Raw genomic sequence first — 112,725 nt, forward strand, 5'->3', positions numbered from 1 at the left:
GGAGACCGTGGTGTCGGAGTCCCACTTGACCGAGATGCGACCGGTCGAGCCGCTCGGCGACCAGTAGGTGCCCATGTCACCGTCGACGGCGTTGCCGTAGCTGGTGCCACTGGCCTTGCTGGAGCCGTCGGCACCCGCACCGATGCTGAGGTTCGTGCCGTCGTTCTGCGTGGCGAAGCCCGTGGCGCCGTCGGCCTGCGCCGACACCGCGGTCATCGGCACGACGAGCGCCGCCGCCAGAGTCGCCGTGGCCAGCGTCGGCACGAGCCGACGCGAGATCGATCGTCTCACCGCTTACCTTCCCTCGATGATGAGCTGTGACGTGCTGCACAACCGAGCGTCAGAGAAAGCGCTTTCCTTGTCAAGGGGGGTTAATGCAACCGTTTGTAAGGCGTTCCAGCGTCACGAAGGCTTGTCAGGCTGTTGACCTGCGGGTAAACGGAGTCCGGCGGCGGATTCGACATTGAACTGCTCGACTGCTGCAACCGCTTGGAGCGCCCCGCCCACCCCGACGATCGCCGCGAACCGGCCGCAGGGGGGTGCCTCGGGGGGTTCGGGGGGTCTCCCCCCGGGAAACACGAAGGACGACCCGGTGAGGCGGCCGAAGGCCCCCGAGCAGGGTCGTCTCAGAGTCGAGTGGACCCTGGGCAAACTAACTACAACCCTGTCCAGCTCGCCGCCAAGCTCGAAGCCCTCCTCCGCGAGCTGCCCGCACCGACAGCGTCCCTCCCCCAGCGCAAGAAGCCCACGAAGAAGCCGGGCACCGCGAAGCGCCTCAAGCCGCACGAGGTAGACGAGCTGATCGCCACCTACCAGGCAGGCACGAACGTCTACAAGCTAGGAGAACGCTTCGGCATCAACCGGCAGACGGTAAGCACCATCCTCAAGCGCCACGGCGTCCAGATCCGCAAGCGTAGCTTGACCGAGGAGGAGATCGACGAAGCCGTGCAATTCTACGGTCAGGGCTGGTCCCTGACGCGGATCGGGCAGCACTTCGGGGTAGACAGCCGGACGGTGAGGAGTCGGTTGCTGGAGCGCGGGGTGCGCATCAGCAAGCGCTAAATGAGTCTCCGGAGAGTCAGGCAAGCGGCCACCAGTAAGTAGAACCGTAGACCTGATAACCAAGACTAGTCGAATGATTCCTCCACATGCCTTCTCCGTTTTTACTCAACTTCGTTGAATCAGACAGGTTCTCATATACATTCTTGGTGATATAAGTCGGGAAATTTGAATCGAGAGCGGCCATCTTCGCTGCATTATTGGCGGCGTTCCCAACCCAAACCAAGTCGTTACTACCCCGGATTCCCGTTCGCGCCACAAAAAGAGAAGAGGAATCAACTCCAACCTTCTGCTTGAGCACATAATTGTCCTTGGGGTACCGTGATTCAATGGCTGGCTGTAGTATATATTTCACAGACCAATTAATTTTCAAAGCGGTCTTCACGGCATCATCACGCCTTGTGTCGCCAACATAGACCGCCATGACCCTGTCTCCGTCATACGCCGTAATCACTCCCCCATGGGCCCGAATTATTCGTGCAGCACAGTACAGATAGTTCTTGTAAACCTCAGCTGCAAACCAATCTTTGTACCCCTTGACCAAACCAGTGGATTCCGCAAGGTCAGCATACAAGACAGCTCCGTCAATCACGACAGCCTGATTGGCCAAGGCGATATCTGGCGTCTCGGGAACCTTCCTCCCCTCACGCCTGTCCCAGGCGCCCCGATGGGTTTTCTTCACATACTCTTCCAACTCATCCTTGAGACTCATACTTCACCTTCCCAGAAAACTTGAAATCAACAAGAGGAGTATCGCCAAACCCGACAACACCAAAGCAGAACGAACGAACCGGTACTTGCGAATGACTACGTGTGACATCCTCCAAAGTTGATGCTGGTTCCTGGAGGAAGAGGCTCCACGCTGATCACTGAAAGCTTCCTGAAAAGTGTCAAGCTCCTTGAACGTAGCCACATGACCCCAATAGTAGATGCCATTCACAGCATCCACATTGGTATATCTAGGCCAGATTGCAGCTGCGGCACATACAACTGAAACTCCTGCCATTACTGCACCAATCCACCACGCAACTTCCCATACACCGTTAAGCTTCTCTGGCCCCCAATTACTTGCGAAGATACCCCCCAACAAAGCACCGAATCCAACTCCTAGAGCAGCCAGAATCATAGATGCCTTGTGATCAGCCAAGGCAACTTCTGCTCTAGCTTCTGCAAGCATCACTGAGGCTAAAGTATCGTTTTCTTCGCCATCCAAATTTTGACCGCCTTCACTAGGGACACCCAAAAGTTCGTTTCCCTCTTTTTTAGCATTTCCCGCAAGTGGTTCGGATTTAGCCGCTAGAGTAACATGAACTGCAACCAACTGCCGAGCACTTAGAATGACTTTCCCTCTGCCAGGAATATCTTTGAGTTCTTTCCCGCCCGGGGGCCTGTATTTAAGTGGAGCTTGGAGAACAAGATCTCGGTCAGCAGACTCTTCGACCTCGGGACTCGATGAATACAACACGCCACGAAAAAGACTTCCATCTTCAAGCCAGCAATCGAGGTGATACTCGGCTCGATCCTTATCTTCAGACTTCAAGTAATTATGCTGATGAAACACACGACGCCAAGATGACCAATTAGGGTCGAAGCTATTCACCCTAGGCAAGAAGCGGCGAACATACACAGGAATAGCGGTAGTGCTATGCAGTTTTTCAATTACTCGTCTCCGAGTCCATCCACCGAAGGTGACCAAATCATGGAGAACAAAGCCCAACAGGCATGCGACAGCCACAGTCCCAATAAACCACCACCACAGGTCCATATAGTTTTCAGCAACATGAGAGCTAAAATTCTCAATCAAAGCAGAAAAATCAGGGATCCACTTTGGCCAGATCAAGCCAATCAAGAGAAGCAGGGACACCACCACGGCGTCACACAAGACGCTGACCGCCGCAATCAAAACCGTGTCACGAAAGGCAGATACTTGCCGCGTCGGCCTAAGAGACTCTCGCCTCAGAACAAAGCAAATACCCGGGCCAATAAGGATCACGAAGAGCAGCAGCGCGATCGGTGTAGTTGGCATCAGCCCTCAGAACTCCATACCAGATATTCAGGTATTTAACTGTCATCGCCAGAGTCGGAGGACTCAGCAGGTGGAGGAGGAGGCGGCGGGCCGTCTTCTAGCTGGGATTGAGTAGCGCCAGGTGCAAGCTCAGATCCTCTCTTCTCGCCTTGAGAACTCACCTCAACGTAGCGCACAGCATCATTAGAATCCTTCCCCTTATTAGCCATAACAATCTTCCTCTCCAGAAAACAAGAATTAGAATATGAAGAGCGATGTAGTCCCCACCCTTCCCTATCCATGATACCCCCGGAACCGTGTTTCACTCCAGACCGAAAGAGTTCCCATCTGGCCAGTTGAGGGCACTTAACCCACCAAAAGCCAACGACGCCCTCAGCACCGTGAGGACGCCGTTGGTCACCCTGCGTCAGATCACCCCCGCCGTTCCTTCGCCAACTCCTCCAGGCCGTAGCGCTCGACGTGGTCAGGGTTGTTCAGGTCGATGGTGCGCAGACCCTCGCCCTGGAGCCGCTCGTTGATCTGGTCGAAGTTCTCCCGCACGATGCGCTTCTCAGCTTCCGAGGTCTTGCCCTTCTTGGGCTTACCGGCGTGCTCGAGCGTGGCGTAGTCGATCTTCTTAGCAGTGGCGGCCGGCCGCGCAGAACGAGCAGTGACCGTCTTGGCTGTGGTGAGAAGCTTGTCCATCGGCTCATCCTGAGCCAAGGCCTCGAACTCTGACAGCTCCATCACTACCGATCGGGTGTCCTCGCCCTCCTGCTGGATCTCCAGGTGGACGAACTGCTTTTCGTTGTCGAGGTTTTCCACCTCTTCAGCCAGTGCCTCGATTTCCACCGCATCTTCACCCAAGATGGGGTGTCCGCGGACGATAACCTTTACAAGGTCTTCGTCGTTCTCGATGAACTTACCGGTCAGGTCAGAGACACGGATGACACGTTGCGCCATGGGGGTTCCTTCCCAAGGGGTTTTGGTTATTGGCTACTATACCATTAAAGGCGGCCTATTGACACTAGTCACACTAAGGCAAGGCACAAGCACACCCTTCATGGCATGACCATCTCCGCTATACGCTTCGGGAACTGGAGGATTTACCCTTAGCTTCAGGCGAGGGCTTAGTGTCTATCTCGCCTTCGAGCACCCACACAAACACCACACCCGAGCGCGGGAAGATCCAGCCATCGAAGCCAACTTCCACAGTTGAGGTGGGAACGGAATCGGGACGCTGAGTGATGTGTGACTTCTGAGCACTGGCGATAGGATCAAGCACGGTCATATGTCGGATGCCACTGTTGCCGTACCAGAGTTCCACCTTGACACCCTTGGCAGGTCGAGGAAAGTCGATAGCCAGGAGATGGCTGTTCTTCTGCACGAGCGCTCGGTAGGTGTAGGAGATCTTGGCTTCTTCAGAGCTCCCAGCCGCCACGCCGGTATCCACCGTGTAGGTCTGTTCATCTTTTCGTGAGGAGCGACGGATCCGTCGCTCCTCACCGTTGACGGTGAACTGCACCAACTCGAAGGATTCCGGAGAAGCACCGTTAAGGTTGGCGATCGGCTCGAAGTACCATGCCCCGGTTGTTGTTGGATCATCGAGGAGCGTTCGGTAGTCGTCCAGATCAGAGACGGCAGAGAAGCGCATGACCGAACTGCTTGGCACGACACGGTACTCCCACCGCACAGTGGCAACGAACATCGATCCGACGCCAGCAGCAGGGCCATCTTTCCATGGGTCGAGAGCAACGGAGACGTGGACATCGTGCCAGCGTTCCGGTGCGCGGATGACTTGTTGCCGCAAGTCTGTGTAGACGTCCTCGGCGAGCTGGCGGTCTTTGAGCTGGATGGCGAGGGAGTTCCGCACTATCTGATCGAGGACCTCGGGTGAAGAGACGCGGGCGAGGTCGTCGGCGTTGAAGGCGAAGCCTTGGATCACAGCATCGCGGATAGCCGGCGCCTGTTCAGCTACAACCTGGCGGAGACGATGCATCGCCTGGGCTTCACCGTGTTCCCGGTTGATGTACTCGAAGGCGATCACGACGAGCCCGGTCGTGAGCAGCGCCACGCCGACGTCGTTGACGACGGCCGCGGAGAGTAGCTCCCACCCAGGTTGTTGCTCGGCCCAAGCAGAGAGAAGTAAAAGGGCGGTTCCAACCACGATGGCTATCACTGCAAGCAGTGTCAGCTTGGTTTTGTAGAGGGATTGGTAGAGGTTAGAGCGCCCGCTTTTCATATACGTGTATTAGTATAACATTAATTGCATATATGGCCTAGATTCTTCATTTGCTGACGCTGTGCCTCGGCCGAACACCTCCTCCAGGAGGATGCTCGCACCTTCATTACACGAGGGGTGACACGACCGCGGTCGGTGTTCTTCTGGGTCACACCGGGTCACAGCGGTTCCCCTTCCTCCCTGAGCGGTTGGTGGGCCGGCGACAGCGCCGAGCGGGCGATCTGGTCGCCCAGGTCCAGGAGTGCGGACAGGGGCTATCGCGCGCTGGCACGGAACGCCTGATGCGCTCCAGCCCGCTCCGGGCACACCGAAGGCCTCGGACCAACACGAGTCCGAGGCCCTGGAGGACGGGTCTAGGGAGTTGCCGTCCTTGCGCCTACTCAATAGCGGATCAGCTACTTGCCACCGCCGGTACCGCCGCCGTTGCCACCACCAAGGTTGGGGGTCATGGTTGTCTCACCTCCTCGAAGCACAGACAGGGCACGGCTCATGTGCCCTGCTGAGGACATGTGCCGAGGTCTGTCGGCAGAGCTAGAATAGGACACATAGTCTCTAGACGTATAGTCATTAGACGCATGGTCTCTGGATCTTTCGTCTTGGGACGTATGTGGTTGGGCCATCATGCCTGCTCAACCCATCTCAGAAGCCGCCCAGACGTTCGGGGCGCGTGTCCGCGCCCGCCGCCAAGAACTCGGCAAGAGCCAAGAACAGCTCGCCGACGCCTCTGGGCTGCACTGGACCTTCGTCGGCCAGGTGGAGCGGGGACGCCGCAACCTGAGCCTGCACAACCTGCTGAAGCTCGCAGAGGGGTTGCAGGTAGATCCTGGGGAACTGGTGCAAGGACTGCGAGCCGAGGAGTGACGGTAACGCGAGTATGAGGACCTGGCTGAAATCTGACGCTTGGCAAGCACTAGCAACTGAGCTTCGCAGCTACCGACAGCTCGGTCTTGGCCCTCTCCTCACCGAGGACGCTGTCCGCTTCGCCACAGCCCGGATGCTGGTCGAACACGGCAGTGACCCACAAGACCTACGAGTCGAGCTGCCACACCCTGAACTCAAGGGTTCTCGCATCGACCTTGTGGTCGGTCAACCGCCCAGCGCCTTCATCGAGTTCAAGTACCCGCGGGAACCCAATGAGAAGAACGCGGCATGGACGATGACCTTAGGAGAGGTTCTCAAGGACTTCTACCGCTTGGCGGCTTGCCCTGGAGCAGCGGAACGGCTGTTCGTCTATGTGGAGACACCTCGCCTGCGGCGCTACATGGCAGGGATCGCGCAGCGTCACGGTATCGCCCTCGATGTTGACGAAGTCGTACTCCCGCCCGATGCCATGGCACAGCTACCGATGACAGCCAGACGCAGCATCGGGGTGGAGCTCCCTACGTCGTACGTCAGGGCGCGGCGGAGCGTAGCTGTGGATGTAGATGACGGCCTTCGACTCAACGTCTACCAGGTTGACCCACATCTCTAGAACAACATGCCGTATTTACGACCCGATGCCATGAAACAATTAACCGCATGCACCGAGGAATCCTGACGAGCACGGAGACCGTCTTCGTCAGTTACAGTCAACCTGAATAGCGCTTTGTTATCGATATTATGGCCGGTGCGGTCGAATATCAAATAGGCATGGTCATAGCTCTCAGGCCCACCCTTCCCAGGGACCGGCAAGTTCACCTTATCCATCTCATTGTTGGCAAATCGAACCGACCTAACAACGGAATCATATCCTGGAACTTGCAGACAAACATAGCCAATAATCTTATTCTTAGGAACCCTGTCGGGAGAGAAACCGAAGAAGACGCGAGTACCCCTCGGTGTGTCGAGTTGGTTGCCAGGTTCTCCCCTTCCCCGGTTGCTGTAGAGCTTTTCCGTACTAACCCAAAGCGATTTCGCTTCAGCCAGTTGCAAGCTCAAAGCACCGCCAACCTCGCGATCATCCGAAGGTTCTTGATAGCTCTGGGCGGCCGCGGAGTCTTCCTCGGGGGGCGTCGCCTTTCTCTGTGGGTGAGCACGGTACGAGCTCAAAATACTCGCAAGAGGATCAGCAGCCGACCAGGCATGGTCGAAACAAGAACCGAACGATTGACTGTTTTGAGGTACAACCTAGCGTTGGCTCAGAGTGGAGAATGTTCGTAGCAGAGCTGACGTCATCGTCAAGCGCCTGCCCTCAGCAAGGACAGGCGCTTGACGATTTATCTGGTCAGCAGTGAGACAAGGTCGACCATCAATGCTCACACTTGACGTCTTGGACGAACGCTCCCCACTCCGCAAGCGAGAACGCCAAGTGACCTTGTTCGCGGTTCTTAGTGTCCCGCACCATCGCCGTTCGGGGAGTCTCCGCCACCTCCACGCAGTGGCCACCCTGCGCGTTGCTGTAGCTCGAGGTGCGCCACTGAATGTTGTCCATCGATCTCGCCTCGCACATTCTTCAAGTACTCCGTTGTCTGCCCCGGGGAGAGGGCAACGCCCTGCAAGCTGCCGAACTTGAGGGCCAAGCGCTCGACCTCCGCCGACTCAGTGATGAGGTTGCCGGAGGCAGCGCCTTCAATGTAGGCCACCTCCTGACGGTCGGGGAGCGACAGGATGGTGAAGGGCCCATCCATGCCGGGGTGCTCGTCGAAGCGGACACCAGCAAGGATGACCTGGAGCTGGACACGTCCAGATCCGACCAGCTCCAGGAGGCGGCTGGTCTGCTCGAGCAGGATGCCAGGGGTATGAGCTAGGCAGCTCAGCACCGACTCGGTGATGATCGCCCAGATCACCGGCCGCTCCGACTCGATGAGTAGCTCCTGCCGGCGCGTGCGCTGCTCGACTACACGCTCGATGTAGTCGTCGGTCTCCATCGGGTTGTTGGCCCGACAGAAGGCACGGATGTACGACTCCGACTGGAGGAGGCCGGGGACGATCATGGGGTGGTAGTCGCGCATCATGAGGGCGTGCGGCAACGCCTGCATGAAGCTTCCGGCGTACTCGGGGTAGGCCGCCTGCTGTACGTCCTTCCACAGTCCGACCAGGTGGTCACCAGCCTCCAGAGCCTCATCAGCCTTCTTGGCGAAGCGCTGTGTCGGCGTGCGTTCAGCCCGCTCGATGTGCCCCACCAACGCACCAGACACATTGATCGCTCTGGCAAGCTGGCTTTGCGACATATCGGCCAAATTTCGCAAACGGGCCAATTCTCGCCCGAAGCGCCGTACAGCCGGGTTTTCCCCGGGGGGTATACGTGCCATGACCGGTAGTTAACTACACGGCCACAACCTATGACAACCCCCTTTTACGGCTAGTGGCCAAACGGCCTGTACGTATAGCCGCCTTACCTGGGGCAATGGAATGGTCGGGGCGTGGCTAAGCCACTACCAAGCCCCTACTTTTCCAAGGTGGCGATCAATGAATACGCTAACGGCGCCTACCGCGCTCGAGCGCCTGGACACGCTCCTCCATCAGGACGGCATCCGCCCGGTGCCCGACCACGATGGCGATGCCCTGGTGTTCTTGCACGTCGGCTGCGTCAGTCTCTCGGCCACAGGCGAGTACTTCACGCTCGAGCACCTCGACCAGGACGGCAACCGCCTGCGCACTATCCGATGCACCCACGAACAGATTTTCGAGGTTGCCGATCTGGTGCGTGCCTACCGAGATAGCCAGCACGCCCACAGCCGCGCGAACGCTCGCCCCAGCCTGCGGCTGGTGAAGGGGTGGCACCGATGACCCCTCTGGCTTCCCGCCCATTGGCTTACGGCTACATGCGGATTATCGGGGTGGGCGACCGCTTCAGGATGACACTTCTCCACCGGCAGATGAGCGCCTTCGCCCGCGGCCAGGAGTTCACGCTCGGGCAAGTGTTCGTGGAGGTCCCTACCTGCCGTGAGTCCAGCTTCGAGCGTTTGGTCTCGCGCCTCAAGCAGGGTGACGCCACCGAGCTCATCGTGCCCACGCTGGATCACTTCACCCGCTTCCCCAGCTTGCAGGAGGGTGTGGTGGCCCAGATCGAAGCCCTGGGAGTGACCGTCTGGGTGGTGGGTGACTGATGCACGCCAGACTGACCCTCGTGGCGTTGCCGAACGTGGTCGCCATCGCCCGTGCTTTCACGACGGCGACGCTACGAGGGCTCCCCTACGAGGCCATCGACAACGCCGAATTGCTGGTGTCGGAACTCGGTACCAACGTGGTCCAGGCCGCGGGGCTGGCGATGACGACACCGATCTCCGCGATCTCTCACCGGCACGTGTTTGCCCTGTCGCTGAACATCACGGGCAACCGGCTCGTCATCGAGGTGCATGACCTCCACGAGGGGCACCCCACACCGCAACCACAGAACGAAGATGCCGAATCCGGCCGAGGACTGTTCCTCGTCGAGGCGCTCAGCCAGCGGTGGGGCGTTAGCTCACATCCGCAGGGCGGCAAGGTCGTGTGGTGTGTGATCGCCCTCGAGTGGCCGGTGCCGGCGGAGCGCCTGGCCGCCGAAGCTCCTGCAACTTCCGCCCCTGCCTACGTTCACAGACAGCCGCTACCACGTCGCTCTGCACCGCATGACGTTCCACCGGTTCCCCCAAGCACGCCGCCACTGGCGCCAGAAGATATGGAACGGGTGGTCGAGGGGCTCGCCCGGCTCTGAGAGTGGGTCACAGCCGCGGTGCGCCTGCTGCGTATTCCACAACAGGAAAAACCAGGGCATCGGGCTCGTGGTCATGAGCTGACGTACCACCGGTGCAGGGGCGTGTGTTCGCGTGTCGGGTTCGGTCGATCGTTCGGGCGAACACACGATTGCCTGACCTGCACCGATGCGCCATAACAGGAGGTGCCGAGGGCGAGCAGAGGCCATAGATGAGCAGAAGTAGTGCTGGCCGCCGCACCTCGGTACCTCATCGGTTTACTGCGGCTTCAAGAGATGAACCTGTCCGGGTTCGTCGGCCGCATTTTACTGAGGAGGTTTGCTCGATGAGCGAACAGCCCACTGGATCGGGCGAGGAGAAGAAGGCCACGGTCGCGATCCGTGTCTCGCCCTCGTTCAAGCAGCAGCTTGACTCTGTGGTCTCCCTGACGGACAAGACGCTGAACAACGCGGGCGTCGAGGCCTTGGAGGACTGGGTAGCGAAAATCCTGTCCGACGCCTCCGTCCGCGACAAGGCGATGGCCAACCTGGAGGCTGAGGAGCGGGCGCTGCGGGAGCGGAAGCAGGCACTGTCCGCGATGCTCGGTGGTGACGATACCAGCAGCACGCCGGAGGGCACTTCGACCCGATCGACGCGCAACAAGAAGTAACTTGCGCGTGTGAACACTGGCCAAGGAGCGATGTGCTTCGAGGTTGCGTGAGGCGGGAGCTCGTCTAGGTGCGACTCGACAGGGTTGTCCTGGGCGGCTCTCGCCTAGCTAACTATGCCGTTATATTGCTTATTATCTGCACGACTGACTCGATTACAGGCGACGATGTTGCAGATGTAGCCAGCCTGCGCCCCATGTCTCGAAGAAGAGATTTCTTCTCTTCAGTTAGAGTAGATTCATCAATTCTTGACTCAATCAACGCTGGAGAAACATCCCCCAAGGAGATCCTATCAGCGTTTTCCTGCAGCCATACTATGAAATTTTGCGCAGCCTCCGGAGAGCCCACAGCCTCGATTATTCGACTGCTCATGGATTCAGGGGTAACCCTGAACGTATTTATTGTAGATGAATCCTGGGAAAGATTTACATCTCCAGAAACATTCGATATGTTGAATGACCTACCCTCGCCATCCATTACATTTCCCCAATTCTCAGAAGCCGCATTAACTGCCACTGCGTAACAATCTAGCGATTGCGCGAGCGTGCGAGCCATTCTCCCAACCTCGCCACTCAGATGCCCGACACCCGATCGCGAAGGAATAAATCCCGCCCAAAAAGAGCGTCTTCGCTTCAATTTTCTATAATGAGTTATTACAGAAGCCCATCGAGCAAACGAGGAATCTCTTGAACCTAAAAGAGCAAGGGTCAACTCATTTGATAAATAGCTTCTTTCAACCCGATGCGCATCCATAATTTCTGCAAAAATATTCATCGGGAGAGACTTTATTGCCTGGAAAATTCCCAATTCGAGAAGTAGTACTTGAGCCTGCCTTGCACTGATAGAAGGAAATTCTATAGGTGCAAAGTGAGGTATTTCCGGAACCCCATTGCCCAAGTCTCGAAAAACTGTTGCCGACAAGCTATTACTATAAGCCTTAGCCCATTCTCGAGTCAAGAGAATCCCCAAATTAGCACGAGCCTCAAATTCATATGAGTCAGTCCAAACACCTTTCTTCATTGGCTTTACAGCTTCAAGAACCACATCTGCAAGCAGCGGCCTGCCATCAAGTAAATAAGGAACTTCGATTAAGGCATCTATAGCCTTATCTCTTGGAAACTGACCTCCATGGAGAATAGAGGCGACATCACTTTCAAAATTCGGAACATTCTTTACCCACCATTTTGTAATCTCTTGAGTAGTACTACCTTGCTTCTCTACCCACGAAGATCCGAATTCTTCGACTAAATTATCTTGCCTGGTGGAAAAAAGTGGATCAAATATCGACTTATCTCTACTGAACTGCGTCCGTCTAATTTCCAAGTTAGCACGAGGATTCATTCCATATCCGACGACTCGGATAAAATCAGCTTGAATAAGCGGCATCAGGCGTCGCAGCAAGTCATACATTAAAATTTCTTCATGCTGAACCGAGATCGGAAAGAGAACTGGTTCGACAGAAACCAGCGAAGCCAAGCGAATCACTCGCTCGCACATCGCAATTTTTTCTTCACGTCTTGGTGATGATATTCGCCTCATTACTTCGTGGTCCAAGAAGTGTAGAAAAATTCTGTGTCGCACCAGCACCTCGCTTTAGATTTTATTTTCCATAAATTTTCAGTTCAATGTATCTGCGACAGGTGGGGATCTTAGACTCCATATAGTCAAATACTGCATTCTCACTGGGAACCGAGAAGCTATCTGCAAAAAGAGAGACTGACTCCAGAGATTTTGTGGTCACTCCGAAATCCAGCAACTGAAACTTTACGTCATCGAGAGATGAATAAGACCGCACTGGTGCTTCAAACGTTATCCCATACGAAGCGAACAGATCTTCAGAAACTTTAATGGCAATCGGCATTTGTTCCATAAACTCGTCAGCTTGATACGAGGAGAATCCTGTCACAGTCCTCGACACCCCGTTGACACGAGCAGCTATTATTGCTTCGCACTGGATGGCCATTTGGTGACCAAGCAGAATAAGGTTTGTCCCATACTTTCTGAAATCCTCCTCTATGTCCGCAATTGCAATTCTTCTAAATATTCCCGCAGAATGCGGTCGCAAATGTCCGACTACTTTTCTTGGAAAGGCCTTCATTATCTCATCTACACGAACATCTATGATGTCTGTCTCGATAGTTGCTCCCGTCTTTGCCGTCATTAGCAGAATCTCACTTCCAGAGTTAGCCTCCAGACATGCAGCAAGTGATGAATCTCGCCCTCCAGAAAACATTACGATTGATTTTTGCGGGGCCTCACTGGATTTCATACCAAGACGCTCTCAATCTAGAGGATATCCAAAGAACGGTGTATTTCAATAAACTTACTCGCCGCAGACCGTGGAGGCAACGGCTCGGGGCATGGGGGCAAACCTCCTAGAATCTCGCGTGAATCATCGCGTATTGCCGCCCTCCCTTCGTTAGGCAAGAGAAGTTTAGCTTCCATTTGAAAGGCTGTGCGATCTGCGAGCTTAACCACATCTTCATCACTTTTATTCATTGGAAGCTGGATTTCAAACGCTTCACCGATGGCCCGGTCTACCGAGAAAACGAGCTCTGTGTAACCGTCAAACTGCCCCATATCCCGGAGCCGCCTTTTAAGAGGAGAGGGAATATCACCGAGGTAAGCCTCATGCGAATCATGATGAAGTGCCACCAGACACAGGTCCGGCCTCCCCAAATCAGCTACAATTTCACTCACGAGGACGCTATGCTGCGCAACCGAATAAAACTGGGTGGTGTGTCCGCCAAACCTGCAAATTCGAGACAGCGCACCCGCTATATCCCCTAGGCGTATTGCATCAGGAGTCGGATTTGACAAATCAATCCGCCCCCCAGAGGAAGTATCAAGCCACCTGCTTTGCTGGACATATGTCGATGAGTTTTGCATAATATAGAGTTTCTATTTATATTCTACATTCCAAGCTTGATAAACTCAAGCCATTAAATCTATTTTCAGCAATCGATCTTGGCGGCAATTTTTTTGAACACATCACCAGGATCACTCGATCCATCTACCCTCCACAATACTCCAGCTTTCTCATAATGATTGATCACAGGAATGGTTTTGTCTTTGAAAACATCCATCCTGCTTGAGAAGGTAGCTGCAGAATCGTCTGCTCTTTTTTTCAAAACATTGCCGCAACCCACACAGGAAGCATCGGAAGGGTAACTTGAGAACTGTGAAACTTTATAATTGATTCCACACTTTGAACAGACAAGTCGTCCCAATGACCTAGAAAGCGCTTCCTCGTCTGAAACATCGATATAAACAGCCAAAGAAATCAGATTGCCTCCGAAAATTTCCTCCAGAAAATTCACTTGGCCAATACTTCGAGGAAATCCATCAAGAACAAAACCTCTGCCCTGCTTCCCAGCAACAAGAAGAGCCTCTTTTGCTAGGCCCCGAATAACACCCTCGGGAGCAAGGCCTCCCTTTCGAATATTATCTGCATCCGACTGAGAAAGTGAGCCAAGAAGACTCCGGATCATCTGACCAGTGGAGATATTAACCAAGCTATATTTTTTAGCCAAAAGAAGACTTTGAGTCCCTTTCCCTGAGGCACTCTTCCCCAGTATCGATATGCGAGGACTACCAAAAGAGAGAGTCACCTCATTATTGTTGCTAAATTTTAGATTGATGATCCACCACCTAAAGACCGAGACACCTCTTGGCATCCTACATCTTCGCCAAGTCATGCGGAAGCCTTCTGTCATCCTTATCAGTCACTCACCAACATCAGCAAGTAGTCTTGCCAGGTCATCGCCGCCCCGCAGAGAGGAAAGTACAGATGATAAAGAAGCTGCCTCATATTCATCCTATGAGCCCATCAGATCATGGTCCACAAAAGCACCAAAAGTGTCTTTATGTCCATAAGACTAACAATCTAGACAGTACCTATCAGGAGCCTCAACCTCATCTTGTTACCGCATCCCTCACTCACCGTTTTGACACCCTGCACGTCCATGCACCACTGCACGGCAAACTTCGGCCATAGCTCTCCTCGCCACACCCACACGAGCGACGTCTCCTCGTCCGTGACCTGTAGCCGGATGGGATCCATGTCGACGTGGTTCCAGATGCCCTCCTGGCGCTCGACCGCCTGTAGATCCAGCTCCTTGGGACCGTTCTTCCCCTGGTAGAGCACCACTCGGATTGGCCGCATCTCTACGAAGTACTGGCTACGGGCCTGCGTCACGAAGAGGAACCGCTCAGGGGCCACCTGGAAGCAGGCAACGTCAAGACACGGCACTGCTTCCGTGATCCAGTTCGTCGTGATGAGCTTCGCCAGCTGCCGGACTCCCTTGTCGCTGTATCGGCGCACCTGCCGCTGCTCGTAGCTGTGCTCCGCACCGAACTCGTCCAGGCGCCCGAGGTGTGTTTGTTGGTCGCTGGTGAAGCCCAGCGAGGCCAACGCCGCCTTCATGCTCATGTCGGCATCTGTGCTCAGCACCTTGTGCTTGAGCGTGTTGTAGGCACTCAGAGGATCGCCGTCACCGAGCAACCCGCAGATGACAGGGCTCTGGGCCATGGTGTCAACGGTAAGCCCTGCTGCCGTCTTGCGTACGGCAAGCAGCTCGGCGCGGGCCTGTTCCTCGAGGCTCATGTGGCTCCTGGGGATGTCACTTTCATGTCATGACCGCTGGGGGTCATCTCCCGTGGACTTGAAGTGTCAGAACCCCAACACAGGGAGCACTTCATGTCGTACCCCTCAGCGAGCACCTTCGACTACCCGGCCGCTGTGAGTCCCGTGCTCAAGCTGCGTAGCAACCTCGCTACCTCCTACCTCGCGGCCGTCGATGTCCTTCGTGACCTCGAAGCCCAGCAGAACGCCATCACGGCCGCTCGTCGTGAGCGCCTGCGGGCCGAGCTGGACGCCGTCGACGTCGTGCCGCTCACCAACCCCGCTGACCAGCGTTGGTGACGGCTTCCCTGGACCGGATGCCTTCCCGCATCCGGTCCGCCTCCCTCTCCCTGTCTCTTCTTCCTTCGCTCAAGGAGTCAGTAAGCATGCAATCCAAGCTCAACCCGGTGCCGCGGCGCCGGCCTTCTCTCCGCTCGCGGATGGCGGCACCCGTCGTCGCGGGGGCAGCTGCCCTGGTGTCGTCCGCCTGCGGCCTTCTCGACGACGCCCCCGACCCCACCGTCATGGAGGAGCACCAGCAGATGCTCACCACCTGTGGTGACGCGCCGCCCGCCTCCCTGGTGCTGGTGGACGGCACCGGTTCCAGCAACAGCGAAGCCATCACCGCCGAGCGCCTGGACGCCATCGGGCACGTTGCCCGTCAGACTGCGGTGTGCTCGGGCTACCTGCGCGTCGCCGTGTTCTCCTTTTCCAGCGCGGCGACGACCGTGCTCTACGACGGGTCACTCCAGCCGCACGGTGCGACGGGCAACGCCCGGATCCGCCGCGTGCCCGCTTTGGTGGACGAGGCCATGACCGAGATCCGCGACGGCTACGCGCCCGCCCTGGCCGAACTGCCCGGCGGGGGTAGCGACATCACGGCGCAGCTACGACTCGGTGTGGAGTGGATCGATCAGCTGGGCGACGGCTACCGTCTCAACCTGGTGGTGCTCACCGACGGCTTCCATAACGTCGGCCACAAGCCCGGCGACGAGGTGCTCACCCCGGCCGAGGCCGAGGCTCTAGTCAATGAGACCAGCGTGCCCGACCTGGCCGGCGCTTCAGTGACGGTGGCGGGTATCGGGCGGGTGGCGGAGGAGCCGCCCAGCTCGGCCGTGGTCGAAGGGCTCGTCTTCTACTACGAGGCGCTGTGCATGCAGACGGGCGCCGAGGAGTGCATCGCTGTCACCGACTACGCCCTGGGCGGTGAATCTGCATGAGGAAGCTTTTCATGGGAGCTGGTTCGCCGTTCTCTTCCGCTTCCTCGTCGGATGCGTGGACGGCTGAGGCCGATGCCGTGTCCATTCCGCGGCTGGACGAGATCGGGACGCTCACGCGGCCGACCAATATCGGGAGGACGTACGCCGAGGAGGAATACCGGGCGCTCGGTGAGGAGCAGCTGTCCTCCTGGGCGGCCGAGGGCGAGCAGGCGGCACGACCGCACGTGATGCGGGCGCGTGGCTTGGAGCGGTCGGCCACGACGACGGAGGCATTGCTCGTCCACCAGGAGGAGGCCGCTCGCCAGGCGCGTGAGGATTACCAGCAGGCGGCTCGGGTGCTCGCGCCGCATGTGCGGCGTGAGGTGGGGGCGAAGGTGCGCTACTGGGTGTGCTGGCCGCTGCTCGTGCTGGGCGACTCGGCGGGGATTCTCATGTCGGCCGTGGCCTTCGGTGATGCGCCATCGGTTGCCCTGGGTGTGGCAGTGGCGGCCGGTGTCGCCGCTGGGTGCTCGGGGCTTATCGGTTCGGAGGTCAAGCACCTCCGGAACGCCCGTGCTCGCCAGCGTGACCCCGAAACCTTGAGCGGGGAGGAATATCGCTTCCGGCGGTTGTTCTCCGGCTCGCCGGACAAGGGCTTGGGCCTGGTGGGGCTCGTCGGCGTGGTGTCGCTGCTCGTGGTGGCGCTCTTGGCCTTCGGGGTGTTCCTCCTCAGAGGGTCGCTGGAGGGTGCAGCCTCGGGCTTGACGTTCGGCTGTCTGGCGGCGGCGACGGCGCTGGCTTCCTTCGCGCTCAGTTATCACGCGGCCGATGAGGTGGCCGATGTGCTCTCCGGCTACAAGAAGCGGGCTTCGCAGGCTGAGACGCGCCTGCGGAAGCTTGCCGGTGGCAAGGCGATCCGCCAGCGGGCCGAGGCCGATGCGGCGGCGCGGTCGGTGTACGCCGAGCACGCCGCACGTGGACAGGCGGCAGCCAAGCGGGTGGAGTCGCTGAACTGGCGCATCCAGCGGAACAACAGCCAGGTCGTCGGGCACGGGTTTCCCGCGCACGAAGCCAGGCCGATGGTCGGGCGTCGGGTGCGCGCTGGTGCCAATGGCTATGCCGGTGAGGCGATGCGCTGATGTTGCTCCCCAGTGCTTTGAGGCCGGATCAGTTGCTCGGGCCGGCACCCGCGGGCGAAGGCGATCGTTCCCCCGCCCCCAAGTTCCGGATCGGGTCGCCGGGCGCCCCGTCGCTGGTGCCAACGCTGACTATCGCTGTCTTCGACAACAGCGGCAGTGTCGTCTCACCGACTGGCACAGACCCCTTGAGTAACCGCTTTGCCGAGGTAGAGCACGCCTTCCGTGCGGTGGCGCGTCGAGCGGCACAGCACGAACTCGGGGCGGTGCTGCACTTCGACTCACCGTGTGGTGGCGATGTCCAGCCGACGCCGATCAGTCGGCGGGGGATGGCGTCGCTGCGCTCGGGGCTGGCGGTGCCCTCGGATGGGGCGGGCAGTAGCTGTCTGCTGCCGAGCCTCCGTCAGACCGTGCGCTTGGCCGAAGGGCGCCCCGAGCACGCAACCACGCTGGTGGTGCTCTCTGACTTCCTGCTCATGGACAGCGATCCGGCCGCGGCGTTGACTGAGCTGGCCGAGTTTCCGGGCGATGTACATGCCGTAGTGCTCGGCTCCTGGGTGGACACGGACGCCTTCGATTCGCGCATCACGGTGACACCCATTGAGCGCGACGATCCGCCTGGTGCGGTAGCGCGGGCGTTGTTCCGCAGCCTGGTCGCCCGGCGGCCGGGGAGCTCGGTCGCTGACCCCAGATAGCTCTTACTCAGTGCCCGATGCTGCGTATTCCACAACAGGTTTCTTTACAGCAGCGGACCTTGAGGAGCAATCCCTCTAACAGAGAGGTGTGGGGCTGTGTTCGCTCGGACTATCGGGCGAATGTTCGCCCGAACAGACGGTTTCCACACCTCTCCCCATCCGTCATAACTACGCCTGTACCCGGCAAGCCAAAAAACGATGTTGGGACAGAAAGGAGGAATCTTTGATGACCATAAACCATCCCCAACCAGCCCGGCCTCCCAACACGGTGCCCGAGCGGTTTCGCACCATCCTGGCCGACCCCCCGTGGAATATCCAGCAGCAAGGTGCTAAGGGGGCTGGACAGCACTACCAACTCATGAGTCTGGAGCGCATCAAGGCAATGCCCGTGGCCGACCTGGCCGAGGAAGACGCGCACCTCTACTTGTGGACGACTAACGCCACTATCCGCGAGGGCTACGAGGTGGCTAAAGCCTGGGGCTTCACCGTTCGCAGCCCACTCACGTGGGTGAAGTTCCGGCTCGGGCTGGGGCATTGGCTGCGTAACAGCACCGAACACCTGCTGTTCGCCACGCGCGGCACGGCACCGGTGCAGTTCCGGTCGCAACCGACCTGGATAGTGGCACCGGCGCAGGAGCACAGCCACAAGCCCGAAGAGCAGTTCCCCATGATCGAACGGCTCTCCCCTGGGCCGTATCTGGAGCTGTTCGCCCGTAGGCGCCCGCCGAGCAACGCGCCGTGGTTCGTCTGGGGCAACGAGGTCGACAGCGACCTCACCATTCCCGGCTACCCGGTTCCGAGTGACCACCGCCGTGGCCACGGCGGTGAGCCGCGGTGAGCGACGACGGGCCGAGCCCTTTCAAGAATCCCGTCCAGTGGTTCTTCCGCTCCAGCCTGCTCGTCCTGGTGGCCATGCTGGCGCTGACCTACGCGGTGGATCTGCTGCGCGACCTGCTGCCGTGGCTGGTCGGTATCGCGCTCGTCGTTGGTGCGGGCTGGGCGGTCATCGCCATCATCCGGTGGCGGCGCTCCCGGTGGTAAGCACGAGCGAAATCAGCAAATAACAGAGGTAGCGCGTTGTGGAATGAACATTTTACCTTGACGCGCAAACAGAAATGTTTAATAACTAGAGCCGAACGTTGGTGTTTAATTTTTTAAACACTGGCACTCGTAGAGGAAGGAGTGACCCTATGCCGAAACGAAAGAAAAACACGAATCAGCGGCGCCAAAAGCATGAGCAGCGATTCGTCGTACGTGGTGAGCGCCGCGATCCGCCAGACATGCGCAAGCTGGGCCGAGCCCTGCTCAGTCTCGCCCAGGCGGAGGCCGAACGGCAGGCGCAAGCAGAACACGCTGCCAAGCAAGCGACAACGGATGAGGAGAAGAACGCCTCGTCTTCAGACGGAGGTGATCAGGATGCTCAGCGCGGCAGCTAAGCGACCCTCTCTCACCTTCAAGGCGCTACACCTGCCCCGTCCGCTCGACGTGGCGACCGTCGGCACGCTCCTGGAACGGGTAGCGGCCGAACCCGGTCTGTCCCCCGTCGTCCTGGAGGCACGCGCCGACGCCGCTGGGGTGCGGCACGTTATCGGGGGGCGTGCATCGGACCTGCCGCGGCTGCGCCAGCTGTTCGAGGATCTACTGCCCGGCGCAGCGCTGGTAGCGCCGAAGGCCGGTGGCTCTCCTCTCCGGCCAGAGATGGTGGCAGCAGCCCGGCTGAGACTGCGGCCCTCGGGGATACCGCTGAGGTCGGATGCGGCCGAGGCAACCACGCGAGCGCTGTTGTCTGCTCTCGCCGTGCGGCTGGGCAGCGATGAAGCCATCGCTGTACAAGTGGTAATCGGCCCCCGCCGATCGCCGCGCCTGGTGCCGAGCGACATGCCGGATCCGCAGACGTCGGTGTGGCAGTTGCTTACCAAGGGCACCCGTCCGGCTGACACTGAACTGCGTTCCCGTCTCAAGGAGCGGCTTGGGCAAGTCGGCTTGTCGGCCACGATCCGGTTCGGTGCGACCAGTTCCTCCCCCGAACGGCGGCGATTCTTCATCCTGAGTGTGCTCGGGGCGCTCACCACAGCCCAGGGGCCAGGCGTGCGCCTGGAGCTGGTGCGCGAACCGGCTTCCCGCCTCAACCAGGCGCGGACCCCGCGCTTGTGGCCGCTGTCGCTCGGGGTGTCCGAGCTGGTGGGCTTGCTGGCCTGGCCGCTTGGTGAGGGCGAGCTGCCCGGTCTGCCGCCACTGCATCCGAAACCGCTGCGCGCAGCGGCGCACGTACACAGCGGCTCGCGCGTTTTCGCGCGCAGTGCGGCACCTGGTGATGAGCGGGTAGTCGGTGTCTCCGCCCAGGACCAGACATTTCACACCATCGCCTACGGGCCGAGTGGATCGGGGAAGTCGAATGCGCTGCTGCATCTGGCGCTGGCCGATGCCGAGGCCGGACGGCCGGTGGTGTTGCTGGATCCCAAACGGCAGTTGATCGATGACTTCCTGGCGCGACTGCCGGAACACCGTGTGGGCGATGTGGTGGAGCTGAACGCCGCCGACGCCTCGCCGGTCGGTTTCAACCCGCTGGATGTCTCTGGGCGCGATCCGGACGTCGTCGTTGACGGCATCCTCGCTGTCTTTCAGGCTGTTTTCGCTGACGGCTGGGGGCCACGGACGGCGGACATCTTCTCGGCGGGATTGCGCACGTTGGCGCGGGCCAGTCGCCCGGAGGCACCGGCCACGTTGGTCGATCTGCTGCGCCTGTTCACCGATGCCGCCTTCCGTCGTTCGTACGTGGGACGGCTCCAAGGTGATGTCGCCCTGGCGGGTTTTTGGGCTTGGTATGAGGATCAGTCTCCAGCGTCGCAGGCGGCGGCCATCGCCCCGCCGCTGAACAAGCTGCGCCAGTTCCTTCTCCGGCCCGCCCTGATCCAGATGCTCGACCAGCGAGCCGATGCCTTCCGCCTGCGTGACGTCTTCAAGGGCAACAAGGTCGTGTTGGTACCCCTCAATGAGGCGCTTATCGGGCCGGGAACGGCTTCACTGCTGGGCAGCCTGATCATCGCCGAGGTGTGGCAGGCGACCCAGGAGCGAGCTGGTGAAGCCGACGCCAACACGCGACCGGGTGTGGTGTACATCGACGAGGCCCCCAGATTCCTCAACCTCCCCGTATCCCTGGCCGACGCCTTGGCGGTATCGCGCTCGCTCGGGGTGGGCTGGTTCCTGGCCTCGCAGTTCCGCGAACAGTTCCCACCCACTCTCAAGAGCGCGGTGGACATCAACGCGCGGAGCAAGATCCAGTTCGCCACCGAGTATGACGATGCCCAGGCGGCGGCCAAGCTGGCACCTGCCTTGAGCGTCGAGGACTTCATCGCCCTGCCACGCTTTACCGCCTACGCCAACCTCGTCGCTGACGGTGCGCCCTCGGGCTGGGCGCTGGTGAAGACCTTGCCGCCCACTCCAACCGTGCACAATCCGGAAGCGATGCGGGCGCGGGTGCGAGCCAACTATGCCGTGCCGACTGAACCACCTTCAGCCGAAACCCCCTCCCCGGAAGAGTCGCAGGAAGCCGATGGCGGGGCGCCGCCGCGCGCTGCGCACGAGGAGCCACAGGGCGAGCAGATCGGGCGCAAGCGACGCCGGAGGGGCAAGCGATGAGCTGTTCACATCTCCCCCACAACAGAGAGGCCGCCCGTTGCTTCGCCCCTCTATCCGCCCGTGTCTTCACGTCGAGCACAGATTTTCGTTTGCCGTGGTCACTGCCGCTGTCGTGGCCCTTCCGGGATGGGACTGACCGGCATTCTGCCGGTCACCGTGGCCGACTGCTCGGCTCCCGCCTCGCGTACAGACCTGAATGCATACGAAGGAGGTTCCTATGACCAGAGACAACGTTGCCGATCTGCTGCTGTCACTGTCCGACCGTGACCGGGCGGTGCTGGAGTCGCTGCGTGAGCTGCGCCTACTGACGACCGCGCTGCTGCGGCGGTTGCACTTCATCCACCACCCCGAGGAGGCTGACGACGACAGCGAGGGCGCAGGCAGGACGCACGCCACCGAAGCGGCGGCGGCCGTGGCGGCAATGCGGGTGCTGGGCCGGTTGGAACGGCACGGCTTGGTCGCCCGGCTGACACGACGCATCGGGGGTGTACGGGCTGGCTCCTCCGGAATCGTGTGGCAGCTCGGGGCTACGGGTGAACGGCTGCTGCGGGTGATCCACGGCGATCCGAAGCGTAAGCGCTACCTGGAGCCTTCTCGCGGCTTCGTTGACCACACGTTGGCAGTGGCCGAGATCGCCGTGCGACTGCGCGAATCGGAGCGTCAGGGTGCGGTGGAACTGCTCGACCTGGAGGCCGAGCCCACTGCCTGGCGCTCCTTCGTGGCACCCCACGGGGCGCGGTCGTGGCTAAAACCCGACCTGTTCGCCATCACGGCCAGCGGTGACTTTGAGGACCACTGGTTTCTCGAGGTGGACCGGGGCACGGAGCATCCGTCGACGGTCATGCGCAAGGCACACGTGTATGAGCGCTACGCCGCCAGCGGCGGCCACCAAGCTGAGCACGGGCTGTTCCCAGCGGTGGTGTGGGTGGTGCCGGATCACAACCGGAAGAAGGCGCTCAAGGCCGCCTTGGCCGCTGAGCGGCGGCTGACGCCCGAGCGGTACCGGGTGGTGACCGAAGCCGAGTTCGACGCCCTGGTGGTTGGCGAGGCAACTGCCCAGACCCAGGAGGCAAAAGTCGAATAGGTTTATCCATCGGCGAATGCCACATTTCAGACATTACTTTCCGTGGCTATTTAGCTACGCTAGGAATTTAGGCAATTCGGAGGTAAAATGGGTCGTACATAACGGAGGTCTAGAGAAACATGACGGAAGAGCAAGCGCGGCAGTTTGGAGAATATATCAAGCGGCTGCGCGAGGCCAAGCAATGGGGCGTGCGCGAGCTGGCGCGAAGCAGCGGGGTGAGCCCGGCGCTGATCAGCTTGCTTGAGAAGGGTTACCAGCGTCCGAAGGTTGACACGCTGAAGGCCCTGGCCGGTGCGCTGGATGTTCCTTTTGCCGAAATGATGCATCACTCTGGCTACGAACGTGAATGCGGGAAGCCGTGCATCGGGGTTCACCTACGCTTGTGCTATAGCCATATACCCGAGGAGACCATCCAGGAGGTCGAGGAGTTTGCCAACCAGGCCATAGCCAATACAAAACACAAACAGGATCGAAAAGTATCTACAGAAGAACAATATTAAGGGTGGAAGGAAGGAGTTTTTTATGAACAAGGAACCATTATCTCAGGAACCACTACTACTCACTATTGAGGACGTGCGCACAGCACTCCAGATAAGCCGGTGGCAGGTGTATCGAATGATTAATCAGAAACAGCTCAAAACCGTGACTATCGGGCGACGACGACTTGTCGCACAAGAGGACTTGAAAGCACTCGTTGAAGAGCTACGCAGACAGGAGGACAGCAATTATGGGCAGACGCGCCAACGGTGAAGGCACCATATACCAGAGGGTAGATGGACGTTACGAAGCTGCCATCATGTTGCCAACCTCTAGCGGCACGCGAAAGCGCTTCCGTGTATACGGAAAGACTCGGCAAGAAGCGCACAAGAAACTGACGAGGATAGTTGAGGAAGTTCGCCGGGGGATCCTTCCGCCCGAGCAGGCTTGGAAGGTCGGCGAGTACCTTGACTTCTGGCTCGAACGAGAAAAACGCCGTCCACTTACCCGAAAGCGACATGAGACGATAGCACGCCTCTACATCAAACCTGGCCTTGGACGCCACCGACTTGACGGCTTGTCAGTGCGGATCGTGCAGAACTTTCTCGATGACCTCCTTGCTGGCGGAAAATCGGTTGCCACAATCCACCAGGTACGCAAGGTGTTGAGCGCCGCTCTGACCTACGCCATGCGCCAGGAGATGATCATGCGGAACGTGGCCCGCTTGGTTGAACTGCCACGGTACAAGCCAAAAGAGGCACAACACTGGACTCCCGATGAAATAGTTCGGTTCCTCAAGGCAGCCGAATCTGATTCGCTCTACCCAGTCTTCACACTACTCACGCTCTACGGACTGCGGCGTGGCGAAGTACTCGGAATCCGATGGCGTGATGTGGATTTCGACCATGGCGTCCTACACATCCGGCAGCAAGTACAACGGATAAACGGCAAGCTTGAGCAAGTTGAACTCAAGACGGATTCGAGCAAACGTGATGAGCCGTTGCTGGAAAAAGCGCGAGACATACTTCTCGATCAGCGCAGGATTCAGGAGGAAGCTAAAGCTGAAGCCGGTAGCGACTGGCAGGGCTCCGGCGGTGATGATGAGTTGGTCTTTACGACCCGCACCGGACGCCCTCTCGAGGCGCGCAATCTCGAGCGCTCGTTTATGCGGATCTGTAAGCAGCACGGCCTGCGGCGCATTACAGTACATGGCTTGCGACACAGCAATGCCACAACCCAGAAAGGTTTGCAAGTCCACTCGCGTGACATCCAGGCAATCCTCGGACACGGCGATGTTCGCACGACAGGCATCTACGAACATGTTGATCTTGCTAGCAAGAGAAATGCCCTACGAAAAGTTGAAGCGCGTTTGTTCGCAGCAGCAGCCAACAGAGGCCGCAGCCGTCAAAATTACCGTCAAACCACATCCGCAAGTGGTTCGAACATTTCAAAATCTCAAGAAAGGAAAGCACCCACCCCTGATGGGTTGGGTGCTTTCCTTGGTAGCAGCGACAGGGATCGAACCTGTGACCTTAGGCTTATGAGCACGATCGAGGCCACCTTGGAAGAGCGCCTGACCTCTGTAAAACAGGCCATGCAACGACGCACACGCATCTGGCTACTCGGCTGCATTACCGTCAGTATTTGCCGTCAGCAGAACCCCCAAACACCAGCACATTGACACGAGGCCTAAACCTTCATCCCACAGCTTGCGTTAAGGAGCGCAGTGACTTCCCTCGATGAAACCCCGGACATCAGCCTGCCACCGTTGCCGCTCTCGGGTGTGGACGAAGCCGTCCTCTACCTCCGGGTGTCGGATAAGAAGCAGATGAATACCGATGCCGACTACGACCCCGAGGGCAACTCGATCCCCACCCAACGCCGCTTCACCAACACCAAGGCGGGCGACCTCGGCGTGCAGGTGATAAGGGAGTACGTCGAGCCGGGGCGTTCGGCCACCAGCACCGCCAAGCGCCCCGAGTTCCAGCGCATGATGCGCGAGGTCAAGAACTTCAAGCGCCAGGGTCGCCCGATCAAGTACGTCATCGTCTACACGATGAGCCGTGTCTTCCGGAACGCCTTGGAGGAGCTGACTACCAAGGCCCAGCTCGCACAGCTCGACATCACCCTCATCTCAGCCAAGGAGAACTTCGGCGAGGGGTACATGGGCGAGGCAATGCAAGCCATCATGGCCGTGTTCAACCAACTCCAGGTGCAGATCAGCGGCGACGACATCAGCACCAAGATGGAGAACAAGGCGCGCAACGGCGGCACCCCCGGCAAGGCACCGCTTGGCTACCTCAACACACGTGCTCTCATCGACGGGCGCGAGGTGCGCGTCGTGCGCCTCGACCCCGAGCGCGCTCCGCTCATCCGCCTGGCCTTCGAGCTGTACGCCACCAACGACTACACGTTGGCCGATCTGCAAGACGAGCTGTACGACCGAGGGTTGCGCACGCGCGCCACGCAGCGGTTCCCCTCACAGGCGGTGTCGATCAGCAAGCTGTCGCGGATACTGCGCGACCGCTACTACATCGGCTACGTCACCTACAAGGGCGAGGAGTACGCCGGGCGGCATGAGCCGCTGGTGGACGTGGAGCTGTTCGATCGGGTGCAGGCCATCGCGGATAGCCGCTCGGCCGCCGAGGAGCGGCGGCGCAAGCACCACCACTACCTCAAGGGCTCGCTCCTGTGCGGTGACTGCCGCCGCACCCGCGGGGTAGACAGCCGCATGATCATCCAGAAGTCCACCAACCGGCACGGCACCGAGTACACCTACTTCTTCTGTATCGCCAACCAGACCAGCCGCTGCCACACGCCGCACGTCAATGTGGCGCGGTTGGAGGAGGCGGTCGAAGCCCACTACGCCACCGTGGGATTCACGCCCGCCTTCATCGAGGAAGTACGCGGCCACCTGGAGCAGTCAATCGCCGAGCAGCAAGAGGCAACGCGCCTGCTGCATGACCAGCTCCGCAAACAGCTCCAAGAGGTGGACGTCGCCGAGGACAACCTGCTCGCCCTGGCCGGCGACGCGGAGATCAACCGCGACAAGGTGCGCGAGCAGTTGCGCAACCTCCAGGCGCGACGTCGCCGCCTGAACTCGCGTCTGGAGCACACCGAGGAAGACCTCTCCGGGGCTGCACGCCTGGTCGAGGTCGCCTTGCGCCTCCTGGAAAACCCCCGAGCGCTCTACCTTCGCTGTGACGAGGAACAGCGACGGATGCTCAACCAGGCGATCTTCCACGCGCTGTACGTCGAGGAGGACAAGGTCACCGGCCAGGACCTCAAGCCGCCCTTCGATGGGCTGCACGCCCTCCAGGATGGCCGCACACGCCTCGTCACCACAGAGGGCACCGACACACCCCCAAGCAGCTCGGAAGCCCCCTCCGATGGCGGAGAGGGCTTCCTAGCGCTGTCCTCGGTGGACGAGCTTCTCGAATCCCTTGCATTGGGTAAGGGTTCTAGTAAGCCGTCCAAGGTGGGCGCGAAGGGACTCGAACCCCTGACCTATTGCTTGTAAGGCAATTGCTCTAACCAGCTGAGCTACGCGCCCCTGTGTCGCGGATGATCATACCGTCTCGTGGCGGTCGGCGCGTCCCCGTTTCCCGCGCCAGGCTCCGGGCCTGGGCGAGGTACTCGCGCACGTCGCGCGGCTCGGCCGGGCCGGTGAGCACGCTCCAGCGCACGGTGCCGGCCGGGTCGACCAGGAAGGTGCCGCGGCGGGCGACGCCGCGGTCGGCGTCGAACACCCCGTAGGCGTCGGCCACACGGCCGTGCGGCCAGAAGTCCGACAGCAGCCGGAACGGGAAGTCCTCGGCGTCGGACCAGGTCCGCAGGGCGAAGACCGAGTCAACCGACACCGCCAGGACAGTGGTGCCCAGGGCGGCGAACTCCGCGTGGTGCGCTCGCAGGTCGGCCAGCTCGCCCGAGCAGACGCCGGAGAAGGCCAGCGGGTAGAACACGAGCAGCACGGGGCCGCCGCGCAGCTCCGAGAGGACGGTGGGGCTTCCGTGTTGGTCGCGCAGGGAGAAGTCGGGCGCGGTCGCGCCCTCGGGGATCGGGTGGGTCATGCTCGGTCCGTGTTCGTCGGGGCACGGCGGCCGCCGGTCTGCGGACGCCCCTCAGCGCCGCGCGTCCCGTGGTCGGACGCGCGGCACCGGATGCCTCACCCTGTGCGGGTGGTGCCCGTCACCGCTTGGGAACGACCAGGCGCGTGCCTGACCACTCCGATCCGATGCTCACAGCGCTGGTCTGCGACAGACCCGACGTGTTGGCCGCCTCGGCGACGTCGCTGGGGGACACGTGCAGCTCACGTCCCGCCTTCGGGGTCAGCACCAGGATGGTGCCCCCGTCGGCGATGAGCGTCACGGTGTCCATCAGCGCGTCGGCCAGGTCCTCCTCCTCGTCCGACCGCCACCACAGCAGTGCCGCGTCGACGTCACCGTCGAAGTCCTCGTCGACCAGCGCCTCGCCCGTGAGTTCGGCGATGGATGCGCGCAGTCCCTCGTCGACGTCGTCGTCGAAGCCGAATTCCTGCACCACCTGACCCGGCTTGAATCCGAGTCGGTCAGCCAAGCCGCGTTCGCTTTGTGCCTGGCCCGCGGTCGCGCTCACGAAAGTTCTCCTCCACAGATGGTTTTTCTCAATCTTGCCTGCACGAAGCAGTTGTCACAACGATGCCGGGCCCTCGCGGTACCCGTCGCACGTGTTCTTCACCATCGCTGATGGCCTAGTTCACACGCTACTGGCATGTTCCGTCAACGCGCTGCCGATGACGACAGGTATGACAGCCGTACCCTGCGCTCGGGGTTGTCCACGTTCAGATCGACCACGGCGATGGACTGCCATGTTCCCAGTTCGAGCTTTCCGTCCAGGACGGGAACGGTGGTCTGCGGGGCGACGAAGGCCGGCATCACGTGCGACCGGCCGTGTCCCCTGGATCCGTGCTGGTGGCGCCAGCGGTCGTCCGCCGGCAGCAGGTCGTCCAGGGAGGCGAGCAGGTCGTCGTCCGACCCCGCCCCGAGTTCGATGATCGCCACGCCCGCGGTCGCGTGCGGGACGAACACGTTGAGGAGTCCGTCTCCTCCGGACTCGGAGACGAAGTCGCCGCACTCACGCGTGATGTCGGTGATGCTCTCCGATCCGCCGGTGTGCAGCTCAAGGATCTGTGTCCGCATAGCGCCACCTTCGCGCAGCCGGGGCGCTCGTGCAACCATGCGGGTCCGCGATCGGATGGCGGAGTGCGCCCACAGGGGCCATACTCGACCCCGACAGCCGTGAACCCGGACGAAAGGAGGGGAAACGGTGACCGTGTCGTTACGTTTGGGCCCCCTGCTCCGGCACGTGGGTGAGACCACCGCGACGGTGTGGGTGGAGACCGATGCTCCGTGCCACGTGCGGATCCGCGTCGACGGGGAGGTCACGGCGACGGCCGCGACCTTCACCGTGCACGGCCACCACTACGCCGTGTGCGAAATCGAGGGCCTGCCGTCCGGATCCGCCCTCCCCTACGAGGTCTACCTGGACGACGACCGGGTCTGGCCGGAGCCGCACAGCGCCTTCCCTCCCAGTGTCGTGCGCACGGTCGATCCCCAGGCGCCCACACACCTGCTGTACGGCTCCTGCCGCACGCCCACCGGCGACGCACCGGAGGGCGTGGTCCGGTACGGCCCCGACATGCTCCGCGCGACCGCGCGGCGCCTGGTCGGCGAGCCGGTCGAGGGCAACCTGCTGCTCCTTCTCATCGGCGACCAGGTCTACGCCGACGAGATCCAGGAACCCATGCGCGCTTTCCTCGCCCGGACGAGGAGCGCGGCCCCCGACGACGGGGCGCCCGCCGACGAGGTCGTCCACTACGACGAGTACGCCGAGCTGTACCGGCAGGCCTGGATCGACCCGCAGGTGCGCTGGCTGCTGTCCACGGTGCCCACGCTGATGGTGTTCGACGACCACGACGTGCGCGACGACTGGAACACCTCGGCCGCCTGGCGCGGCGCCATGGACGAGCGGCCGTGGTGGCGGGCCCGGGTGACCAACGGACTGGGCGCCTACTGGGTGTACCAGCACGTGGGCAATCTCTCTCCCGCACGTCGCGAGAAGGACCCCCTCTGGGCGCGCGTGCGCGAGGCGCGCGGCGACGCCGCGGAGGCGGTCGACGACCTCGCCCGGCGCGCGCACGACGATCCCTCCTCCTACCGCTGGAGCCACCAGCACGACGTGGGGCCGGTACGGATCCTCATGGCCGACACCCGCTGCGCCCGAGCCCTGGACGAGGAGGCGCCCGCAAGCGGCTCACGCTCGATCCTGGGGGCGGAGGGGCACGAGTGGCTCGACGAGCGGCTCACCGGCGGGCCCGACCACGTGGTCGTGGCCTCCACCGTGCCCGTCCTGCTGCCCCCGGCGGTGCAGTACCTGGAGGCCTGGAACGAGGCCGTGTGCGCCGGTGCGTGGGGACAGGCCGCGCGGGGCCCGGCCGAACGGCTGCGCCAGGCGCTCGACCTGGAGCACTGGGGCGCCTTCCAGTACTCGCTGCGCCGCCTGGCCGCGGGCGTCGGGGAACTGGCCCGAGGGGAACGCGGACCGGCCCCCGCCACGGTGTTACTGCTCAGCGGGGACGTGCACTTCTCCTACCTGGCACGGGTCCGGGGCCTGGGCGGGGCGGAGGGCGCGACCCGCGTGACCCAGCTGGTGTCCTCTCCGCTGTGCAACCAGCTGCCGGTCAAGCTGCGCCGGATGGCGCGGCTGTCCATCAGCCGGCCGTTCCACCTGGCGGGCCGGATCCTGAGCGGACTGGCCCGGGTACCCCGGAGCGGCCTGCGCTGGAGCCTGGAGGGGCGGCCCTACTTCGGGAACACGATCGGCGAGGTGTCCTTCGACGGGCGCGCGGCCGAGGCGGTCTGGTACCACCACCCCGACGGCGGCCCGGACGCCCTGCCCAGGGTGCAGACCCGCATCGCGGTCTGAACCGCGGATCCGGCCGACCGGACCGCACGCCCGGGGTGGGGTACGGCCGGATTCTGGCTGGATTCCGGCGCACCACGCGGAACGAGGGACGCGTCCGGATACCGGCCCGTCCGCACCGCACGTGGAACGAGGAGCACCACCGGATCCGGCCGAACCGCACGGCGCCGGACGACCGCGGGCGGGCCCGGCGCCCGCACGCGGTCGCGGCACAGCGGGAGGCGGCGCGAGGGAACGCCCGCGCGGCGACACAGCGGGAGGCGGCGCGAGGGAACGCCCGCGCGGCGGCCCGGCGGCACCGGCCTCGCCGCGACCCCTACGGCTTGTGGGAGCGCGGGCGGCGCGTGGACGGCACCCCGCGGCGCCGACGACGGACGGCCATGCCCAGGTCGCTGCCTCGCTCCAGGAACTGCAGGGCCGCGCGGTGCACGGACGAACGGGCGCCCGGGGGCGCGGGGTCGGGGTTCTCGGTGTCCGCGGGGTCCAGGTGCGGCATGACGTGCGTCGGCTCGGTCTCCTGGGCGCCCAGGTGCGGCAGGAGGTCCGTCTCCTGCTGATCGGATGGCCCGGAGTCCTGCCGGTCCCGGTCGGGCCGGTCGCCCAAGTGCGGGACGACGTCCGTGCGCTCCTGGTCCTCGGACCGGTGTCCGGGCAGCGGGCGGACCGGGCGCGTGCGCTCCAGGGCGGAGGAGGACGCGCCGTCGCCGTCGTGGTCCGTGTCGCGGCTCTCCTCGTCCACGACCCGCTCCCACTCCCGGTCCCGGTCGCGCTGGTGGCGCTCCCCGGCCGCGCGGGTGCGCATGAGGCGCTCGCGGTCGCCGCGCCACTCGCGCCAGAGCCTGGCCAGCGGCGTGGCCACCGGCCAGGTGACCCGGGCCGGGCGCGAGAGCGCGTGCCAGAGGTAGGCGGTGGTCCCCCACGCCTCCATGGCGCGCCGCGCGCGGGTGATGGTGAAGAAGGTGGGCAGGGCCAGGAGTAGCTGCGGCCACGCCAGGGCCAGGCAGGCCAGCAGCGGGTAGAGGCCGCCGCCCGCGATGGAGGCCATCGCGCCGACGACGACGGGCACCAGGGCCAGGACCACCCGCAGGTTGGTGAACTGGCGGAAGCGGTGCAGGGAGCGCCGGGCCGAGACCGGCGGTGTCAGGCCCTCGGGCAGGGGCGTGGGCTGGACCACCGTCGCCAGCAGCAGCGACCCCACCGCCACGCACGCCGCCAGCAGGATCGTCCACCCCGCGGCGGCCAGCGTGCCGCCGACCATCAGGGCGACCACCCCGAGCACCGGAAGCGGCAGGGGCACCCAGAAGAGCACCCGTCTGCGCAGTTCGCCCTCCTGCGTGGGCTGGAGTGCGAACTCGGTCACCGGTGCCAGGATCCGGAACCTCTTCCTCGGTCGCTCGACCACTGCGTGACCCCCAAAGAACGTCGAGACGAAACGGTGCGCCGGCCGCCGGACGAGGACTGGTCCCCGTCGGGGCTCACGGCTGCGAACCGCCCACGTCAAAGCTATCCCTAATCGTCTGGTCCCCGGGCACACACGGGCAGTCACACCCAATTCGTTTCCGACCCGTGCGGACCGGAGCGGGCCGCACTCCCCCCGGAGCCGGTACCAGCATCCCGCACACCCGGGACACTCCGCCGTTCCCTGTCCTACCCGACGGCCGTGAAACCACCGTAAAAACCCGTGCGAACCGACCGGATACAGCCGATGGCCGAAGCCCGGTCCGCGCGGCCCCGCCGCGGCCCTCAGCCCTCGCCGTGCTCCGCGAGCCGGCCCAGGGCGACCGCCACCCGCAGCACGAACGACCCCCGGCCGTCGGAGGGGATGCGCCCGGTGAGCTCGGCGATCCGGCTGAGCCGGTAGCGCACGGTGTTGGGGTGGACGAACAGCATCCGCGCCGTGGCCTCCAGCGAGGAGGCGTGCTCCAGGTAGACCGACAGCGTGTCCAGCAGGGGGGACCCCGCGCCCTGCAACGGGACGTAGACCTCCTCCACCAGCTGGCGCCGCGCGTCGGTGTCGCCGCGCAGGGCCCGCTCGGGCAGCAGGTCGTCGGCCAGGACCGGGCGCGGCGCGTCGGGCCAGGCGACCGCGGCCCGCAGGCCGTTGACCGCCGCCCGCGCCGAGGCGCCGGCCGCGCGCAGGTCGGGCACCGCCGGGCCCACGACCACCGGGCCGGGGCCGAACAGGCCCGTCAGGGGCTCGGCGGCGGCCACGGGCAGGTCGTCGGCCGCGTAGCGGTCCCCCACCCCGACGACCACCACCACCCGCCGCCCCTGCCGTCCCGCGAGCACGTCGTGCCCCAGGCGCCGGGCCGCCGCGCGGATGTCGTCGAGGACCTTGGTGCCCTCCTCGCCCGCGTCGCCCGCCACCGCGATGACGGGGGTGTGCGACCACCCCAGGGCCGAGCCCCAGGTCTGCAGGCCCTCCTCGCGGTCCCCGTGCAGGAGGGCGTCGACGATCAGCGCCTCCAGCCGGGCGTCCCACGCCCCCCGCGCCTCGGCGGCGCGCGCGTAGACCTTCGCGGAGCTGAAGGCCACCTCGCGGGTGTAGCGCAGGACGGCCTCGCGCAGCTGCTGGGCACCGCCCGGAGCGGCCAGTTCCTCCACCTGGACCTCGACCACGTCGATGACCACGCGGATCATGTCCACGGTCTGCTGGAGGGAGACCGAGCGGGTCAGCTCCCGCGGCGCGGTGCCGAACACCTCCACGGTGATCGCCGGGCGCCCGCGCACGGGATTGCGGAACCAGTCGACGAAGGCGGCCACGCCCGACTGCGCGACCAGCCCGATCCAGGACCGGTCCTCGGCCGACATCCGGCGGAACCAGCCCAGCCGCTCCTCCATGCGCGCCACGGCGGCCGTGCCGATGGTGCCCATCGAGCGCTCCAGTCGGCGTACGGTCTCGGCTCGGACGCGGTCCTGCTCCGTGGCGCCCGGCTCCGTGGCATCCTGTTCCGTGGCGCCCTCGTCCGGTGACGGGTGGGATTCGGTGTTCACTCCACTAGGTTCGCATCCCCGCCGGGCCGGCGGTCGGACCACCCTCGCCCGGACGGTCGCGTGCGAGGGGGTGCCGGGCCCGGTTCCACCGGCTTCCGAGCGGTGCGCGTAGCGTCGGAAAGTGACCAGTCCCACCGCTTTTCGGCTGGCCGCAGCGGGATCGGGCTCATTTTGTCGGGAGTCTACAAACGACCTCGACCGAACTTCGTGTCTCTCCCCATCCAACTGGTGAACTCCTACAGGGCAAGGTTGATGTCGTGCTTGTAATCGTTGCTCCCGGCCAAGGTGCCCAGGTTCCCGGATTCCTCACCCCGTGGCTCGAACTGCCCGGCGTCGCCGAACAGTTCGCCGCGTGGTCGGAGGTGACCGGGCTCGACCTCGTGCGCTTCGGCACGACCGCGGACGCGGACGAGATCCGCGACACCGCCGTCGCCCAGCCCCTGCTGGTCAGCGCCGGCCTTGTCGCGGCCACCGCCATGCTCGGGCCCGCCTCCCACCCCGGCCCGTCGCTGCCCGCGGACCCCTCCGCCGTGGACGCCGTGGCGGGCCACAGCGTCGGCGAGTTCACCGCCGCCGCGATCACCGGTGTCCTGTCCCCGCACGACGCGCTGGCCCTGGTCGCCGAGCGCGGACGCGGCATGGCCGACGCCGCCGCCCGCACCGAGACCGGCATGACCGCGGTCCTGGGCGGCGACCGCGATGAGGTCCTGGCCGCGATCGGGGCCGCCGGCCTCACCCCCGCCAACGACAACGGCTCCGGGCAGATCGTGGTGGCCGGTACCACCGAGCAGCTGGCGGCGTTCGCCGGGAACCCGCCCGGGCGGGCCCGGCTGCGCCCGCTGTCGGTCGCCGGCGCCTTCCACACCGAGCACATGGCCCCGGCCGTGGAGCGCGTCCGGTCGAGCGCGGCCCACCTGACCCCCTCCGACCCCACCGTGCGGCTGCTCTCCAACGCCGACGGCGCGGTCGTCTCCAGCGGCACGGACTACCTTGAGCGCCTGGTGACCCAGATCTCCTCCCCCGTGCGGTGGGACGCCTGCACCCGGACGCTCGCCGACCTGGGCGTGACCGCCCTCATCGAACTCACACCGGCCGGCACCCTGACCGGACTGGCCAAGCGCGCGCTGCGCGGTGTCGACCTCCTCGCGGTGAAGACGCCCGACGACCTCGACCGCGCCACCGCCCTCATCAAGGAGCACGCGGGCACCACTCCCCACGCGAGCCCTGCCCAGGAAGGTTGACCATGTTCAGCTCCCCGAGCACCTCCCCGGGCGCGGCGATCGTCGCCTTCGGCGACTACCAGCCCGCCCAGGTCGTCACCAACGCCGACCTCATGGAACGCGTGGACACCACCGACGAGTGGATCCAGAGCCGTGTGGGCATCCGGGAACGCCGCATCGCGGGCCCCGATGACACCGTCGAGAGCATGGCCGTGGTGGCCGGCGGCAAAGCGCTCGCCGCCGGCGGGATGGCCCCCGAGGACATCGACCTGGTGATCGTGGCGACCTGCACCGCGCGGGACCAGATCCCCAACGCGGCCGCCTCGGTCGCCGCCAAGCTGGGCATCGTCGCCCCCGGCGCCTTCGACGTCAACGCCGCCTGCGCGGGCTTCTGCTACGCCCTGGGCATCGCCTCGGACGCGGTCCGCGGCGGCAGCGCGCGCAACGTGCTGGTGATCGGCTCGGAGAAGCTCAGCGACTGGGTGGACTGGGACGACCGCTCCACGTGTGTGATCTTCGCCGACGGCGCCGGCGCCGTGGTGGTCTCGGCCTCCGAGGAGCAGGCCGTGGGCCCCGTGGTGTGGGGATCCTCCGGTGAGCGCGCCGACAAGATCTACCTGCGCGACCACAAGTACCTCTACCAGGAGGGCCAGGCGGTCTTCCGCTGGACCACCACGGAGCTGTACAAGGTCGCGCTGGAGGCCCTCGACAGGGCCGGGGTGGACCCCTCCGAGCTCACCGCGTTCGTCCCCCACCAGGCGAACCTGCGCATCGTGGAGTCCATCGCCCGCAAGCTGGGGGCGCCGCAGGCACTCGTGGCCCGCGATATCGTCACCGCTGGCAACACCTCCTCCGCGTCCGTTCCGCTCGCGCTCTCGCGCATGGTGGAACGCGGGGAGCTGCCGTCGGGGAGCACCGTCCTCACCCTGGGCTTCGGCGCGGGGCTGGTCTATGCCGCACAGGTGATCCGTATCCCCTGACCCGCACCGCACGGACCTGAGGCGTCCGCCGGGCGAACGCGGTCCGACCCGTCGTCGCAGGGCGACCTCGAACCAGACACAGAATCAGCGAACAAGGAGAATCACGACATGGCTCACACCGAGCAGGAGATCCTGAGCGGCCTCGGCGAGATCATCGAGGAGATCGTCGGTACCGACGCCTCCGAGGTCAGCCCGGAGAAAAGCTTCGTCGACGACCTCGACATCGACTCGCTGTCCATGGTGGAGATCGCCATCGCCGCCCAGGACAAGTTCGGCGTGGAGATCCCCGACGACCAGCTCAAGGACCTCAAGACGGTCCAGGACGTCATCACCTTCATCCAGAAGTAGGCGCGTCCGGGCCGCCGGAGCCCCACCGGCACCGGCGGCCCCGCCCGCGCGCGAGACGGCCCGGCGACGGCTCCCGCGGCCCCGCCACGCACCACCACCACCCGCCAACGTCTTCCGGATCAGCAACCGGGAACGATCCACGAGAAGGGCGATCGGATCATGTCCAAGACCGATGTCGTCATCACCGGCCTCGGCGCCACCACCCCCCTCGGGGGTGACGTCGCGACCACATGGTCCGCGCTCCTCGACGGCCGGTCCGGCATCTCCATGCTGGACGAGTCCTGGCACGAGAAGCTTCCTGTGCACTTCGCCGGGCGTATCGCCCAGGAGCCCTCGGAGAAGCTTCCGCGTCCACGGCTGCGCCGACTGGACCGGACCCAGCAGTTCGCGCTGATCGCCGCCCAGGAGGCCTGGGCGGACGCCGGCACACCCGAGGTCGACCCCCTGCGCCTGGGCGTGGTCGTCTCCAGCGGGATCGGTGGCATCCTCACCATCCTCGAGCAGTACGACACCTTCCGTGAGAAGGGCTGGAAGCGGGTCTCCCCGTTCACCGTGCCCATGCTCATGCCCAACAGCCCGGCCGCCGCGGTCAGCCTGGAGTTCACCGCCCGGGCCGGAGCGCACGCCCCGGTCAGCGCCTGCGCCTCCAGCGCGGAGGCGATCGCCAACGGTGTCGACATGATCCGCGCCGGGCGCGCCGACATCGTCATCGCCGGCGGTACCGAGGCGGCCATCCACCCGCTCAACATCGCCTCCTTCGCGTCGATGCGGGCCCTGTCCACGCGCAACGACGACCCGCACACGGCCTCCCGCCCGTGGGACAAGGACCGCGACGGGTTCGTCATGGGCGAGGGCGCCGGCATCGTCGTCCTGGAGTCGGCCGAGCACGCGGCCAGGCGCGGCGCGCGGGTGTACGCCCACGCGGCGGGTGTCGGCTACACCAACGACGCCTACGACATCGTCCAGCCCGACCCGGAGGGCACCGGCCAGGCGCGCGCCATCTCCGAGGCGCTGGCCGACGCCGACCTCAGGACCAGCGACATCGTGCACGTCAACGCGCACGCCACGTCCACCCCGGCCGGCGACGTCGGTGAGACCCGCGCGATCCGCACCGCCCTGGGCGACGCCGACGCCGACCGCGTGGCGGTGACCTCCACCAAGTCGATGACCGGCCACCTGCTGGGCGGCGCGGGCGCGGTGGAGTCGATCGCCACGGTCCTGGCCCTGCACGAGGGCCGGATCCCGCCGACGATCAACATCCAGGAGCTGGACCCCGACGTGGCGGTGGACATCGTCCGAGACAAGCCCCGGGACATGCCCGCCGGCGACGTCGCGGCGATCAACGAGTCCTTCGGCTTCGGCGGTCACAACATCGCCCTGGTGTTCCGACGCGCCTGACCCCGCGTCCGCACCGCACCCCGGCGGGTGCCGCCACCGGCGGCGCCCGCCGGCGGCGTTCGCACCCCCACCAGGGGTGACACCGGGTGACCGACGGGACGGGAAAGACGGCGTGTGACCGCGGGAATCGCCGTGAACAGGCCGAACCGGTATGATCTGCGGGTACCGTGACACCCGTCACCCTGGTGTCCCGCGTGGGCTACGGGCGGCCGATGATCGGTGGAACGAGCCGTGAAGGTGAGCTGAACACCCGGGGACAGGCCTTTCAGGCCGACCCGGTACGGCGACACCATGGATCCGTGTCTCCCCTGAGTTCCCATCGCGCACCCATGGCGACCACGGCCCCCATGCCCGTCCCGACGCACCGGCGTCCGGCCGCGGGTCCCCGTTACCTGCCCATCGTGGACCTGGACTCGGGCTCCGTCGTGGCCATCGAGACCGTCGCCGCTCCGCCGCCCACGGCCCGGGGCGGTTTCGCCGCCGTGACCGAGCAGGAGTGCGAGACGGTGGCCGAATGGCTGCTGACGCTGGTCCGCGACTCGGCCGGGACCGAGAGCCTGCTGCCGCTGGTGCTGCCCCTGCCCGCGCGCACGCTGTCGGGCGGGGACGCGTTCGTCACGGCCGTGGAGTCCCGGATGCGGCGGGCGGGCCGCCGCCCGCGCGACGTCACCTTCATGCTCAGCCCGGACCTGGCCGAGCTCGACCGCCAGACGGTGGTGGCCGGTGTGGCCCGCCTGCGCGCGGCCGGGTTCCGGTGCGGGTTCGGCACGGCGATGGTCCGCCCCGACCTCATGATCGACGCCACGCCCTTCCTCGTGCGCATCGACCCCCAGATCGTGTCGGGCCTGGCCACCGACCAGCGGCACGTGACCGTGGTGGAGGGACTGGCGCGCATCGGCCGGGGCAGCGGCGTTTTCGCCATGGCCTCGGGGGTGTCCTCGGCCGACGAGGTCATCCGCCTGCGGCGCTGCGGCCTGCGGGTGGCCACCGGCCCGTTCTTCGCGGACGAGGCCTGGCGGCCCGGTGAGCGCGTCGCCCCGGTCCCGGAGCCGGTCACGGAGGGCCCGGGGAGCGGGCAGGACTCCGGCCCCCCGGTCACGGAGTACATGGTGCCGCCGGTGGGCCTGGACGCCGACTCCACCGCCGACCAGGTGCTCACCGCCTTCACCGACGACCCGGCGCTCAACAGCGTCATCCTCATCGACCACCGGGACCGCCCCCTGGGCGTGATCGACCGGACGCGGTTCCTGCTCTCGGTGACGGGCCGGTACGGCCACGCCCTGCACGCCAAGCGCCCGGCGCTGCGGATGGCCGAGGCCCCGCGCACGGTTCCGGCGTGGATGTCGGCGATCGCGGCGCTGCGGGTGGCCGGCCAGGACAACGAGCGGGTCTACGACGACCTCATCGTGACCAACAGCTACGCGCAGGTGTTCGGCGTGGTGCACGTGTCCGACCTGGTGCGCTCGCTCTCCCTGAGCTGAGCGGCACCGGCGGCCCCGGCGGGGCGGGCGCCCGGTCGACACCCGGACACGGCAGGCGCTCGGACGAAACTGCTCCCGGACGGGGCGGCACCCTGTGCCCGTCGGGCCGGGTGCGACGCCGGGGCGTTTTCGAGGAATACCCAGCGCGTCGCGCGGGGGCGCCCGGTCAGTGCTGCCCGGGGCCCTTGGTGCCCGAGGGGCTGCTGGTGGCGGCGGAGCCGTCGACCGGGGAGTAGCCGTTGTAGTGCGGTTCGGCCTCGCGCCCCAGTTCCAGGGCGCGGGCGAGTTCGGCGCGGGTGGCCTCGTCGTGGAGGTAGTCGAGTTCGGGGCGCCGGGGCATGCGGCCGTCCCCCGAGGAACGGCCCATGAGGCGGCGGCGCACCCACGGCACCCCGTACTTGCGGGCCCAGCGCCGGTTCTCCCGGCGGCGCAGGATGGCGGGCAGCTGCTGGGGCGGGGTGCTCCAGGGGTCGGTCCAGGACTCCCGCGGCCCCATGGGCACGCCGAGGAGGTCGGCGATCCTGGCGGCGACGATCTGGTGCCCGGCGCCGTTGAGGTGCAGGCGGTCCTCGCTCCAGGCCCGGGGGTCGGTGAGGGCGTTGAGCGCCCACATGTCGACGATCTCGGTGCCGGTGCGCTCGGCGACGGCCCTCATGTGCATGCTGAACACGGCGATGCGGCCGCGGTAGTAGCGCAGCACGGGGATCCAGCCGGTGTCGTGGCCGGAGATGATGACGACCCGGATGCCCGCCTCGCACAGGAGCCGGACGCCCGTCTCGAACTGCTCGGCCAGCCGGTCGAGGTCGTTGCCGGGCCGCAGGACGTCGTTGCCGCCGGCCAGGACGGTGACGAGGTCGGGGCGCCAGGCGAAGGTCTGCTCCAACTGCTCACCGAAGATGTGGCTCATGCGGCGCCCGCGCACCCCGAGGTTGGCGTAGCGGAAGTCGGGGACGGTCGCGCCCAGGTGCTCGGCGAGCCGGTCGGCGAACCCTCGGTACGCGCCCCCGGGGCCGCTGTCGTCTTCCATCCCTTCGGTGATGCTGTCGCCGATCGCGACGAAGGACCGGATGGTGTGCGGTCTGTTCGCGCGCGCGGCCGCTGAGGGATTCGTCTCTAGGTCTGTCACGTCAACCAATCATCCGGCTCGACCGTCCCACGCCGACGCGGCGCCGAGGGTGCGCGGGAACGGAATCCTGGTACGGGCCGCGGTGGGACGCCGACCCGTGTCCGAACACCGTCGACCCCTGGTCGGCCGCAGGACGGCCACCCGGCCGAAGGACGTTCGGGCGAGGACAGTGCCCGCCAAGCATACCCGTGACCGGTGTCGGCGTGCCGGAATCGGGTCCAATCGGACCCCTCGTGGCCGCCTCCGGCCGAGTCGCCGGCACCCCGGCGTGTCGCCGCGCCCCGGCTTTACACGACCGGCCCCGCAGTCAATCACACCGAATTGTCAGCCGATCGGCCGAAGATTAACTATGACGTAGGTCACATATGATTCGGGACCTTGGCGATGAAAGTCCCGTGTCACGGAGATCACTCGGGCAGGTGACGGAGTGGTCGCGGCGGACCTGGTCGTCCTGGGGGTACCCATGTGGCTCCCGGACACGTACGATCACGGACAAGTGCTCACGGCTCCCCTGCTCCTCGGCCCGCCGTGCCAAGGCTCGGCACCCCCTCCGGCGGACCGGCCCCTCCCGGCCCAGGGGCGCGTACTGTGGTGCACCGAACCGAAGGCCCGTGCGGTTCCTCCCGAATTCACGTGCAGCACCAGGAGGTCGAGGTCCCCAGCGGATGAACGCCGTCTCTCCGATCTGCCTCGTCGACCTCGCTCCCGCCCTGCGGTGGTCGAAGTCGCCGGACGTGGCACCCCTGCTCCACCACGACCGGTTGATCGACGGCTGGTGGCACTCGCTGCCCGTCGCCCGCGTACTCGACATCGCCGGCCCGCCGTGGCTGGCCCACGGCATCGCGCGCCTGGCGATGGAACAGTGGTCCCACGTCCCCCTGGCCGAGTTCCTCCCCACCCTGCGCACCCAGCCGGTGGACTGCTCCGACCTCTCCGAACCCGTCCGCGGAGCGGTGACCGCCACCGCCGGGGACTGGGAACACCTCATCTCCGCCTCCCCCCAGGAGATCCTCGAATGGTCGCTCTCGGGCTGCGCGGCCGTCGACGTCGTCAGCACGGTGGCCTGGCGGGCCCTCCAGCCCTGCTGTGAGCTGCCCGCCGGCCCGACCCCCTCCCCCGCCCTGATGCTGGAGGCCGTGCGGACCATCGCCAACTGGCTGCCCGCCTCCGCCCCCGACCACGTGCGCAGCGCGCTGGAGTACCTCGACGTCGCCACCGGCGCCTCCGGACAGGAGACCGGTCCCGGATCCTCCCCCGCCCCGCCCCAGTCGCCCGCCACCCGCGCCATCCGCACGCTGAGGGCCCTGCGCGCCCAGCGCGCGGAGGAGGTGGGCGGCGACCCGGCCGCCGCCTCGGCCACCGAGCCCTCGATCGCCGCCAACGGCATGGTCAGCTCCGCGGCCATGATCCCGGGCTCGGCCCTGGAGGAGGCCGCCGCCGAGGCGCCGCCCGCCGACACCGTCGGCGACCTGCGCTCGCAGTTCCGCAGCTCGCTCCTGGGTCCCGGCCGGACGCTGCGCCGCCCCAGTTTCGGGCCGCCCAAGGCCATGCGCCCCGACCACGTCGAGGAACGGCCCTGCGCGCCCGCGCTGGGCGAGCACCCGCTGGTGGACCTGCTGGAGGAGATGTTCCGGTCCTGGCCGGAACTGGAACGCACGGTCGCCGCCGAACGGCTCTTCGCCACCGACCCGATCAGCATCCGCGTCCTGTCGGAGCAGATAGCGGTCGACGTCACCGAGATCCGGGCGGCCCAGCGCCGGGTGGAGGAGCGCCTGCTGCGCTGGCTCAACTCCCCCGAGGGCGCGACCATCACCAAGCACCTGCGCGACCTCTCCGAACAACTCGGGGCGGCCACGACGATCGACCGGCTCATCAACGCCCACGCCGACCACCCCGTGGACGTGCCCACGCTCAACACCCCGCTGTGGCGCGTGGTCATCACGCTGTTCACCGACCGCCGGATGCACAACGGCTGGCTGATCGCGGACGACCCCGCCACCCTGCGCTGGCAGACCCGCGAGCTGCTGAGCGACTCCCCCAGCCTGACCGACGCCGGGATCCGGCTCGGCCGGATCGGCATCCGCCAGCAGGAACTGCGCGCGTGGCTGCTGAGCACGCCCGGCGTGACCCTGCGGGACGGGCAGGTCCACGTGGACCCGTCCGTGCCCATCGAGGCGCCCGCGGGCGCCCAGGCCGGGCATATGGCGCCCGAGGACGCCGGGACCACCACGGAGAACGGGCTGCCCATCCGGCGCCGTCCCGACCAGCCCTACCCCGCCTCGGCCGAGTCCGCGGCGGACGAGCGGCACGGATACCAGGACAGACCGGAGTACGACCGGGGCTACGCGGCCCACACGCACGCGCCGGACCCGGTGCGCGTACCGGCTCCGCACCAGGCTCCCCCGGCCGCGGCGCCCTACTCCCCCGCCGCCCGGACGCCGTTCCCGGTGCGCAACGCCAGCGACCCGGCGATGGCCACCCGCTGCTTCCGCGCCCCGGACGGGCGCTGGTGGCACCGGATCGACATCACCGCCGACCACCTCAACGGTGCCCCGGTGGCGGTCCCCACCGGCTACGCCACCCACCTGGGGCTGCAGCCCGGGCGGCTGCTGTGCCTGACCGCTCCGGGCGCGGACCTGCTGGTGCTGGTGTGGCGGGACCAACCGGCGTTCGACTCGCTGCGGCCGCTACTGCGCCGCCAGGCGGCCCAGCCGGGCGACCGCATGTTCATCACCGTGGCCGGTGACCGCCTGGACGCCCGCAAGCTCCCGGCCACCGACCTGAGCAACTACGCCCCCGCGGCGCGGGCGCTGCACCTGAGCGGGTACACGGCTCCGGCCTCCACCGAGGACGCCCTGCGGATCCTCTCCCGCCGGATCACCGACAGCGACGACGACTCCATGGCCGACCCGCGCTCGCTGGTGGACCTGCTGGAGGCGCGCGGCGACCACGACATCGCCGGAGAGCTGCGCGCGGGCCTGTTCGCCACCCGCTGACCGGCCGCGCCAGCCGACCTCCGTCTGGCCCGCCGGGGCGGGCGGAGACCGGGGCCCCGACAGGCGGGATGCGCTTCCTCGCGGCGTCCCATCCGAGCCCGGAAGCCGGACCGGGCGTCACCGGTACCGGTAGCGGCCCAGAGCGCGGGCCAGCCGCCGCACACCGTCATAGCCCCCGGGCTGCTCCCGATTTTTCGCCCCGAGGCGTCCCATGCCGAGTCGGAAGCCGGGCAGGCCCTCATTGGTACCGGTCCAGGGCACGAGCCAGCCGCCGCACGCCCTCGGCGACCTCACGGGCACCGGAGGTCCCGGCGAAGGAGAGCCGCACGTACGGCCCCGGGGGCTCGGCCGCGAAGTAGGCGCGCCCCGGCGCCACCGCCACGCCCTCGCGCAGCGCCTCCGCGACGGTCGCGGACTCGTCGGCGCCCTCGGGCAGGCGCAGCCACAGGTGGTAGCCGCCGCGCCGGGACACCGGCTGTTCGAGCCGGGGCAGTTCGCGTACCAGCGCCTGTGTCATGGCGTCGCGCCGCTCGGTGAGACCGGCGGCCATGGCGCGCAGGTGCCGCGGCCAGGACGGGGCGCCGACGAGCTCCAGTGTGGCCTCCTGGAGCGGGCGCGGAACGAAGAAGCTGTCCACCACCTGGAGGGCGCGCAGCCGGCGCAGGACCGGCCCGCGGGCGGTGAGCGCGCCCACCCGCAGGTTCGGCGAGGTCGCCTTGGTCAGTGAGCACACGTGCACGACCGTGCCGTGGTCGTCCTCCGAGGCCAGGGTGGGCGGCAGCGGCGCGGTGTCGGTGTGCGCGAGGCGGCGGGCGAAGTCGTCCTCCACGACGAAGGCTCCCGCCTCCCGGGCGATGCGCAGGACCTCGCGGCGCCGCTCGGGGGCGAGCACGGCGCCGGTCGGGTTGTGGAAGAGCGGCTGGCACACGAGCAGGCGTGCCCCCGTGGCGGCGAAGGCGTCCGCCAGCAGGCCGGTGCGCAGTCCGTCGGCGTCCACCGGCACGGGGACCGGGCGTACCCCGCAGGCGCGGGCCGCGGCCAGCAGGCCCGGGTAGGTGGGCGACTCCACCAGGACCGAGGCGCCCGGGGGCGCGAGGGCGCGCAGCGCGGTGGTCAGGGCGCTCTGCCCGCCGGCGGTGACCAGGACGTCGGCGGCGGTCAGGGGTCCGGAGGGACCGCCGATCTCGCGGGCGAACCAGCCGCGCAGCTCCGCCAGCCCTTCGACCGGTGGCAGGTCCCACGCGCCCGGTCGGCGGGCCGCGCCGACCAGCGCCGCGGTGAGCGCGCGCTCGGGGCTCAGGTCGGCGTGGGGGTAGCCGCCGTGCAGGCCGATCACCCCGGGCAGCGGCGCGGAGACGGTGGCCAGGACACCGGTGTCGTCGACGGTGCGCCGGGGACCGCCCGGGGCGGCCTCGGCGCTCAGGGCGACCTCCTGCCAGGAGGTGTCCTCCAGGCGGCGCGGCCGGCGGCGGGGGGCGCGGAAGGATCCGGCTCCTGGCCTGGTGACGAGGAACCCCTCGGCCGCGAGTCCGGCGATCGCGCGCGAGACCGTCACCGGGCTGACCCCGTACCGGTCCACCAGCTCCCGACTGGAGGGCAGCTTCTCACCTTCCGGGTAGCGATCGAACTCCCGGCGCAGGCGTTCGCGCAGATCGGCCTCACTGCTACTCTTCTTCATGAGACTAGAGAATAGCGCTACTGCTCCCGATCGGATAGCGGTGCGTAGCGGAACCCTGCTGGCGGCCCTGGGCGTCCTGGCCTTCTCGTTCACCTTCCCCGCGACCCTGTGGTCGCTGGAGGGCTTCGGTCCGTGGTCGTCGACGGCCCTGCGCTGCGCGCTGGCGGGCCTGGCGGCCGCCGTCCTGCTGTACGCCGAACGGGGCACGCCCTCGGACCTGCTCCCCCCTCGCCGCCGCCTCCCGGCCCTGGTCGTGGTCACGGCCGGGTGCGTGATCGCGTTCCCCCTGTTCACGGCGCTGGCTCTGCAGACCACCTCCGCCGGGAACGCCGCCGTGGTCATCGGGGCCCTGCCGCTGGCCACGGCCTCCTACGCCTCGGTCCGCACGGGGGCGCGCCACTCGCCCCTGTTCTGGGCGGCGGCGGTCACCGGTGCCCTCGCGGTCGTGGGCTTCACGCTCCTGCGCACCGGCGGGTCGCCCGGCCCGGGCGACCTGTACCTGTTCCTGGCGCTGGCCGGAGCCGCCGCCGGGTACGCCGAGGGCGGGCGGCTCGCGGCGCTCATGCCGGGCCGAAAGGTGATCTCCTGGGCCCTGCTGCTCGCGCTGCCCCTGACGGTGCCCCTGGCGGCCCTCGCGCTCGCCCTGGAACCCGTGAACGTCACCGCCACGGCCGTGGCGGGCCTGGCCTACCTGGCCCTGGTCAGCCAGTTCGGCGGATTCGTGCTCTGGTACGGGGGCATGGGGCTGATCGGTGTGGTGCGCGCCAGCCAGCTCCAGCTGGCCCAGCCCCTGCTGACCCTGGTGTGGGCGGTCCTGCTGCTCGGTGAGCACCTGACCGCCGCCGCGCCGCTGACGGCGGCCGTGGTGCTCACGTGCGTGGTGGTCACCCAGCGGGCCCGCTGACCCCACCCGGCGCGCGGTCGGCCGGGGCGGTGCCCAGCTCGGCGTAGGTGTCCAGGTCGGCGTTGGCGCCGGTCAGCACGGTGGCCACCAGGTCTCCGGGGACGTCGTGCGCGCTGAGCGCTGCCAGACCCGCCACCGCGGCGGGCTCGGGCAGCAGGCCCAGGGTCCGGGCGGCCAGGTGCATGGCCGCCACCAGCTCGCGGTCCTCGACCAGCAGCATGTCGTCCACCAGGGCCCGGATCCGGCGTACCGCCTCGGGCACGGGGGCGCTGATGGCGATTCCGGCGGCGAAGGAGCCGCGCCGCTCCATGGGGACGGCGCGGCCCTCGCGCCAGCTGTGCACCATGGCCGGCGCCGCCGCGGCGCCGACCCCCACGATCCGGACGCCGGGCCGGTGCGCGCGCAGCCACCGCGCCACCCCGGTGATCAGGGCTCCGTCGCCGACCGGCAGCAGGAGGGTGTCGATGTCCTCGTTCCGGGCGAGTTCGACTCCGATGGTGCCCGCGCCCTCGGAGATCGCGGCCTCGCGGCCGTCGACCACGTAGTGGCGGTCCCGCTCCAGGGCGGCGTACTCCTCGGCGGCGGCCTTCGGATCGCCCTCGACCGGGTGCACGTCGGCTCCGAAGGTCCGCATGCGGCGCACCTTCACGGGCGAGGCGTCGGCGGAGACGAAGACGTCGGCGGCCAGCCCGTGCCGACGGGCGGCGTAGGCGATCGCCTGGCCGAAGTTCGCCCCGCCGGACCCGCACACCACGGTCTCGCCCTCGGGCAGGCCGCCGACCAGGAAGTCGGCTCCCCGGCCCTTGAAACTGCGCAGCGGATTGAGCGACTCGACCTTGGTCAGGACGGGCCGCCCGAGCGCCGCGGCGAGCTGCTCGTCCACGTACTGCGGGGTACCGAGGAAGACGGGGTCGACGGTCGCGGCGGCCTCGGCGATCCGGTCCAGGCTCAGGTCCTCGGCGCCGGTGGTGTCCATGGTCATCGGGTGCGCTCCCCTTCGGTGCGGCGGCTGTGGATCCTCACGCTAGGTGCTGGGGCGCGGGCGGCGATTGTGGATTTCTCCACGGGCGCGCACAATCCTTGCGTGCGCACTCCACCGTTCCTCGACGAGATCGACCACCTGCTGCTCGGCCTCGTCCAGACCGACGCGACCCGCCCGCTCCACGACCTGGGGGACCGGGTGGGCCTCTCGCCCAGTGCCGTCCAGCGCCGCCTGACCCGCCTGCGCGCCGCCGGAGTGATCCGGGCACAGGTGGCGGTCGTGGACCCGGTCTCGGTGGGCGCCGGGCTGACCTGTGTCGTGCTGGTCGCGCTGGCCGACGACGACCCCGACCACCACGCCGCCTTCCGGGAGCGCATGCGCGCCGAACCCCGGGTGCAGCAGTGCTTCGGGATCGTCGGCCAGTGGGACTACGTCGTGGTGCTGCTGAGCGCGGACCTCGCCGAGAACCGCGCGCTGTCGCAGCGGTTGTTCGTCCGGCAGGGCCGCGTCGCCCGCTTCGAGACCCTGCCCTCCTCCGGGGCGGTCAAGGCCGGACTGACGGTGCCGCTGCCCGACCGGACCCGAACGGAACCTGGCACGACACCCGAGAAGTGATGTAGGTTAGGCTTACCTAATCATCACGAGGTGGTCCCTTTGCCGTCTTCCGTTCCCCAGCCCTCCCCCGCCGACCGGGCCCGCTCAGCCCTCGTCTCGGGCGGCCCCGCGACCGTGGCCTCCTCCGCCTGGCCCTCGGCGACCGACCCGTTCCAGCTGCCCGACACCGTCTGCCACGTCCATCCCGGCGGCGAGGTGAGCCTGCTGCTGCCCGACGGACACCCCCTCCTGGACGCCGAGCCCGGCGCCGCCTCCGACGGTTCCGTCGTCATGGCCGAGTTCACCGACCTCGCCCCGGTCGAGCTGCGCGATCCGGTCAGGGCCATGCTCTGGCTCAGCGGAGCACTGACCGTCCTGGACTCCCCCACGGCGCGGGAGCGAGCGCTGGACGTGGTCCGGTCCGACCCCGACGACCGGCTCCTGGAGATCGGCCACGGCCGCACGATGGCGCTCCTCCACCCCACACTGCTGGTCTACTCCGACCCCGACGGCGCCCACCTGCTCCACCCCCAGGAGTTCGCCGCCGCGCGTACCGACCCCTTCAGCCGGTGGGAGGCGCCGTGGCTGCGCCACGTGGACTCCGACCACCCCGACCTCCTCGAAGCGCTGACCGAGCGCATCCCGCCGCACCTGCGCACCGGAACGCCGCGCCCCCTGGGCGTGGACCGCTTCGGCCTGCGGCTGCGCGTCGAGGGAGCCGACGGCGACCACGACGTCCGGCTGCCGTTCCGCCGGCCCGCGCGCACCGCCCACGATGTCGCCGCCGAGGTGCACGGACTGGCGGGCCTGTCCCCCTTCGGGTCCGAGCTCCCCTGACCCGGTGCCCGCCCGGCCCTCACCCGATCCAGGCGAGGAGGATCGCGCCCAGGATCCAGGTGGCCGCCAGGATCCACGGGTTCCGCCCGCGGGCGGGCGGCACGGGGGTGGGAGGTTCCATGGCTCCACCCTGGCCCTTCGGCCCGTGGTCCGCATGAGTACGCCCACCCAGCCCCGCGCACACGTGTGGGCCGGGACCCGAAGGTCCCGGCCCACACGAGGGAGGGCACCCATGGCGGGTGTCCCCGACGTCCCTCAGACGTTGAAGCCCAGCATCCGCAGCTGGTCCCGGCCGTCGTCGGTGATCTTGTCCGGACCCCACGGCGGCATCCAGACCCAGTTGATCTTGACCTCGCGCTCGAACTCGTCCAGAGCGCTGACCGCCTGGTCCTCGATCACGTCGGTCAGCGGGCACGCCGCACTGGTCAGCGTCATGTCCAGGGTGATGACGTCCTTGTCGGCGTTCACCCCGTACAGCAGACCCAGGTCGACGACGTTCACGCCCAGCTCGGGGTCGATCACGTCCTTGAGCGCCTCGCCGATCTCCTCGACCAGCTCCTGGGCCTCGGGCGACAGGGGGGCCTGCTCGGGGGCGGCGCTCTCGGCCGCCTCGGTCGTTGTCGTCTCGTTCTCGCTCATCAGGCGCCTTCCTTCTCCAAGGACTGCGACACCGCGTCCTTCCACGCCATCCAACCCAACAGGGCGCACTTGATCCGCGCGGGGTACTTGGACACCCCCACGAAGGCGACCGCGTCCTCCAGCACGTCCTCGTCGGGCTCGCCCTTGCCCCTGGACTGCATCATCTCCGTGAAGGCGTCCAGGGTGGCCATGCCCTCCGCGACCGTCTGGCCGATGAGGAGGTCGGTCAGCACCGAGGTGCTGGCCTGGCTGATCGAGCAGCCCATGCCCTCGTAGGAGACGTCGCTGACGACGGCCTTCTCGTCGAGTGCGGACCCCTCGGCGGGCGTCAGTGCCACCCGGAGCGTCACCTCGTCCCCACACGTGGGGTTGATGTGGTGCGCCTCCGCGTCGTGCGGATCCCGCAGCCCCTTGTGGTGCGGATTCCGGTAGTGGTCCAGGATGATCTCCTGGTACATCGCGTCCAACTGCATTGGTCTGGCCGTTCCTCGTTCTAGGGCCGGGTTCCGAAGAACTTCTGCGCGTCCCGGATCGCCTCCACGAGCGCGTCCACGTCCTCCAGGGTGTTGTAGAGGTAGAAGGACGCCCGCGTGGTCGCGACGATACCCAGCTTCCGGTGCAGCGGCCAGGCGCAGTGGTGGCCCACCCGGACCTCCACGCCCCTGTCGTCCAGCACCTGGCCGACGTCGTGCGGGTGGATGTCGTCCACGACGAACGACACCGCTCCGCCCCGGTCCACGGCCTCGGTCGGGCCGACGATCCGCACACCCTCCAGCTCGCCGACGCGCTTGAGCGCGTACTCCACGAGCTCGTGCTCGTGCGCGGCGACCCGGTCCATCCCCACCTCGGTGAGGTAGTCGCAGGCCGCGGCCAGTCCGACGGCCTGCGGGGCCATCGGCACACCGGCCTCGAAGCGCTGCGGCGGATCGGCCCACGTGGAGTGCTCCATGTGGACCACACCGATCATGGACCCGCCGGAGATGAACGGCGGCATGGCCTCCAGCAGCTCCCGGCGCCCCCAGAGCACCCCGATCCCGTTGGGACCGAGCATCTTGTGCCCGGAGAAGGCCAGGAAGTCCACGTCCAGGTCGGTGACGTCCACCGGCATGTGCGGGACGGACTGGCAGGCGTCCAGGACGACCAGGGCGCCGACCTCGCGGGCCCGGGCCACGATGGGCGCCACCGGGTTGACGGTGCCCAGCACGTTCGACTGGTGGGCGAAGGCCACGACGCGGGTGCGCTCGTTGACCAGCCCGCCGAGGTCGGACAGGTCCAGGCGGCCCTGCTCGGTCACCGGGAACCACCGCAGCGTCGCACCGGTCCGCTGGCACAGCTGCTGCCAGGGCACCAGGTTGGCGTGGTGCTCCATCTCGGTGACGACGATCTCGTCGCCGGGCCCCACCTGGAAGCGGCGCAGCCCCTCCTCGGCGGTGGCCGCGTTGCTCATCGCGTAGGTCACCAGGTTGATCGCCTCGGTGGCGTTCTTGGTGAACACCACCTCGCCGGCGTCGGCACCGATGAACCGGGCGATGGTCTCCCGGGCCGACTCGTAGGCGTCGGTCGCCTCCTCCGCGAGCTGGTGCGCTCCCCGGTGCACCGCCGCGTTGTGGCGCTCGTAGAACTCGCGCTCGGCGTCGAGCACCTGCCGGGGCTTCTGTGAGGTCGCCCCGGAGTCCAGGTACACCATCGGGCGCCCGTCACGGACGGTCCGGGAGAGGATCGTGAAGTCCTCCCGGATCGCCTTCGTGTCGAGCGGGACCGTGCCGGGCCCACCGAACTCGCGGTCAGTCACGTTATGCGCCCGCCTTCACGAAACGCTCGTAGCCCTCGGCCTCCAGGACGTCGGCCAGCTCGGCGCCGCCGGACTCGGCGATGCGGCCCTGGGCGAAGACGTGCACGAAGTCGGGCTTCACGTAGTTGAGGATGCGGGTGTAGTGCGTGATGAGCATGACGCCCATCTCGCCGCCCGCCTTGGCGCGGTTGACGCCCTCGGAGACCACCTTGAGCGCGTCGACGTCCAGGCCGGAGTCGGTCTCGTCCAGGATGGCGACCTTCGGCTTGAGCAGCTCCAGCTGGAGGATCTCGTGGCGCTTCTTCTCACCGCCGGAGAAGCCCTCGTTGACGCCGCGGGCGGCGAAGTCGGAGCTGATGGACAGGTCCTTCATCGCGCCCTGCAGCTCCTTGGAGAACTGGCGGAGCTTGGGGGCCTCGCCGCGGACCGCCGTCACGGAGCTGCGCAGGAAGTTGGACATGGACACGCCCGGAACCTCGACCGGGTACTGCATGGCCAGGAACACGCCGGCGCGGGCGCGCTCGTCGACGCTCATCTCCAGGATGTTCTCGCCGTCGACGAGGACCTCGCCCTCGGTGATCTCGTAGCGGGGGTGGCCCGCGATCGCGTAGGCGAGGGTGGACTTGCCGGAGCCGTTGGGGCCCATGATGGCGTGGGTCTCACCGGAGTTGATGGTGAGGTCGACGCCCTTGAGGATCTCCTGCCGCTCGTCCTCACTGATCAGGACGTCGGCACGCAGACCGCGGATTTCGAACTTCGTCATTTCAGCCTCAGGAATTCTTCTCATCCAACGACACGAGCACGTCGTCGCCGTCGATCTTCACGTCATAGGTGGGGACCGGCTGGGTCGCGGGCGGGTTGATCGCCGCGCCCGAGCGCAGGTCGAAGCAGGAGCCGTGCAGCCAGCACTCGATGGTGCCGTCCTCGACCTCGCCCTCGGACAGGCGGACCTCGGCGTGCGAGCACACGTCCCGCACGGCGAACACCTCGCCCTCGGTGCGGACCAGGGCGATCGGAGTGTCGTCGTCGACCTCCACGGCGAGCACCCCCTCGTCGGGGACCTCGTCGAGGGCCGCGACCTTCACCCAGCGCGCACCCTCACTCATGCGCGGCCAGCTTCTGCTCGACCTTGGCCATGATCTCCTCACGCAGTTCCTCGACCGGGATCCGGTTGATGAGCTCCAGGAAGTAGCCGCGGATGACCAGGCGGCGGGCCTCCTCCTCCGGGATGCCGCGCGAGCGGAGGTAGAACAGGTGGATGTCGTCGAGCCGGCCGCTCGCGGCGGCGTGCCCGGCACCCTCCACCTCGCCGGTGAAGATCTCCAGGTTGGGCACCGAGTCGACACGGGTGTCGTCGGTGAGCTGGAGGTTGCGGTTGTGCTCGTAGGAGTCGGTCCCGGTCGTGCCCTCGCCGATGATCACGTCACCGATCCACACGGCGTGCGCGCCCTTGCCGCTCAGCGCGCCCTTGTACTCCACGCGGGAGCGGGTGTGCGACATGTTGTGGTCGATGAGCGAACGGTGCTCGTGGTGCTGGCCGTCCCCGGTGAAGTACAGGCCGTGGAGCTCGGCGTTGGCGCCGCGCCCCTTGTAGGCCACCTTCGGGGAGAGCCGGACCACGTCGCCGCCGAGCGTGATGACGATCGACTTGTACGTGCCGTCCTTGTCGACCTGCGTGTTGTGCTGGGAGACGTCGACGGCGTCGCGGTCCCAGTCCTGCACGCTGACCAGGGTCAGCCGCGCGCCCTCGCCGACGTGGACGTCCACGCTGCCCGCGCGCACGCCGCCACCGGTCTGGTTGAGGACCACGACGGCCTCGGCCAGCGGCTTGACGTCGATGACGAACTGGTCGAAGCGGGTGCCGCCCTGGGCCTCCCGGTTGATCACGACGGGGCGCTCGGGCGCGGCGCCCTGCGCGACCGTGACGACGGTGGCCTGCTCGAAGGAGGTGTAGGCCTGCGCCGTGACGCGGTCCGCGGGGAAGCCGGCGGTGCCCAGGCGCGCGTCGTCGCGGCCGACCTGCTCGACGGTGACGCCCGCGGGGGCGTCGATGTCGACCTTGTCGGTGCCGTCGGCGACCGCGGAGCCGTCGTGCAGGCCCTTGAGGCGGCGCAGCGGGGTGAACCGCCACACCTCCTCACGGCCGCCCGGGACGGGGAAGTCGTTCACGTCGAAGGACCCGTGGGTCGCCAACTTGGAGAACGGGATGTCCCCGAGGCCGTGGCTGTGGGCCTTGGATTCGGTGTTCGGGCTGGTCAACTTAACCAACCGCTCCTTCCATCTGCAGCTCGATCAGCCGGTTCAGTTCCAGCGCGTACTCCATGGGCAGCTCGCGCGCGATGGGCTCGACGAACCCGCGCACGATCATGGCCATGGCCTCGTCCTCGTCCATGCCCCGGCTCATCAGGTAGAAGAGCTGGTCCTCGCTGACCTTGGAGACGGTCGCCTCGTGGGCGAGCTCGGCGTCGTCCTCGCGCAGGTCGTTGTAGGGGTAGGTGTCCGAGCGGCTGATGGTGTCGATCAGCAGCGCGTCGCACTTGACCGACGACTTGGCGTGGTCGGCCCCTTCCTGGACCTGGACCAGGCCCCGGTAGGAGGCGCGGCCCCCGCCGCGTGCCACCGACTTGGAGACGATGGTGGAGGAGGTGTTGGGCGCGCAGTGCACCATCTTGGAACCGGTGTCCTGGTGCTGGCCCTCGCCCGCGAAGGCGATCGACAGGGTCTCGCCCTTGGCGTGCTCGCCCATCAGGTAGACGGCCGGGTACTTCATGGTGACCTGGGAGCCGATGTTGCCGTCGATCCACTCCATGGTCGCGCCCTCTTCGGCGACGGCGCGCTTGGTGACCAGGTTGAAGACGTTGTTCGACCAGTTCTGGATGGTCGTGTACCGGCAGCGGGCGTTCTTCTTGACGATGATCTCGACGACCGCGGAGTGCAGCGAGTCCGACTTGTAGATCGGCGCGGTGCAGCCCTCGACGTAGTGGACGTAGGCGCCCTCGTCGACGATGATCAGCGTCCGCTCGAACTGGCCCATGTTCTCGGTGTTGATCCGGAAGTAGGCCTGGAGCGGGATCTCCACGTGCACGTTCTTGGGAACGTAGATGAAGGACCCGCCGCTCCACACGGCGGTGTTGAGCGCGGCGAACTTGTTGTCGCCGGGCGGGATCACCGAGCCGAAGTACTCCTCGAAGATCTCCGGGTGCTCCTTGAGGGCGGTGTCGGTGTCCAGGAAGAGGACGCCCTGCTCCTCCAGGTCCTCACGGATCTGGTGGTACACGACCTCGGACTCGTACTGCGCGGCGACACCGGCGACCAGGCGCTGCTTCTCCGCCTCGGGGATGCCGAGCCGGTCGTAGGTGTTCTTGATGTCCTCGGGCAGGTCCTCCCAGGAGGTGGCCTGCTTCTCCGTGGACCGCACGAAGTACTTGATGTTGTCGAAGTCGATCTTGGACAGGTCCGCGCCCCAGTTGGGCATGGGCTTCTTGTCGAAGAGCCTGAGCGACTTGAGGCGGAGCTTGGTCATCCACTCCGGCTCGCTCTTCTTCGACGAGATGTCGAGGACGACGTCCTCGTTCAGTCCCCGGCGGGCGTTCGACCCGGCGGCGTCGGAGTCGGACCAGCCGTACTCATATGTTCCGATCCCCTCGAGTTCGGGGTGCGCGATAGACGTCATGCGCGGACTCCTCCTGGACTCAGACGTCCGTTTGGTGTTGCGATCCTCCACCCGCCGCCTGGCGGATGGCCTTGCTCACGGGGGTGCCGGTCTCCCCGCCCGCCCCGTCTCCCCGGGGGGTGACGTGCGTGGTGCACACACCGTCGCCGTGGGCGATGGTGGCCAATCTGCGCACCGGGGTGCCCAACAGCCGCGCGAAGGCCTCGACCTCGGCCTCACAGAGTTGCGGGAACTCCGCGGCCACGTGCGCGACGGGGCAGTGGTGCTGGCACAGCTGGTCGCCGCCCCCGGGTGCGGGCGCCTGGCCCGCGGTGGCGGCGTAGCCGTCGTTGGAGAGCGCCTCGGCCAGCAGCCGTACCCGCTGTTCCTGGGGGACGGCGTCCAGCTGGGGCTTGTAGCGCCGCTCCAGGTCGGCGACCTGGCTGCGGGCGAACTCGGCGACGGCGTCGGGCCCGACGGTGTCCGCCAGGAAGCGCAGAGCGCTGGAGGCGAGATCGTCGTAGGCGTGGACGAAGTGGTCCCGCCCCGCCTCGGTGATGGCGAAGACACGCGCGGGCCGCCCCCTGCGGCGGCGTCCGCCGTGGGGCCGGGCGTCGCGGGCCTCGACCAGGCCCTCGCTGGTCAGGTTGTCTAGGTGCCGGCGGATGCCCGCCGGGGTGAGGCCGAGCCGTTCTCCGAGGTCGGAGGCGGTGATCGGGCCCTTCTCCAGGATGAGACGGGCGACCCTGGCACGGGTCCCGGTCTCGGCACCGCGTTCGGGGCCGGACAGCGGGCTGGGCGCACTGGTCGCGTGCGGCACAGTGATCCCCTCCCTTCTCCGGACACGGTTCCTGGTTTAGACAACATCAGTGTGGCCTAAATAAGTCCGCGGAGGCAAACCCGTGCCAGTGACCCACTTCATGCCATTCGTCACGAAGGTCAGCCTTGCCTAACTGGGCGTTCACGTCCCCGCAACACGGGTGGTCGAACGGGCCCCGGGGCCGCGCCTATTCCCCGCGTCCGCATGTTGGAACCGGCGTCCCAGTGCTCGGACGGTATCCGGCGGTGGCCGCGCGGCCCGCCCGACCCGTTCGCGCGGGCCGATGAGCCCGACCCCCGGTGCGCACGTACACTCAGGGCCCATGGACACAGCCGCGGTCGAGGTCGTCGACCTGGTCAAGCGCTACGGCGCCACCACCGCCGTGACGGGGCTCAGCTTCACCGCCCGCCGGGGCGCGGTGACGGCGCTGCTCGGTCCCAACGGCGCAGGCAAGACGAGCACCATCGAGGTCTGCGAGGGCTTCCGCGTCCGCGACGGCGGGAAGGTGCGGGTGCTGGGCCTGGACCCCGTCGCCGACGCCACCGCGCTCAAGCCCCGGGTCGGCGTGATGCCCCAGTCCGGCGGGGTGCCCACGGGCGCCCGGGCCGCCGAGTGGCTGCGCCTGCTGGCCTCCTTCCACTCCAGCCCGATCGAGCCCCGGCTCCTGCTGGAGCGGCTCGGCCTGACCTCGGTGTCCACCACGCCCTTCCGGCGCCTGTCCGGCGGCCAGCAGCAGCGCCTGTCGTTGGCCTGCGCCGTCGTGGGACGGCCCGAACTGGTCTTCCTGGACGAGCCCACCGCCGGGCTCGACCCGCAGGCCCGCCGGGCGACCTGGGACCTGGTCACGTCCCTGCGCGCGGCCGGTGTCGCGGTGATCCTGTCCACGCACCACATGGAGGAGGCCGAGCGGCTGGCCGACCACGTGGTGGTCATCGACCGCGGCGCGGTGGTGGCCCAGGGGTCGCCGGCCGCCCTCACCGAGGACCGCCGCGAGGTGTGCTTCCAGGCGGCCGTCCCGGTGGACACCGAGGCGCTGGGCGCCGCGCTGCCGGCGGGCGGCCGGGTGAGCGCCGCCGAGGCGGCCGACGGCCGGCGCGAGTACGTCGTCACCACCGACGACCCCGCCGGCCTGGGCCCGGAGTTCCTGGCCACGGTCACGGCCTGGTGCGCCTCGGCCGGGCTGCTCGCCGAGGACCTGCGCGTTCGGCGGCGTACCCTCGAAGACGTCTTCCTCGAACTCACCGGCCGGGAACTGCGGGACTGATGACCGAGCACACCTCCAGCACCTCCATTCCGACCCCCGCGTCGGACGGCGTCTCCCCGCCGGACGACATCGCGCTGTTCACCCCGGCCCCGGGGGCCGCGCCGCTGTGGCGCATGGTCGCCGCCCAGGCGGGCCTGGAACTGCGGGTGATGCTGCGCCACGGCGAGCAGTTCCTTCTGACCATGGTCATCCCCGTCCTGCTCCTGGTGGGCTTCAGCCTCACCACGGTCCTGGACGTGGGCGAGGGGCCGAGGGTGGACGCCCTCACCCCGGGCGTGCTGGCGCTGGCGATCATGTCGACGTCGTTCACCGGCCTGGCCATCGGCACCGGCTTCGAGCGGCGCTACGGGGTGCTCAAGCGCCTGGGCGCCACCCCGCTGTCCCGGTTCGGACTGCTCGCCGCCAAGACGCTGGCTGTGCTGGCGGTACAGGGCATCCAGATCGCCGTGCTGTGCGCGGTGGCGCTGGCACTGGGCTGGTCCCCCGCCCTCGGCGCGGGCACGGCCGCCGCGTCCCTGCTCCTGGTCCTGCTGGCCACCGCGGCGTTCAGCTCGCTGGCCCTGCTGATGGCGGGCACCCTGCGGGCGGAGGCCACGCTGGCGGGCGCGAACCTGGTGTACGTGCTCATGCTGGGGCTGGGCGGAGTGCTCTTCCCGACCAGCAGCTTCCCCGGGCCGGTGGAGAGCGCGGTGGCCCTGCTGCCGATCACCGCGCTGAGCTCCGGGCTGCGCACGGCCCTGGCCGACGGCTCCCTGCCCGGCCTGGGCGTGTACGCGGTGCTCGCCGTGTGGGTGCTCGTGGCCGGGTTCCTGGCCAGCCGCCTGTTCCGCTGGGACTAGGGCGGGTGCACGCGGATCCCGCCCCGGGGCGGGATCCGCGGAGGCCGCGCCGGGGACCCCGCCGCACCCCGCCCACCGCGGTGGTGCCTAGGCTGGGGCGCATGGCGATCGATATGGACGCGGTGACCAAGGTGCTGCGTGAGGCCGCCGAGACGGCCGTCCTGCCCCGCTTCCGCTCCCTGAGCGACAGCGAGGTGACGGAGAAGTCCCCCGGCGAGATCGTGACGGTGGCCGACCGCGAGGCCGAGGAGCTGATCGCTCCGCGCCTGCGCGCGATCGCCGACGCCCCCGTCGTGGGCGAGGAGGCCGCCTCCGCCGACCCGTCCCTGGTCGAGGCGCTGCGGACCGAGCCCCTGGTCTGGCTCGTCGACCCCCTGGACGGGACCCGCAACTTCGTACGCGGCAGCACGGACTTCGCCGTCATGGCCGCCCTGGTCCGCGAAGGACGCACGGTGGCGTCGTGGATCGTGCGCCCCACCGAGGGCCGCGCCTACGTCGCCGAGCTCGGCTCGGGCGCCTGGTGCGACGGCGTGCGGCTGCGCCGTGCCCCCGCGCCCGCCGAACCCGCCCGGATGCGGGGCGCCGTGCTCAGCCGGTTCCTGGGACCGGCGGCGAGTGCGCGCGTGGCCGCCGCCGAGCCGAGGTTCGCGGAGCTGGGCTCGGGCGCGCACTGCGCGGGGGTGGACTACCCGTGCCTGGTCGAGGGCGGCCTGGACTTCGTGCTGTTCCACCGGACGCTGCCGTGGGACCACGCCCCCGGCACCCTGCTGCTCACCGAGGCGGGCGGGGTGGCCCGGCGCCCGGACGGCACGGACTACCGGCCCGACGACGACCGCGTGGGCCTGCTCGACGCCGCCGATCCCGAAGCCTGGGAGTCCGCCCGGTCCCTGCTCACCTGAGGGGAGCCGACGGGTCGTAGAGACTCAGCCGTAGCCGTCGGCAGGTGAGCACATCCCTCATCCGAAGCACCTGGGGTCAGACCGTGCCCCAGCCGGCCGGCCGGGGGGCCAGACCGCTGATGGAGTGTCCGACCCGCCCGGGGAACGCGCGCCCGCCCCCAGGCGAAGGCGCGTACGTCGGCCTGCGCGGCCCCGGGGGTCGGAGGTGACCGTTCAGCCGAGTGGTGTGCCCGGGGTCAGCCGAGTGGTGTGCCCGGGGTCGGCTCGGGGCGGTCCAGTGTCCTGGCAGGAGGGGGCGGGGCCGCCGGACCGAGCGAAGGCCCCGAAAGACACTGCTCGCCCTCACCCGAGGGGCAGCAGCCGCCACTGCTGGTGGGCGTGGCCGCCGTCGGGCGCCTGGACCACCGCCGTCCCGTTGTCGGGCGCGCCGCCCTGCGCCTCCAGCGCCTGCGAGGTCGCCCGGTTGATGAGCCGGACCACCCCGTCCCCGACCTCGACCGGCGCCCAGTGCTGGTGGGGGTCGCCCGTGCGGGACAGGAGCGTGGCCCCCGGGCCGCCGCCCGCGGCGATCTCCAGGACCTTTCCGCTGCCCACGCCCTCGATCTCGTAGTAGCCGTCGTCCACGGGAACGAACCGCCATTGCTGGTTCTCCTGGTCGTGGCGGTCCCACAGGTGGATGGCGGCACCGTTGGCGGTGGCGGCCTGGACGACGTCCAGGACGCGGTCCCCGTGCACGTTCTGCAGGACGTAGACGAGTTCCGGGTCGATCCCGGCCGGATGGACGGGTTCCTCCTCCTCTTCCTCCTCCTCGGGTTCGGCCTCCTCCTCGGGGGCGCCGGGGGGCTGCACCAGGATGCCGGACTCCACGGCCAGCGCGGACTCCTCCTGTTCGTCCGAATCCGCCACGAACCGGCCCGAGACGTAGCCGGTGATGAGCACGATCAGCAGCAGCGCCGTGGCTCCGGCGACCAGCGGCCACCGGGGCGCGAACGCCTGGTCGTACGTACGGGGGACGCGTGCGCGGCGTCGGGACATGAGGGGAACTCCCAGCGGGGACGGGTCCGGAGCCGCGTCCGCCGCGGCCCTGGACTATTTCACACCACTTGACCGATTCCCGCATGTCGACCGCCGACGGCGGTCGCCGGACCCCGGTCTGTAGGGTCCGGGCCATGGAGTTCATCGGGGTCCCCTGGTTCATCGCGGTCCGCCACCTGGCACCTCCGCTGTTCCTGCTCGTGGTCGGCGGCGCGCTCATGGTGTGGCGCCCGCCGCGGCGGCGGGGCCTGGTGTGGGCGGCGCTGGTGCTCAACCTCGTCGCCGCGGCGCTGCCCTACGGGTGGATCGGGCTGCAGATCCTCACCGACCAGGCCGAACGGACGGTGTTCGGCCTGGTGATGACCCTGCTCCAGCCGGGCGTGGTCGTGGTCGGCTGGCTCCTGCTCCTGGCGGCGGTCCTCGCGCAGCGACCGGAGGGGCGTGCCGGGACGACCGCTCCGGCGCGCGCCGGGACGGACACGAGCGGGGAGCGGAGCGGGAGCGGAGCGGGAGCGGAGCCGGAGCGGAGCCGGAGCGGAGCCGGAGCGGAGCCGGAGCGGAGCCGGAGCGGAGCCGGAGCGGAGCCGGAGCGGAGCCGGAGCCGGAGCGGAGCCGGAGCGGGGGCGGAGCGGGAGCGGGGGCGGGAGCGGGAGCGGCGGAGGTGAGGCGGACCGGGCCGCGGAAAACATAGGATGACCGCGATGAGTCCCCGCACCGCACCCGCGTCCACGCTCTCGCTGCGCTCCGCCGCCGAGGCGATCCCGCCGACCTGGCTGGTCATGGTCGGCATCATCTCGGTGCAGACGGGCGCGGGCGTGGCCAAGAACCTCTTCGAGGTGCTGCCCCCGGCGGCGGTGGTGTGGCTGCGCCTGCTGACGTCGGCGGTGCTGCTGGTGCTCGTCGTACGGCCCGCCCTGCGGGCGCGCACGCGCGGCGACTGGATGGTGGTCGTCGGCTACGGCGTCGCGCTGGCGTCGATGAACCTCTTCATCTACCAGGCCTTCGCCCGCATCCCGCTGGGCATCGCCGTCACCATCGAGTACCTGGGCCCGCTGGCCATCGCGATCCTGGGCTCGCGGCGCCGGATCGACCTGCTGTGGGCGGGGCTGGCCGGGCTGGGCGTGGTGGCACTGGGCCTGGAGTCGGGCGAGATGGACCCGCTGGGCATCCTCTTCGCGGTCCTGGCCGCGGCCGCCTGGGCGGGCTACATCCTGCTCAGCGCCGCCACCGGGAGCAGGTTCAGCGGCGCCTCGGGATTGGCCATCGCCAGCGTCGTGGGGGTCGTCCTCCTGGGGCCACTGGGTGTGGCCGAGGGCGGGGCGGCGCTGCTGGACCCGCGGCTGCTGCTGTTCGGCCTGGCGGTGGGCGTCCTGTCGTCGGTGGTGCCCTACACGCTGGAACTGAGCGCGCTGCGCCGGATGCCGCCGCGCGTGTTCGGCGTCCTCATGAGCCTCCAGCCGGCCGCCGCGGCGCTCGTGGGCCTGGTCCTGCTGGGCGAACTGCTGACGGTGTGGCAGTGGCTCGCGGTCGCGTGCGTCATCGCCGCCAGCGCCGGATCGACACGGACCTCGGCCAAGCGCGAGGAAGAGTCCGGGGGCGAGGGGTCCGGGGGCGCGGAGCCCGGTCGGACCCGCCACGGGGACGACTGAGGCCCGCCGCGCGGGACCCGCCATCGGCCCAGGTCACGACGGTCGGCGGGGGCGCGCGGAAACGGCCGGAGCCGTGTACTACGCTGTGTCGTATGTTTGCTTCCCCGGCCGCAGCGTCGACGGCCACGACCACGGTTCCCCCCTTCGCGGCCGAGGACATCGCCCTCCTCGGTGCGCCCCTGTGGGCCTGGCAGATCGCCCTGGCCGTCCTCGGCGTCCTGGTGCTCGCCGTCCTGGCGCGCACCATCTGGACGCCCACCGTCCGCTCGCTGCGGGCCTGGGCGCTGGGCAACATCGTCGTCAACGCCGGGATCGCCGTCACCGGCGCCACCGTGCGCGTGACCTCCTCCGGGCTGGGCTGCTCCGAGTGGCCCAGGTGCACGCCCGACAGCTTCGTCCCGGTCGACACCGGGCACGCGGCGCTCAACGCGGCGATCGAGTTCGGCAACCGGACGCTGACCTTCCTCGTGCTCGCCGTCGGCGTCATCACCCTGATCGCGGTCCTGCGGATGGCGCCGCGCCGCCGCGACCTGACCCGGCTGGCCGTGATCATCCCCTTCGGCGTCCTGGGCCAGGGCGTGGTCGGCGGCATCACCGTGTGGACCGACCTGCACCCCGCCTCGGTGGCCACGCACTTCCTGCTGTCCATGGTGGTCACGTTCCTCGCCGTGGCGCTGTACGTGCGCTGCCAGGAGCCGGAGGGCACCCCGAGGATCTCCGTCGGCCCGATGCTGCACACGGTCAGCGTCGGCCTGGTCGTGGTGGGCTTCCTTCTGCTGGTCGCGGGCACGGTGGTCACCGGCACCGGGCCGCACGGCGGGGACGCCGAGGCGCCGCGCTGGGGGCTGGACCTGGCCATGGTCACGCGCGTCCACTCGTCCCTGGCCTGGCTGACCCTGCTGGGCGCGCTCGCGGCGACCGTGATCGCCTTCCGCACCGGCACCCGGCGCCCGGTCCGGATGAGCAGCGTGGCCCTGCTCGTCGTGGTCCTGCTCCAGGGCGTGGTGGGCTACGTGCAGTACGCCCTGGCCCTGCCCGAGTCGCTCGTGGTCCTGCACGTGCTCGGCTCGACCGTGACGTGGGTGGCGATCTCGCGCCTGTACTTCGCCACCAGCCGCCTGGTGCCGCCGGGCACGCCGCTCAGCGACGACCCTGCTGTTCCGGCCCCGGCTGACCGTGACGGGGAACGTAGTGCTGCTGGGCCCGCGCCTGGGCTATGACGTGCGCGAAGTCGGCCCGGCGCAGGAACCCCGAGTCGTGGGGGCGCTCGGTCCAGGCCGGGGCCACCGGCTGAGGGGCTCGGCCGAGGAAGGCGTCGCGGGCCACGTGCATCAGCGCGAGGAAGGAGTCGCGCCGCACCTTCCAGTCCTCGCGGGGCACGCCGGTGTCGAGCTTGCGGTGCAGGAGCGCCAGCTCGGTGGCCGCGAGCTGGTACTCCTTCATCGCGGCGCGGCCCCGGCGGCCCGCGTTGCGTCCCGCCCAGTCGCGCGCCCGGCGGCGGCCCGGCATCGAGCTGAGCATGGTGATGTCGGCGGGGGTGACCAGCCCGGTCGAGACGTAGGGCGGCAGGTAGCGGCTGATCGCCCCGATCTGCGAGCGCCGGTCGTTGCGCGCGATCACCAGCAGGCCCACCAGCACGACGAACAGCACCAGATAGGCCACCCCCAGGCCGTACCAGCCGAAGTAGGTGGATCCGTTCCACATGGCGTGCAGGGCGACGGCCGCCACCCATCCCACGAACGGGGCGGCCATGCGCAGTGCCCCGGTGCGCGTCGCGGCGTAGGCCACGCCGATCCCGATCATCGCGGTGTAGAGGGGGTGGCCGAAGGGCGCGACGAGGCCGCGGATCGCGAACGTGGCGACCAGCGTGCCGTCGAAGACCGCGCTGAGGAAGTACAGGATGTTCTCGGTGAAGGCGAAGCCGGTGGCGACCATCCCGGCGTAGATGACACCGTCGGTGAAGCTGTCCATCTCCTGGCGGCGGCGCCACAGCAGGAGCAGCAGGACCACGCCCTTGGCGCTCTCCTCGACCACGGGCGCCACGAGTGAGGTGGTCAGGTAGTCGCCCAGGTCCTGGCCGAAGAGCGGCACGGCGAGGTTGGTCTGCCCCCAGGTGTTGAGCACCAGGGACACCACGACGGCCACGCCCGCGCCCCAGACGAACGCGAAGAACAGGACCTGGCCCGGTTCCGGCTCGATGCGGTCGAGCATGAGGATCAGCGGCACCAGGATGGTGACCGGCACGATCGCGGCCGCGACGGCGACCGCGAATCCGGTCGCGCCGTCGATCCCGGCCGCGGCCCCGCCGGCGAGGGCGAGCAGCCACAGGTAGCCGAGCATCCCGATCAGGCACACGACGCTGACGGTCGTGCCGAGGATGAGGGTCATCGAATAGCGCGAGCGGCGGCCCTGGAGGATGGCCTTGCTGTCGAGTCGGGGCATGGGCACCGATGGTAGCGGTTGGCGGTTCCGGCCTGCGAGTTCCCCCATGGCGGACGTGCGCGCGCTTTACTGGGGTCGTGTGTCCTCGCGGCGGAGGGCAGAATCGGATCCGTTACTTGAGATCTCAACCGACCAGGAGGCCCTCCATGGACCAGAACGTGCCGACCGCCCCCGCAGGCCCCGCCACCGGGGCTCCGCTGACGGCGCTGCGCGTCATCGTGCTCCTGCACCTGGCCGCGATCCTGTGGGAGGGCGTGACCGCCGGACAGCTGGTGACGTTCAACCTGGCCGCCGAGCCGCTGCACTACTTCGGCGCGTTCGGCGTGCACGTGGCGGCCGGGGCGCAGGTGTTGGCGGCCGCGTGGCTGTGGTCGCGCGCACGCCGGACGGCGCTGGGGCTCCTCGTGCTGAGCGCGGTGGCGTTCGGCCTGGGCTTCCTCCAGGCGGCCCTGGGCACCTACGGGCCGCTGCAGGTCCACGTGCCCCTGGCCGTGGCGCTCATGGCCCTGGTGGCCTGGACGGCCGCGATGGCCTGGCTCCGTCCGGCGGCGCGCGCCTGAGGAGGGCGTCGGACGAACGGTCCGGCCGGACCGCCGAAGGAGGGCACGGCCGGGTCGCCGACAGGAGGGCTCGGCCGAGCGGGCGGGAGAAGTCCCGCGGTCGGCGGCGGACCCGGCCGGACCGCCACGAAGGACGGACCGGAGCCCCGTTCGACCCGACCGCCACCGGAGCCCTGTTCGTCCGGACCGCGACGATGACCATCCGGACGGGCCGGGGCCCGTTCGTCCGGACCGTCAGCGGACGGCGTCCGCCCACGCGCGGGACCGCAGGTGCGCGCGTGCGGCGACCACGTACGTGCTCGCCGCCGTCCACGCCAGGGCGAGGCGGTCGGGCGGGGGCACGACCGACTCTCCCGTGCCGCGGGAACGCCGTGTCCGATAACCGCCGGTATCGCGGTCCCGGACCGGCGATGCTGCGGGGATGACGACGAACACGGCCACGGCCACGGCCCACGAGACACACGCCATCGCCCCGCACGTCCTGGAACGGCTGCGCGCGGGCGATGACGCCGGACGCGTCCGGGAGGGCTTCACCGACGACGAGGGCGGCGCTCCGCTGCGCTGCTGCCTGCGCAGGAGCCGGACCGGCGAGCGCATCGTGCTCGTGTCCTACGCACCGCTGCGGGGCTGGGCCCTGGAGCGGGGCGTGGACCCGGGCCCCTACGACGAGGTCGGCCCCGTCTTCGTCCACGCACGACCGTGCGAGGGACCGGAGGGCACCGCGTATCCGCGGAGGCTGCACGGACCGCAGCGGGCGCTGCGCGCCTACGGCGCCCGGGGCGAGATCCTCGGCGGCCGCACGGTGGAACTGCCCGAGGAGCGCGCCGGGGAGGTCGACGGGATCCTGACGGAGATGTTCTCCGATCCCGAGGTGGCCCTGGTCCACGTGCGGACGGTGGTCTTCGGCTGCTTCCTGGCCGAGGTCCGCCCGCGGCGCTGAGTCCCGGGCTCGAACGCGGCGGCGCCCGGGGCGCCGCCGCTCGCGCCGTGCGCTCAGGCCAGCAGGCGGGCGACCAGCGGGTCGATCGTGACCGCGACGAACAGCAGGGCCAGGTAGGCGTTGGACAGGTGGAAGAAGCCCATCGTCTTGAGCCGGGCGCCGCTCACCCCCGCGAGCGAGCGGCTGAGCAGCCGGTGCGCCTGGACGACCAGCAGCGCACCCAGGACCAGCGCGACCACGCCGTAGAAGGCCGTGGTCCCGGCGACCGGCCAGAAGACGAGCGAGACGATCGCGGTGGCCCAGCTGTAGAGCACGCACTCCAGCAGCACGCGGCGGTCGCTGGCGACCACCGGCAGCATCGGCACCTTGGCGGCGGCGTAGTCCTCCCGGTAGCGCATGGCCAGGGTCCAGGTGTGCGGCGGCGTCCAGAAGAACACGACCAGGAAGAGCACGAAGGGCGCCCAGTCCAGGCTGTTGGTGACCGCGGCCCAGCCGATCAGCACCGGCATGCATCCGGCGATGCCGCCCCACACCACGTTCTGCGCCGTGCGCCGCTTGAGGAGCATGGTGTAGACGAAGATGTAGAACAGGATCGCGAAGACCGACAGCACCGCCGAGAGCACGTTGACCAGCAGCAGGAACCCGAGGGTCGACCCGACCGCCAGTGCCAGGCCGTAGGCGAGGGCGCCGCGCGGGGTCACCAGGTCCATCGCGCCGGGACGCTGGCGGGTGCGACGCATCTCACGGTCGATGTCGCGGTCGATGTAGCAGTTCATCGCGTTGGCGCTGGCCGCCGACATGGTGCCGAACACCAGGGTGGCCACCGCGGTCCAGAGCGGGGGCACGCCTCCGGCCGCGACGAACATCACCGGGATCGTGGTGATGAGCAGGAGTTCGATGACGCGGGGCTTGGAGAGGGCGACGTAGGCGCGGACGTACCGGCCGGGCGTGGCCCTGCGGGGGGCCTCGTCCTGGTCGGCGGTGTCCGTGCGCGGGGCCCGGTCTGCGAGGGCCATCAGTACCGCGTCCCCTCGGCCGGACGGTTCGCTCGCGCCCGGGTGGGGCGTACCGGCTCGGAATCTGACACGCGGATACCTCGATGACTCTAGGGAATTTCGACACTCGCCACGCGGGGCCGAGCGGACCGACAGTGCGTCAGGATCAGCGAAAACCCCGTCAACGACACATCGTAGTACTAGCTCGCGCGAACCGGTCCCCAGCCCCCTCGCTGGCGAAGGGACCTGGTCGGCGGCCCCGTGCCGCGGTCGACCGCCGGGCGCAGCAGAAGGTTCGCACACGCCCCGCCGCGCTTCCAGCCTGCCACGCTCCCGCCCCGGGCGGGTACGGCCGCCCGCGCGGGACCCCACCGCGCCGCACCGCCCCGCGCAGGCGCGGTTACCCAGCGGTAATGAGAGGTGTCGGGCAACGACATCACCAGCCCCGGACGATAGGCTCGCGGTTGGCCGTCCCTGTCGGGACTTACCAGACCGCCGCGGCTGTTGTCCGGGATGAGGACGCAGGGACCGCAGGGTCCCGGATCCGGCGTCGGCGGTGTCGTGCCCCGCACACCCCCCGCGGGCCGTACGTCCACCGGGCCCGAGGGCTCCGGCGCCGGTCCCGACGACGAAAGCCCACAACAGCCGCCCCTCGCGCCCAACAGGGCACGACGGGTGCCCGAGAAGGAGAACGCAAGTCCGTGAACGCCCACACCCCGCAGACACTGGAGTGGTCGGATCTCGACCTCCGCGCCGTCAACACCGTTCGGGCCCTGGCGATGGACGCCGTCGAGAAGTCGGGTAACGGACATCCCGGCACCGCGATGAGCCTGGCTCCCGCCGCCTACCTCCTCTTCCAGAAGGTCATGCGGCACGACCCGTCCACCCCCGACTGGGTGGGCCGGGACCGGTTCGTCCTGTCGATCGGCCACTCCAGCCTCACCCTGTACATCCAGCTCTACCTGGCCGGGTACGGCCTGACCCTGGACGACCTCAAGTCCCTGCGCCAGTGGGACAGCCTCACCCCCGGCCACCCCGAGGTCGGCCACACCCCCGGCGTGGAGACCACGACCGGCCCCCTGGGCCAGGGCGTGGGCAACGCCGTCGGCATGGCCATGGCCGCGCGCCGCGAGCGCGGGCTGTTCAACCCCGAGGCAGGCCCCGGCGCGAGCCCCTTCGACCACCACGTCTTCGCCTTCTGCTCCGACGGCGACGTCCAGGAGGGGGTGAGCCACGAGGCCAGCGCCCTGGCCGCCACCCAGAACCTGGGCAACCTCATCATGATCTGGGACGACAACCAGATCTCCATCGAGGACGACACCCGGATCGCGCACTCCGAGAACGTGCTGGAGCGCTACCGCGCCTACGGCTGGCACGTCGAGGAGGTCGACTGGACCGCCACCGGCGAGTACGCCGAGGACATCGACGCCCTCTACCAGGCGATCCTGCGCGGCAAGGCCGAGACCGAGCGCCCCACCTTCATCAAGCTGCGCACGGTGATCGGCTGGCCCGCGCCGAACAAGCAGAACACCGGCGCCATCCACGGCGCGGCCATGGGCGCCGACGAGATCTCCGCCACCAAGGCGATCCTGGGCCTGCCCGACGAGCCGTTCGCCGTCGAGGACCGGGTGCTCGAGCACACCCGCCGCGCCCTGGACCGGGGCCGCGAGGCCCGCAAGCAGTGGGACACGGCGTTCCAGGCCTGGCGCCGCGGCGCGGAGGAGCACGGCGAGCTGTTCGACCGCCTCCAGGCGGGCAAGCTCCCCGCGGGCTGGGAGGAGTCCCTGCCGACCTTCGAGGCCAGCGACAAGGGCATGGCCACCCGCAAGGCCAGCGGCGAGGTGCTGAGCGCCGTCGCCCCGGTGCTGCCGGAGCTGTGGGGCGGTTCGGCCGACCTGGCCGGCTCCAACAACACCACTCCCAAGGGCGAGCCGTCCTTCCTGCCCTTCGACCGCGCCAGCACCATGTTCCCCGGCAACCCGTACGGGCGCGTGCTGCACTTCGGCGTGCGCGAGCACGGCATGGGCTCGATCCTCAACGGCATCGCCCTGCACGGCCCCACCCGGCCCTACGGCGGCACCTTCCTCGTCTTCAGCGACTACATGCGCCCGGCCGTGCGCCTGGCCGCGCTGATGAAGCTGCCGGTCACCTACGTGTGGACGCACGACTCCATCGGCCTGGGCGAGGACGGCCCGACCCACCAGCCGGTCGAGCACCTGTGGTCGCTGCGCGCCATCCCCGGCCTGGACGTGGTCCGGCCGGCCGACGCCAACGAGACCGCCGTGGTCTGGCGCAAGGTCCTGGAGACCGCCGACCGCCCCGCCGCGCTCGCGCTGACCCGCCAGAACCTGCCCGTCCTGGACCGCGGCGAGTACGCCCCGGCCGAGGAGGCGGTCAAGGGCGGCTACGTGCTGGCCGAGGCCGACGGCGGCACCCCGGCGGCGATCATCATCGCCACCGGCAGCGAGGTGCCGATCGCCCTGGAGGCGCGCCGGGCCCTGGAGGCCGACGGCACGCCCACCCGCGTGGTGTCCATGCCCTGCGTGGAGTGGTTCGAGTCCCAGAGCCAGGAGTACCGGGAGCGGGTCCTGCCCTCCTCGGTGCGCACCCGGGTCTCGGTCGAGGCCGGTATCGCCCTGGGGTGGCGCTCCTACGTCGGTGACGCCGGCGCCTCGGTGAGCCTGGAGCACTTCGGCGCCTCCGCCCCCTACCAGACCCTGTACGAGAAGTTCGGCCTCACCGCCGACGCCGTCGTGGCCGCCGTCCACGACAGCGCGGCCCGAGCCGGACGCTGACGTCGCGGGCCCCGCCGGAGCATCCGGCGGGGCCCGCCCCCTGTGTGCGAGAGGGCGGCGACGCCCCATGAGGAAGGCGCGAATCTGATGAACAACGCACTCAAGGCCCTGTCCGAGGCGGGCGTGTCCGTCTGGCTGGACGACATCAGCCGTGAGCGGCTGCGCACGGGCAACCTGGCCGAGCTGATGTCGACCCACCACGTGGTCGGCGTCACCTCCAACCCCACCATCTTCGACAAGGCGCTCGCCGAGGGCGACGCCTACGACCAGCAGGTCCACGAGCTGGGCGTGCGCGGAGTATCGGTGGACGAGGCCGTCCGGCTGCTCACCGCCTACGACATCCGCTGGGCCGCGGACACCCTGCGCCCGGTCTACGACGCCACCGACCGCGTCGACGGCCGCGTGTCCCTGGAGGTCGACCCGCGCCTGGCCCGCGAGACCGAGCGCACCGTCGCCGAGGCCAAGGCCCTGTGGTGGCTGGTCGACCGGCCCAACCTGATGATCAAGATCCCCGCGACCGCCGAGGGCCTGCCCGCGATCACGCGCGTCCTGGGCATGGGCATCAGCGTCAACGTCACGCTGATCTTCTCCCTGGAGCGCTACCGCCAGGTGATGGACGCCTACCTGGAGGGGATGGAGCTGGCCCGCACCAACGGCCACGACCTGTCCCGGATCCAGTCGGTGGCGTCCTTCTTCGTCAGCCGCGTGGACTCCGAGGTGGACAAGCGCCTCAAGGCGATCGGCACCGACGAGGCCCGGGCCCTGGTGGGACGGGCCGCGGTGGCCAACGCCCGGCTGGCCTACCAGGCCTACGAGGAGGTCTTCGCCTCCAAGGAGTGGCAGGCCCTCGCCGCGCAGGGCGCCTCGCCGCAGCGCCCGCTGTGGGCGTCCACCGGTGTGAAGGACCCCGCCTTCGAGGACACCCGCTACGTCACCGAGCTGGTGGCGCGCAACACGGTCAACACGATGCCGCAGGCGACCCTGGACGCCACCGCCGACCACGGCGAGATCACCGGCAACACCGTCCTGGGCACCTACCAGCGGGCGCGCTCCGACTTCGCCGCGCTGGAGAACGCCGGCGTGAACCTCACCGAGGTGTTCGCGCTCCTGGAGGAGGAGGGCGTGACCAAGTTCACCGACTCCTGGGAGAGCCTGCTCAAGGGCCTGTCCGCCAAGCTCGACGCGCTCGCCTGACCCGGGGCGTCCGCGCCACCGGCCCGGGCCCGCTCTCCGGAGCGGGTCCGGGCGGGGCCGTCCGCCCGGGCCCCAGCCACGAACCCGCCGGCCGCTCTCGACGAGGAAGTATCCGCTGTGAAAGAACCGGTGATGCCGGGAGCGGTACCCAACCCGCTCCGCAACGCCCTGGACCGCCGGCTGCCCCGCATCGCCGGCCCCAGTGTCCTGGTGCTGTTCGGCGTGACGGGCGACCTGGCCCGCAAGAAGCTCCTGCCCGCCATCTACGACCTGGCGAACCGCGGCATGCTGCCGCCGGGCTTCGGCCTGGTGGGGTTCGCGCGGCGCGACTGGGAGCACCAGGACTTCGCCGCCCAGGCCTACGAGGCCGTCCGGGAGCACGCTCGCACCCCCTTCCGCGAGGACGTGTGGCGCCAGCTCAGTGAGGGCGTCCGCTTCGTCCAGGGCGACCTGGACGACGACGACGCCTTCGACCGCCTGGCCGAGACCGTGCGCGAGCTCGACGCCGCGCGCGGCACCGGGGGCAACTACGCCTTCTACCTGTCGCTGCCGCCCAAGCTCTTCCCGACCGTGGTCACCCAGCTCAAGCGCAGCGGCCTGGCCGAGTCCCCGGCGGGCACGGAGACCGCGACCACCCCCTGGCGGCGGGTGGTGATCGAGAAGCCGTTCGGGCACGACCTGGAGAGCGCCCAGGAGCTCAACGCGGTGGTGGACGACGTGTTCCCGCCGTCATCGGTGTTCCGCATCGACCACTACCTGGGCAAGGAGACGGTCCAGAACATCCTGGCGCTGCGCTTCGCCAACACGCTGTTCGAGCCGCTGTGGAACCGCAGCTACGTGGACCACGTGCAGATCACCATGGCCGAGGACATCGGCGTGGGCGGGCGCGCGGGCTACTACGACGGCATCGGGGCGGCGCGCGACGTCATCCAGAACCACCTGCTGCAGCTGCTCGCGCTGGTGGCCATGGAGGAGCCGGTCTCCTACAGCGCCGACGCGATCCGCGCCGAGAAGGAGAAGGTGCTCTCCGCGGTGTCGCTGCCCGAGGACCTGGCGACCGGCACCGCGCGCGGCCAGTACGCGGCCGGCTGGCAGGGCGGCGCCTCGGTCCGCGGCTACCTGGAGGAGGACGGCATCCCGTCCGACTCCGTCACCGAGACCTACGCCGCGCTGAAGCTGGCGGTGGGCACCCGGCGCTGGTCGGGCGTGCCCTTCTACCTGCGCACCGGCAAGCGGCTGGGGCGCCGGGTCACCGAGGTGGCACTGGTGTTCCAGGCGGCTCCGCAGCAGATGTTCCCGCGCACCGACGTCAGCGAGCTGGGGCAGAACGCCCTGGTCCTGCGCATCCAGCCCGACGAGGGGGTGACGCTGCGGTTCGGTTCCAAGGTCCCGGGCGCCACCATGGAGGTGCGCGACGTCAGCATGGACTTCACCTACGGGCAGTCCTTCACCGAGGCCAGCCCCGAGGCCTACGAACGGCTCATCCTGGACGTGCTGATCGGCGACCCGCCGCTCTTCCCGCGCCAGGAGGAGGTCGAGCTGTCCTGGCGCATCCTGGACCCGGTCGAGGAGTTCTGGGCCAAGGAGGGGCGGCCCGAGCAGTACGGGTCGGGCACGTGGGGGCCCGAGTCCGCCCACGCGCTGCTCGCCAGGGACGGCCGCCAGTGGCGGCGCCCGTGACCACCATCGCTCTGGGGAGGGCTGGATGACGCTCTATCTGCCGCGTACCACCACGGCGCAGATCACCGAGGCGCTCATGGCCGAGCGGCACAGCGTCGGCGGCGGTGCCATGAACATGGTCCTGACCCTGGTCATCGTCACCGACGAGGCGGACCACTACGACGCCGTGCGCGCCGCGACCGAGGCCGGGCACGAGCACCCCTCGCGCGTGGTCGCGCTGATCCGGCGCGACCCGGGCGCCGAGCCGGCGATCGACGCCGAGATCCGTCGGCCGGGCACGTCCGGTCCGGGCGAGGCCGTGCTGCTGCGCCTGTACGGCCCTCTGGGCCAGCACGCCGACTCCGTGGTCACCCCGCTGCTGGTGCCGGACGCGCCGGTCGTGGCGTGGTGGCCGGGCGTGGGCCCGGTCGACCCGGCCGACGACCCGGTCGGCCGCCTGGCCCAGCGCCGGATCACCGACGCCCTGCGCGCTCCCGACCCACTGCGCGACCTCGCCGACCGCGTGGCCAACTATCGACCGGGCGACACGGACCTGACCTGGACGCGGCTGACCCCGTGGCGCTCGCTGCTGGCCAGTGCCATGGACCAGCCCTGCGGGTGGGTGACGTCGGCCCGTGTGACGGCCGAGGACCACTACCCGAGCGCCGACCTCATGGCGTCGTGGCTGTCGGACCGCCTGGAGGTGTCCGTGGAGCGGGCGTCCTCCCACGGCCCCGGGCTGACCGAGGTCCGGCTGACCACCGAGCACGGGGACATCACGATCTCCCGGGTCGACGGCCGGGTGGCCACCCTGTCGCGTTTCGGGCAGCCGGACCAGACGGTGGCGCTGGCCCGGCGCAGCGCCTCCCAGGCGCTGGCCGAGGAGCTGCGCCGACTGGACGCCGACGAGATCTACGAGAGCGCGGCCCGCCACCTGGGGGCCTCGCTCACCGGAAGCGGAGGATGAGGATGAGTGAACCGGAGATCGTCCGCCGCCCCGACGGCGGGGCGCTGGCCGACGCGGTCGCCGACGCGCTGGTCGAGCGGACCAACGCGGCGCTGGCCGAGCGGGACGTGGCCCACCTGGTGCTGACGGGCGGCGGGATGGGGATCGCGGTGCTGCGGTCGCTGCGCCGGGCCGCCGAGCGCGAGGGTCTGGACTGGTCGCGCGTGCACCTGTGGTGGGGGGACGAGCGCTTCCTGCCCACCAAGGACGCCGAGCGCAACGAGACGCAGGCGTGCGAGGCGCTGATCGACCACATCGACATCCCCGCCGACCACGTGCACCCCATGCCCGCCTCGGACGGGATGGACGGCGACCACGTGGACCACGCGGCCACCCGCTACAAGCGCGAGCTGACGCGGGCCGCCCACGGTGAGGCGTCGGTGCCCGAGTTCGACGTGTGCCTGCTGGGCGTGGGGCCGGACGCGCACGTGGCGTCGCTGTTCCCGGGCCTGCCGGAGGTGCGTGAGGACGAGGCGTCGGTGGCGGCGGTACGGGAGTCGCCCAAGCCGCCGCCGCGCCGGATCACCCTGACGATGCCGGCTCTGCGGTCCGCCCGCGAGGTGTGGCTCCTGGCCTCGGGCGAGGGCAAGGCCGAGCCGGTCCGCCTGGGGCTGGCCGGAGGCAGTACGGACCAGGCCCCGGTGGCGGGGGCGCGGGGCCGGGAGCGCACCGTGTTCTGGGTCGACGAGGCCGCCGCCGCGCGGATCTGACCACGGGCCGCCCCGGGTGCGCCCGGGGCGGTCGGCGTCGCGGGGATCAGGCCGGGGAGAGCCCGCGCACGGTCGACATGTCGTCGAAGGGCAGCAGGGCGTCGCCGACGATCTGGTGCGTCTCGCTGCCCTTGCCCGCGACCAGGACGACGTCCCCCGGACGGGCTTCGGAGAGCGCCAGGGCGATGGCCTCGTGGCGGTCGCCGACCCGCTCGAAGGGGGTGCCGGTCCGCCGCAGCCCCTGGGCGACCTGGTCCATGATCGTCCCGGGGTCCTCGTGGCGCGGGTTGTCCGAGGTGAGGACGCACAGGTCGGAGTGGGTGCCCGCGATCTCACCCATCCAGGCGCGCTTGGTGGTGTCGCGGTCCCCGCCGCAGCCGAAGACGGTGATGACCCGGCCGGGGGCGAAGCCGCGGATCGTGGCGAGGACCTTGTCGAGCGAGTCCGGCGAGTGGGCGTAGTCCACGATCACCGAGACGCCGTCCGGCGTCCCGAAGTGCTCGAACCGCCCCGGGATCTGCGGCATCCGCTCCAGCGCGGCCAGCAGGGCCCCGAGCTCGTGGCCCAGCACGTGGCAGGCGGCGAGGGCGGCCAGGGCGTTGGACACCGAGAAGCGGCCCGGCACGGGCACGGCCGCCGGGTACTTGCGGCCGTCGTGGTGCAGCACGAAGCGCGTTCCCGAGGCGTCGACCACCAGGTCGGTGGCCCGGTAGTCGGCCTGGGCGTCGATGGCGTAGGTGGTCACCGCGCCCGGCATCAGCGCGGGGATCCCGGCACCGACGGGGTCGTCGGCGTTGACCACCGCGCGTCGGCACATGCCGCCGAACAGGAGCAGTTTGGCGTCCCGGTAGCTCTCCATCGTGCCGTGGTCGTCCAGGTGGTCCTGGGACAGGTTGGTGAACACCCCCACGTCCACGAACGACCCGTCCACCCGGTGGTTGAGCAGCCCCATGGAGGTCGCCTCCAGGACGACGCTGTCGCAGCCCCGTGCGCGCATCCGTGCCAGGAGGTACTGCAGGTCCGGCGCCTCGGGCGTGCTCAGCACCGACGGGGGCATGGGGATCCGGTCGTCCCCGGTCCGCGCACCGGAGGTCCCGATGACCCCCACCCGGGCGCGCTCGGCGATCCTCAGCAGCGACTCGTACATGGACGAGACCGACGTCTTGCCGTTGGTGCCGGTGATGGCGACGACGTCCATGCCGCGCCCCGGTTCGCCGTGGAAGCGCACCGACACGAACGCCACGGCGGTGCGGGCGTCGGCCACCCGCACCACACAGACGCCGCTGGTGTCGAGGCCGTCGCCGTCGGGCGCCTCCCCCTCGACCAGGACGGCGACGGCGCCCCGGGCGAGCGCGGTGCCCAGTCCCTCGACGCCGCCGGTCGGGTGCCCGGGCAGGGCGACGTAGAGGGAACCGGCCGTCACCCGGTCGGCGTCCAGGCAGGGCGCCGCGGTGATCAGGACGTCCTGGTCTCCGCGCAGGACCTGGTGGTCGTGGCCGTTCAGCAGCTCGCTCAGTTTCACAGCGGTCCCTTCGGGAGTGGCACGGCCGTCGGAGGGGACCGGTGCCGGTGGGCGCAGCCGACGGGATCGCCGCGGGCTGGCGGGGAGTGGGGCGGAACGCGCGGATCGGGCCGCGGGCGCCGCGGCGGTGGCCGCCGGGGTGGCGGTGGCCGGAGAAGGTGGCGGAGGGCCGGAGAGAGAGGCGGTGAGGTCGCTAACCGTGCCCGTGCAGGGCCCGCAGGCCGGTACGGGGGGCCTCCGGCACGGCGGAGGTGGACCGGCTGACCGTGGCGGCGGCGCCGGCGGGCGCGGGCAGCACGCGGGAGGCCCGGACCGGGCCCTGCCTCACCGCGTGTGCGCCATCCATACCGAGAGTGTACGCGCACGGGCCGCGCACGGCGGCGGGCCGGTCCCCGGAGGTGTCCTGCTGCGGGCGGGGGCCTCCCGCCCGCCTCGATCGCGGCGCGGGTGGGCCACGGGTCGCGGTTCGCCTTCGCCCACGCGTTCGAGCGCGAGTGCGAGTGCGAGTGCGGCGTCGCACCCGGCCGCTACCGTTCGGGCGCGCCGCCGGAGGACAGCGCACGCCACGTGAGCGCCGCGAACAGGGGGACGCACACCAGCGCGTAGGGGGTCGGCCCCAGGAACACCCCGAGCGGGTCGCCCGTGAACAGCGGGGCGATCCCCGCCGGGACCAGCAGTGCCGTGACCACCGTGGCCGCACCCGCCGTCCACACCGCCCAGCGCGGCCGGTCCGGCCGGTCCCCGTGCCGTGCCAGGGCGAGCGCCGCGGCGGCGAAGCCCAGCATCACCAGGAAGGGTACGGCGATCCAGGCCACCAGGCCCGCACCGAACTCCCCCCGGGCCGAGACCGAGACCACCACCGCGTGGGCGATCCCCAGGACGAGGGCCGCCCCCGCCGCCGCGTCACCGAGCCGCGTGTGCGCCATGGCTCCCCTTCCGTCACCCCCAGCCTGGCCGGGGCCGGTGGTGGGCGCCTCCCCCTCGCGGGGGAGACGGCTCACTCCCGGGAGGGAGGGCGGAGGCGGGTCGCGCGGTGCCTAGAGCTCGCCGGGGCAGGACAGGCCCCGCTCGGGCACGGTCAGGTCGATGAGGTAGTCGTCGACCGGGACGTCCACGCACCCGCTGATCCCGTAGCCGTAGATCGTGTGGCCGCCGCCCTCGTAGGTCACCAGGGTCGCCGTCTCCAGCTGCTCCGCCAGCTCCCGCGCCCACACGTAGGGCGTGGCCGGGTCGCCGACCGTGCCGACGACCACGATCGGCGGCGCGTCGGGAGCGGTGAACCCCGTGGGAGCCTCCTCCGTCTCGGTCCAGTAGGCGCACGGCAGGACGTCCCACACGCCGCCGGCGAAGAAGGACGCGTCCGCCGCGTCCCTCTCGGCTGCCTCCCGGTAGGTCTCGACGTCGGTGGGGTCGGCCCGGTCGGCGCAGTTGATCGCGGTCAGGGCCGCGGTGTCGTCCACCGGGTCCGCGTCGTCGGCGGCGCGCGGGCGCGACGAGGCGTCGGAGACCCCGAACGCGTTCTCGTGGAGGTAGGGGAACCACTCGTCGATCCCCTCCTCGTCCTCCTCCAGCACCGCCCGGACCGCCTGGGCGACGTCCTCCCACAGGAACTCGTCGTAGAGGGCGCTCGTGATCATCCACGCGAAGGTCCAGGAGTCGACCGGCTCACCCTCGATCTCGGGCGGGTCGGCGTCCAGGAGCGCGAAGGCCGCGTCCATGTCCGCCTCCGCTCCCCCGACGCTCTCGAAGGGGCAGTCGGCCATGTCGGCGACGCAGTACTCGACGAACATCTCCCAGGACTCCTGGAAGGCGACGTCCTGCTCGTAGGCGGCCTCGGCGTTGCTGTGCTCGGTCTCGACCGCGCCGTCCAGGACCAGGGCCCGCGTGGTGTCCGGGAACATCTCGGCGTGCAGGGCCCCGATGTGGGTGCCGTAGGAGTAGCCGAGGTAGGTGAGGGCGGGGTCGCCGAGGGCGTCCCGCAGGACGTCCAGGTCGCGGACGACGTTGACGGTCCCCATGTTGAAGAGGAAGTCCTCGCCCGCCTCCTGCGCGCAGTCCTCGGCGTACTGGCGCGCCGCCCGCTCCATCGGGGCCAGCTGGTCGGCGGTGAGGTCGGCGGGATCGGTCTCGGCCAGCTCCATCTGGACCCGGTCGATCTCGTGCCAGTTCCCGCACTCCAGCCCCTCGCTCTCCCCCACACCCCGCGGGTCGAAGGAGACCAGGTCGAAGGAGGAGCGGATCCGCGGGCTCATGGTCCGCCAGAAGAGGGTCTCGGAACCCGTGACGCCGGGTCCTCCGCCGTTGATGACGAGGGAGCCCGCGGGCGAGCCGCCACCGGTCGCGGCGGCGCGGGTGACGTGGATGTCGACGGTCCGGCCGCCCGGGTCGGCGTAGTCGAGCGGCACCGCGACGGTCCCGCAGTCCAGGGCCGCCAGCCAGTCGCGCTCCCCGCCCTCGTCGACGGCCGCGTCGAGGTCGTCACCGGTGTAGCAGTCGTCCCACTCGATCTCCTGGCCCGTGAACGCCTCAGGAGTGCCGGGCTCGACGACTCTGCCGTCCGTCTCCGCATCGGCCGCCGGGGCGGGTCCGGGGGTGCCCGTGCACCCGGCGAGGAGGACCGTGGCCATACCTGCCACGAGGGCCCGTGCGCCATAGCGCATGCGGCGGCTCCGTTTCTGCGGGCCCGGCCAGGGGCGGCCGGGCGTGGTGGTGTCGCCGACGTAGACGAGCCCTTGGGGCACCCGGTTGCCATGACGGGTGTCACGACCTCGACACGTTACCGATGGCGGCGCGACCGGTCACGACGCGCAGCCGTGGGGCGGGCGGCCCCCGTTCAGAGCCGGCTGACGTCCGTGGACAGGATCGGGGGCAGGGCGCCCGGGGCGGCGGCCACCAGGAGCGGCCGCAGCGGCTCGCCGAACACCAGGCCCGTCCCGGGCTCCCCCTGGCTCGGATCGGCGTGGGCGATCCACTCCACGAGCTCGCCCGCCCGGCCGACGTCCGCGCCCGGCCGGCTGAGCGCCAGGACCGTGCCCGCCACGTCGCAGCGCACGCCCAGGTGCGTGGTGGCGGCGAAGACGCTCTGCGCCCACGCGCCGCGGGAGACCGCGCGCGGCTCGGCCCCCGGTGAGCGCAGGCGCCGCCAGGCGGGAGCCGCCAGCCCCACCGCCCGGTCGCCGAAGGTCAGCACCAGGCTGGGGCGCTCCTGGGCTGTGACGGAGGCGTCGGGGTCGGGCAGGGAGGCGTCCATCCACACCCCGACCGGGCCGGAGGCGGCGCGGGTGAGCTCGGCCCGGGCCGCCTCCAACAGCGCGGTGTCCACCTGCACGCGCCCTACCGGACCGACCCGGGCGCCCAGCGGGCCCTCCAGCGGCGCGTACCCGGGCAGGACCAGGGGCCAGTCCACGGCGGCCCGGCCCTCCAGGGCCGCCTCTCCGTGGACCATGCACACGATCGAGCGCCGGTGGACCAGCTGGTAGGTCGTGCAGGCACCGACCTCGCGGGCCGCCAGGGCCAGTCCCAGACTCATCGCCTTGGTGCCGGTGGTGATGTCGGCGATCACGGAGGCGCCGTCCCCCGCGGCCCCGCCCTCGGCCGCCAGCCACTCCAGCGCCACGGCGGCGACCTCGTCGGCGTCGGAGCCCTCCACGGGGGCGGCGGTGAAGCGGACCCGGTCGCGGTAGCCGGCCTCCTTCAGGCGGGCCGCGTCCGGCCGGGGGTCGTCGGGGCGCTCGGCGGCGTACAGGGTGCGCGCGGCGGACTCGCGGACGTGGTCGCGCACGCTCTGCCGGGAGGGCAGGACCAGGGCGCGGCCGGGGCGGTGGGCGTGCAGGGCGGTGAGGGTCCCCAGGCGGCTGCCGCCCAGCGAGGTGACCAGGCGGGGGCGTTCTCCGGGGCCGGGATGGCGCTCCGGTGGACGGGGCCGGGAGGTCGGCGGCGACGCGTGCTCGGGCGCGGGGGCGGGCTCGGGGGTGGGCCCGCGGGCGGGCTCGGGCTCGGGCTCCGCGCCCTGCCGCACGGGCGTGCGCAGCGGCGCCGGCGGGGGGAAGAAGGCCGCGCGCAGGTCGTCGAAGGACGTGAGCCGCCCGAGGAAGTCGGCCATGCTCCACACGTGGACCTGGCGGGCGGTCAGCGCGGGGTTGACGGCGGTGATCTGCTCGCGCAGACTCGGCACGGCGGGCCCGCTGTGCACGAAGAGCACCTGGGCGGCGGTGCCGAAGACCCGGCGCGCCTTGGCCACGGTCCACCCCGCCCGGCCCACGACGTCGCCGGGCCGGGTCTTGGCCTCCACGCACAGCACCCGGTGGCCGTGCCGCACCAGGGCGTCGAAGTCGGCGATCGAGCCGTCGGCGTGGAAGGGGTCGGCGACCCGGCGGGGGCCGAGCACCTCGGTGTCGGGGGCGGCGGCCAGGTGGCGGCGCAGGTGGGACAGCACGCGCCCCTCGGCGATCACGCCGCGTCGCACCGCGGGCGACAGGTCCGGGTACCGGGCGTCGAGGGCCTGTCGGCCGCCCTGGGCGACCAGGCGCACGGGTTCGGGGTCGCGGTCCTCGCACCACTCGGCGCCGTGCACGCGCGCCAGGGTCCGCAGGTCCACGCGCCCGGTCGCGATCGGGCGTTCGGGCCAGGCGGGGTCGTGGGTGCGCAGGGCGTCGCGTCCGGCGTCGAGGTAGTGGCGCCACCGGCGGGTCGGCGGGTGGCGGTCCGCGGGCAGGGCGCGGTCGTGGAAGAGCGCCGCCGCCACGCTCATGACCTTCGTCCCGCCGGTGTAGTCCAGGAACCAGGGCCGGGCGCCCAGCGACCGGTGGACGGCGGCCAGCGTGTCCTCGGCCGCCCGGAAGTCGTGAGGGTCCGGGCCCACGCTGAGCACGCGCACCGAGGCGGTGTCGGTCAGCGCCTCCACGGCCGCGGCCACGCGGCGCGCCACCCGCAGGGTGCCGTCGCTGGCGACCAGGACCAACCGCTCGGTCCCCAGGGTGAGCGCGGACAGCAGGGCGGGGGTCGGACTCCGCCCGACGAGCACCACGGCGGCACGGGGGCTGTCCACGGCCTCCCTCTCGGTCCGGGGCGTGTGGGCGGGTCCACGGTACCGGGCCGCGGCGGGCCCCGGCAGGGCGCGCCGACCGGTCACGAGCCCACCATGTCCTTCTCCTTGTCCCCCGCCCGCTCGCCGCCCCTGGCCTTGCCCCGGCCCCCGCTCGTGCCCTGGGCCTGGTCCCGGCCGCCCGTGCGCCCTGGTTCCGGCGCCGTCCTGCCCTGGTCGGGCGCGGCCCGGACGGGGGTTCCGCTGATCATGAACGACCGGCACGCGGTCACCACGCCCTTGCCGTCGCGGACCAGGTCCGAGGGCACGAGCAGGTCGCGGCGCTCGGGGTGGGCCGAGCCGACCACGGAGGAGACGATGAACCACACGCCCTCCTGCGGTTCGGGCAGGTTGGCGCGGGTGCGTCTCTCCGCGACCAGGGGCACGCCCGCGGGGACGCCCGCCGCGCCGCGCACCGGGACACGGACGGCCTCGACCCGCGCCGGTTCGGGGGCGCGCGGCCAGCGCTGGATGACACGCGAGCGGGCGTCGACGACTGTCACCACATGCGGCGTCAGGTTGACCACCGGCATCCGGCGACCTCCGTTCGTCTCGGCGCGTGCCCGCGTTCGGTGTGCCGCGGCCACCTGGATCACCCCCGGCCCGGGGGGTCTCACCGCAGTCTCTCGGACACAGCCGCACGACCTTGTCCGACCCACCGAAGCGAAATCCGTGTGACCATTGTTTCCTATGTCCGATTCAATAGCGTGAGTCGCACTTCTCCCACCCCGAAGGCAATTGACAGTTTCCTCACGGCGGAACTATTTTGGCGGGTGACCTCCCGTGCGAGCGGGGGTGTCAGCTGAGGTCTCACGTCTCTTTCACGCGCTTTCCCGGAGGGCTGGGAAAGCGACCCGGCCCCGGATCACACCGGGGAGAAGAGTTCGTGAGCACGCACCACTGCTCCGCCTGGGAGCTGTTCGGTTCCACCTCGTTCCTGCGCGCCTTCACGCGGGTGATGGGGTGCGGCCCCTGCTCCACGGACGGAACCGCCCAGGGCTGCGCCGGCCATTCCGAGCAGTTCTGCGACTACGTCGACCTGTGCGCCGAGCACTGCCCGTGCCCGGTCCACCAGGGCGACGCCGACAGCGTCCTCGCCGTGCGCATGAGCCGCGCGCGGCCGCGGGACGGCACGGTGGACCGCACCGCGGCCCACCGGCTTCGCGATGCCCTGGACGACGTCCGCCGCGACCGCTCCTACAAGAACCTGCGCCGCGTCTACCCCCAGCACGCCGCCAACGGGACGGTGCGCTGCGCCTTCTCCGAGCGCCCCCGGCGGTGGGCCCAGCGCCGGGACGTGGCGCGCGTGGCCACCGACGTGGTCGAGCAGGAGGCGCTGGCGCTGCTGGTGCTCACCGCGGGCTGGGGCAACCCCGCCGCCGACCTGCCCGAGGAGATCCACCAGGGCGAGAACGCCTCCTTCACCGAGGACGGCAGCGCCGTGCCCGTCGCCGACCTGCACGGGCGCGCCCTCACCGCGGTCAAGGAACCGCCCATGGTCTCCACCGCCACCGGTGACTACCTCCTGCGCAAGCTCGCCGAACTGGCCTCCGGCCGCGACGCCGACCCGGGCCGCACCCCCGACCAGCGCCGCCGCCTGCTCCTGCGCAAGGTGCTGCCGACCATCAGCGGCGAGGACGTCGCCCGCCGGCTCACGGGCGTGCTGGGCCGGATGGCGGTGGACATGCCCGACCACTTCCGGCTGGTGCAGCAGGCGCGCGGCCGTGCCCGCAGCGCACCCTACGCCCCGGTGCCCGAGACCGCGGGAACGCGGCCGGAGGCGCCGACCCGGCGCGAGGTCCTGGACCCGGTGGAACGGGACTGGCTGGTCCGCACCGCCCGCGCCCTCGCCGAGCGGGCCCAGCGGGAGCGCGAGGCCTTCGACGCCGATCCCCAGGGCGCCCTCGACGCGCTGCTGCGCGAACTGCTCGACGAGGGCGGCCACCGCGGCGGGAACGGGCCGGTGGGAGCGGGCCGGGACCGGACAGCGACGGCGGAGGTGAGCCGGAGCACGAAGGCAGGCGTGAGCCGGAGCGTGACGGCGCCCGAGAGCAGGGCCGCGTCGGCGGAGGTGGACCGGACCATGTCAGCGGGCGGGACCGGGGCTTCGGAGGTGCCCGCACGGTGGGTCGGCGCCCAGGACGACGCCGACCTGCGCGCCGACCTGCTGGAGGCGCTGGCCGAGGCCATCGACGGGTGAGCGCGGCACCGCCCGCCGGGCCGTACACGTCGCGCCGGGTCGAGGCCCCCGGCCCGGCACGGTCCCGCGGCACACCGGTGCCGGAGGCCGCGGGCTCACCCCTCTCCCCCGCGCGCCTCCCCGACGCCGAAGCGGGTGGTGAGCGGGGGCAGGACCGGGTACTCCGCGAACTCGCGCAGAGACATCACCCGCGTGCGATCCCAGGGCAGACGGCGCCGCCAGCGTCCGGCCAGGCACACGTCGACGGCCTGGTCGACCTCACGCCACCGCCGGGGGTCGGCCCGTCCGCCCAGGCGGCGGCCCACCAGGGCCAGTCCGAACCCGTCCAGCAGCTCCCGGACCTGTTCGACACCGGCCCGGCTGACCCCGGCGTCGGGCGCGAGGTCCACCGCGCGCGCCCGGCGGTCCACCAGGTAGAGCTCGGGACGCAGGTGCACACTGCCCATGCCCAGCGACTTGCCCATACCGACCTTGTGCGCGTACTCGGGGTCGGCGGGGTCCCCGCCGTCGAGCGGGTTGTCGAGCAGCAGGGCGCGCAGCAGCACGCCGAGTTCGGCGTCGGTGAGGTTGGTGAAGGTGATCCTGGAGTGGAAGGTGAGTCCGTCGCGCAGCGGGATGATGTCGCGCTGGGTGTCCCTGGGCGGCTCGCCCTGGTGTCCCGCGGGCAGGACGGTCAGGCCGAGCTCCTCCTGGGCGCGCGCGTCGTAGCGCACGGGCGGGCCCAGGTCGGCGCGGTGGCGGTGCAGGTAGGCCTTGTAGCCGCCCAGGCGCACGTGTCCCTCGTGCGACCAGGTGACGATGTCGGGCCGGTCCCCCGCCGCCGGGTCCGGGCCCTGGACGAGGTAGTTGGCGAAGCAGCCGCGCTGCGGCGAGAGCAGCTGCACCCGCAGGGCCGCGCCGTCGGGGTAGTCCGGGTCGGGGTCGGTGCTCAGCGCGTTGCCGAAGGAGACGCGCCCCTTGGACGCGCCCGCCTCGCCCGCGAAGGTGTCGGTGTCGCCGAACAGGGCTCGGCACACGTCCACGGGGCGCCCGGCCCGCTCCGCCCGGTCGGGGTCGCCCTGCTGCGGTCCCAGGACCGGTCCGGGCACCGCCCGCCGGATGGGGCTGTCGTCGCTGACCGCGATGCGGTAGCCCCCCGAGCGGCCGAACGACACCACGCGGCCGGCCAGGTCCACGTCGAACCAGACCGGCTCGGGCCCGCGCCGGGGCAGACCGCCGCCGCCCGCACCCGCCACGGGCGGGCGTTCGGGGTCCTCGTGCCCGGCGCCCAGGGTGTCGGGGAAGGCCGCCCGCTGGTAGCCGGTGACCTGTTCGGCGGACTCGAACAGCTCCACCATGGCGTCGGAGACGGGCAGGCGGCCGGTGTCCAGGTCCGCGGGCCGGGGGAAGAGGTAGGCGTTGCGGCGCTCGCCCGCCGCGACCCCGGTCAGTACCACCAGGGCGCAGACGACCCCGCCCTCGCGGGCGCGGCCGGGGTGCGCCCTGGGCGTGTGCGCCCGCAGGTAGGCCCTGGCCTGGTGCTCGGTGGGGGCGACCGCCGCGATCCGTCGCTGGCCGGGCAGGTGGACGGCGTACACCCACCGGTACTGCAGGTGCGCGTGCTGCTCGTGCGTGGTGGGCACGTAGCTGCCGCCCCGCGGCGGGTCGGGGAACTCCTCCACCCCGAAGTCCCACGTGCGCAGGCTCTCGCGCAGCACCCCGAAGGTGACCTTGAGGGCCTGGCCGGACTCACCGGACAGGGAGGTGGCCGGGACCTCGACCACGTACCAGCGGGCGTCGGCCCCGGACTGGAACAGGAAGCCCTGCTTGGTGCGCAGGCCCGCGCGCCGCTTGCGGTAGTGGGCGTGCTGGTGGGCCATGACCTTGCGGGCCCTGGTCGACAGGGCGCTGTCGGTGCTGTGCGGGTCGATGCGCACGGGCGCGCGGAAGAACAGCATCGGGGTGTTGACCGGGCCCGTCTCACCGCTGGTGAGCATGCGCACGGTGTTGCGGACCAGGCCCCGCAGGGTCGATCCCGGGATGGCGGGAAGGGCGCGGTCCCCGTGCGGGAAGCGGATGGAGCGGTTCACGCCCGCGCGGTCCAGGGTCTGCCCGACGAAGGTGGGGGTGAGCGTGGTCGCGGTGAGTTCGATCCACCCGGTACGGGTGCCGTCGACGGTGCGGTCGTGACTGCGCAGCAGGTCGGCGGTGCGGTGTCCGGCGTGCAGGTCGGCGGCGGGCATGGGGGTGTCGGCGAGGCGGACCAGTCCGTAGGGGGCCGTGGCGCGAACGCCGCCGGCTCGCTGGCCGGCGGCGTTCGGGGGTCGGGACGTGTCGCCGAGGCGGGCGGCGATGTCGCGGGGATCGGCCATCAGCGGTCCGCTTCCTGGATCAGGTCTCCGGTACCGGCGTCGAACTCCGGCCCTGTGGGTTTGGTACCCGTGCGCAGGCCCGTCAGGCGGTGGAAGGCCACACCCACCGCGCCGGTCTCGGAATCGGCCGCCCAGTACTCGCGGACGGTCAGCCAGGTGCCGGTGCTCTCCAGGGCGCTGCGGCCGCCGCGCTCCGGGCGGGCCCTGCCGGAGAAGTCGTGCCAGCGCACGGGCAGGACGGCCTGTGCGCCGGAGGGCTCGGCGGTCACCGACACCGGCACCGCGCCGGGCAGGGTGCGGCTGTGGTCGGGGCCGTTCCAGCCCAGCAGGAGGAGGGACCGGTCGCGGGGCCGCAGGGGGTGGTCGGGCGCGTCGGGGGCGTCCGGCGCGTCGGCGCTGATCCAGCCGTTCTCGGCGCCCTCGCCCAGCCGGATCTGGGCGTGGGGGCCGAAGACCAGCACCTCCAGGACCCGCCAGCGGTCGGTGCCGGGATCCAGAGCGGGCGCGGACAGGTCGGCGGTGGGCTCCTCGTCGGAGCGGCGCCAGCGCTCGCGGGGGCAGGCGCCGGTGACGCGGCCGTCGCCGAGTTCGGCGAGCAGCCACTGCGGAGCGGCGGGGTCGCCGGGGAGGCCGTCGGTTCCGGTGTCGAGCAGGCGGCAGCGCGCGCCGCGCACGAAGACGTCGTGCAGGACGTCGTCGATCTGGCGGCCGGTCAGGGCACGGACGGAGAGACCGGCGGGGTGTGGGGGTTCGTGGCTCACCGGTGCGGCTCCTCCTCCGATGCGGTGCTGTGGGTGTGACGAGCGGGTTCCGGGCGGCCCGGACGGTCCGGGCCGAGCCGGGCGCGGAGGGCGGCCAGCCAGCGCCGGGCGGTACGGCCGTCCTCGGTGTCAGGGGCGCGGACGGCCGCCAGGACGTCGACGGTGTGCTCGGGGGCGCCGTCGCCGGGCACGGTGGTCAGGAGCGCGCGGGTGGCGGTGAGGCGGCCGTTGCCGCTGCCGCCTCCCGAGCCGAGGGTGTCGAAGGGGACCGTGGCGAGTTCGCGGACCAGCAGGGCCAGCATCCCGCGGACGGCGTCGTCGGGGTCGCGCACGTCCAGAACGACGTCGGCGGTGCCGCCGCAGTGCAGGTCGTTCGTGTACAGGCGGCCGTCGACGGCGTCCCCGAACAGGGCGTCGACGGTCAGCCGGGTGGTGGTCAGCGGCGCGCCCCCGATGACGGTCGGCACGGCCCGCAGCCGGATCCGGGAGGGCTGGGGCCGCGGGCCTCCGGACGAGGGCGGCGGCTCAGCTCCGCCGGAAGCGCCGTCCTCGGCATCCGAGCCCCACCAGTACGCGTTCCAGGCACGCCACCGGGCCGGGTCGCCTCCCAGGTGCTCGGCGGCGTCCCGGACCAGGCGTCCGCCGATCCGTTTGACCAGGGCGAACAGCGCGGTGTCGCCCAGAACCGGAACGGGGTCGGCCTCGGTTCCATCGCCGGGAGCGCCGGAAGCGCCCGAAGCACGGGAAGCGTGGGGAGCGTGGGGAGCGTGGGGAGCGTGGGAAGCACCAGAAGCGTGGGAAGCACCGGGATCGGCCGGAGCCGGGCGGTGCCGGTGGGCGCGGTCGACCTCGCCCAGCCGTGCGTCGGCGGGCACGTCGCCGATCATCAGCAGTCCGGGTCGCAGCCCGGTCCCGTCGGAGTCCGTGGCCCCGGCGTCCGGCGGTCCCGGTCGCTCGGCCACGGCCAGGCGCAGCCGGAGTTCGGCCCGGTGGCGGCGGTCGGGGTACCCGGCGGCGACGGCCCCCGCGCGGGCCGCCACCGGGGCCAGGCCGACACTGTCGAGGCATCGTGCCAGGACCTCCGCCAGGTCCGCGCCCGCACCCGCGTTCCCAGGGACCCCGGGCGTCTCAGCGTGACGCTCCCCCGGTCCCCAGGCGTCGCGACAGGCCCCGGCGGCCTCCGGAGACCCGGGAGCCGCAGGAGACGCGGAAGACCCGGGAGGCCCGGGAGCCGCAGGAGACGCGGAAGACCCGGGAAACGCGGGAGTCGCGGGAAACACGGGAGCCGCAGGAGACACCAGACTCCCCGCCACGTCGGCCCAGCGTTCCTCCCAGGTGCGCGCGTGGTAGGCGAACCAGCCCCGCTCCCCCGTCAGGTCGTGGCGGCGGGCGCTCCAGCGGGCCGCCCGCGTCCGTCCGTACCCGCGTCCGGTCCGCCCGCCGACGTGGCGTCCGGGTCCGGTGCCGTCGAACCCGGCCGCGGCCAGGAGCAGGAGCCCGAGCAGGTCGGCCTCGGCCTCGGGCCCGGGGACGTGCAGGCGCAGCGGAACGGTGAACACCGTGCCCGCGGGCAGGACCTCCCACTGCCACGTGCGCCCCGGCCGGACCGCGCCGCTCGCCGGGTCGACGCGCGTGCCGGTGCGCACGGTGACTCCGGCGCCGTCGGGGAGTTCGGCGCGGGCGTCGTCGATGTCCAGGGCACTGGCGCCGGGGCCGGGTCCGGAGTCGGCGGTCGGGGCGGCGGCGCCGAGCAGGGCGCGGGCCGGACCCGTACCGCCCGTGCGCTCGGTCAGCTCGTGCCGCAGCAGCCCGGCCAGGGTGGTGGCGCGCAGCCGCGGCACCCCGGTGCGCGGCTCGCGGTCCACGTGCAGGTCGACGTCGCTCTCGGCGGCGTGGCGCGGGAGGGTCTGCGCGGCACCGATGTGGGTGTCGGTGAGCAGGAGCAGGCGCAGGCCGAGCTCCCACACGATCCGCGGCGCCCGGAGGGTGTCCGGCCGCCCCTCGTCGCTGTGCTCGCTCACCGCACCGGTTCCCGCTCGCCGGGTGCGGGCCGCTCGGGGTCCCGGCGCACCACCCGGGCGGCCTCGGCCAGCCAGGAGGACACCAGGAGCACGCACAGCCGGTCGGCGGTACGCCGTTCCCAGTCCAGGACGTGCTCGGTGAGGCCGCTGGGGTGGGCGGTACCGGGGCGACCGTCGGTGCTGGCCAGGTCGACGGCGGACAGCGCCGTGGCGTAGGCGGGGTCGGTACGGGCGTCGGGCCGGTGGGCCCGCCACCAGCCGACGGGATCGGCCAGCCCGGCCAGCCACGCGCGCACGGTGACGCGCTCGCCGTCGGGCGTGACCAGGACCGCGCGGTCCAGTGCCCGCAGGACCTTCTCGTGCAGGGGGCGGCGCGCGGCCGGGGCGCCGCCCGACCGCACCGCCACCGTGGCCACGAGTTCGGCCAGCGCCTGGCCGCTGTCCTGGCCGGGGCGGCCGACCAGGACCTCGCGCAGGCGGCCCAGCAGGCCGGAGGTGAGCGGCGCGAGACCGCTCGCGCGGGAGCGGGCCAGCGACCACGCGTGGGAGCGGACGGGTTGGGCGGCCGCGTTCCACAGCAGGGCGTCGTCGAGGGTCCTCAGCTGCCCGGTCGGCTCCAGGGGCGCCGTGGCCGGGACGGGACGGCCGTCGGGCAGGGCGACGGTTCCCGGTGCGCGCGCGGCGCGGGGCACGGCCACGGGGGCGAGCGGGGCGGGTCCGCCCGGGGGCGGGGCCAGCAGGGTGAACTGCCCGTGTCCGTCCACGGCGCGCTCGCCCAGGGTGTGCGCCTCCAGCTCCCGGACGCGGTCGGTGGTCAGCTCGCGGTCCAGGCACAGGCGCACCACCGAACCGGGGCGGGCCGCCCACCGCTGCGCCATCGGCCCCCGGTAGCCGCGGTGGTAGGCGCCGACCAGGCCCGCCTCGACGTGCTCGGCCAGGACCCGCGCGGTGATCCCCGGCCACAGGCGGTCCAGGAGGTCGAGGACCGCCCGGGTCAGGGCCTGGGGGCGGGCCTGCCCGTCGGCGCCCACGACCAGTGCGGGAGAGAGCAGGAGCAGGTCCACGGGCTCCCCGGCCGCCCAGGATCGCGGACCGCCCAGCGGGTCGGCGCGGTCGGGTGAGAGCGGGTGTGCGGGATCGACGGGTGCCACGCTGACGTCGCCGTGCGTGCGCGTGGCGCCCGAACCGAGGGTGAGGGTGCCCTCCGCGTCCGCGAGCGCGGCGACCAGGCGCTCCGCCAGGTCGGCCAGAGCCGCGTCGTCGGCGGCGCGCAGCTGCCAGCGCGCCTCGAACACCTGGCCCGGGTCGATGCCGGTGGTGAAGTAGGGCAGTCCCTGGCCCGGCTCCCCGGTCCTGGTGCGGCCGAGGTAGCGCTCGGCGGTCGTACGGACCTCGGCGCGCAGCGCGCGGTCGAGGGTGATCAGGTCGCGCACGGCACGGTAGGGGGTGTCGGGATCGGTCTCGCCGAAGACGTCGACCGTGGTCCGGCCCTGCTTGCCGGGTGTGTAGAGGTAGGCCGGGGGCGGGTAGGCCGCCGCCGCGCGCGGGCGCGACCCGTCCGGTGCCGCCTCCCCCTCGGGTTCGAGCCGGGGATGGGCGGGAGCGAAGCGCACCGCCCGTCCCCTGGCCACCCACTCCTGGAGTTCGCGGGTGCGCCCGGCCGCGCCGAGCGCGGCGGCGAGCATGCCGCGCTGCGCGCGCCCGCCGATGACGTGCTCGGAGTCCACCCGCAGCGGATCGAAGGACGTGCGCACGGCGAGGGAGCCGGTGAGCACGAACCGGAGGGGGAGGTAGGCGCCCACGGCGATGTCGGGGGCGTTCACCTCGGCGCCCCCGGAACGGGTGGTGGCGTGCGGGGCCCGCGGGCGCGGCGGTGCGCGGCCGCTCGGGGGCCGGTTCCCCGGCGGTGCGGGCGCCGCGGGCTCGGACTCGTGGTCACGCGCGCGCCTCCTCCCGCTCGTCGGGCGCCACCGGGTCCGGTGGCGCGGCCAGGCGTACGGTCGCGGCGTGCGGGTCGGCGCCGTCCGGCCCGGCCAGCCGTACGTCCACCCTGCCGCGTCCGCGGGTGGCCTTCAACCCGATCTGGGTGGTGGCCAGGCACGCGCGGGCCAGGATCCGCCAATGCTCCGGGCCGGGCGGGGCCGCCCAGGTGAGCGCGGCGGTCAGGGCCGGTCCGGGCAGGAGGACCCGGTGGGTGCGCAGCCCGCCGGGGAGCGGCGCCCCGTCCGGACCGACCGCCGTGCCCGACTCCAGCGCCGTGAACGCGTCGGTGACCGCGCGGCGCAGGGTGGTGCGCTCGGGTTCGTCGCGCCCGGCCAGGGCCCGGGCGACCGCGGCGCGCACGTCGTCGTCGAGTACCGCGTGGCCCAGGCGCAGGATGCGGCCGGTGCCGTGCGAGCGGCTGCGGCCGAAGACCTCGTCGGCCGGCGCCGCCAGGTCCGCGGCGACCGCCAGCGCGCGGCCGGCGCCCTCGGACAGCCGGGCCGCCAGGCGGTGCCGGGGCAGGTAGGGCAGTCCGTGGGCGTCGGTGACCACGTCGGTGTCGGCGCCCGTGCCGTCCGCGCTGGCCCCGGCGAAGAGCGCCGGTGCGGCCAGGCGGACGACGATCCGGTCCGGAGCGCTCATGCGCGTGCGCCCGTCGGTCCGGAGAGAGGGCCACCGACCCCTGTCCGCCCTCGGTCATGGGGCCGGTGGGGTTCGAGGGCCGCCGCCAGGCCCGGGTCCAGGTGCAGGTCCATCACCTCGACGGCGTCGAGCAGCGCGCCGGGGGTCCAGCCCCGGGGCAGCTGCGCGGGGACTCCGGTCACCCGGGTGCGGCGGTGCAGTTCGGCGGAGGGGTCTCCATCCGCCTCCAGGAGCGGGACCAGCGACGACACCAACCAGCTCCGGTGCCGGGTGTCGCCGTCGGCGAGCAGGCTGCCCGGGGTTCCGGGGGCCAGGTACCGGTCCAGGAAGTCGGCGAAGGCGGTCCCGGTCAGGGGCAGGGCGGTGCGCGGCGGCGCGGACGAGCGCGCACGGTCCTGGCGGCGCAGCACGCGGTCCACGCCGTCGAAGCGGGTCGTCCAGGCCACCGCGTGGTCGTCGGGCGCGCCGCCCTCCATCAGCGCGACCCTGTGGTCCTTGGCGCGGCGGCACATCGCCTCGCACAGGTCGTAGCCCAGGGACAGGGGGGCACCGACGGGCTGGACGGCGATGCCCACGCCGACCGTGGGCACGAACGTGGTGTACGCCCCCTGCGTCCCGTGCCCACCGTGCGCGCTGCGTGCCTCAGGTGACACTGGCGTTCCAGGCGCACCCTGGACCTCCGCCGCCCCACACGCGCCATGCGTTCCAGGCGCACCCTGGACCTCGGCCGCCCCACACGCGCCATGCGTTCCGGGGGCACCCTGAACCTCGGCCACCCCACACGCGCCATGCGTTCCGGGGGCACCCTGGACCTCGGCCGCCCCACACGCCCCCGGCGTCCCATGCACGTCGTCCACGTACCACCCGTGGGCCCCATACGTCCCGTGCACGTCGTCCGCGTGAGGCCCATGGGCCCCCTGCGCTCCGGGCGACTCATCCCGCCCCCGCGCCCCGGCGACCGTCCGGGCGCCCACCCCGCCGTGCGCGCGGGCCAGCGCCCGGTGCAGGGCCACGCGGGGGTCCCCGGCCTCGCCGATCCGCTCGGGGTCGGCGTCCAGCCAGTCCAGGGCGTAACGGGTCAGGCTCAGGGCCAGGCGGGCGTCGCAGAGCACGGTGAGGTCGTCCCCGGCGACCACGATCGGGCGCACGGGCAGGCGCACGGTCCCGGGCGGCGATCCGTGCAGGGTGAGGGGCGCGGCGGCCCCGGAGCCGGGCACGGTCGCCGGCCGGCCCGGGTCGGCGCGCACCGTGGCGGCCACGGCCCGGACCAGGGCGCGGGCCAGGCCCTCGATCAGGCCGGCGATGCGCGTGGACAGGCGCCGTTGGGCGGCAGCGCCGGACCCGGGGACCGCCGGGTCCCCGGCGCGGTCGCGGTACTCGCCCAGGAGGGCGCCGAGCCCGTTGACGTCGATGTGCACGACCGCGATCCGGCTGAGGTCGCCGTGGTCGCGGCCGAGTCGGTCGATCTCCATCGGCAGTTCCAGACGGGGCCGACCGGTGGCGGTGGCGGCGCCCGCCAGCCACGCGGCGCTGTGCGCGCGGTGCCAGCGCCGACCGATCCCCCGGGCCCGGGCGACGTCGGCGGCCACCCGCTCGGGGACCCCGGCGCGGTCGTCCTGGGCGCGGCTGCTGTCGACCGACTCGGCTGGACCGCCGCCGACGGAGCACACGGCGGTGATCCCGTAGCCGTGGGCGGGGGTGTGCAGTGCCGACATGCGCCGCCGGGCCGCCCGCAGGCGGGCGGGGAGCCTTTCCAGCGCCTCGTCCACCCCCCGGGGCCCGTCCTCCTCAGGCGTCCCGGCCGCACCGGATGCGTCGGCCGCCTCGCCCTTCTCCACAGCCCCGGCCGCCCCAGACGCGCCGATCCACTCAGGCGCCCCGGCCGACACATCGGGCACGTGCGCCTCCACGACCCCGGCGTCCCCGGCCGGGGCGTCCGGGCCGTAGGGCACGTGCGCCACGACCGGGGTGAGGTCGCCGGCGCGGTCGCGCAGCAGGCGCGTGTAGCGGGCGGTGAAGGCGCGCGCCGCCGGGGCGTCGGGCAGGACGACCGTGAGCGCCCCGCCCGCGTCGCGCAGGACGACGCAGTCCTCGGGGACGAGGTCGGCGATGCCGTGGCGGCGGTCGGAGGTGTCGGTGAGCTCGGCGACCAGCGCGGCCCGCCCCACCGCGTCCAGGATGCGCCGTCCGCTGTACACGTAGGCCTGGATCCCGCGCAGGTCCACCCCGACGACCACGCCGCGTTCCGGCGGCCGGGCGGAGGCGGTCCCGCCCCGGCGGCGGGGGCGCTGCTCGCTGGCGTGCGTCACCGTGTCGGGCTCCTCGTCGCCGGGTCCGGCTGATCCGGTTGGTCGGATGCGCGGCCCACCGGGCCGTGCGGGTGCTTGGCACCCTTCGCGCGCAGCGGGGGCCGCACGCGCGAAGGGCTCTCTCCTGCTCTCTCTCGGACGATGACGGCCGCCTGCCGGGAGCAGAACACCACGGATACCAGCCCAAACCCCTCCCGCACATCCCTTTCGTCCGGTGTGTCCCATTCTGGCCACCCCTCTCGACCGGCTGTCCGAGAGAGCTGGATGCATGTCCCCACCCCGCTACGGAGGTTCCCATGGTGGTCCAGCGCCCCGCCGAGCCGGTCGGCCGCCCCGGCCGCGACCTGACCGACCCCCCGGCCCCGGCGGCACCGCCGCTGACCGTCCAGGACCTGGTGCCGCACCTGCGCGGACTGGCCCGCGCTCTGCGCGACCAGGACGCCGGACCGCCGGAGCGGGCACGGCACGGGTGAACGCCCCGGTGCCTCCCGCCCCCGTCCACGGGGCGGGCGGCACCGGGGCGCGCGGCCCGGCCCGCGCCGGGCCTGCACCGGCCCCCGCTCCCGTCCTCGAGCGGGAACCGGCGGTCGTGGGGATCAGTCGAAGAGCGTTCCGCCGAACTCCTCGGCCTCGGCCACCGCGTGCGAGCGGGGCTCGGCGGCGCGCCGCGACCCGGCCGGTCGCGCCACCCGGTGCGGTGACCGGCGCGCCCGCGCCGCCGGGACCGCGGCGGCGAAGCGGTCGCTGGTCACGGTGTCCACCCGCAGCGACCCGAACCCCTGGGCCGTGTACTTGCCCGCCCCGGCCAGCTCCAGGAGTTCCAGTAGCGCGGCGAAGGCGTCGGCGTGGTCGCGGTCCCCTCCGGCCAGATCGAGGACGAAGCCGCCCTGCCAGCCCAGGACGGTCCGGTTCTCGGCGTGGCGGTGCTCCGCCAGCCGCAGCTCCTGCCCCTGCAGCGGCGATCGGCGCACCTGCGACAGCCCCTCCAGGACGAGGTCGAGCCAGTGTTCGGCCAGGTCCGGCGGGGCGAACCGCGCGACCGCGCCCACGGCGCCGCTGCCGCCGACGATCCCGCCGCCGGACCGGTGCACCGCGCCGAACAGGCGCCGGGGGTGGGGCCAGATGTGCGGGATGCGCTCCCCGGAGGCGTCGCGGGTGGTCATGACGACGGGGGTGCGGCTGCGCACCTCGGCCGAACGCAGCGCGCAGGGGCCGCGCGGGGCGGTCAGGACCTGCTCGTAGGTGTGGTCGAAGGTCTGGGTGACCGACAGCGGCTCCAGCAGGTGGTCGCCGATGCGCTGGGGCTCCCCCACCAGGTCCGCGGGGTCCACCGGGGGCGGAACGTCGTCGTCCAGCCAGGTCAGGGTCCAGTGGTACAGGTGGTCGCCCAGCGGGACCGGCCAGCCGTTCATCGACCAGCGCTTGGCCGCGGCGTGCTCCTGCGGCGGCTGCGGCCACCAGCGGTTGAGCAGTCCGTGACAGTCCTCGGGCCGGATCGGCCGCGCCGTGTCGGCCAGGTCGCGCAGGATCGCCGTCCACCGCCTCGGCACGGGCAACACCCCTCTCCCCTGCTCGTGCGAGCGGCTGTGCACCGCCCGCGGATCACCGAGGACCACTCTCGGACAGTGGCGCGCCGGGTGTCAGCGCCCCGCCATCTCCAGCAGCCGCAGGACCGTGCGCCAGTTGCGGGCGGTGACCGCCCCGGCCGTGCACCGGGCCACGGCGTCGGGCAGTGCGGCGAAGCGGACGCCGTCCTCGTGGCACGTGTAGACCTCGGTGCCCGTGAACGCCAGGCGCTCGCGCGGGTAGTCCGCCAGGTCCAGGGCGCGCAGGGCCGCGGTGTCGAACGGGGCGGTGGCGAACAGGACCAGGAACCGCGCGGGGTCGGGCACCTCCAGCGAGTTGTCCGCCACCACCGACCGCATCCGCTCGGCGGAGCGCACGACGGTCGGCACGTCCAGGCCGAACCGCTCCCGGATCGCGGCCGAGACCGCCGCGGCGACGGCCTCGCCGTCGTCGGTGTCCGCGTCCAGGACGGCGTTGCCGCTCTGGACGTAGGTGGCCACACCCGTGTACCCGAGCCCGGCGAGCAGGTCGCGCAGGTCAGCCATGGGCAGGCGCCGGTGGCCCCCCACGTTGATCCCGCGCAGCAGCGCGACGTACCGGGTCACCGTCACAGCCTCCGGTACATCACGTGCAGGCCGACGAAGCCCTTGGTCGGGTGCCGGAACGCCTCGGGAACCGTGGTGAGGATCTCGAAGCCCAGCGACCGCCACAGCGCGACGGCGCGCGTGTTGGTCTCCACCACCGCGTTGAACTGCATCGCCCGGAAGCCGTCTGCGCGCGCCTGCTCGACGGTGTGCTCGCACAGGGCGCGACCGATCCCCCGGCCGCTGTGGTCGGGGTGGACCATGAACCCGGCGTTGGCCACGTGCGAGCCCCCGCCGGCCTGGTTGGGGTGGCTCTCGGCGGTGCCGACGACGGTGCCGTCCTCCTCGACGGCGACGAACGTGCGCCCGGGAGGCCGCTTCATCCACGTGTCCCGGGCCCGCTCCTCGTCGATGCCGGGGTCCCAGGTGAAGGTGTCGCCCGCGGCGACGATCCCGCCGAGGAAGGCCCAGATCCCGGGCCAGTCGTCGGAACGCGCGTCTCTGATCTGCATGGCCGCCATCCTGCCGTGCCGCGGGGGCACCGGCAACCGCGATTCGGGCGGTGTCCGTGGCATCCGCCCCGGCCCGTGCACCACAATGGCCTCACCGACCCGTACCGACCATGGAGACCGGAGACACCGTGCCCCGTCTGAGCCACACCTTCGACCTCACCCCGGTGGCCCGCGAGGTGGTCGGGGAGACGGTCGCCGCCGCGTACGAGGTCGCGCGCTCCTGCCGGTTCGACGGCCGGGGCTGGCTGCTGACGCCGGACGAGGAGACCCTCGACCGGCTGGAGGAGCACGCCGCGAGCCTCGGCCTGTCCGACCGCGAGGCCGCCCGGGAGGCGCGCCGCGAGCGCCGGGAGGCCGCCGAGCGCCTGCGGACCGCCACCGATCTGAGCCCCGAGGAGGCCGAGACCCTGCGGGTGCGCTCCTCCGTCCTGGCCCTGCAGCTGCAGTCGGGCCACCACCTCGCGCCGCGCGCGCACTACCACGTGGCCGAACTCACCTCCGAGGGCGTGCCGCTGGAGCCGGTGTACGCGGAACAGGGCTGGAGCGGCACCGGCGTGACCGTTCTCTCCTGGGACGAGCACGCCACGTCGCGGGTGGAGTACGCCATGCCCGACACCGTCGGTTCCGACGAGCCCCCCGTCACCTCGGGAACGGTGACCCACGACGCCGGGGCCGGGCTGCTCACCGCGACCGCCTCGGTCCGGCTGCCCGGCCGCGGCGCCTGGCTGCGCTCGGCCGAGGGCTCGCTCACCGTCGACACCCATGCCTGGTACGCGGCCCTGGCGGGCGAGAGCGGCCCCGGGGCGCCCCCGCCCGCCCGGGTGGAGGCCGCCCACCGCCTGGTCGACATCACCGCCTGGCTGTCGCCCTCCCTCACCCCGGACGGCCGGTGGTCGGTCGAGGCGGTCCTGGACGCGCGCGGCCGCGGGCCGTTCCGGCCGTTCATGGCGATGGTCTTCTGGGCGATCCGGACCTCGTTCCGCCGCGAGGAGAGGGCCGCGGCCAAGCACCCGGACCGGCCGAGCCCGCGCCGGCAGCTGGCCGAGGCGACTCAGGCGTGGGACCGCGTCGCCGCCAACGCCGCGCACCTGCCGGGCTACCTGCGGGAAGTCGCCAAGGCCCTGGCCGCGGCGGGCCCGAAGCCGTGAACCGCCCGCTCCGGCACGCCCCCGTCCGGCCCGCCGGAGCGGCCCCTCACGGAGCGCGCCCCACTCCTGCCCGACTCCCCCGCCCGACCCGTGGAACGGCCCTCCGCGGTACGCGCCCTACCGCTGTTCCGCTCCCCAGCCCGTGAGGGAGCGCACCCGCAGTTCGGTGAAGCGGGCGGAGTCGCGCTCCGGCGAGAGCAGGCTGCCGACGATCGCGCACGCGAACCCGATCGGCACCGCGACCAGCGCCGGGTTCTCCATCGGGAACACCTGGATGTCGATCCAGGCGGGCAGCACCGACAGGCTCTCCCCGGTCACCGGGTCGGTCCGGCCCGACACCACGGGGGAGAACAGCATCAGCAGCAGCGTGGCCGACAGCCCGCCGTAGACCCCCCACTCCACGCCCTGGGTGTTGAACCGCCGCCAGAACATGGTGAGCACGATGACGGGCAGGTTGGCCGCCGCGGCGATGGCGAAGGCCAGGCCGACGAGGAAGGCGACGTTCTGGTTCTGGGCCTGGACCGCCAGCACGATGGCGACCGCCCCGACCAGGCAGGCCGAGAAGCGGGCCACGCCCACCTCCTGCGACTCGCGCGGGCGCCCCCACATGAGGATGTGCCCGAACACGTCGTGCGCGATGGAGGACGACGAGGCGAGCGTGAGGCTGGCGATGACGGCCAGGATGGTCGCCAGGGCCACCGCCGACACCAGCGCGAGCATGACCGCGCCGCCCACCGGTCCGGCGGTCAGCCGTCCCACCTCCTCGGCGAGCAGCGGCACGGCCGTGTTCCCCGAGGCGTCGGCGGCCAGGATGCGCTCGGACCCGACCAGGGCCGCCGCGCCGAAGCCCAGCGCCAGCGTCATGAGGTAGAAGGCGCCGATCATCACGATCGTGCGGTTGACCGAGGCGCGCGCCGAGCGCCCGTCCGGGACGGTGTAGAAGCGGATGAGGATGTGCGGCAGCGCGACCGTGCCCAGGACCAGCGCCAGGCCCAGGCTGATGAGGTCGAGCTTGTTGAACGCCGTCCGCACGGGGTCGCCGGGCACCTCGACGCCCAGGCGCAGGCCGGGCTCCAGGAACGCCGAGCCGTGCCCGCTGGCGTCGGCCGCCGCCCCGAGCAGCGCGCGCGGGTCGAAGGAGAACAGGGCCAGCACCAGGGCGGTCAGCAGCCCGGTGACGGCCAGCAGCAGGATCGCCTTGATGATCTGCAGCCACGTGGCCGCCTTCATCCCGCCGTACATGACGTAGACGATCATCAGGATGCCCACCAGGACGATCGCCCCGGTCCGGGCCTGGTCCGCGCTCATGCCCAGGAACGATCCGCCGTCGTGCAGGCCGAGCAGGACCGCGACCAGCGCGCCCGCGCCGACCATCTGCGCGACGAGGTAGAACACGCACACCGTGACGGTGGAGACGGAGCACGCCAGGCGGACGCGCATCCGGCGCATCCGGAAGGCGGGCAGGTCGGCCATGGTGAACCGGCCGGTGTTGCGCATCAGCTGGGCCATCGGCAGCACGAGCAGCCAGGCGACCAGGAACCCGATGGAGTACAGGAACCCGTCGTAGCCCTGCAGGGAGATCATCCCCGCGATACCCAGGAACGAGGCGGCCGAGAGGTAGTCGCCGGTCAGCGCCAGCCCGTTCTGCGTGCTGGAGAAGCCGCGCCCGCCGGCGAAGTAGTCGACCGCGCCGCGTGAGGTGCGCCGCACACGGATGGAGATGACCAGGGTCACCAGGACGAAGAGGGCGAACAGGGCCAGGGTCCAGGCGTGCGCGGGACCGAACTGGCCGTCCAGGGCGCTGACGAGGGAATCCGTGATCGGTGGGGCCGTGGGGATCATCGCCGGGACACCCGCCCGGTGACGGCGGCCTCGTCGCGGGCCCGGTCACGGATCTCCGCGGCCAGGGGGTCGATCGCGCGCGTGGAGAAACGGCCGAACGCCCACGCCAGCACGAAGGTGAGGAGGAACTGCCCGATTCCCAGGATCAGGGCGACGTTGACGGACTCGGCGACCTGGTAACTCATCAGGTCGCGCGCGTAGGCCGAGAGCAGAAGGTAGGTGAGGTAGCTGAAAAGGAACAATGACACCAGAACGGCGACCTGGAGCGCGAACCTCCGGCGGAGTTTCACGAAGCGCGGATCGACGGACAGGCGCTCCCAGGCGTAGGCGGCGTCGGCCCGTTGTCGGCGCCTGGACGAATCCGACCAGGTCACATCGGCGACGGCGCCCTCCCCCTGGCCGCCACCACGGCTTCTGTAGGTCCCTTCCATGTACTCGACCACAGCTCTCCCCCTGAATCGATTCCCGGATTCCGTCCCCCACGGCCTCCGTCCTGCAACCGGGGCGCACCGAACGGGCGCGGCTTCCCGGATTCCACGAGGCGGTCGCGCGGTCGGACCGCCGTCAATGGAGACAGGCCACACCATAACCATCCGGCCCCGCCGCTGTTCGTCGAATGCGCAAATCGATACGCGCGCCCGCGTTCCGCCGTTCTGCGGGAAACGGGCAAAGAGAACCCGGGGCAAAATACCCGGCACCGCGCCACCCTCCGGCTCCGACGGCCGCGGGGGCGCCCGCACCCTTCCCGATCCCAGGTCACCAGGGGGCGCACGCGCCGCGCGTGGGCCCAACGACCCGCCGTCTTCGCTAGGCTTCGGGGCGACCCCGAACCCATGACGGAATCCCGGACCACCGGGGTGCCGCGTTCGTACACGTGTATGATCAGGGGTCCGCCTGTTCACGCCATACCGAAGGGAAATCCCCGCCGTGGTCACCGAGGTCTTCACGCGCAAGTACTGCGACCCCCACGCCGTCCGCGAGGAGAAGGTCGAGGCGTCTGAGGTCATCCAGTTCGCCTGGGAGGGCGCCATCCGCGAGGTGGACGCCTGCGAGGAGTGCTTCAAGGAGCACCAGGTCCGCACGGAGCCCCTCGTCGACTACTCGCGCCCGGTCAAGAAGCGCCGCGCCACCAAGAAGGCGGCGGCCGACAACGGCGGTGCCGCCTCTGGCGACGGGTCCGCCGACCAGTAGGACCCGGGGCGTGTTCCGCGCACACCCGCCACGCGGGCGGCGTCCGCGGAACACCACACCGGGCGGGTGTCGGCGACACCCCCAGTGGCCGCCGACACCCGCGTTCGCGAGGGCCTCAGCCCTGGCTCATCAGGCGCGCGAACTGTCCGCCGCGCCTGGTCTGCTCGCCCAGACCGGTCTGGAGCGCCTCGGCGACCGGCAGCCGGGCGTGCACGTACGTGCCGCTCTGGGTCTGCACGGAGGCGCCGAAGCGGCGCATGATCCTCAGCATCGCGGTGTTGGCCAGCGTGGTCTCGGCCCGCACCTCGGCCAGCCCCCAGTCCGCGGCGATCACCGTCAGCGCCCGGGTGAGCGCCGTCCCCACCCCGCTCCCCTGCCAGGCGTCCTCCACCAGGAAGGCGATCTCGCCCACGCCCGGGTCGAGCGTGTACATCAGGTGGCCCAGGGCGACCGGCTCCTCCTGCCCCTGGGGGCGCACCGCCAGGGTCAGCCCCCGTTCGGCGTCGCAGAACACCCGCAGCATGCGCGGGCTCAGCTCTCTCATGCCCGCGAGGTAGCGGTTGCGCACAGTCTCACCGGAACAGCGGCGGTGCAGGTCGCGCAGGGCGGGCGCGTCCGCCTCGCGCACCTGGCGCAGCGACAGGCCCAACCCCCGGGTCGTGCGCACGACGCGGTCGGTGGGCACCGGCCCGGCGGAGGGCATGACCGAGCGCACCAGCGCGTCGGCCCGGCTCGACTCGGTCCACGTGAAGGGGCGGGAGGAGCGCACGACCAGGACCCCGCGCAGGGGACCGACCGGCACCAGCATCGAAGTGCCGGGAGCCGTCTCGTCCGCGCTCTCGGCCCGCGTGAGGTTGGTCCAGCGGGCGTCGTCGGCCAGCAGCAGCTCGCCCAGTGCGTCCGGCAGCCGGTTGGGGTGCGCGCGCAGCCGCGCGGTCAGCAGCAGGGCCCGGGTGACGTCGTCGCCGAGTTCGCGCCGCTGGGCGGGAACGGCGGTCACCGTGCCGGTGGGACAGTGCTCGGCCAGCGCGCGGACGGCGTCGGTGTGACTGCCCGGGATGTCGACCACGAACTCGTCGACGACACCGGACACGTCCGTGTGGATGGACAGTCCGACGATGTCGCCGCCACGGGCGGCGAGGACGTCGACGACGCCCGCCAGACCACCGGGGCGGTCCTCCACCGCGGTCCTGATCCGCCATAGAGCCACTGCGACCTCCTGGGAGGAAGGTGCCCCCCGTCGCCACGGCACCACGCTGTACCGCGACGACGGGACGCGCACCGACGTGACTCCAGGATCGGGCCGCCGCGTTTCCGCGGCGTCACCCCCGCGTTGAGTTCGCGCACGGGCTCGGTTACCGGCAGATAAACGCCCGCGGCCGGGGTTCACGACCGGGGTTCACGGCCGGGGCTCGCGGCCGTCACCGCCGCCACGGCGTTCCGGCGACCAGTTCCCCGTCCTTCCACACCGCCGCGACCTGCGGAACCCCCGGCCGGTAGGCCAGGTAGAGGTGGTTGGGCGCGTCCAGCAGCGTCAGGTCGGCGCGGGCCCCCGGCGCCAGGTGGCCGACGTCGGTGCGGCGCAGGGCCCGCGCGCCCCCGGCCGTGGCCGCCCAGACGGCCTCGTCGGGCGTCAGGCCCATGTCGCGCACGGCCACCGCGACGCAGAAGGCGAGGCTGGAGGTGAAGCAGGACCCGGGGTTGCAGTCGCTGGCCAGGGCGACCACGGCCCCGGCGTCGACCAGGGCCCGCGCGTCGGGGTAGGGCTGGCGTGTGGAGAAGTCCACGCCCGGCAGCAGGGTGGCGACCGTGGGCTCGGGGCGCCGCGCGGCCTGGGCCAGGGCGTCGACGTCCGCGGGCGCCAGATAGGTGCAGTGGTCGACCGAGGCGGCCCCCAGCTCCACCGCGAGCCGCACCCCGGGGCCGTGCCCCAGCTGGTTGCCGTGCACGCGCGGCAGCAACCCGCGGGAGGTCCCGGCGGTCAGGACGCGCCGCGAGGCCTCCTCGTCGAAGGCACCGCGCTCGCAGAAGACGTCGATCCACCGGGCGTGGGGCGCGCACGCGTCCAGCATGGGCCCGGTGACCAGGTCGACGTAGCCCTGCGGGTCGTCGGCGTACTCGGGGGCGACCACGTGCGCGCCCAGGAAGGTGACCTCGTCGGTGACCCGGGCGGCCACGGCCAGGCTGCGCTGCTCGTCGGCGACGGTGAGGCCGTACCCGGACTTGACCTCCAGAGTGGTCGTGCCCTGGGCGGCGGCCTCGCGCACGAGGCGCCGGGCGCCGTCGAGCAGCTCGGCGTCGGAGGCCCCGCGCGTGGCGGCCACGGTCGTGCGGATGCCCCCGGCCGAGTAGGGGCGCCCGCTCATCCGGGCGGCGAACTCGCGACTGCGGTCACCGGCGAAGACGATGTGCGAGTGGCTGTCGACGAACCCCGGCAGGACGCACCGCCCGGCGGCGTCGATCCGGGCGTCGGCGGCGGGCGCCCGGCCGGAGGGCCCGGCCCAGGCGATCCGGCCGTCCTCGATCACCAGCGCCGCGTCCTCGATCTCGCCGACCGAGCCCCGGCCCAGCGCTGGGTCGTTGGTGACGAGGGTGCCGATGTCGTCGACGAGGATCGTCGAGGGCAGGTCGCTCATCGCAGTAGCTCCTTGATCGCCGTGTCGAGTTCGCGGGCGGTGTCGGGCACCGCCGTGTGGACGCCGTCGCGGACGGTCCACCGGCCGTCGGCCATGACGTGGCGCACGTCCGCGGCGGTGGCCGCGTAGAGCACCGCGTCCGTGCAGTGGGCGGGGTCGGCCCCGGCCAGGCGCACGCCGTCCAGGGCGACGTTGACCAGGTCGGCGCGGGCGCCCGGGGCGAGGGTGCCCGCGTCCGGCCAGCCCAGGCAGGCGTGTCCCTGGACGGTGGCCGCGCGCAGCAGGGTGCCGGTGCCCAGGACGCCGCGCCGGTGGGTGCGCAGCCGCTCGTGCAGTTCCACGCCCCTGGCCTCGGCGAACACGTCCAGCTGCGCGTGCTGGTCGGTGCCTAGGCTCAGCGGTGCCGGGACCAGGTCGCCGGTGCGGGGCAGTCCGTCGGCGAGGTCGCGTTCGGTGGTGGGGCACAGGCACACGGTCGCGCCGGACCGGCGTACGGCGGCGACGTCGTCGTCGGTCAGGTGGGTGGCGTGCACCAGGGTGGTGCGCGCGGTCAGGGCGCCGGCGTCGGCGAGCAGGGCGGTGGGTGTCCGGCCGTAGGCGGCCAGGCAGGCCGAGTTCTCCGCGGGCTGCTCGGACACGTGCACGTGCAGCGGCAGGTCGTGCTCCTCGGCGAAGGCGGCCACGCCCGGCAGGCGGTCGGCGGGGACCGCGCGCACCGAGTGGGCGGCGGCGCCGGGCCGTGCGTGGGCGTCGGCCAGGTCCAGGGCCGCCACGCGCTCGGCCCAGGCCTCCACCGAGCCGTCCCCGAACCGCAGCTGGGGCCCGGCGAGCGGCAGGTGCTCACCGCGGGCGTCCAGGCCCCCCGACAGGTAGCACACGTCCAGCAGGGTGAGGCGGACCCCGGCGTCGGCCGCCGCCGCGACCAGGGCGCGGCCCATGGCGTTGGGGTCGTCGTAGCGGGCGCCGCCGGCCCCGTGGTGCAGGTAGTGGAACTCGCCCACGCAGGTCACCCCGGACAACGCCATCTCGGCGTAGGCGGCCCGGGCCAGCCGGAGGTAGCGGTCGGGGTCGAGCCGGTCGGCGGCGCGGTACATCACCTCGCGCCAGGTCCAGAACGACCCGGAGCCGGTGTGCGTGCGCCCGCGCAGGGCGCGGTGGAAGGCGTGCGAGTGGGCGTTGGCCAGGCCCGGCAGGGTCAGTCCGGAGAGGTGGTCCGCGTCCGGGGGGCGCGGGGCGCCGGACTCGACGCGGGCCAGGCGGCCGTCGGCGCCGGTCTCCAGCAGGACGCCGTGCTCGGGGGCGCCGCCGCCGGAACCGGTCCAGGCCCACTCGCACCACAGGCGGCGGGCGGCGGTCACGGCGGTCACGGCGCCACCGCCCCGGCGGGCCGGGCGAGCAGGTCCTGGAGGACGTCGGCCAGGGCGGTGACGCCCGCGTGGCAGTCGTCGGGCCGGGCCCACTCCTCGGGCGAGTGCGACACCCCGGTGGGGTTGCGCACGTAGAGCATCGCGGTGGGCACGTGCGCCGCGAGCACCCCCGCGTCGTGCCCCGCGCCGGTGGGGAGCACAGGCACCCCGGTGTCGGTGGAGGGTGGCAGGCCGTCCCCCCGCGCGCCTCCGGCACCGACCACCGCGGCCAGCCGGTCGCGCAGCCCGTGGGAGAACGACACCAGCGGGGTGCGGGACTCGTTGGTCATCGCCAGACCGACACCGTGCTCGCGGGCCGCCTCCTCCGCGGCCCCGCGCACGCCCTCGACCACGGCGCCCAGCGCCTCCTCGTCGGCGGCGCGGGCGTCCAGCCAGGCACGCACCAGCGAGGGGATGGCGTTGGTGCCGTTGGGGGTGATGAGGGCCTTGGCGACGGTGGCGCGGGCGTCGTGCGCCTCGGCCAGCGCCCTGGCGGCCAGGACCGCGTGCGCGAACGGGAGCATCGGGTCGCCGCGGTCGGCCAGGCGGGTGGTCCCGGCGTGGTCGGCGCGGCCGGTGAAGTCCATCCGCCACCGCCCGTGCGGCCAGATCGAGCTGGCCACCCCCACCGGGTGGGGGGTGTCGGCCAGGGAGCGGCCCTGTTCCACGTGCAGTTCGACGAACACGTCGAGCAGGCCGAGGGTGTCGGGGTCACCGCCGAGGCCCTGCGGGTCGAGCCCGGCGTCGGCCATCGCCCGCTCCCACGTCACACCGGCGGCGTCGGTGAGGCTCCGGGCCCGTTCGGGCGCGATCTCCCCGGTGGCCAGGCGGCTGCCCAGGCAGGGCACACCGAACCGGCCGCCCTCCTCCTCGACGAACACGGCCAGGGCCAGCGGGCGCGCGGGGGTGACGCCGCGGCGGCGCAGCTCGTCGACGGCGGCCAGGGCCGAGGCCACACCGAGCGGGCCGTCGAAGGCGCCGCCGTCGGGCACGCTGTCCAGGTGCGAACCGGTGGCCACGGCGCCGGGACCGGGGACGCCCCACCAGGCCCACAGGTTGCCGTTGCGGTCGGTGCGCACGTCCAGGCCGCGGGCGGCGGCCGCCTCGGTGAACCAGGCGCGTGCCTCGGCGTCGGCGCCCGTCCAGGAGAAGCGGTGGTAGCCGCCGCTGTCGGCGTCGCGGCCCACGGGGGCGAGGTCGGCCCAGAGGCGGTCGAACGCCCCGGAGTCGGGGACCGGGGGCGGTGTGCTCACATGTGCTCCATGATCAGGTGCTCGGGCGCCCGTAGGACGGGCTCTTCAGCTCTTCCGGTGTGTCCGCTCGTTCCTCACGAACCCACCTCCAGACCCTCCAGAACCCGTCGGCGCCCTCGCCCTACCCTTCCGGGCCTCCGGCCAAGGCACCCGCAGAACGGGCTCTTCGGTCCTTCCGGTCGGTCTCGTGTCAGTCGCCCTCGCGCATGGGGACGCGGATGCCGTGCGCCTCGGCCACGCGCTCGGCCTCCTCGTAACCGGCGTCCACGTGCCGGATCACGCCCATGGCGGGGTCGTTGGTCAGCACCCGCTCCAGTTTCGCCGCGGCCAGCTCGGTGCCGTCGGCGACGCTGACCTGCCCCGCGTGCAGGGAGCGGCCCATCCCGACCCCGCCGCCGTGGTGGATCGACACCCACGACGCCCCGGAGGAGGTGTTGACCAGGGCGTTGAGCAGCGGCCAGTCAGCGATCGCGTCCGAACCGTCCTTCATCGCCTCGGTCTCCCGGTAGGGCGAGGCCACCGAACCGGTGTCCAGGTGGTCGCGGCCGATCGCCAGCGGCGCGGAGATCTCCCCCGACGCGACGAGTTCGTTGAAGCGCTCGCCCGCGGCGGCCCGCTCGCCCTGGCCCAGCCAGCAGATACGTGCGGGCAGCCCCTGGAAGGCGACCCGCTCCCCCGCCATGCGGATCCACCGGGCGAGGTGGTCGTTGTCGGGGAACAGGTCCAGGACGGCCCGGTCGGTGCGCGCGATGTCGGCGGGGTCGCCGGACAGCGCCGCCCACCGGAACGGGCCCTTGCCCTCGCAGAACAGGGGGCGGATGTAGGCGGGCACGAAGCCGGGGAAGTCGAAGGCGCGCGAGTAGCCGCCCTCGCGGGCCTCGTCGCGGATGGAGTTGCCGTAGTCGAAGACCTCCGCTCCCCCGTCCTGGAAGCCCACCATCGCTTCCACGTGCGCGGCCATGGACGCGCGGGCCCGCCGGGTGAAGTCCTCGGGATCGGCGGCGGCCAGCGCCTTCCAGTCGTCGAAGGCGACCCCCGCGGGCAGGTAGGCCAGGGGGTCGTGGGCCGAGGTCTGGTCGGTGACGATGTCGATCGGCGCGGAGCGGGCGAGCAGGTCGGGGAAGACCTCGGCCGCGTTGCCCAGGACGCCGATGGACAGGGCGCGCCGCTCGTCGCGGGCCTTGGCGGCGAGCTCCAGCGCGTGGTCCACGCTGTCGGCCCGCACGTCCAGGTAGCGGTGCTCGATCCGCCGGTCGATGCGGCTGGAGTCGCACTCCACGACGATCGCCACGCCGCCGTTCATGGTGACGGCCAGCGGCTGGGCCCCGCCCATGCCGCCCAGGCCCGCGGTGAGCGTGATCGTCCCGGCCAGGCTGCCCCCGAACCTCTTGGCCGCCACCGCGGCGAAGGTCTCGTAGGTGCCCTGGAGGATGCCCTGCGTACCGATGTAGATCCACGACCCGGCGGTCATCTGCCCGTACATGGTCAGCCCCTGGGCCTCCAGGCGGCGGAACTCCGGCCAGTTCGCCCAGTCCCCCACGAGGTTGCTGTTGGCGATGAGCACGCGCGGCGCCCACTCGTGGGTGCGCATGATCCCGACCGGGCGCCCCGACTGCACGAGCAGGGTCTCGTCGCCCTCCAGGTCGCGCAGGGAGGCGGTGATCCGGTCGAAGCTGCGCCAGTCCCGGGCGGCCTTGCCGGTGCCGCCGTAGACGACCAGGTCCTCGGGGTGCTCGGCCACCTCGGGGTCGAGGTTGTTGTGGAACATGCGCAGGGCGGCCTCCTGCGGCCATCCCTTGGCCGACAGGGCCGTGCCGCGGGCGGCGCGGACGGTACGCGGGGTGCTCATGGGCGTCTCCTGGGGTGGTGCGGACCGGGGATCAGGACAGGGGGGTGACCGACTCGGCCGCCTCGACGACCGTCCCGTCGGCGACCAGGGCGGCGACGGCGGCGATCTCCGGGGACAGGTGGCGGTCGGGCCCGGGGCCGTCGACGTGCTCGCGCACGGCGCGCACGACGGCTCCGGTGGCGGGCCCGGGCTCCAGCGGCGAGCGCAGGTCCAGGGCCCGGGCCGCGGTCAGCAGCTCCACGGCCAGCACGGTGGTGAGGCCGTCCACGGCGCGGCGCAGCTTGCGCGCGGCCGACCAGCCCATGGACACGTGGTCCTCCTGCATGGCGGAGCTGGGGATGGAGTCGACGCTGGCCGGCACCGCCAGGCGCTTGAGCTCGGAGACGATCGCGGCCTGGGTGTACTGGGCGATCATGTGCCCGGAGTCCACACCGGGGTCGTCGGCCAGGAAGGCCGGCAGGCCGTGGGACCGGGACACGTCGAGCATGCGGTCGGTGCGCCGCTCGGCGATGGAGGCGGTGTCGGCCACGGCGATCGCCAGGAAGTCCAGGACGTAGGCGACGGGCGCGCCGTGGAAGTTGCCGTTGGACTCCACGCGGCCGTCGTCCAGGACCACCGGGTTGTCGATCACGCTGTCGAGTTCGCGTCCGGCGACCAGGAGCGCGTGGTCCAGGGTGTCGCGGGCGGCACCGGCCACCTGCGGGGCGCAGCGCAGCGAGTAGGCGTCCTGGACCCGGTTGCAGTCGGGGCCGCGGTGGGAGGCGACGATCGGCGAGTCCGCCAGCAGCGCGGTCAGGTTGGCGGCGGAGGCGGCCTGGCCCGGGTGGGGCCGCAGCCGCTGGAGTTCGGCGGCGAAGACCCGGTCGGTGCCCAGGAGCGCCTCGACGCTCATGGCGGCGGTGATGTCGGCGACCTTGAGCAGCCGGGCCAGGTCCTGGCAGGCGAGGACGAGCATGCCGAGCATGCCGTCGGTGCCGTTGATCAGCGCCAGGCCCTCCTTGGCGCCCAGCTCGACCGGGCGGATCCCGGCCGCGTGCAGCGCGGTGTAGGCGGGCATGAGCGCGCCGGAGGCGTCGCGGACCTGGCCCTCGCCCATGAGCGCCAGCGCCACGTGCGACAGCGGCGCCAGGTCGCCGGAACAGCCCAGGCTGCCGTACTCGTGCACGACGGGCGTGATCCCGGCGTTGAGCAGGGCCGCGAGGGTGTCGACCGTGGCGACCTCCACGCCGGTGTTGCCGGAGGCCAGCGTGCGCAGGCGCAGCAGCATGAGGGCGCGCACGACCTCGGTCTCGACCTCGGGGCCGGCCCCCGCGGCGTGGGAGCGGATGAGCGAGCGCTGAAGGCGGGCGCGCAGGTCGGGGGCGATGTGGCGGGTGGCCAGGGCGCCGAAGCCGGTGCTGACGCCGTAGGCGGGAACCTCGCCCCGGGCCAGCGACTCGACCCGTTCGCGGCCGTGCCGGACGGCCTTGCGGGTCTCCTCGCCGAGGGTGACGCGGGCGCCGTTGCGGGCGACGTCGAGGACCTGGGCCGGGGTGAGCGGAGCACCGCCGACGTTGACGGAAGGGACTGCTGTGGACATGCCCCCATTCCATCTCCAGCTGCCCCGCCGCAGAAGCCCTGACACGGGGGTTCTGTCTGACATCTCAGACATTCCCTGGTGCCCGTTGTGCGGCGCCGCAAGGGGACCGCCGCGTTGGCCCACGTCGGCCAACGCCCGGACCTGGGCGGACGCCGATTCCGTGGAACAATCGGGGTATGAGCTTCGTGCCGGCGGCCACACGCGCCCTGCGCGTTCTACGGTTCCTGGCCTCCCGCCCCGGCCCGGTGTCGGCCTCGGCCATCGCCCTGGAACTGGACGTACCGCGCTCCAGCGTCTACCAGCTGTTGGAGGCGATGGCCCAGGAGGGTTTCGTCACCCACCTGCCCGAGGAGCGCCGCTGGGGTCTCGGGGTGGCCGCGTTCGAGATCGGCTCGGCCTACCTGCGCCACGACGGCGTCGAGCGGTTGGCCCGACCCCTGCTGCACCAGCTGATGGAGGCCACCGGTTCCACCGCGCACCTGGGCGTGCTGCACGGCGCCGACACCCTGTACCTGCTCAAGGAGCAGCCGCCGCACGCCCCCACGCTCATCACCGGCGTGGGGGTCCGCCTGCCCGCGCACCTGACCGCGTCGGGGCGGGCCATGCTCGCCCGGCTCCCGCGTGCGCAGGTACGCGCCCTGTACCCCGACAGGGCGGCGTTCACCGACCGCACCGGGCGGGGCCCCTCCGACCCCGGTGAGCTGCGCCGGGTCCTGGAGGAGGAGGCCCGCCAGGGCTGGTCGATCGAGGCCGGCCAGGTGACCGACGGCTTCGTGTCGGTGGCGGCGGCCGCCCTGGACCACAACGGGCGGCCCGCCGCGGCGATCAGCCTCACCGTGCCCAGCGCCCGGCCGGTCACCCCGCAGGCGCTGGCCGCGAGGGTCCGCGACGCCGCGGCCGAGCTCACCCGCCGGCTCGGCGGGAGGCGGTGAACCGCGGTCGCCGGGCGCCGTCCCTCGCCCGGGGGCTGTGCCCCGCGGACGGCGCGGCCCCGCACACGCCTCAGTCCAGGCTCAGCGGGGAGCGCTCCACGATCGAGGGCAGCGGCGCCGTGCGCTCGATCATCCGCAGGATCTTCTCCTTGTGGTCCCGGGGGACCTGCACGTAGAACTGCGTGGGGGCGTCCACCACGGGCAGGCCCAGGCTCTCGGCGGACTCGGCCCAGGTGGGCAGCTCCTCGTCCGTGCGGTAGGTGTCCAGGACGAACTCGATGAAGTACGTGCGGCGGCGGTCACCGGTGTGGTCCTCGCGCACCCGGCGGATCTCGTTCCACGCGATGAAGGTGCCCTCACCGGGGAACCACCACTTGCGCTCCTGGAGCACGATGACGCCGTCGCTGTCGGCGCTGATGCCCTGGCGGGTGATGCGCTGCGGGAGTCCGCGCAGCAGGACGATGTTGCTGCCGGGACCGACGAAGGCCATGGTCAGGGCCGCCGCGGACCACAGCGTCACCGATCCGACCGTGTAGTCCTGGCGCAGCACGTTCCACAGCAGCGATCCCAGCACCACGAGGAAGCCCACGGTGAGCAGGCCCGACACGTAGGCCGCCGCCATCCACATCCGCGCGTTGGGACCGCGCAGGCTCACGTACCGGCGCAGGTGGGAGACGCTGCCGGAGGTCTGCGTCAGGTCCGAGGGGACGCCCCGCAGGACTGGGGGGTCGTCCGAGGGTTCGGGGGAAGCCATGCCCCCATTGTTCCAACGTCCCGGGGTGGTCGGTGCCGCGGCTCCCACGGGAGCCGGTGTCCGTCCGCGGCCGATCGCGCCGAAGGCCGGGCATCGTCCGATGCGTCCCGCTAGAGTCCCGTCCATGAGGCGCAATACCAGGGAGTACGACACCGAGCTGCGGGTCGATGACGAGATCGTGGTCCTGGACGGGGTGCCCTATCAGGGGCGGACCGTTCTGAGAGAGGGACCGGACGCCTTCGCACCCCTCGAACGCTGGGCCAAGGGGGTGGCCGAGGTCCTGGGAGAGCCCGTGACCTGGCGCGCCTCGCTCAAGGGCGACCTGGCCGCGCGCGGAACCGTCCAGCCGGGACCCGGCTCTCAGAACCTGCGCGCGCTCTGAGCCCCGCACTTGGCGCACTGGAACTTGCGGTCGTCGCCGAGAATCCAGTCGTGGTCGCCGCCGGTCGGGCACGTGGACATCGACACCATCTCCTCATGAGGGGCTGTTGGGGGTGCGTGGCGATCACCCTAATTCGCTCCCGCCACACCAGTCCCGCGAATGAGGAACTACTGGTCAGGATTCATGTCCGTGCCCGCGTACGACCGGCCCCGACCGGCACGTGACCGGCTCGACCGGACGCGCGCCCGCGCCCGTCGCCGCACGCGACCGCCCCACGGACGGCCCCGCCCGGCACACGGCCGGGGCCCGTCGCGGTGAACACGACGGGCCCCGGTGGCGGGCCGGACCGGCGGCGCCGGTCGGGCTTTAGTTCTGGGCGGCCTTCATGTGGGCCTCCACGGCCGCACGGTCGGCGCGCAGCTTGGCCAGGGCCTCATCCAGGATGAGCTTGCCCTCCTCCTCGCTGCGCCGCTCCTTCACGTAGGCCAGGTGCGTCTTGTAGGGCTCGGTGCGCGGCGGCGACGGGGGGTTCGCCTTGTCCTTGCCCGCGGGGAATCCGCAACGGGGGCAGTCCCACTCGTCGGGGACCGCGGCTTCGCTCGCGAAGCTGGGCACGACCTCGTGCAAGTTCGCACAGTAGAACGGAACCCGCACGCGCGGGGCGGCCTCGCCCCGCTCCGCCTCGCCCATGGGGCCGGCTCCGACTCGGCTGCCACGGATGGCACTGCCACTACCCACGAAAAACTCCTTCGGCGAACTCGCTCACCGACACTCGGGCGAGCTTGACTGTGGACGGGGGGTGCCTGCGTACCGCCGGCTACACGCCCCGGTTGATCAACAGGCCGAGGGCGACGATGGCGAGGATCCAGACGACCCCGACAGCGATGGTCATGCGGTCGAGGTTGCGCTCGACGACCGACGAACCCCCGAGGGAGGACATGACGCCTCCGCCGAACATGTCGGACAGGCCGCCGCCCTTCCCCTTGTGCATGAGCACCAGGAAGATCAGCAGCGCGCTGAGAAGCATCACGAAGATGGACAGACCGAGGATCACACGCTCACCCGTAGCTCGACCCCGCAGCGGGGGAATGGACACCTCGGCCCCCCATTCACCACCCGTACCAGCGGCGGTGCTCGGCACCGGCCTGGCCGGCTCGGATCACGGAAGGGGGAGACCGGGGACGTTTTCGGATTTTACCGTGCCCATGGCGGCACGGGAGGGGAAACCGCGAGGCACGACAATCCCCTCAGCGAAGTCTAGCCCGACCACGGCACTCATCGGGCCCCGCCCTCCCCGGACTCCGGTCCGGGAAGGGCGGTATCGCAGGTCACAACACCCTGTCGGCGAAACTACTGGTCGCCGAACCGGATGATCTTCACGAACTCGTCCGCCTTCAGGCAGGCGCCGCCCACCAGGGCACCGTCGACGTCGTCCTTGGCCATGATGCCGGGGGCGTTGCCGCCCTTGACCGAACCGCCGTAGAGCACGCGCACCGCGCCGGCGACCTCCGGGGAGTACAGCTCCGACAGGCGCACCCGGATGGCCGCGCACACCTCCTGGGCGTCCTCGGGGGTCGCGACCTCGCCGGTGCCGATCGCCCACACCGGCTCGTAGGCGACGACGATGCGCTCGGCCTGCTCGGCCGGGACGCCCTTCAGGGCGCCGTCGAGCTGGGCCAGGACGTGCTCGACCTGCCGGCCCTGCTGGCGCACCTCCAGGCCCTCGCCCACGCACAGGATCGGCACGATGCCGTTCTTGAAGGCCGCCTGGACCTTCGCGTTGACCAGGGCGTCGTCCTCCTGGTGGTACTCGCGGCGCTCGGAGTGGCCGACCAGGACGTAGCCGCAGTCCAGCTTGGCCAGCATCGCGCCGGAGACCTCGCCGGTGTAGGCGCCAATGGAGTGGGCGGAGATGTCCTGGGCGCCGTAGCCGATGCGCAGCTTGTCGCCGTCGACCAGCGTCTGCACGCTGCGCAGGTCCGTGAACGGCGGCAGGACGACGACCTCGGCGTTGTCGTAGTCCTTGTCGTTGAGGCCGAACGCCAGCTTCTGGACGAGGGCGATGGCCTCCAGGTGGTTGTTGTTCATCTTCCAGTTGCCCGCGATCAGCGGCAGGCGCTTGGACATGTGTGTACTTCCCGTCAGGTCGGTCGGACGATGGCGCGGCCGGGGCGGGCGCCCCGGGACCGCGACGTCAGGCGAGGGCGTCGATACCGGGCAGGTCCTTGCCCTCCAGGTACTCCAGACTGGCACCGCCGCCGGTGGAGATGTGGCCGAAGGCCGCCTCGTCGAAGCCCAGCGCGCGCACGGCCGCGGCGGAGTCGCCGCCGCCCACCACGGTGAAGGCGCCCGAGTCGATCAGCGCCCGGGCCAGCGCCCGGGTACCGCCCGCGTAGGGCTCCATCTCGAACACGCCCATGGGCCCGTTCCAGAACACCGTCCGGGTGTCGGCGAGCTTGGCGGCGAACAGCTCCTGGCTGCGGGGCCCGATGTCCAGGCCCATGCGGTCGGCCGGAATGGCCTCGACGTCGACCGGCGCGTGGGGGGCGTCGGCGGCGAACTTCTCGGCGGCCACGACGTCGACGGGCAGGACGATCTCCACGCCCTCGCGCTCGGCGCGCTCCAGGTAGCCGCGCACGGTGTCGAGCTGGCCGGCCTCCAGCAGGCTGGAGCCGACCTCGTAGCCCTTGGCCTTGAGGAAGGTGAACACCATGCCGCCGCCGATGAGCAGGCGGTCGGCGGTGCCCAGGAGGTTGTCGATGACGCCGAGCTTGTCGGAGACCTTGGACCCGCCCAGGACCACGGCGTAGGGGCGCTGGGGCTCGCCGGTGAGCTTGCGCAGCACCTCGACCTCGGTCAGCACGAGTCCGCCGACCGCGTGGGGCAGCTTGCCCGGCAGGTCGAAGACGCTGGCGTGCCTGCGGTGCACCGCGCCGAAGGCGTCACCGACGTAGAGGTCGGCGAGCTGGGCGAAGCGGTCGGCGAGCTCGCCGCGCTCGGCGTCGTCCTTGCTCGTCTCGCCCGGCTCGAAGCGCACGTTCTCCAGGAGCGCGACCTGGCCGTCGGCGAGCGCGGCCGAGGTGGCGCGGGCCGACTCCCCGGCGGTGTCGGCGGCGAAGGCGACGTCGGCGCCGAGCAGCTCGCCCAGGCGGGCCGCGACCGGGCGCAGGGAGTAGCGCGGCTCCGGCGCGCCCTTGGGGCGGCCCAGGTGGGCGGCGACGATGACGCGGGCACCGCGCTCGCGCAGCTTCTCGATGGTGGGCAGGGCGGCGCGGATCCGGCCGTCGTCGGTGATGCGGTCGCCGTCCAGGGGCACGTTCAGGTCGGCTCGGACGAACACGCGCTTACCGGAGACGTCGAGGTCGTCGATCGTCCGCATGCTGGTCTCCTCGGAAGGTCTGGGTGCCCGGG

108 protein-coding genes, 1 tRNA gene and 3 pseudogenes are annotated in these 112,725 nt (G+C 70.5%); 49 read left to right on the plus strand and 63 right to left on the minus strand.

The genetic code is table 11. The features are described from left to right. A pseudogene (locus ADL05_RS32375) lies at positions 1-162 on the minus strand (pectate lyase); the annotation flags it as partial. Positions 163-636: 474 nt separating this feature from the next. On the opposite strand from ADL05_RS32375, the gene ADL05_RS06065 reads away from it, so the two are divergent. After that, on the plus strand, positions 637-1,062 hold the full coding sequence (locus tag ADL05_RS06065) for a hypothetical protein (RefSeq protein ID WP_082376142.1): 426 nt from the start codon (positions 637-639) through the stop codon (positions 1,060-1,062). 16 nt (positions 1,063-1,078) lie between these two features. Here the strand turns inward: ADL05_RS06065 and ADL05_RS29395 are convergent, their stop codons facing one another. From ADL05_RS29395 to ADL05_RS29400, 4 genes are all read right to left on the minus strand, one after another. Next, positions 1,079-1,771, minus strand: coding sequence for an adenylate/guanylate cyclase domain-containing protein (locus tag ADL05_RS29395; protein ID WP_082376143.1), 693 nt, complete (start codon positions 1,769-1,771; stop codon positions 1,079-1,081). Positions 1,772-1,774: 3 nt separating this feature from the next. Further along, a complete protein-coding gene (locus ADL05_RS30320) occupies positions 1,775-3,085 on the minus strand; it encodes a DUF6338 family protein (RefSeq protein WP_156365736.1) in 1,311 nt (436 codons plus the stop codon). A gap of 411 nt (positions 3,086-3,496) precedes the next feature. Further along, a complete protein-coding gene (locus ADL05_RS06070) occupies positions 3,497-4,027 on the minus strand; it encodes a hypothetical protein (protein ID WP_053615878.1) in 531 nt (176 codons plus the stop codon). Positions 4,028-4,145: 118 nt separating this feature from the next. Further along, complete coding sequence (locus ADL05_RS29400; protein WP_082376144.1) at positions 4,146-5,306, minus strand: hypothetical protein; 1,161 nt, start codon at positions 5,304-5,306, stop codon at positions 4,146-4,148. A 621-nt stretch (positions 5,307-5,927) separates the two neighbouring features. On the opposite strand from ADL05_RS29400, the gene ADL05_RS29405 reads away from it, so the two are divergent. Together ADL05_RS29405 and ADL05_RS30325 are read left to right on the plus strand one after the other, a co-directional pair. Continuing rightward, positions 5,928-6,167, plus strand: coding sequence for a helix-turn-helix domain-containing protein (locus ADL05_RS29405; protein ID WP_082376145.1), 240 nt, complete (start codon positions 5,928-5,930; stop codon positions 6,165-6,167). A 133-nt stretch (positions 6,168-6,300) separates the two neighbouring features. Continuing rightward, complete coding sequence (locus ADL05_RS30325; protein WP_197285705.1) at positions 6,301-6,777, plus strand: hypothetical protein; 477 nt, start codon at positions 6,301-6,303, stop codon at positions 6,775-6,777. Here the strand turns inward: ADL05_RS30325 and ADL05_RS30330 are convergent. From ADL05_RS30330 to ADL05_RS06080, 3 genes are all read right to left on the minus strand, one after another. After that, the gene (locus tag ADL05_RS30330; RefSeq protein ID WP_156365738.1) at positions 6,774-7,223 is read right to left on the minus strand and encodes a hypothetical protein; all 450 of its coding nucleotides are present in this window, start codon (positions 7,221-7,223) and stop codon (positions 6,774-6,776) included. The two genes, ADL05_RS30325 and ADL05_RS30330, sit on opposite strands and share 4 nt — an antisense overlap. 310 nt (positions 7,224-7,533) lie before the next feature. Beyond that, positions 7,534-7,659, minus strand: a complete 126-nt coding sequence (locus ADL05_RS31620) for a DUF397 domain-containing protein (RefSeq protein WP_369800895.1) — start codon at positions 7,657-7,659, stop codon at positions 7,534-7,536. Continuing rightward, entirely contained in the window at positions 7,613-8,536 is a 924-nt protein-coding gene (locus ADL05_RS06080; RefSeq protein WP_082376147.1) for a helix-turn-helix transcriptional regulator, read from the minus strand. Before ADL05_RS06080 ends, ADL05_RS31620 begins: the two co-directional genes overlap by 47 nt. A 157-nt stretch (positions 8,537-8,693) precedes the next feature. Between ADL05_RS06080 and ADL05_RS06085 the strand changes: the two genes are divergently transcribed. The 4 genes from ADL05_RS06085 to ADL05_RS06100 all read left to right on the plus strand — a co-directional run bounded on the left by ADL05_RS06085 (position 8,694) and on the right by ADL05_RS06100 (position 10,568). Then, entirely contained in the window at positions 8,694-9,014 is a 321-nt protein-coding gene (locus tag ADL05_RS06085) for a hypothetical protein (protein ID WP_053615881.1), read from the plus strand. Next, entirely contained in the window at positions 9,011-9,334 is a 324-nt protein-coding gene (locus ADL05_RS06090; RefSeq protein ID WP_156365739.1) for a recombinase family protein, read from the plus strand. The genes ADL05_RS06085 and ADL05_RS06090 overlap by 4 nt, the downstream gene beginning before the upstream one ends. Next, the gene (locus ADL05_RS06095) at positions 9,334-9,921 is read left to right on the plus strand and encodes an ATP-binding protein (protein ID WP_053615883.1); all 588 of its coding nucleotides are present in this window, start codon (positions 9,334-9,336) and stop codon (positions 9,919-9,921) included. The genes ADL05_RS06090 and ADL05_RS06095 overlap by 1 nt, the downstream gene beginning before the upstream one ends. Positions 9,922-10,244: 323 nt before the next feature. Beyond that, positions 10,245-10,568, plus strand: coding sequence for a hypothetical protein (locus ADL05_RS06100; protein ID WP_053615884.1), 324 nt, complete (start codon positions 10,245-10,247; stop codon positions 10,566-10,568). A 112-nt stretch (positions 10,569-10,680) separates the two neighbouring features. Here ADL05_RS06100 and ADL05_RS30335 read toward each other — a convergent pair whose 3' ends face one another. From ADL05_RS30335 to ADL05_RS06105, 5 genes are all read right to left on the minus strand, one after another. After that, positions 10,681-12,120 (minus strand): hypothetical protein, encoded by a 1,440-nt coding sequence (locus ADL05_RS30335; RefSeq protein WP_156365740.1) that lies wholly within the window; start codon positions 12,118-12,120, stop codon positions 10,681-10,683. A gap of 46 nt (positions 12,121-12,166) precedes the next feature. Continuing rightward, positions 12,167-12,835 carry a hypothetical protein gene (locus tag ADL05_RS30340; protein ID WP_156365741.1) on the minus strand — a complete coding sequence of 223 codons (669 nt, stop codon included), beginning with the start codon at positions 12,833-12,835 and terminating at the stop codon, positions 12,167-12,169. Between the two features lie 17 nt (positions 12,836-12,852). After that, positions 12,853-13,266, minus strand: a complete 414-nt coding sequence (locus tag ADL05_RS30345) for a hypothetical protein (protein ID WP_156365742.1) — start codon at positions 13,264-13,266, stop codon at positions 12,853-12,855. Positions 13,267-13,520: 254 nt separating this feature from the next. Beyond that, the gene (locus tag ADL05_RS29415) at positions 13,521-14,177 is read right to left on the minus strand and encodes a nucleoside monophosphate kinase (RefSeq protein WP_197285706.1); all 657 of its coding nucleotides are present in this window, start codon (positions 14,175-14,177) and stop codon (positions 13,521-13,523) included. A 275-nt stretch (positions 14,178-14,452) separates the two neighbouring features. After that, positions 14,453-15,172, minus strand: a complete 720-nt coding sequence (locus ADL05_RS06105) for a hypothetical protein (protein WP_053615885.1) — start codon at positions 15,170-15,172, stop codon at positions 14,453-14,455. Between the two features lie 93 nt (positions 15,173-15,265). Here ADL05_RS06105 and ADL05_RS06110 point away from each other — a divergent pair, with 93 nt between their 5' ends. The 13 genes and pseudogenes from ADL05_RS06110 to ADL05_RS32380 all read left to right on the plus strand — a co-directional run. Continuing rightward, positions 15,266-15,490: a hypothetical protein gene (locus ADL05_RS06110; protein WP_053615886.1), complete on the plus strand. Its 225-nt coding sequence runs from the start codon at positions 15,266-15,268 to the stop codon at positions 15,488-15,490. 86 nt (positions 15,491-15,576) lie between these two features. Beyond that, positions 15,577-16,410 (plus strand): vWA domain-containing protein, encoded by an 834-nt coding sequence (locus ADL05_RS06115; protein WP_156365743.1) that lies wholly within the window; start codon positions 15,577-15,579, stop codon positions 16,408-16,410. Beyond that, complete coding sequence (locus ADL05_RS06120; RefSeq protein WP_156365744.1) at positions 16,407-17,528, plus strand: hypothetical protein; 1,122 nt, start codon at positions 16,407-16,409, stop codon at positions 17,526-17,528. The genes ADL05_RS06115 and ADL05_RS06120 overlap by 4 nt, the downstream gene beginning before the upstream one ends. Further along, the gene (locus ADL05_RS30350) at positions 17,528-18,220 is read left to right on the plus strand and encodes a hypothetical protein (protein WP_156365745.1); all 693 of its coding nucleotides are present in this window, start codon (positions 17,528-17,530) and stop codon (positions 18,218-18,220) included. The genes ADL05_RS06120 and ADL05_RS30350 overlap by 1 nt, the downstream gene beginning before the upstream one ends. A gap of 226 nt (positions 18,221-18,446) precedes the next feature. After that, positions 18,447-19,058: an MT-A70 family methyltransferase gene (locus ADL05_RS06130; protein ID WP_053615890.1), complete on the plus strand. Its 612-nt coding sequence runs from the start codon at positions 18,447-18,449 to the stop codon at positions 19,056-19,058. Then, positions 19,055-19,261, plus strand: a complete 207-nt coding sequence (locus ADL05_RS06135) for a hypothetical protein (protein ID WP_053615891.1) — start codon at positions 19,055-19,057, stop codon at positions 19,259-19,261. The genes ADL05_RS06130 and ADL05_RS06135 overlap by 4 nt, the downstream gene beginning before the upstream one ends. A gap of 149 nt (positions 19,262-19,410) precedes the next feature. Further along, the gene (locus ADL05_RS29420; protein ID WP_082376149.1) at positions 19,411-19,656 is read left to right on the plus strand and encodes a hypothetical protein; all 246 of its coding nucleotides are present in this window, start codon (positions 19,411-19,413) and stop codon (positions 19,654-19,656) included. Beyond that, complete coding sequence (locus ADL05_RS06145) at positions 19,637-21,859, plus strand: type IV secretory system conjugative DNA transfer family protein (RefSeq protein WP_053615989.1); 2,223 nt, start codon at positions 19,637-19,639, stop codon at positions 21,857-21,859. Before ADL05_RS29420 ends, ADL05_RS06145 begins: the two co-directional genes overlap by 20 nt. Before the next feature lie 217 nt (positions 21,860-22,076). Then, positions 22,077-22,943 (plus strand): replication-relaxation family protein, encoded by an 867-nt coding sequence (locus ADL05_RS06150; protein ID WP_053615893.1) that lies wholly within the window; start codon positions 22,077-22,079, stop codon positions 22,941-22,943. 119 nt (positions 22,944-23,062) lie between these two features. Further along, on the plus strand, positions 23,063-23,443 hold the full coding sequence (locus tag ADL05_RS29425) for a helix-turn-helix domain-containing protein (protein WP_082376150.1): 381 nt from the start codon (positions 23,063-23,065) through the stop codon (positions 23,441-23,443). Between the two features lie 22 nt (positions 23,444-23,465). Then, positions 23,466-23,693, plus strand: a complete 228-nt coding sequence (locus ADL05_RS32110; protein WP_082376151.1) for a helix-turn-helix domain-containing protein — start codon at positions 23,466-23,468, stop codon at positions 23,691-23,693. Then, positions 23,671-25,101 (plus strand): tyrosine-type recombinase/integrase, encoded by a 1,431-nt coding sequence (locus tag ADL05_RS29435; protein ID WP_082376152.1) that lies wholly within the window; start codon positions 23,671-23,673, stop codon positions 25,099-25,101. Before ADL05_RS32110 ends, ADL05_RS29435 begins: the two co-directional genes overlap by 23 nt. A gap of 147 nt (positions 25,102-25,248) precedes the next feature. After that, positions 25,249-25,992, plus strand: a pseudogene (locus ADL05_RS32380) (recombinase family protein); the annotation flags it as partial. Here the strand turns inward: ADL05_RS32380 and ADL05_RS31635 are convergent. The 6 genes from ADL05_RS31635 to ADL05_RS06190 all read right to left on the minus strand — a co-directional run bounded on the left by ADL05_RS31635 (position 25,900) and on the right by ADL05_RS06190 (position 28,597). After that, positions 25,900-26,334 (minus strand): hypothetical protein, encoded by a 435-nt coding sequence (locus tag ADL05_RS31635; protein ID WP_231640631.1) that lies wholly within the window; start codon positions 26,332-26,334, stop codon positions 25,900-25,902. The pseudogene ADL05_RS32380 and the gene ADL05_RS31635 sit on opposite strands and share 93 nt — an antisense overlap. Before the next feature lie 9 nt (positions 26,335-26,343). Next, positions 26,344-26,730 carry a hypothetical protein gene (locus tag ADL05_RS31640; protein ID WP_053615897.1) on the minus strand — a complete coding sequence of 129 codons (387 nt, stop codon included), beginning with the start codon at positions 26,728-26,730 and terminating at the stop codon, positions 26,344-26,346. 169 nt (positions 26,731-26,899) lie between these two features. Beyond that, positions 26,900-26,973, minus strand: a tRNA-Val gene (locus ADL05_RS06175). Beyond that, positions 26,951-27,490: a peroxiredoxin gene (locus tag ADL05_RS06180; protein WP_082376153.1), complete on the minus strand. Its 540-nt coding sequence runs from the start codon at positions 27,488-27,490 to the stop codon at positions 26,951-26,953. The genes ADL05_RS06175 and ADL05_RS06180 overlap by 23 nt, the downstream gene beginning before the upstream one ends. 118 nt (positions 27,491-27,608) lie before the next feature. Beyond that, positions 27,609-28,034 (minus strand): DUF3052 domain-containing protein, encoded by a 426-nt coding sequence (locus tag ADL05_RS06185; RefSeq protein WP_053615898.1) that lies wholly within the window; start codon positions 28,032-28,034, stop codon positions 27,609-27,611. A gap of 143 nt (positions 28,035-28,177) precedes the next feature. Beyond that, the gene (locus tag ADL05_RS06190) at positions 28,178-28,597 is read right to left on the minus strand and encodes a secondary thiamine-phosphate synthase enzyme YjbQ (protein ID WP_053615899.1); all 420 of its coding nucleotides are present in this window, start codon (positions 28,595-28,597) and stop codon (positions 28,178-28,180) included. A gap of 127 nt (positions 28,598-28,724) precedes the next feature. Here ADL05_RS06190 and ADL05_RS06195 point away from each other — a divergent pair, with 127 nt between their 5' ends. After that, complete coding sequence (locus ADL05_RS06195) at positions 28,725-30,383, plus strand: alkaline phosphatase D family protein (protein WP_053615900.1); 1,659 nt, start codon at positions 28,725-28,727, stop codon at positions 30,381-30,383. 313 nt (positions 30,384-30,696) lie between these two features. On the opposite strand, the gene ADL05_RS06200 is transcribed toward ADL05_RS06195, so the two are convergent. Together ADL05_RS06200 and ADL05_RS06205 are read right to left on the minus strand one after the other, a co-directional pair. Next, the gene (locus tag ADL05_RS06200) at positions 30,697-31,740 is read right to left on the minus strand and encodes a hypothetical protein (protein WP_053615901.1); all 1,044 of its coding nucleotides are present in this window, start codon (positions 31,738-31,740) and stop codon (positions 30,697-30,699) included. A 383-nt stretch (positions 31,741-32,123) separates the two neighbouring features. After that, positions 32,124-33,374 carry a CdaR family transcriptional regulator gene (locus tag ADL05_RS06205; protein ID WP_053615902.1) on the minus strand — a complete coding sequence of 417 codons (1,251 nt, stop codon included), beginning with the start codon at positions 33,372-33,374 and terminating at the stop codon, positions 32,124-32,126. 257 nt (positions 33,375-33,631) lie between these two features. Here ADL05_RS06205 and ADL05_RS06210 point away from each other — a divergent pair, with 257 nt between their 5' ends. The 5 genes from ADL05_RS06210 to ADL05_RS06230 all read left to right on the plus strand — a co-directional run bounded on the left by ADL05_RS06210 (position 33,632) and on the right by ADL05_RS06230 (position 38,801). After that, positions 33,632-34,615 (plus strand): ACP S-malonyltransferase, encoded by a 984-nt coding sequence (locus tag ADL05_RS06210; RefSeq protein WP_082376154.1) that lies wholly within the window; start codon positions 33,632-33,634, stop codon positions 34,613-34,615. Positions 34,616-34,617: 2 nt separating this feature from the next. Beyond that, a complete protein-coding gene (locus tag ADL05_RS06215; RefSeq protein ID WP_053615903.1) occupies positions 34,618-35,574 on the plus strand; it encodes a beta-ketoacyl-ACP synthase III in 957 nt (318 codons plus the stop codon). 108 nt (positions 35,575-35,682) lie between these two features. Then, complete coding sequence (locus ADL05_RS06220; protein WP_053615904.1) at positions 35,683-35,922, plus strand: acyl carrier protein; 240 nt, start codon at positions 35,683-35,685, stop codon at positions 35,920-35,922. Positions 35,923-36,081: 159 nt separating this feature from the next. Then, positions 36,082-37,320 (plus strand): beta-ketoacyl-ACP synthase II, encoded by a 1,239-nt coding sequence (fabF, locus tag ADL05_RS06225; RefSeq protein WP_053615905.1) that lies wholly within the window; start codon positions 36,082-36,084, stop codon positions 37,318-37,320. A gap of 329 nt (positions 37,321-37,649) precedes the next feature. Then, on the plus strand, positions 37,650-38,801 hold the full coding sequence (locus ADL05_RS06230) for an EAL domain-containing protein (protein WP_053615906.1): 1,152 nt from the start codon (positions 37,650-37,652) through the stop codon (positions 38,799-38,801). A 166-nt stretch (positions 38,802-38,967) separates the two neighbouring features. On the opposite strand, the gene ADL05_RS06235 is transcribed toward ADL05_RS06230, so the two are convergent. Beyond that, a complete protein-coding gene (locus ADL05_RS06235) occupies positions 38,968-39,927 on the minus strand; it encodes an SGNH/GDSL hydrolase family protein (RefSeq protein WP_053615907.1) in 960 nt (319 codons plus the stop codon). Positions 39,928-40,592: 665 nt separating this feature from the next. Between ADL05_RS06235 and ADL05_RS06240 the strand changes: the two genes are divergently transcribed. Then, entirely contained in the window at positions 40,593-42,923 is a 2,331-nt protein-coding gene (locus ADL05_RS06240) for a hypothetical protein (protein WP_053615908.1), read from the plus strand. A gap of 238 nt (positions 42,924-43,161) precedes the next feature. Here ADL05_RS06240 and ADL05_RS06245 read toward each other — a convergent pair whose 3' ends face one another. After that, complete coding sequence (locus tag ADL05_RS06245; RefSeq protein ID WP_053615909.1) at positions 43,162-44,601, minus strand: PLP-dependent aminotransferase family protein; 1,440 nt, start codon at positions 44,599-44,601, stop codon at positions 43,162-43,164. Here ADL05_RS06245 and ADL05_RS06250 point away from each other — a divergent pair. Then, a complete protein-coding gene (locus ADL05_RS06250; protein WP_053615910.1) occupies positions 44,600-45,505 on the plus strand; it encodes a DMT family transporter in 906 nt (301 codons plus the stop codon). The genes ADL05_RS06245 and ADL05_RS06250 overlap by 2 nt on opposite strands. On the opposite strand, the gene ADL05_RS06255 is transcribed toward ADL05_RS06250, so the two are convergent. Then, the gene (locus ADL05_RS06255) at positions 45,486-46,487 is read right to left on the minus strand and encodes a threonine/serine dehydratase (protein WP_197285707.1); all 1,002 of its coding nucleotides are present in this window, start codon (positions 46,485-46,487) and stop codon (positions 45,486-45,488) included. The two genes, ADL05_RS06250 and ADL05_RS06255, sit on opposite strands and share 20 nt — an antisense overlap. Before the next feature lie 102 nt (positions 46,488-46,589). Between ADL05_RS06255 and ADL05_RS06260 the strand changes: the two genes are divergently transcribed. Together ADL05_RS06260 and ADL05_RS06265 are read left to right on the plus strand one after the other, a co-directional pair. After that, positions 46,590-47,102, plus strand: a complete 513-nt coding sequence (locus tag ADL05_RS06260; RefSeq protein WP_053615911.1) for an Lrp/AsnC family transcriptional regulator — start codon at positions 46,590-46,592, stop codon at positions 47,100-47,102. Between the two features lie 30 nt (positions 47,103-47,132). Next, positions 47,133-47,918, plus strand: coding sequence for a DUF2470 domain-containing protein (locus tag ADL05_RS06265; RefSeq protein ID WP_053615912.1), 786 nt, complete (start codon positions 47,133-47,135; stop codon positions 47,916-47,918). Positions 47,919-48,173: 255 nt separating this feature from the next. On the opposite strand, the gene ADL05_RS06270 is transcribed toward ADL05_RS06265, so the two are convergent. The 8 genes from ADL05_RS06270 to ADL05_RS06305 are packed head-to-tail and all read right to left on the minus strand — an operon-like array spanning position 48,174 to position 54,821. Continuing rightward, positions 48,174-48,557 (minus strand): metal-sulfur cluster assembly factor, encoded by a 384-nt coding sequence (locus ADL05_RS06270; protein WP_053615913.1) that lies wholly within the window; start codon positions 48,555-48,557, stop codon positions 48,174-48,176. After that, positions 48,557-49,030 carry a Fe-S cluster assembly sulfur transfer protein SufU gene (gene sufU / locus ADL05_RS06275; RefSeq protein WP_053615914.1) on the minus strand — a complete coding sequence of 158 codons (474 nt, stop codon included), beginning with the start codon at positions 49,028-49,030 and terminating at the stop codon, positions 48,557-48,559. The genes ADL05_RS06270 and sufU overlap by 1 nt, the downstream gene beginning before the upstream one ends. A gap of 20 nt (positions 49,031-49,050) precedes the next feature. Then, positions 49,051-50,349: a cysteine desulfurase gene (locus ADL05_RS06280; RefSeq protein WP_053615915.1), complete on the minus strand. Its 1,299-nt coding sequence runs from the start codon at positions 50,347-50,349 to the stop codon at positions 49,051-49,053. 1 nt (position 50,350) lies between these two features. After that, the gene (gene sufC, locus ADL05_RS06285) at positions 50,351-51,112 is read right to left on the minus strand and encodes a Fe-S cluster assembly ATPase SufC (RefSeq protein WP_053615916.1); all 762 of its coding nucleotides are present in this window, start codon (positions 51,110-51,112) and stop codon (positions 50,351-50,353) included. A 7-nt stretch (positions 51,113-51,119) separates the two neighbouring features. Beyond that, complete coding sequence (locus ADL05_RS06290) at positions 51,120-51,455, minus strand: non-heme iron oxygenase ferredoxin subunit (protein ID WP_053615917.1); 336 nt, start codon at positions 51,453-51,455, stop codon at positions 51,120-51,122. Beyond that, positions 51,448-52,608, minus strand: a complete 1,161-nt coding sequence (gene sufD, locus ADL05_RS06295) for a Fe-S cluster assembly protein SufD (protein WP_053615918.1) — start codon at positions 52,606-52,608, stop codon at positions 51,448-51,450. The genes ADL05_RS06290 and sufD overlap by 8 nt, the downstream gene beginning before the upstream one ends. A gap of 1 nt (position 52,609) precedes the next feature. Next, positions 52,610-54,022 carry a Fe-S cluster assembly protein SufB gene (sufB, locus tag ADL05_RS06300; RefSeq protein ID WP_053615919.1) on the minus strand — a complete coding sequence of 471 codons (1,413 nt, stop codon included), beginning with the start codon at positions 54,020-54,022 and terminating at the stop codon, positions 52,610-52,612. Positions 54,023-54,041: 19 nt separating this feature from the next. After that, on the minus strand, positions 54,042-54,821 hold the full coding sequence (locus ADL05_RS06305; protein WP_053615920.1) for a metalloregulator ArsR/SmtB family transcription factor: 780 nt from the start codon (positions 54,819-54,821) through the stop codon (positions 54,042-54,044). 322 nt (positions 54,822-55,143) lie between these two features. Between ADL05_RS06305 and ADL05_RS06310 the strand changes: the two genes are divergently transcribed. The 3 genes from ADL05_RS06310 (at position 55,144) to ADL05_RS06320 (ending at position 57,823) form a co-directional block, all read left to right on the plus strand. Beyond that, a complete protein-coding gene (locus ADL05_RS06310) occupies positions 55,144-56,085 on the plus strand; it encodes an ABC transporter ATP-binding protein (protein WP_053615921.1) in 942 nt (313 codons plus the stop codon). Continuing rightward, the gene (locus ADL05_RS06315) at positions 56,085-56,924 is read left to right on the plus strand and encodes an ABC transporter permease (RefSeq protein ID WP_053615922.1); all 840 of its coding nucleotides are present in this window, start codon (positions 56,085-56,087) and stop codon (positions 56,922-56,924) included. The genes ADL05_RS06310 and ADL05_RS06315 overlap by 1 nt, the downstream gene beginning before the upstream one ends. A gap of 101 nt (positions 56,925-57,025) precedes the next feature. Beyond that, a complete protein-coding gene (locus ADL05_RS06320) occupies positions 57,026-57,823 on the plus strand; it encodes an inositol monophosphatase family protein (RefSeq protein WP_053615923.1) in 798 nt (265 codons plus the stop codon). A gap of 342 nt (positions 57,824-58,165) precedes the next feature. Here ADL05_RS06320 and ADL05_RS06325 read toward each other — a convergent pair whose 3' ends face one another. After that, entirely contained in the window at positions 58,166-58,858 is a 693-nt protein-coding gene (locus ADL05_RS06325; RefSeq protein ID WP_053615924.1) for an RICIN domain-containing protein, read from the minus strand. A gap of 134 nt (positions 58,859-58,992) precedes the next feature. Between ADL05_RS06325 and ADL05_RS32385 the strand changes: the two genes are divergently transcribed. The 3 genes from ADL05_RS32385 (at position 58,993) to ADL05_RS06340 (ending at position 61,727) form a co-directional block, all read left to right on the plus strand. After that, positions 58,993-59,523, plus strand: a complete 531-nt coding sequence (locus ADL05_RS32385; RefSeq protein ID WP_369800896.1) for a hypothetical protein — start codon at positions 58,993-58,995, stop codon at positions 59,521-59,523. A gap of 36 nt (positions 59,524-59,559) precedes the next feature. Continuing rightward, entirely contained in the window at positions 59,560-60,507 is a 948-nt protein-coding gene (locus ADL05_RS06335; RefSeq protein WP_053615992.1) for a DMT family transporter, read from the plus strand. A 92-nt stretch (positions 60,508-60,599) separates the two neighbouring features. Next, positions 60,600-61,727 (plus strand): heme A synthase, encoded by a 1,128-nt coding sequence (locus ADL05_RS06340; RefSeq protein ID WP_053615925.1) that lies wholly within the window; start codon positions 60,600-60,602, stop codon positions 61,725-61,727. Here ADL05_RS06340 and ADL05_RS06345 read toward each other — a convergent pair. Then, positions 61,648-62,949 carry a PrsW family intramembrane metalloprotease gene (locus tag ADL05_RS06345; RefSeq protein WP_053615926.1) on the minus strand — a complete coding sequence of 434 codons (1,302 nt, stop codon included), beginning with the start codon at positions 62,947-62,949 and terminating at the stop codon, positions 61,648-61,650. The two genes, ADL05_RS06340 and ADL05_RS06345, sit on opposite strands and share 80 nt — an antisense overlap. Before the next feature lie 146 nt (positions 62,950-63,095). Between ADL05_RS06345 and ADL05_RS06350 the strand changes: the two genes are divergently transcribed. Together ADL05_RS06350 and ADL05_RS06355 are read left to right on the plus strand one after the other, a co-directional pair. Continuing rightward, positions 63,096-63,509: a hypothetical protein gene (locus ADL05_RS06350; protein ID WP_053615927.1), complete on the plus strand. Its 414-nt coding sequence runs from the start codon at positions 63,096-63,098 to the stop codon at positions 63,507-63,509. A gap of 421 nt (positions 63,510-63,930) precedes the next feature. After that, positions 63,931-64,449 (plus strand): DUF1203 domain-containing protein, encoded by a 519-nt coding sequence (locus ADL05_RS06355; RefSeq protein ID WP_053615928.1) that lies wholly within the window; start codon positions 63,931-63,933, stop codon positions 64,447-64,449. Positions 64,450-64,502: 53 nt separating this feature from the next. Here ADL05_RS06355 and ADL05_RS06360 read toward each other — a convergent pair whose 3' ends face one another. Further along, positions 64,503-65,465: a heme o synthase gene (locus tag ADL05_RS06360; RefSeq protein ID WP_053615929.1), complete on the minus strand. Its 963-nt coding sequence runs from the start codon at positions 65,463-65,465 to the stop codon at positions 64,503-64,505. A gap of 680 nt (positions 65,466-66,145) precedes the next feature. On the opposite strand from ADL05_RS06360, the gene tkt reads away from it, so the two are divergent. The 5 genes from tkt (at position 66,146) to pgl (ending at position 72,808) form a co-directional block, all read left to right on the plus strand. After that, positions 66,146-68,239, plus strand: coding sequence for a transketolase (gene tkt, locus ADL05_RS06365; protein ID WP_053615930.1), 2,094 nt, complete (start codon positions 66,146-66,148; stop codon positions 68,237-68,239). Positions 68,240-68,326: 87 nt separating this feature from the next. Continuing rightward, positions 68,327-69,433, plus strand: coding sequence for a transaldolase (gene tal / locus ADL05_RS06370; protein WP_053615931.1), 1,107 nt, complete (start codon positions 68,327-68,329; stop codon positions 69,431-69,433). A 132-nt stretch (positions 69,434-69,565) separates the two neighbouring features. Continuing rightward, a complete protein-coding gene (gene zwf, locus ADL05_RS06375) occupies positions 69,566-71,113 on the plus strand; it encodes a glucose-6-phosphate dehydrogenase (protein WP_053615932.1) in 1,548 nt (515 codons plus the stop codon). A gap of 25 nt (positions 71,114-71,138) precedes the next feature. Further along, positions 71,139-72,059 (plus strand): glucose-6-phosphate dehydrogenase assembly protein OpcA, encoded by a 921-nt coding sequence (locus tag ADL05_RS06380; protein ID WP_053615933.1) that lies wholly within the window; start codon positions 71,139-71,141, stop codon positions 72,057-72,059. Between the two features lie 2 nt (positions 72,060-72,061). Further along, complete coding sequence (gene pgl, locus ADL05_RS06385) at positions 72,062-72,808, plus strand: 6-phosphogluconolactonase (protein ID WP_053615934.1); 747 nt, start codon at positions 72,062-72,064, stop codon at positions 72,806-72,808. 46 nt (positions 72,809-72,854) lie between these two features. Here pgl and ADL05_RS06390 read toward each other — a convergent pair whose 3' ends face one another. The 6 genes and pseudogenes from ADL05_RS06390 to ADL05_RS06410 all read right to left on the minus strand — a co-directional run. Then, complete coding sequence (locus ADL05_RS06390; protein ID WP_053615935.1) at positions 72,855-74,330, minus strand: UDP-N-acetylmuramoyl-L-alanyl-D-glutamate--2,6-diaminopimelate ligase; 1,476 nt, start codon at positions 74,328-74,330, stop codon at positions 72,855-72,857. Positions 74,331-74,523: 193 nt separating this feature from the next. Then, positions 74,524-74,676: a hypothetical protein gene (locus ADL05_RS30360; protein WP_156365748.1), complete on the minus strand. Its 153-nt coding sequence runs from the start codon at positions 74,674-74,676 to the stop codon at positions 74,524-74,526. Between the two features lie 181 nt (positions 74,677-74,857). Then, complete coding sequence (locus ADL05_RS06395; protein ID WP_053615936.1) at positions 74,858-75,256, minus strand: hypothetical protein; 399 nt, start codon at positions 75,254-75,256, stop codon at positions 74,858-74,860. A gap of 111 nt (positions 75,257-75,367) precedes the next feature. Beyond that, complete coding sequence (locus ADL05_RS06400; protein WP_053615937.1) at positions 75,368-76,990, minus strand: alpha/beta hydrolase; 1,623 nt, start codon at positions 76,988-76,990, stop codon at positions 75,368-75,370. Positions 76,991-77,163: 173 nt separating this feature from the next. Beyond that, on the minus strand, positions 77,164-79,377 hold the full coding sequence (locus tag ADL05_RS06405) for an NERD domain-containing protein (RefSeq protein ID WP_053615993.1): 2,214 nt from the start codon (positions 79,375-79,377) through the stop codon (positions 77,164-77,166). Positions 79,378-79,601: 224 nt separating this feature from the next. Further along, positions 79,602-79,946, minus strand: a pseudogene (locus ADL05_RS06410) (hypothetical protein); the annotation flags it as partial. A gap of 353 nt (positions 79,947-80,299) precedes the next feature. On the opposite strand from ADL05_RS06410, the gene ADL05_RS06415 reads away from it, so the two are divergent. Next, positions 80,300-81,613: a hypothetical protein gene (locus tag ADL05_RS06415; RefSeq protein WP_053615938.1), complete on the plus strand. Its 1,314-nt coding sequence runs from the start codon at positions 80,300-80,302 to the stop codon at positions 81,611-81,613. A 95-nt stretch (positions 81,614-81,708) separates the two neighbouring features. On the opposite strand, the gene ADL05_RS06420 is transcribed toward ADL05_RS06415, so the two are convergent. From ADL05_RS06420 to ADL05_RS31645, 6 genes are all read right to left on the minus strand, one after another. After that, positions 81,709-83,964, minus strand: coding sequence for a TIGR03986 family CRISPR-associated RAMP protein (locus ADL05_RS06420; RefSeq protein WP_053615939.1), 2,256 nt, complete (start codon positions 83,962-83,964; stop codon positions 81,709-81,711). Then, complete coding sequence (locus tag ADL05_RS06425) at positions 83,964-84,725, minus strand: hypothetical protein (RefSeq protein ID WP_053615940.1); 762 nt, start codon at positions 84,723-84,725, stop codon at positions 83,964-83,966. Before ADL05_RS06425 ends, ADL05_RS06420 begins: the two co-directional genes overlap by 1 nt. Then, positions 84,722-86,746, minus strand: a complete 2,025-nt coding sequence (locus ADL05_RS06430; protein WP_053615941.1) for an RAMP superfamily CRISPR-associated protein — start codon at positions 86,744-86,746, stop codon at positions 84,722-84,724. Before ADL05_RS06430 ends, ADL05_RS06425 begins: the two co-directional genes overlap by 4 nt. Then, entirely contained in the window at positions 86,743-88,569 is a 1,827-nt protein-coding gene (locus tag ADL05_RS06435) for a hypothetical protein (RefSeq protein ID WP_197285708.1), read from the minus strand. Before ADL05_RS06435 ends, ADL05_RS06430 begins: the two co-directional genes overlap by 4 nt. 112 nt (positions 88,570-88,681) lie before the next feature. After that, positions 88,682-89,371 (minus strand): hypothetical protein, encoded by a 690-nt coding sequence (locus ADL05_RS06440; protein ID WP_053615942.1) that lies wholly within the window; start codon positions 89,369-89,371, stop codon positions 88,682-88,684. After that, on the minus strand, positions 89,368-91,680 hold the full coding sequence (locus ADL05_RS31645) for a hypothetical protein (RefSeq protein WP_369800898.1): 2,313 nt from the start codon (positions 91,678-91,680) through the stop codon (positions 89,368-89,370). The genes ADL05_RS06440 and ADL05_RS31645 overlap by 4 nt, the downstream gene beginning before the upstream one ends. A 296-nt stretch (positions 91,681-91,976) precedes the next feature. Between ADL05_RS31645 and ADL05_RS31025 the strand changes: the two genes are divergently transcribed. Continuing rightward, positions 91,977-92,153, plus strand: a complete 177-nt coding sequence (locus tag ADL05_RS31025) for a hypothetical protein (RefSeq protein WP_197285709.1) — start codon at positions 91,977-91,979, stop codon at positions 92,151-92,153. A 123-nt stretch (positions 92,154-92,276) separates the two neighbouring features. On the opposite strand, the gene ADL05_RS06450 is transcribed toward ADL05_RS31025, so the two are convergent. The 3 genes from ADL05_RS06450 to ADL05_RS06460 form a co-directional block, all read right to left on the minus strand. Next, positions 92,277-93,239, minus strand: a complete 963-nt coding sequence (locus tag ADL05_RS06450) for a CRISPR system precrRNA processing endoribonuclease RAMP protein Cas6 (RefSeq protein WP_197285710.1) — start codon at positions 93,237-93,239, stop codon at positions 92,277-92,279. 81 nt (positions 93,240-93,320) lie between these two features. Next, positions 93,321-93,851 carry a DUF1697 domain-containing protein gene (locus ADL05_RS06455; protein ID WP_053615944.1) on the minus strand — a complete coding sequence of 177 codons (531 nt, stop codon included), beginning with the start codon at positions 93,849-93,851 and terminating at the stop codon, positions 93,321-93,323. Between the two features lie 2 nt (positions 93,852-93,853). Beyond that, complete coding sequence (locus ADL05_RS06460; RefSeq protein WP_082376155.1) at positions 93,854-94,342, minus strand: GNAT family N-acetyltransferase; 489 nt, start codon at positions 94,340-94,342, stop codon at positions 93,854-93,856. Positions 94,343-94,452: 110 nt separating this feature from the next. Here ADL05_RS06460 and ADL05_RS06465 point away from each other — a divergent pair, with 110 nt between their 5' ends. Then, the gene (locus ADL05_RS06465; protein WP_231640632.1) at positions 94,453-95,490 is read left to right on the plus strand and encodes a hypothetical protein; all 1,038 of its coding nucleotides are present in this window, start codon (positions 94,453-94,455) and stop codon (positions 95,488-95,490) included. A gap of 117 nt (positions 95,491-95,607) precedes the next feature. On the opposite strand, the gene ADL05_RS06470 is transcribed toward ADL05_RS06465, so the two are convergent. Beyond that, positions 95,608-97,332 carry a cation acetate symporter gene (locus ADL05_RS06470; protein ID WP_053615946.1) on the minus strand — a complete coding sequence of 575 codons (1,725 nt, stop codon included), beginning with the start codon at positions 97,330-97,332 and terminating at the stop codon, positions 95,608-95,610. Next, positions 97,329-97,775: a DUF485 domain-containing protein gene (locus ADL05_RS06475; RefSeq protein WP_053615947.1), complete on the minus strand. Its 447-nt coding sequence runs from the start codon at positions 97,773-97,775 to the stop codon at positions 97,329-97,331. Before ADL05_RS06475 ends, ADL05_RS06470 begins: the two co-directional genes overlap by 4 nt. 484 nt (positions 97,776-98,259) lie before the next feature. Between ADL05_RS06475 and ADL05_RS06480 the strand changes: the two genes are divergently transcribed. Continuing rightward, entirely contained in the window at positions 98,260-98,523 is a 264-nt protein-coding gene (locus tag ADL05_RS06480) for a hypothetical protein (RefSeq protein ID WP_053615948.1), read from the plus strand. Between the two features lie 115 nt (positions 98,524-98,638). Here ADL05_RS06480 and ADL05_RS06485 read toward each other — a convergent pair whose 3' ends face one another. The 6 genes from ADL05_RS06485 to hutH all read right to left on the minus strand — a co-directional run bounded on the left by ADL05_RS06485 (position 98,639) and on the right by hutH (position 107,246). Next, complete coding sequence (locus tag ADL05_RS06485; RefSeq protein WP_053615949.1) at positions 98,639-99,733, minus strand: GNAT family N-acetyltransferase; 1,095 nt, start codon at positions 99,731-99,733, stop codon at positions 98,639-98,641. A 211-nt stretch (positions 99,734-99,944) separates the two neighbouring features. Next, complete coding sequence (hutI, locus tag ADL05_RS06490) at positions 99,945-101,159, minus strand: imidazolonepropionase (protein ID WP_053615950.1); 1,215 nt, start codon at positions 101,157-101,159, stop codon at positions 99,945-99,947. Further along, positions 101,156-102,517, minus strand: coding sequence for a formimidoylglutamate deiminase (locus tag ADL05_RS06495; protein WP_082376165.1), 1,362 nt, complete (start codon positions 102,515-102,517; stop codon positions 101,156-101,158). Before ADL05_RS06495 ends, hutI begins: the two co-directional genes overlap by 4 nt. A gap of 5 nt (positions 102,518-102,522) precedes the next feature. Further along, positions 102,523-103,818, minus strand: a complete 1,296-nt coding sequence (locus tag ADL05_RS06500) for an allantoate amidohydrolase (RefSeq protein ID WP_053615952.1) — start codon at positions 103,816-103,818, stop codon at positions 102,523-102,525. A gap of 190 nt (positions 103,819-104,008) precedes the next feature. Beyond that, positions 104,009-105,667 (minus strand): urocanate hydratase, encoded by a 1,659-nt coding sequence (gene hutU, locus ADL05_RS06505; RefSeq protein ID WP_053615953.1) that lies wholly within the window; start codon positions 105,665-105,667, stop codon positions 104,009-104,011. A gap of 31 nt (positions 105,668-105,698) precedes the next feature. Beyond that, a complete protein-coding gene (hutH, locus tag ADL05_RS06510) occupies positions 105,699-107,246 on the minus strand; it encodes a histidine ammonia-lyase (RefSeq protein WP_053615954.1) in 1,548 nt (515 codons plus the stop codon). Positions 107,247-107,422: 176 nt separating this feature from the next. Between hutH and ADL05_RS06515 the strand changes: the two genes are divergently transcribed. After that, positions 107,423-108,178 (plus strand): IclR family transcriptional regulator, encoded by a 756-nt coding sequence (locus ADL05_RS06515; RefSeq protein WP_053615955.1) that lies wholly within the window; start codon positions 107,423-107,425, stop codon positions 108,176-108,178. A gap of 70 nt (positions 108,179-108,248) precedes the next feature. Here ADL05_RS06515 and ADL05_RS06520 read toward each other — a convergent pair whose 3' ends face one another. Beyond that, entirely contained in the window at positions 108,249-108,932 is a 684-nt protein-coding gene (locus tag ADL05_RS06520) for a hypothetical protein (RefSeq protein ID WP_053615956.1), read from the minus strand. Between the two features lie 124 nt (positions 108,933-109,056). Between ADL05_RS06520 and ADL05_RS06525 the strand changes: the two genes are divergently transcribed. After that, positions 109,057-109,314: a hypothetical protein gene (locus ADL05_RS06525; protein ID WP_053615957.1), complete on the plus strand. Its 258-nt coding sequence runs from the start codon at positions 109,057-109,059 to the stop codon at positions 109,312-109,314. 366 nt (positions 109,315-109,680) lie between these two features. Here ADL05_RS06525 and ADL05_RS06530 read toward each other — a convergent pair whose 3' ends face one another. The 4 genes from ADL05_RS06530 to ADL05_RS06545 form a co-directional block, all read right to left on the minus strand. Further along, the gene (locus tag ADL05_RS06530; RefSeq protein ID WP_082376156.1) at positions 109,681-110,052 is read right to left on the minus strand and encodes an RNA polymerase-binding protein RbpA; all 372 of its coding nucleotides are present in this window, start codon (positions 110,050-110,052) and stop codon (positions 109,681-109,683) included. A gap of 79 nt (positions 110,053-110,131) precedes the next feature. After that, positions 110,132-110,368, minus strand: a complete 237-nt coding sequence (gene secG / locus ADL05_RS06535) for a preprotein translocase subunit SecG (RefSeq protein ID WP_053615959.1) — start codon at positions 110,366-110,368, stop codon at positions 110,132-110,134. A gap of 296 nt (positions 110,369-110,664) precedes the next feature. Next, positions 110,665-111,441, minus strand: a complete 777-nt coding sequence (gene tpiA / locus ADL05_RS06540; RefSeq protein ID WP_053615960.1) for a triose-phosphate isomerase — start codon at positions 111,439-111,441, stop codon at positions 110,665-110,667. A 67-nt stretch (positions 111,442-111,508) separates the two neighbouring features. After that, complete coding sequence (locus ADL05_RS06545) at positions 111,509-112,693, minus strand: phosphoglycerate kinase (RefSeq protein WP_053615961.1); 1,185 nt, start codon at positions 112,691-112,693, stop codon at positions 111,509-111,511. Between the last annotated feature and the right edge of the window lie 32 nt (positions 112,694-112,725).

Origin of the sequence: Nocardiopsis sp. NRRL B-16309 (assembly GCF_001279585.1) — a bacterium.
Classification (GTDB): domain Bacteria; phylum Actinomycetota; class Actinomycetes; order Streptosporangiales; family Streptosporangiaceae; genus Nocardiopsis.

Excerpts from the sequence above, each read along its gene's own strand:
- ADL05_RS32385 (WP_369800896.1), top strand. The coding sequence starts at position 58,993 with ATGGAGTTCATCGGGGTCCCCTGGTTCATCGCGGTCCGCCACCTGGCA.
- ADL05_RS06290 (WP_053615917.1), bottom strand. The coding sequence starts at position 51,455 with ATGAGTGAGGGTGCGCGCTGGGTGAAGGTCGCGGCCCTCGACGAGGTC.
- ADL05_RS06190 (WP_053615899.1), bottom strand. The coding sequence starts at position 28,597 with ATGCGGACACAGATCCTTGAGCTGCACACCGGCGGATCGGAGAGCATC.
- ADL05_RS32110 (WP_082376151.1), top strand. The coding sequence starts at position 23,466 with ATGAACAAGGAACCATTATCTCAGGAACCACTACTACTCACTATTGAG.
- ADL05_RS06380 (WP_053615933.1), top strand. The coding sequence starts at position 71,139 with ATGACGCTCTATCTGCCGCGTACCACCACGGCGCAGATCACCGAGGCG.
- ADL05_RS06180 (WP_082376153.1), bottom strand. The coding sequence starts at position 27,490 with ATGACCCACCCGATCCCCGAGGGCGCGACCGCGCCCGACTTCTCCCTG.
- ADL05_RS06525 (WP_053615957.1), top strand. The coding sequence starts at position 109,057 with ATGAGGCGCAATACCAGGGAGTACGACACCGAGCTGCGGGTCGATGAC.
- ADL05_RS06460 (WP_082376155.1), bottom strand. The coding sequence starts at position 94,342 with ATGCAGATCAGAGACGCGCGTTCCGACGACTGGCCCGGGATCTGGGCC.
- ADL05_RS30350 (WP_156365745.1), top strand. The coding sequence starts at position 17,528 with ATGTTGCTCCCCAGTGCTTTGAGGCCGGATCAGTTGCTCGGGCCGGCA.
- ADL05_RS06090 (WP_156365739.1), top strand. The coding sequence starts at position 9,011 with ATGACCCCTCTGGCTTCCCGCCCATTGGCTTACGGCTACATGCGGATT.
- ADL05_RS29400 (WP_082376144.1), bottom strand. The coding sequence starts at position 5,306 with ATGAAAAGCGGGCGCTCTAACCTCTACCAATCCCTCTACAAAACCAAG.
- ADL05_RS29435 (WP_082376152.1), top strand. The coding sequence starts at position 23,671 with ATGGGCAGACGCGCCAACGGTGAAGGCACCATATACCAGAGGGTAGAT.
- hutU (WP_053615953.1), bottom strand. The coding sequence starts at position 105,667 with ATGAGCACCCCGCGTACCGTCCGCGCCGCCCGCGGCACGGCCCTGTCG.
- ADL05_RS30325 (WP_197285705.1), top strand. The coding sequence starts at position 6,301 with ATGCTGGTCGAACACGGCAGTGACCCACAAGACCTACGAGTCGAGCTG.
- ADL05_RS06250 (WP_053615910.1), top strand. The coding sequence starts at position 44,600 with ATGAGACTAGAGAATAGCGCTACTGCTCCCGATCGGATAGCGGTGCGT.
- ADL05_RS06240 (WP_053615908.1), top strand. The coding sequence starts at position 40,593 with ATGAACGCCGTCTCTCCGATCTGCCTCGTCGACCTCGCTCCCGCCCTG.
- ADL05_RS06315 (WP_053615922.1), top strand. The coding sequence starts at position 56,085 with ATGACCGAGCACACCTCCAGCACCTCCATTCCGACCCCCGCGTCGGAC.
- ADL05_RS06270 (WP_053615913.1), bottom strand. The coding sequence starts at position 48,557 with ATGAGCGAGAACGAGACGACAACGACCGAGGCGGCCGAGAGCGCCGCC.
- ADL05_RS06400 (WP_053615937.1), bottom strand. The coding sequence starts at position 76,990 with ATGCGCTATGGCGCACGGGCCCTCGTGGCAGGTATGGCCACGGTCCTC.
- ADL05_RS06470 (WP_053615946.1), bottom strand. The coding sequence starts at position 97,332 with ATGATCCCCACGGCCCCACCGATCACGGATTCCCTCGTCAGCGCCCTG.
- ADL05_RS06340 (WP_053615925.1), top strand. The coding sequence starts at position 60,600 with ATGTTTGCTTCCCCGGCCGCAGCGTCGACGGCCACGACCACGGTTCCC.
- ADL05_RS06255 (WP_197285707.1), bottom strand. The coding sequence starts at position 46,487 with ATGACCATGGACACCACCGGCGCCGAGGACCTGAGCCTGGACCGGATC.
- ADL05_RS06120 (WP_156365744.1), top strand. The coding sequence starts at position 16,407 with ATGAGGAAGCTTTTCATGGGAGCTGGTTCGCCGTTCTCTTCCGCTTCC.
- ADL05_RS06215 (WP_053615903.1), top strand. The coding sequence starts at position 34,618 with ATGTTCAGCTCCCCGAGCACCTCCCCGGGCGCGGCGATCGTCGCCTTC.
- sufU (WP_053615914.1), bottom strand. The coding sequence starts at position 49,030 with ATGCAGTTGGACGCGATGTACCAGGAGATCATCCTGGACCACTACCGG.
- tal (WP_053615931.1), top strand. The coding sequence starts at position 68,327 with ATGAACAACGCACTCAAGGCCCTGTCCGAGGCGGGCGTGTCCGTCTGG.
- ADL05_RS06325 (WP_053615924.1), bottom strand. The coding sequence starts at position 58,858 with ATGTCCCGACGCCGCGCACGCGTCCCCCGTACGTACGACCAGGCGTTC.
- ADL05_RS06150 (WP_053615893.1), top strand. The coding sequence starts at position 22,077 with ATGACCAGAGACAACGTTGCCGATCTGCTGCTGTCACTGTCCGACCGT.
- ADL05_RS06420 (WP_053615939.1), bottom strand. The coding sequence starts at position 83,964 with ATGGCCGATCCCCGCGACATCGCCGCCCGCCTCGGCGACACGTCCCGA.
- ADL05_RS06245 (WP_053615909.1), bottom strand. The coding sequence starts at position 44,601 with ATGAAGAAGAGTAGCAGTGAGGCCGATCTGCGCGAACGCCTGCGCCGG.
- ADL05_RS06145 (WP_053615989.1), top strand. The coding sequence starts at position 19,637 with ATGCTCAGCGCGGCAGCTAAGCGACCCTCTCTCACCTTCAAGGCGCTA.
- ADL05_RS29405 (WP_082376145.1), top strand. The coding sequence starts at position 5,928 with ATGCCTGCTCAACCCATCTCAGAAGCCGCCCAGACGTTCGGGGCGCGT.
- pgl (WP_053615934.1), top strand. The coding sequence starts at position 72,062 with ATGAGTGAACCGGAGATCGTCCGCCGCCCCGACGGCGGGGCGCTGGCC.
- ADL05_RS29395 (WP_082376143.1), bottom strand. The coding sequence starts at position 1,771 with ATGAGTCTCAAGGATGAGTTGGAAGAGTATGTGAAGAAAACCCATCGG.
- ADL05_RS06520 (WP_053615956.1), bottom strand. The coding sequence starts at position 108,932 with ATGGCTTCCCCCGAACCCTCGGACGACCCCCCAGTCCTGCGGGGCGTC.
- fabF (WP_053615905.1), top strand. The coding sequence starts at position 36,082 with ATGTCCAAGACCGATGTCGTCATCACCGGCCTCGGCGCCACCACCCCC.
- ADL05_RS06115 (WP_156365743.1), top strand. The coding sequence starts at position 15,577 with ATGCAATCCAAGCTCAACCCGGTGCCGCGGCGCCGGCCTTCTCTCCGC.
- ADL05_RS06100 (WP_053615884.1), top strand. The coding sequence starts at position 10,245 with ATGAGCGAACAGCCCACTGGATCGGGCGAGGAGAAGAAGGCCACGGTC.
- sufB (WP_053615919.1), bottom strand. The coding sequence starts at position 54,022 with ATGACGTCTATCGCGCACCCCGAACTCGAGGGGATCGGAACATATGAG.
- ADL05_RS06345 (WP_053615926.1), bottom strand. The coding sequence starts at position 62,949 with ATGCCCCGACTCGACAGCAAGGCCATCCTCCAGGGCCGCCGCTCGCGC.
- ADL05_RS06395 (WP_053615936.1), bottom strand. The coding sequence starts at position 75,256 with ATGGCGCACACGCGGCTCGGTGACGCGGCGGCGGGGGCGGCCCTCGTC.
- ADL05_RS06310 (WP_053615921.1), top strand. The coding sequence starts at position 55,144 with ATGGACACAGCCGCGGTCGAGGTCGTCGACCTGGTCAAGCGCTACGGC.
- tpiA (WP_053615960.1), bottom strand. The coding sequence starts at position 111,441 with ATGTCCAAGCGCCTGCCGCTGATCGCGGGCAACTGGAAGATGAACAAC.
- ADL05_RS29420 (WP_082376149.1), top strand. The coding sequence starts at position 19,411 with ATGCCGAAACGAAAGAAAAACACGAATCAGCGGCGCCAAAAGCATGAG.
- ADL05_RS06110 (WP_053615886.1), top strand. The coding sequence starts at position 15,266 with ATGTCGTACCCCTCAGCGAGCACCTTCGACTACCCGGCCGCTGTGAGT.
- ADL05_RS06515 (WP_053615955.1), top strand. The coding sequence starts at position 107,423 with ATGAGCTTCGTGCCGGCGGCCACACGCGCCCTGCGCGTTCTACGGTTC.
- ADL05_RS06070 (WP_053615878.1), bottom strand. The coding sequence starts at position 4,027 with ATGGCGCAACGTGTCATCCGTGTCTCTGACCTGACCGGTAAGTTCATC.
- ADL05_RS06130 (WP_053615890.1), top strand. The coding sequence starts at position 18,447 with ATGACCATAAACCATCCCCAACCAGCCCGGCCTCCCAACACGGTGCCC.
- ADL05_RS06360 (WP_053615929.1), bottom strand. The coding sequence starts at position 65,465 with ATGGCCCTCGCAGACCGGGCCCCGCGCACGGACACCGCCGACCAGGAC.
- ADL05_RS06080 (WP_082376147.1), bottom strand. The coding sequence starts at position 8,536 with ATGGCACGTATACCCCCCGGGGAAAACCCGGCTGTACGGCGCTTCGGG.
- ADL05_RS06095 (WP_053615883.1), top strand. The coding sequence starts at position 9,334 with ATGCACGCCAGACTGACCCTCGTGGCGTTGCCGAACGTGGTCGCCATC.
- ADL05_RS30340 (WP_156365741.1), bottom strand. The coding sequence starts at position 12,835 with ATGAAATCCAGTGAGGCCCCGCAAAAATCAATCGTAATGTTTTCTGGA.
- ADL05_RS31025 (WP_197285709.1), top strand. The coding sequence starts at position 91,977 with ATGGTGGTCCAGCGCCCCGCCGAGCCGGTCGGCCGCCCCGGCCGCGAC.
- ADL05_RS06335 (WP_053615992.1), top strand. The coding sequence starts at position 59,560 with ATGAGTCCCCGCACCGCACCCGCGTCCACGCTCTCGCTGCGCTCCGCC.
- sufC (WP_053615916.1), bottom strand. The coding sequence starts at position 51,112 with ATGACGAAGTTCGAAATCCGCGGTCTGCGTGCCGACGTCCTGATCAGT.
- ADL05_RS06230 (WP_053615906.1), top strand. The coding sequence starts at position 37,650 with ATGGCGACCACGGCCCCCATGCCCGTCCCGACGCACCGGCGTCCGGCC.
- ADL05_RS06105 (WP_053615885.1), bottom strand. The coding sequence starts at position 15,172 with ATGAGCCTCGAGGAACAGGCCCGCGCCGAGCTGCTTGCCGTACGCAAG.
- ADL05_RS06465 (WP_231640632.1), top strand. The coding sequence starts at position 94,453 with ATGGAGACCGGAGACACCGTGCCCCGTCTGAGCCACACCTTCGACCTC.
- ADL05_RS06545 (WP_053615961.1), bottom strand. The coding sequence starts at position 112,693 with ATGCGGACGATCGACGACCTCGACGTCTCCGGTAAGCGCGTGTTCGTC.
- ADL05_RS06320 (WP_053615923.1), top strand. The coding sequence starts at position 57,026 with ATGGCGATCGATATGGACGCGGTGACCAAGGTGCTGCGTGAGGCCGCC.
- zwf (WP_053615932.1), top strand. The coding sequence starts at position 69,566 with ATGCCGGGAGCGGTACCCAACCCGCTCCGCAACGCCCTGGACCGCCGG.
- ADL05_RS06440 (WP_053615942.1), bottom strand. The coding sequence starts at position 89,371 with ATGAGCGCTCCGGACCGGATCGTCGTCCGCCTGGCCGCACCGGCGCTC.
- ADL05_RS06085 (WP_053615881.1), top strand. The coding sequence starts at position 8,694 with ATGAATACGCTAACGGCGCCTACCGCGCTCGAGCGCCTGGACACGCTC.
- ADL05_RS06220 (WP_053615904.1), top strand. The coding sequence starts at position 35,683 with ATGGCTCACACCGAGCAGGAGATCCTGAGCGGCCTCGGCGAGATCATC.
- ADL05_RS06355 (WP_053615928.1), top strand. The coding sequence starts at position 63,931 with ATGACGACGAACACGGCCACGGCCACGGCCCACGAGACACACGCCATC.
- ADL05_RS30320 (WP_156365736.1), bottom strand. The coding sequence starts at position 3,085 with ATGCCAACTACACCGATCGCGCTGCTGCTCTTCGTGATCCTTATTGGC.
- ADL05_RS29425 (WP_082376150.1), top strand. The coding sequence starts at position 23,063 with ATGACGGAAGAGCAAGCGCGGCAGTTTGGAGAATATATCAAGCGGCTG.
- ADL05_RS30360 (WP_156365748.1), bottom strand. The coding sequence starts at position 74,676 with ATGGATGGCGCACACGCGGTGAGGCAGGGCCCGGTCCGGGCCTCCCGC.
- hutH (WP_053615954.1), bottom strand. The coding sequence starts at position 107,246 with ATGTCCACAGCAGTCCCTTCCGTCAACGTCGGCGGTGCTCCGCTCACC.
- ADL05_RS06350 (WP_053615927.1), top strand. The coding sequence starts at position 63,096 with ATGGACCAGAACGTGCCGACCGCCCCCGCAGGCCCCGCCACCGGGGCT.
- hutI (WP_053615950.1), bottom strand. The coding sequence starts at position 101,159 with ATGAGCGACCTGCCCTCGACGATCCTCGTCGACGACATCGGCACCCTC.